Consider the following 112544-nt stretch of genomic DNA (forward strand, 5'->3'; position numbering starts at 1 on the left):
ACCTCAATGACAAGGTCATAGAATGTTCGAGGGCGCATACGCGGTAGCATGCTCATCTGCGCGCGCGATTCGATTTGAAAGACGCCGACGGTATCGGCAGCCGAAATCATTTCATATGTCGCGGGGTCCTCGGACGGGATGTCCTGCATCTCAAAACGCTCGCCACGCTGCTCCGAGACGATGTCCAGGGTACGCCGGATAGCTGACAGCATGCCCAATGCGAGCACATCGATTTTCAGAAGGCCCAAGGACTCCAAGTCATCCTTGTCCCACTGAATCACGCTGCGGTCAGACATCGCCGCGTTCTCGATGGGCACGAGACGCGTCAGCTTGCCGCGACTGATGACAAAGCCCCCCGAATGCTGAGATAGATGTCGTGGAAAGTTCAACAGCTGTGAGGCAAGTCTCACCCATGACTGGATGAGCGGGGTTTCCGGGTCGAGCCCTGACTCCGCGAATCGCACCAAAAGGTCCTGGCTATTGTCGAACCAATGATGAGATTTTGCGACGGCGTCGACAATCTGTGGCTCGACACCCAGCGCCTTGCCAGTCTCACGCAGTGCGCCACGAGGCCGGTACGTCGACACAGCCGCCGCAATCGCCGCTCGGTCGCGACCGTACTTGCGATAGATGTATTGAATTACCTCTTCGCGCCGCTGGTGCTCGAAGTCAACGTCAATATCTGGTGGTTCGCCGCGCTCTTTCGAGATGAACCGCTCGAACAGCATGTTGCCGCGCGCTGGGTCGACCTCCGTTATGCCCAGGCAATAGCAGACGGCTGAGTTTGCCGCTGAGCCGCGCCCTTGGCAAAGGATGTGCTGACTACGCGCGTAGAGCACGATGTCGTACACGGTCAGAAAATATGGCTCGTATTGGAGGTCGGCAATCAGTTCAAGCTCGTGCTCAATCTGCTCCTGGACCTTATACGGAATGCCTGAAGGGAAACGCCGCTGGGCGCCGACATAGGTTTCCTGCCGTAGGTATGCCGCCGGCGTGAAACCGGCCGGTACGAGCTCATCCGGGTACTCGTAGCGCAACTCGTCCAGTGAGAATGTGCAGCGCGCCGCAATGTCTACGGTCGCCGCCAGTGCTTCGACGGGGTAGAGATTCGCAAGCCGGAGCCGAGAACGCAGATGCTGCTCGGCGTTCGGCGCGAGGTCGTAACCGCACTCGTGTACTGGCCTGCCGACACGGATGGCGGTCATCGTGTCCTGCAGTGGCTTGCGCGAGCGCACATGCATGACGACATGGCCCAGCGCCACAACGGGGACGTCGAGTCCGCGTGCGATGAACTCGACCGAGCCACGGTGAATGTCATCCATCGCGCGTTGGTGGAGCACCAAACCTACCCAGGCTCGGCCAGTGAAGGTATCGTCCAGCCACTCGACCTGTGCGGCAAGGACATCCTCCTTTGCCGGGAAATCAGGTATGAGAATGGCAAGACAATCCGGCATCCCGCGAAGGTGCCGATATTCTTTCTCGGGACGGGAGAGGTCCTGCGGCGTCAGGCGATATTCGCCCTTGGTTGCCCGGGTGCGCGCGAGCGTAATCAGTTCAGACAGGTTGCCGTATCCCTCCCGGTTCTGAGCGAGGAGGATTAGTCCGAATGCTGGCGAGCCATCGGCATTGACCAGACGGAAGAACGAGCCGACGATAAACGGCAGCTTCGCTTCCTTCGCTGCGACGTGCGCACGCACAACACCAGCTAGCGAACATTCGTCTGTGACAGCCAGTGCCGAATAGCCGAGCAGTGCTGCGCGCTCGGATAGCTCCTCGGCATGCGAAGCGCCATGCAGGAAGCTGAAGTTCGAGAGACAGAAAAGCTCGGCATACGCCGGAAGGACATTGAAGGTAGTGTCCATGGCGCATCAGCCAAACAGTCCGTGAAGGAACCACCGCTGCTCTTCCTCCGCGTCGCGACTGCTGACACGCTCACGGTATATCCAGTAGCAACTCTGGTCCTCCGCTTGCGCCACGAAATAGTCGCGCGTCACCAGCTCACCATCAAACCAGCCAGCTTCGATGCGTTCACCTGGCGACACCATACGCAATGGGGACCCATAGAAGGGACGATGCTGACGCATCAACAGTCGCACAGGGCTGTCCAGCATCCACGTCGGTCTCGGAAGGCCCAGCGGAAGTGCTTCCTGCTTCAACTTGCGCGTCACCGGCACCCAACGATTTGCGACCTCCGGGCGATGGTCGGCGGTGGGCGCTGGGCGAAGAACGTTGTCTTCTCCGAGGCGCGCAACGAGCAACTCAAGAAGGCGTGCATGGTCCTCCTTCGAACCTCCCGGTTCCGGGAATAGCGTGTCGGAAGCTGGCACTGCAGATTCCACTTTCGACGCATCGAGTCGCAGCGCAATAACCGGTGCAGCCAGCTCAATCCGGTGCAACCGCTCCTTGAGCAGTCTGACGAGATGCTCCTCCTTCCAGGTCGGCTCGCCCAGCGCAATGTCGATGGTTGTCGGCTCGATAGCGTCGCGCCCACGTTCGTGTTCGAGCAGTAGCTTTATCGCCGTGACCGCGAGCTGCTTCGCGCAAAGCCACCCGCACAGTTGAACAATCAGTCGATGCGCGCCAAAGACGGCGCCGTCAGCATGCTCGAGACGGTCCGGCATCTCAATGCGTGCAGAGAATGTTGGCGGCAGCTCGAGCCAGTCGAACAGTTCTGGCGCGGTGCCGAACGCGCGGTCGAGCGAATCCAGCAAGTGTTCGCCGCAACGCCGCTGTAGGCCAGAGCGTGGAAGGCGGCGGATGTCTGCGATGGTCTCGCAACCAAGCCCAGAGAACCACTCTCCGAACTGGCGGACCTCCGGTACAGCCATCATTGGCAACATTGACAGCCGTTGCTCGAGCGATGCCAATTTCAACACTCGCCGGTTCCCAAATTTTGCTAGTAGCCATGCACCCTGGCCGGTAGGAGCCGCGCTGACACGCGCCGTAAATCCCAGCGTCGCCAGTACCGCCTTTGCTTCGCGGCAGAGCGCAAGCAGGCCGCCGAACAGACGCAGGCTCGCGCCGACCTCCACAACGACTGTCGCTTCATCAAGCAACGCAACTTCCGGCGAGAATCGCATCAAGGCCACGCCTACCTCACGTTGCGCAGCTGCTTCGCGACCCGCGTCACGCTCGTGTATCTCCGTCTCGGGAGACAGGGTGAGCACCCCACCGCGTTTCATACCAAGACGCACGCCGGCCGCGCGAGCCGCGCCGTCGGCGATGACAACCTTGTCTTTCTCAAGCACAGCACTGCCGTGAGCCGGCTCAGGAGACCACTTCGGTCGGAACACCTCGAGCGGCAACTTCGGCAAGTGAACGGCGAGAAAGACGCGCATGACGGGAAAGCAGTACGGGTGTTGGTTGAAGAGGAATCGACAGAGGCTCTGCGCGAGAAGGCCCTCGTCGTTTCACGATGTCGACGTTCAAGCCGTCGGTTGATGGTCTCAATGCAAGTCGGAGGAGCGCCGGAGACGAGTCCTGCGCAGCCGCCAGAGGCCTGACCATTACAAAAAGCGTTTCAGATGACTGCGCTGCGAGGTGCAGACGTCGAAGCGATGACGCCTGTGCGTACTGCGTCCAAAAAATAAGCGCACTGCAGCTACCCGCTCGGAGAATCTGCTCCGCCGACCAGAGTGCGTCAGCCGTTTTCTTCGCGTTCACGCGCAGAACCCGGTCAATGGAGAGGCCGATGTAGCTCAGCCCAAGACCGTCCGGCGTATGCGGCGGCTGCACGAGGGCAATCGGCCGGTTGCCTGCCGCACTCAACGCTGGGCGCAGAAGCCTAAGCTCGCCCACGCCGGCTTGTTGCACCAAAAGGTCTATCAGCGCCCCGACCGGCCAACCACCACCCGGCAGCTCGGCTGAAAGCGCTGGGTAGCCGGTATCAACAACCCGCCCACGGCCACGCGCAAGCTGCGACGCCCGCCACAAGGACGGGTGTATCTCTTCGGCAGTAACGCTAGCGGTAGACATGCGGCATCGAAAAACCTGTATATCCATACAGTATCGTACACGCAATTTTGCGACAGTGAACTGTCACTTTTAATCGGAGGCTGAACTATGGATGCACGCGTTCGCAAGGTCGGCCATCCGATGCCCGAGACAGTGGCCTTCGTCGCAAAATTGCGCTCGGCGTTCGGCGACGAGGTGATTGACGAAGCGGTCAGGCGCGGGAAAGCCGGAGAGCCGTTCTTCTACGCGTGCGAAAATGGCCACGCCGTCGGGACAGCGACGCCTTCGGGCGACAGCGCTTGGCAGGTCGATGATTCGATTCACGACCGACACTATTGCGACGGTTGTGAGGGCGAATGTGTCGGTCAGGGAGTCTGCTGCCGTGATTGGCTCAAGCGAGGGAAAAAGGAGAAGGAACGGTGAAAATTTTGGGTTGTGCCTTGTTGCTGCTCGGATTCACGTCGTCTGCGTTTGCAACTGGTGTATATAAAGAAATCTGGAATCCCCCGGAGGCGCGGGGCATTCCGCTGCATCGCACGACAAGTCACAAGCAGATAAAGCACACGCGCAACATGCCGCGTCTCGTGAAAGCACGAACTCCTCGGGCGCCGATGACTACTCCTGCGCCGACGCTCACGATGAAGCGACACACCGCGTCGACGGGCGTAACGGCGAAAACGCCGGAGCCGGACCTGTCTGACATTCCCCGCCAGATAACGCCTGAGGGCAACATACTTCGCGTTGATTCCCGCGACGCGGCCGCTGAGGTCTCCCGCTGATGCAGTCGGAGAGCTACAACGGTTATAACTTTTGGGGCCACGCCATCTTGCAGCAAGAAGATATCCTGCAGCCGGAGCGCTACGCAGCAAGCGGGACTATCACGCAAAACAACAAACTGGTTGAAGCGTCTGGCGTGCTTGGCTATTTCGATACCGACGAAGAAGCACAGCAGGCCGGGCTCGCTTGGGCGCGAGCGTGGGTAGACAGCCACGGTTAGCCGGTACAACCCGCGCCTCGAGACCTCGCCATTCGAGAAGACATTAGATACCTCATGAACACGCATTCAAAAGGCGTTGTGCCGACACTATCAGCATCTCGATGGACACGGGCTTAAGCCAAAACTCATCCCATACTGCTATATCGCCGGGGTCCAGAGGGTCAGCGCTGGTGAGAATGACAGGAATTCGCGCAAACTCTTGTTCCAGCTTCAGGCGGCGGCAAAACTCAACGCCATCCATTATTGGCATCAACCACTCTGTGATGATGAGGTCGGGCTTATGCTCGTTAGCGGCGACAAGCCCCTCACGGCCATCGCTAGCGGTCACAACTCGGTAGCCTTCTAATTGAAGGATGCGTTTCCACGCCTTCACGACGCCGAATTCGTCATCCACGACAAGAATGGTTTTCATCTTTGCTTGTTGCAAGAGGTTGTGGGAAGCGTCGGCATGCCATTCGTCACGCATCCGCCCGCCACACTTTCTCGACGTGTCAATACATCGGTCAGGCGAGCAATCCTCGCGATTCCGTCTTAGAACGGTCTACCGTATGGCGACACAGTCACGCAGGCAGCCCGAGTGCCCCGATACACTCCACTTTCATCCTAGGCGACCGAAAGACCACCAGGTGAAACCGCCCTGTCTCTCCGGTAACCTTCTGTAAGCCGCCTTGAACCGCTCTAAAGCCTCAGCCCCCACAGCAAGAGCCAGACTGCTGCATCGGAGGGCACTTGGTGGTGCCGTACGAGCAGTACACGCAGCAATCCCCGAGTTTCGGCCTGAGCACCTCTTTGCAATATTCGCATGCGTACAACCGAATGCTGGCGTCGCTGAGCATCGACTCGTCTTTCATTTGTCCGCACACCGGCACGTGATGGTCGAATTCAAGACGACCGAACATCAGCGCACCTGCTCAAGGAAAGCCGGATAGGGAAGCTCGACACGGTTCTTCAAGTAATCCCGCGTTACCAATCTCGCACGGCTGTTTCACCTGTGTCCAATATGCCCTCCTACACTTCGCACCGTGGTCACTGACATTGCACACAACGTGCGAGGAGTAGCGAAATGAACAAGAAGATTCTTGGCGCAGCAGTCGGTCTGGCAGTATTGGCAGCATCAACAGCGGCATCGGCGCACGTCGACGTCGCCATCGGCTTCGGAATCCCCGGAGCAGTGTATGCACCGGCAGAGCCAGTGTACGCACCGCCGCCTCCCGTTGTGTATGCTCCCGCACCTGTTGCCGTCGCGTACGGCGGTGACGACGACTGGCGTGCCCGGCAATGGCGCGAGCGTCGTGAGTGGCGTGAACGGGAATGGCGCCGCCAGGAATGGCGTGAGCACGACTGGCGCGAGCGCGGTCGGGACGGATATTGAATCGACGCCGGACGGCGCCACATGCGGAAAATACAACCTCAGAGTACTTTCGAATGAAAGCTAGCCCGATAAAAATCGCCTTGCTGGCCACTACCCTGACCTTGGCAACAATAGGAACGGCGAACGCCGCTGGCTGCCTCAAAGGCGCGGTTGTAGGTGGGGTCGCTGGGCATTACGCGGGGCACCATGCTGTCGTCGGGGCAGTTGGCGGGTGCATGGTCGGCAGGCATCTTGCGAAACAGCACGCCCAACAGCAAGCCGTGCAACGTCAGGCAGCGCAGGCCCAATAAAATGTCGTCGGCGTGGTGTGCCCGGTGGGGCCAGAGAGTCGCTTGTGCCACCGGGCAACTGACAATTGCGCTCAGGTAATCGAGCCAGCGCCAGACTCGACTGTAGCCACCGGAGCAGTCACGGCTATGCGCCGCAATTTATGCACGGGGCTCGGTCGACCCAGCGTCGGCTGCTTCGTACGTCTCCAAGATGCCAAGAAACTCGGTCGGTTTGACGATGACCGCCGAGCAGATGCGTCGCAGTTCGCTCCTCTTTTTCAAGATGCGCTCGTCCGTCGTAATGAAGTAGGCGCCTCCTACGCAAATCGCAACTACCACGTAACTAACTCCTCTACGCTTTCCCTCTATGAGGGCATGCCCAACCAGCCTTGCTCCAGTCATTCCATAAGGATGTCCCACCGCGATAGCCCCTCCGTCAACGTTATATTTCTCGGGAGCTATGCCAAGTTTGTCTCGACAGTACAGCACCTGACATGCGAAGGCTTCATTCACTTCCCAGAGGCCGATATCATCAACGCCTAGCCGCCGGGGTTAATCCGCTCAGAATCCGCTCAGTATCCGCTCACATTTGAGCGGATACTCATGCGTGAGCTGATTCGAGCAGATGGCCGAGCTCGACAGAGAACCCAACCGTCATGTTCCGTCAGCCCGCAGTGACTTAAGGCTCTGCACCGTGCCTGCCAGCAATTTAGAATAAGAACCGGTTACGCGCCCGTTACTCCTGCCGGCATGGTGCCGTTTCGGAAGTTGTCGGGCACTTCTGTTTCCCTTTCATTGCGGCAACCCCGCCGAAAAAATCTTGCGAGCAACGGTCACTACGTCATCGCCGTAGTCCACCGGTATCGGCGCATGCTTGATGCGCGGGATGTTGCCGACAACAATCCACGCAATCGCGCCACGCCACGTTACGCTCACGTCGAATCGTGCCGTCAACACCCTATTGTCGCGCACAAAAACAGTCAAAGCGTCGCTTTGCGGGTAGGGCCCCGCAGGCTGCAGGTTCTGCAGAGCGAGCGCAATTCGCTCCCACAGTGTTTCCCCATGTACGCTCATCCTCACACCTCTGCAGACGAGTGGCATCGCAGACATGAAGTCGTGCGCGAGATAAGAGCCAGCGTGCACCGAAACTGATGTCAGAGGCGGTTCGTTCATACCGAAAAGTTCGCTGTTCTCATGGGGCATCCAGTGAAAACTGTGGATTTCCGCGAGCGTTCGATATGCTTGATAAAAGCAACATCAGATGTCGACGACGAACGCGGGGTCAAACGCCGAATTCTCGAATGTCGATGTCACACCGGTCCTGGTAGACACCCGATTCGGATAGCCACGAGGATTGCATATCACACTGCAGCGACCAACCTGGTAGTCAGATGACGCGTGAATGTGCCCGTGAATCCATACGTCGGCACGCTCGACCAGTGGGGTGAGGTCGCTGGCAAACGAAGCGCTGAGGACGTCGTCCTTGTGTTCTGCTGGAATCGACTCGGGGTGCGGCGCGTGATGCGTCACAACTACGGTCGGTCCATTGAAGCTCGTTCGGAGTTTCTCCTCAAGCCAAGCGCGCGATTTCGCGTGTTCAGCCTCAGCGTTGCGCGGCGAGAATGCTCTTGCGCCCGTATACCGTATCAGACGGTGGTCAGTGACGGACATTTCCGCCTGGCTCATAGCCACTTGCTTCCAGACCGGCTGAAGGCTGTAGTCGGTCCACAGGCAGGTGCCGATGAACCTAACGCCATCGATGACGATTTCGTCTCGTTCAAGGAGGCAAATCGAGCTGTCGCTTGCGTTCATGCGCAGTTGGTACACCATTGAGTGGAACTCACTGCGGTACAGCTCATGATTTCCGTGTACATACACGACGGGTACGGGATAGTCATGGTACAGGTTGCACCCATTCGCGTGCGAGTGGATATCGCCAGCAAGTACCAGAACGTCAACGCCGTCAGCGAGCGCAATCGGTTCACTACCCGGCCGGCCCGGAGCGATGAACTCGTGATGCAGGTCCGAGGCTATTTGCAAACGCATTTGCTCTGCCTATTAAGTCACAAATCCTACGACGGGCCCGCTCTACATACACCCTGTCTGGTCGTACGTCAGCGATTACCTTCGCGAGCTGTCGAGCAGTGCAAGTTGCCGATTTGAAAGAATTGGCCGCATAAACTTCAAATTTGAGATTTACACGGCCAATTGGGGCTAAATCAGCATCTCAGCGGGGAGGTAGTCCCTCTAGCTCTGCGTCATAAAGACCCATGCGCCGCGTTGCTTCCATCATCTTATCTAGCCCCGCCCGTTGCCGGACCTTGCTCCGCTCTTTATATGCTAGCAAGGTCGCCATTGAGAACCACCGACGGCCATCTCGCGTGCGCCGGATTGTCACCAACTTGCCCGTCCGGACCAGACCATCAAAACACTCGCACGACACACGCAATACGAGCGCCGCTTCGTCGCTAGATAAGTATCCGAAGCCAGGTGTAACGCGGCCCCGCGCGCGTTTCGTCTTGCGCACTTTCATCAAATTTCCCGTCAGTCGTCTTTGCTTAGTCTCGCGCTATTGCACAGGCTTGGCGGGCATGTACCAAGTCAATCTACGCCGCAAGTCGATGCTCACAGTACGGTCGGTCAGCGCGTATGCGTATTGTCATCCGCATGCCGCCAATATTTTCCGTATAACAGCAACAATGTCATCAGACTTGTCTACGCGCACCGGATTCAGGTCACAGCGAGGAGCGTCGGCAGTCACTACTCCAGTGTGTGCCAGACCCTTGGCAACAATCACGTCAAATCTGGCCTCCATCGGCTCACCAGGTTTCCCTGCAGTATTTCGAGAAACGAAGACCGTCGCCGCCTTAGCTTGACAATATGGGCCGTCTGGCCGCAAGTTCCCCCCTTCTTGGAGTGCCTCGGCCGCTCGACGCCACAGGCTTTCTCGTGGGTCCGCTTCAACATAGCCCGTGCAGACAACGGGCAACTCAATATCGCGAAGAAACTCCCCTTTACACACCATCACGGTTGTCAGGCAAAACTCCGATGCCCAGCCTTTCGCATGCGTCAGTAATTCTCGATAGCTGCAGTCGATTGCCAGCGCCTGCAATGGTGTGATGCCACCAAGCGCGCTATTTTCTGACGTTAGAAAGTCAAGCCGGGAGGCCGGTGGAGCAGGCCACAAAACGCGGCATACGTACGCCAAACGCCGCGCGTCGTGCGTGGGGTCGACGAGCAAACGTGGGTAATACGCACTCCCATCGATTTCAATCGAAAATACACTGCCGCTCTTGTTCAGGCGTGCAAGGCGAGTGGGTGTAACTCCGCGCAGTCGACGAAATTCGTCTTCGGGCACAAGTTCGCCGTCGCGCATCATCTGTCGACGCGCTCGCATTGCATCTCGCAGCATTTTTCCTGGCAAACGCGGTGTCGCCTTACGCATGATGATGAGCGCTTTATCTCGCGGCTAAGATTGGAATCTGAGCAGAGTCGCTGCCGTGGGGCGGGCGCTCAGCATGGCCACTCGAGCCAGCGGCCACCTTTCGCAATTAACTCAATTTCACCCCGGTCTGGGTAATGCCTAAGCACGGCTATGGCCTTGTCACGTAGGGTCTCCAGTTGTGTCGGCGACTCGGCTAGCGAAAGCTCAACAATCAAATCGCGAGCACGCAACAGTGCGCGAGTTCTTTCCTCCGCCGTGGTCAATTCGCTCTCCTCGGATACTTCGGCCACACAGTTCTCCCTCACGGCGCGAAGGACCAAACGCCAAATCGGGACCACAACTATCGATGGAACACCACTCAGTCGTCGCCGGCCAGCTTATCAACCGCTAGTGCTTGCCGCCAATCGGGCACCGGGTCTGGTGTGACGTCTTTCCAACCCTTTATTTCCCAAATCCTTACCACGCGAGACCACACGTATTCACCATCTCTGTCATGGCCTGCGCGTCCGACGAGCCGGTACGTGCTTCCTGTAGCTGTGGACCCAGTGCGGGTGACCGGGTCAAACACGCGAATGGGAGTACTAACTCGACCGTCGTTGTTAACGGTATCGAATCCCACAAAATGACGTTCACCGGTATCTTCCCTTTCGCGAATAGACCATCTTTCGAGCACGACATGACAAGGGGCCAAGAAGTAAAGCGACATAACAACGCTCCTGGTTGCGCTACACACTGATGACTTTCGACGGGTCGAACCTGAGTTGGCAAGGTCGTGATGTAAATCCGACGCAATCTGAAGTCTCACCGGATTCCCTCCTTGCCGATGAGGGAGCGGAGCTTATGTTGAAACGCTACGTCACCGCTAGCACGAATGGGCGATATGTATTTGCGCGCGCGGCGCAGGTCCCGCGAACCGACAGTGGCCCGCAGCATGTCATCTTCAGAAAGCGGATTCGTCGCTTGCTCGCCTAACAGACGCAGATGCTCGAGAAGACTCACTTGAGCTTCTTCGTCAAACCCTTGTTCCAGGCCAACGTCGATGCGCCTGGAATCCGTCAACTGAGTGAATTCAAAGTCCGGTGACGCAATAACGATGAATGGCTCTGCGCGCCCCGACATGAAATCGAGCACTGCCGATTCTTTCGTGCTTCCCAGCGTTCTGACGACATTGACGATGCGTCGCCCGAATTCACGCGAAGAGCGCAACTCCTCGAGGTCATAGTAAAAGGGCCAATCATTCGCTACGACAATCACCGCCCCCGGATAGGGGACCAGTGTTCGAGTCAGCAGTAATGCATCGACCTCAAGCTCGCGAGTTGCTTCGGGTGCACCTTCCCGCGTCATGAGCGATGGGTGCCGACGCATAGGCGGCAAGACACCTCCAACGCAGAAAAAAACGAAGACCACGCTCCCTCCCGGCTATGTGGACTGTCACGGGATAATCCGCAGTACATTGTCAGCAAGGTTGTCAACTCGACGTGAGCGGCTCCGGCACGCTCCCTCTTCCTCGGTGCCGTGCGAACGCTCCGCGAGCGTCAACACTTACCTTCAACTCTCGTCGCAACAAGGCAACCCGTCTGTCCGACGTTCGACCGACGTTACTTTTCAATTGCCGACCCAACCGGGCAGGCAAGCGTTATCAATCTTCCGGAAACTGCGGACGCCCGCAATCGCTGCCTGCGGCAGCAAGAGTGCGGAATAACAACCATTGTATCTTTATATGAGTGATACTTTCAAGCGTGCTTTTTCTGAGTAGTAGAAAAGAAATGTGAGGCGAGCCAAAGTTCGGGCATGCCAACACTCGACGAAGCAGTCGCGCTCGGGCTTTCCGAGAGACTTCAAAAAATTCGAAAACGCAAAGGCCTATCGCAGGACCAACTGGCCGCGAAGGCGGCGGTATCCCGGCCAAATCTTGCCGCTCTTGAGCAGAAGCGGCGCGCGAACCTTCGCCTGACTACCTTGGTCCGTTTCGCTCAACAACTGGACGTCGATGTTTTGGATTTCCTGTCTGACCGTCCGCTCGAGGAGCAGCGCCCCGAGAGCCAGGAGCCGCTCGCGCGCGTCATTGCCAACGTAAAAGCCCTTCGAATGGGGCAGGGCCTCAGCCAAGAGTTGCTTTCAGTGAAAGCTAACCGGTTTCGCACGTATGTCGGACGGCTAGAGAATGGGATGGCGAATCCAATGGTGGTGGACTTGCAGGACCTGGCCAACGTCCTTGGAGTTGCCATTCCCGAGTTGCTTCGCGCCGCTCCTCCCGACGCCCGCTGAGAACTTTCTGTTCGCGTTGCCCGCACTCCAACGCGGAAGCCGTCTCACGGTTGCCGCATCAAAATCGACAAGAAACAAACATGTCGCAATTCACATGGCACAAAGTCGCGAATCCCGGCGGGATAAAAGCGTTAATCGAGGAGCACGTCCCGCAATACCTACCTGACAGAATGCCGGAGTGGGCCGACCAGCTATCGACCGAAATCCGTTCCATAATGCTAGAGCGGCCCTGCACGGATGAGGACTTTGACCGAAGCTACTTCTCCTCAGAATTGCTATCAGACAGCGAGCACCTCGAGTGCGTGCGAATTCACTTCTTCGCTGCTGGTGTCACTTACAATATTGATTCTGGACAGTTCTCTAGGCCCGAGGAAGAAGTTGCTGCACGGTATCGCGGCTTCGTGACCTTGCGCCCCCTGACCGAATTAGCTGTAGGCAGCACGGTTATCGACCCACGCACGGTTGGTGCACACGGGCATTTGAACGTCGCACCCCACCGCTTGAGCGTCAACGGTCTTTCACTACAAGTCACTGGCTTTGCCTGGATGAACCAGTTGCCAATGGTGGCTACGTGTGCGTACATTGGGAGCTGGTCGATTTTTCGCCACTGTTACGCCATGGGCTGGAGCGACAGGATTTTGAGCCTGAGGGAAATCAACGACACAGTGTTGAGAATGTCGCCCGATTCCGCGCCATCGAACGATGGCATGAACCTCCAGGCCGCAGCAAAATTGCTCGAAACTGTCATTCCGAGTTGCAGACTTACGTGGATACAGGACGACGATGAGGCGACGTTCCTTGACACTCTCGTAGCATATGTAGATTCTGGGTTTCCGATATTGGCCGAAGTCCGCGAGAGAGAGCATGCAGTCGCCGTGGTCGGATACAGACTAGACTCCGAACGCGTGATGCCGAGCTCAACCGAAGGGGTAACCTTGCGTGGCGTTATCACCGGTCTCTACGTATCAGACGACCATCATTTCCCGTATCACTACGTCCCCTGCATCGTTTCAGAAACTGAGAAAAACGACACCCGGCGATATCAGGTTCAACACATACGTGGTTTCGCGACGGTCTTTCCCTGGAAAGATTTTATCGACTTCGACCGCGCGAAGACCGTGCTCTCCAAGCTCGTTGCCCAATACGGGCCTTCACTTTGGACGCCGCCACGCAACGAGTCCGTTACACGTATCTTTGCCAGGTCTTGGGAAGTAATGAAGCGCCACGTGTGCTCGTCAGTCAATAGACTTCAAGTCGAGGAGCAGGAGAAGCTCAACGACATAAGCTGGCCGCCGCACGTCTGGGTCGCCGAGATATCAAATCCGAAAAACGCTCTTGGCGGCGTAGCGGCAACATTCATCAGCGCCGCAGGAACTGACGACGTAAGTTTTTCGCTCTGCTTCAGCAGTCACTCAGTCATTGTAAATAGCGCTGGCGTAAACTTTATCCTCGGTCGCAATGGTCTCGGTAAGCCTCATAGAACGGTCCTGTCTGCGGTAACTACACTAACCGCATACAGCTAACCGGAGACAAAAAATGAAACCCGAAAACGCCTCAGAGAACGTTCTCGACGAAAGAAATATGCGGGCGTTTTTTGAGGAACTCGAGCGCCTACGCCACCAACTGGTGGCGCAGCAGAAGGCTGACGAGAAAGCAGCGGAAGAGCAAGGGTTGCACGCTCCAAAAATGTGGCGGTAGGCGGCATTTGAAGGGCGCCGAGACTACCCGATGAGTTCGGGTCGCGACAGTGTCGGCAAGCCCATTGCAACCGGCCTCCCGGCGCCAGCTACACGGGCTAGCGTCGTCTCACGACGCGCTCCGCGCAAGTACGAAAATTCCGCCTACTTGACGAACGTGAATGTTTTTGCGTATTCTAAAGAGCAGGTAGGGACGCCCTGCCCGGGTAAGTTGGCACCCGTCACGCGCACGCAACGCATCAGGCAAAGCCAGACCGCCTCACCCCCACATTGAGTGTTGACTCCTTAACCAGGAGGGCGCTCAGGTAACGCGTGCCGCCTGACCATGAAAGCCCTCCATTGGTCAAGGACGTCTCATGTCTGACTTCGCCATCCCCTCTCTGGCCGAACAGGCCGCTATCCTCCACGCGTTTGTGGGTCGTTCCGGCTTTTCTCCTGATTCGGCACGTGCAACCGTCGAAGCGCTCGTTGACCTGCACGACGCGCAGCTGACTGCCGCGCTTCGACAGCGATTGCAGCTGCAACGGGTCAAGCTTGGCCACATGCAGGCTTCACAGGTCGCCGCCCAGCTCCGTGGACGTCGCGGCATGAATGACCGCCAGCAAACTCTTGCGTTCGGTGTTCAGTTCGCAGCGGTCGGTCACGAAGGTGTGCAAGGGCAGTGTGCTGAATTCACCGACGCCGCCCATGCTTTCTTGAACGGGGTAGCGACGTTTGCGTCGCAGCTTCATCAACCTTTCACAGCCACGCTGACGCGCAATCACCGGGCGGTGATGTGCACTTTCGGTGAAGTAATGCAGCCTGGCTACGCCATCGCACTGCTGATGCTCTCCGACGAAGGCCGCATGTCCGAATGGATTGAGGAAATGCCGACCTTTCTCGGGGCCTTGCGCCGCACAGTTGAAGAGGCGGGAAGCCCAGGCATCCTCGTTGGTTATGCGTGCGCGCGGTACGGGAATGTCGGCCACAAAAACAGTGGCGAACTCGAGGTATGGCGCGGCGGTTTGCGCGTCGCCGTTGGACACGAGCTTGAAGCGTACTCCGCGCTGCTCGAACGTTGGACGCCTGAGCAGGTGGGACAGGCCGTAGCGGATGGCTCAGCGATTCGGATTGGAGAGGAGTCGCTGCCAATCGTCTATGCCTTACGCGAGACCGAGCCGCTTCTTCGCGTTACCAACTACATTTCCCAGCATCCCGTGACCGAATCGCTGCTGAAGCGTGCTCAACGCTTTGCAAAGCGTGACCTCATGCATTCTCTGGCGAAGCCGGCCGCCACAATTCGCTACCCGGCCGGGAGCGGACTACCTGAATCCGTGGTGCTCAATGAAGATGCATTAGACCGTATGCTAGCCGAGAGGAGGATGTCTAGGGCTAGCCTAGCCGAAAAACTCGAGGTTGAGGAGGGAGAGCTGGGGTGGCGTGTGCCCATCGGGCTGTTCATCAAGGTCGCGACCTTCCTGGATGTTGCCGACTACAACGAACTGGTCGGGCGTATTCCGCAGAACGCATGGGTCGATGCGCAGTCTTCGGAGGTTCTCCAGGGACTACTGGACGCGACAGACGTCGTGAGCTTCGCATTGTCTTCCACGCTCGCCCCTGAGGACCGTGAGTTGGTCGAGCAGGCCACAGAGGACCTTACGGCTGCGCGTTGGACGCAACAACAGAATCGGGCGGGTGGCATTGAGGGTCTGGATGGCGCAGTTCACTCCGTTGATGCCGAGGAATTTCTGGCTCAACTGCAACATGTCGACTGCCTCGTACGCGCAGGTGTGAAGCCGTTCTTTACGCCGGTGCCCGACTATGAGGTTCCAGCCATCGGTAAGCGCCTCGTCATCGCCGTGCTGCCAACAACGCGTGTCGCTACGTAGTATTGCGGCAGACGGCCGTCCGCGATAGGCGGCCGCGTAACCACCGTGACTACTATCGTATGCAATGAAATGAGACTGCCGATTCGCCCCGGCAGCCTCAAGCCGAATGGAACACTAGCCGGCTGTTGACTTCAACGGCAGTTTTCGCAACGACAATCGACTGAGACCCATCGCGGAGAGAACTCAGTGACGATGTGAAAAACGCTGCTCTATGCTTTGCGGCGACACGCCCGCTGGTGTCTTTCAGGAAATCAGTGACTCTGGTGACGGCTGCGTCTGTTGGCGGAAAAAACAAGTATTGAGCAGGCCGCCTGAAAAGCGGCTAACGACGGGGACTCTGTGTCATGAACCAAGTAAGCGATTCAGCATCGGCGGCGGATACATCTGCGAGGCCCTTGCCCGCGTCTGCAAACGCGGGCATTTTTGACATCTCCGAAGCGGAGGGAGTGAACGCCTCCGAGCGGCTCTTGATGCGGCTCTGTCGACGGTCATTTCTCAGTCTTTGGTCATTCGCGAACCTGCATACCGACGAAGACATGCGTGACGGCCGTGGCAGCTCGAAGGAATTCGCTGATGTCCTGGTGGTATTCGGCAACGATGTCATTATCTTCTCTGATAAGCATGTCCCGTTTCAGGACGACAAGCCACTCGACGTCGCTTGGAAGCGCTGGTATAGACGTGCGGTGGATGCGTCTGTTCGACAGCTTTATGGTGCAATGAACTGGCTGAAGCGCTATCCAGAAAGAATTTTTCTCGACAGCAAATGTCAACGTCCGCTCCCGGTCGCGATACCCGGCATCGAAAACGCAAGATTCCATCTGATAGCGGTTACCCGTGGTAGCTTCGATGCGTGTAGCCGATATTTCCACGGAAGTCGCGGTACGCTGCAAATTCGAACAGATGTTCATGGTCAGGACCACGGTGATAACCCATTCACAGTTGGCTTGGTGGCGCCCGGGAAAACATTCGTTCATGTACTCGACGAGTTCGCGCTCGAGGTCGTCCTTCGTGAGATGGATACAGCATCGGATTTCATCTCTTACCTACGCGACCGGGAAACCTTCCTTACCTCGAATATACGCGTCGTCGCCGCTGGGGAGGAGCAGCTAGTCGCCTCATATCTGCAAAACGGGAACGAGCTTGGGCGGGGCTTTCTACCTCCCTCGGCGAAGGACAAATCACTGGATATAGCTATTTTCGATGAGTCTCACTTCGACGGGCTCATTCGACGACCTGAGTACATCGCAAAAAAGCGACTCGACCGACCCAGCTACGAATGGGATAGGTTAATCGAACAGTTCATTCAGCTCGGAGACCCAGCGCTTGTCGCGCCGCCGGGCCACGCACAGGAAAATCACGAAACGGAAGAGGCTCTTCGTGTAATCGCGAGTGAATCTCGTTTCCAGAGGCGCATCCTTATAGATGTCATTCGAGGACTGCTCCTTCGGGCGCGAGAAGAAGATGGGCGCGCAGCACGTCTTTTTACGACCGAGCAAAACCCCGAACGTGTATATGTATTTCTGTCTGTGCCCAAGCGAGGTCACGAAACCTACGAGGAGTATCGACGCTACCGTATGGCGGTATTACATGCCTACTGCAGGTGCGCCAAATTGAAGTGCCCTGACGGCAAACTCTTCATCGGCATTGCGCTCGACCATCCGAACAAAGACTATCCAGGTGCATCGGAAGACCTGTTTGTCTATGAGTGCATTGACCTCGATGACGAGACCCGTACGGAGCTAGAGCATTTCCGTGCGGAACTCGGAATTCTTGCGGATAGCTCAGAATTGAAGCGCATGCGGGCATCTGAATATCCCTATTTTGCAACGCCAAGTCGTGACTTGCAGAGCGCTGTGGCAGACCACGCTCGGCAACGCCAGGAGAAGAAGAAAAGGAACCGTGCAAAGGCGGCAAAGGCATCCCGCAGCATAAATCGGAAGCGAGGTAGGTGATATCGACTCGTCTCAGCGTAATTGGACGATGCTGCCCCTTCCAACAGACTTCCGGAAAGCTATCTGCTAGGTCAGTAACTGAGTTGCTACACGAGAAGTAGCACTCACTCAACCTTGTTCGGAGAAATGTTTCATGGCATCTGCAAAACTCGTCGTCGGAGATGTGGTCAAGCTCAAATCGGGCGGCCCGTGGCTCACTGTGACGGAAGATAAATTTAAAGCTGGCTCGAAGACCGTTGCTTGTAGCTGGTTTTCCGGCGACGACCTTCGTACGGAGGTTTTCCTTCGCGAAGCCCTAGAGTCGAAAAACTCGCCGGAGGCCGCGCCGTCTGTTGCGTAACTTGAGCACACAAGAGCTATCTGCAGGAGCTTATGACCTCACAGCTTCTGCGATGTCACTAAGTCGCGAGTTCTGTGGTCGAAGTTGCTGCTAAAACTGGGCGAGCAAACGCACGGGGCATCCCGCAAAAAATGCGAAAAGTACTAGCCGATTCAATCTGTTACGTGATTCAAATACGGCACGATTTTCCTGCAAAATTGCGATGTCTTTTTGGAGTGAATTTGCAGCGAATATTTAGAACGTTCACGCGCGCATTGCGCAGGTCGTCAATAACCTGCTGAGCAACGCGTTCAAATTTACGGCGTGCGGCAAGATCACGTTGAGTGCCGAGGTGACGCTTGACGTGCAGAATCGCAGCGTTCTTGTTTGCAAGGTGTGTGACTCGGGCGTCGGGATGGACGCGGCGCTGGTGGCGAAAATCTTCAGTCCGTTTGTGCAGGGTGAGGCGAGCACGTCGAGCCGATTCGGCGGTACAGGGCTGGGTCTGTCGATCTGCGCGAGATTGTGCGATCTGATGGGCGGACATATTTCAGTCGAAAGCGTGCAGGGCGTCGGGTCTGCATTTACGGTGATGATTCCGCTCGCCGCGCTCCACGACTCTTCTGCCACGCCGGTTCAGGCGCCCGTGCAACGTGGCAATGCGCTGGTGGTGTGCCAGGAAGCCGAAACGGGGAAATTCCTCGAACCGTGGCTGATACGCGCGGGATGGTTGACCAACGCCGTCCTGTCGAAACGTGCAGCCGAGGCTTATCTGCGTACCAACTCGCCGGATTTCGTGGTCGTGACGGGCGAGTATTCGCTGGAAGACATCGATGCGATGCGCGCTGTGCGGTCCGCGCCCGTTATCTGGATCACGCGTACTAATCAGGACCGCCCGGTGCGTCATGGCGAGGGCTTGTACGAGGTCAGCGAATTCAATGCCAAGGTCACGCTTGCCTGCATCGAACGCGCGCTGCGGGAGTGGTCTGGCCAGACCGAGCCTGTGCCGGACCACGTGACGGAAGTCGCGGTGCCAGACGCCGCGCTGCAAGGCCTCGTCATTCTTGTCGCCGAGGACAACCCGTTGAATCAGGCACTCGTCGCCGAGCAGCTCGATACGCTGGGCTGCCTTCCAATCATCGTCGGCGACGGGCGACAGGCGCTCGCGGCACTTCTGAACACGGAAGTCGATGTCGTGCTGACCGACATCCACATGCCGGTGATGGACGGCCACGAACTGTTGGCAAGACTGCATGAGTCGCATCCCGATGTACCGGTGCTCGCGTTCAGCGCGGTGACGAGCAGCGAACAGGCCGACGACTGGCGCGAGCGCGGCTTCGCCGACTATGTCGCGAAGCCGGCTTCGTTGAAAGAGCTGGAAACCGCGCTGCTCCGGCTCGTGCGTAGCCGGGGGATCGGAGCGGCGGCGCCGGCGGTCTTATCGGCCGCAGCACCGGCAACAGCATCGGCCACAGCACCGGCAACAGCCCCGGCAACAGCGGCAAAGGCAGATGCCGCGTCCGCGACGTCCACGTCATCGGGAATGTCCGTCGACGAAAAAGCGCGCTACATGGCGATGCTGAAGGACTACCTCACCGCTGACCTGCCGAGGCTCGCCGCGACCATCGAACGAAAGGATGTCGCGTCGTTACGCCAGTGGGCCCATAGCGGCGCGGGCGCGTTCCTGGTCGTGCAGGAGGCAGAGCTCGCGACGCAATGCCGCGAACTGGAACGCCTTTGCGATGCAACGCCCAACTGGACGCCCGAGATGGCGCGGCGCGCGGGCGCATTGCACGCCATGCTCGGCGAGCAGTTCAACATACACGGCGACGCAGTGTCCTGAAAGTAGCCGGCCGCCGGGTTCATGGGGCAGCGACGCCACGAACCCGGCGGCCGGTGATTTGCATCAGTCTACACACCGAACGGAGGCCGATTGATGCGTCCGCAACGAGTAAGGATTGCCGCGCTGCTGTTTGTATCCGCAACATGTGCAGAAAGCGCGTGGGCGCAGCTGCGCAGCAGCGAGGAAGCGATCCAGGCTGCAGGCTCCAGCAGGAGCGCGTGCTGCTGCAGTATCAGTCGCTGCGCGCGGGTGACCCGCAAGGCTATGAGCAGCGTGTGAAGGGCGATTGCAACCGTCTGCGCTTCCGGATCAAAAATACGCGGCCGCCCGCGTCGAATGGCGGAACTGAAACACCGAAGCCATGAGCGCGCGTGTCGAATCGTTTGCGTGACGACGTCGATGCGTGCGGCACCTGGTAGCCGCAGGTAGTGGCAACTGAAAAAAGGAGAGGTTGTGGCCCTGCGTTTTCGCCATCCTGGAATCTTCTCGTCACGCCTGTTCAGCCCCGCTACATGGGCTGTCGGCGCATGCCTCGCGACCGCTGCGATGTCCTCTGCGCAGGCTCAGGAATTCTCGCTGTTTGGCGGCGGCTCGCGCGGGGCCGGTATCAACACCTACACGTGGGCATTCAATTATCAGGAAGGCCTGGGCGAATATTTCGCGGCGAGCTTCATGTGGCTCAACGAAGGCCATATTCCGGACCATCATCGCGACGGCCAGGCGGTGCAGTTCTGGGGCCGCTTGCCGCTGGCAAACCGGCAGTTCGTGCTATCGGCCGGTGTGGGGCCTTACCGCTATTTCGACACGACGACCGCCGCTCAGGGCGGCAGCTATGCCGACGTGCACGGGTGGGGCGTCGTGTATAGCCTGCGGGCGGCGTACTACGCTTCGAATCGCTGGATCACGCAGCTTCAGTTGAATCGTGTGCAGGTTCAGCACGGGCCGGACACGACCGCCATATTGCTCGGCGTCGGCTATCAGCTCGATGCGCCGGACACGCCCGGCCCGCGCGACTGGGCGGCCGGCAGCACGACCAAAGTCACGCATAACGAAATCACCGCGTACTTCGGCAAGAGCATCGTCAATTCGACGAGTTCGCCTTCCGCTTTCGCAGGCGCGATCGATTACCGCATTGGCCTGATGAAGTATCTCGACCTGACAGCGGGCTACCTTCACGAAGGCAGCAGCAAGATCGCGCGGCGCGACGGCCTGACCACGCAGTTGTGGCTTACACGCGCGTTCATCGAAAATCGCATCACGCTGGGTGTCGGCGTGGGTGCGTACTACGCGATCAACGAGAACGAGAACAGTGCATCGCCGGGCCCCGGTAGCGGCAAGTTCTCCGGCCTTGTGTCCATCTCGGGCGCGTACCGGTTTACCGCGCACTGGGCGGCGCGCCTCACGTGGAATCGCGTCGTCACGCATTACGACCGTGATTCGGACGTGATCTTCGCTGGCGTCGGTTATCGGTGGTAAGCATCGCGAAGCCGCAGCGGAAAACGGGCGGCTTCGTGACGTGTTGCAGGTCAGGCGAGGCGGCAAGCCTCTGCCGCAAACAGCCCGTGCAACGCAGGCTGTCGAGCGCGCTCATCGAGTGAGTTCGCCATGACGTGATGCAGCATTTCACTGCTCTTCACATACCTTCCTTAGTCATCCGATGAAGCTTTTACGGCGCACGGGCGTCGGGCGATGCGGGGTTTTGCAACGCAACGAAAACTTTGTTTTCAACGCATGCTCCATTTAAGCCATCAAAAATGATGCTTTTAACGAAGCGAAAAAGCTTGCATTCGTGCAGGAAAAAACTAACTTGATGTAAAGCGGCATCGATAAAAGATGCAGAGCGCGGCAACGGAGGAGACCCATGCCGGCTACACGTATGATGATTGCGCGTCGTGCGGGTGTCAGTGTGGCCACGGTCGATCGTGTGCTGCGCGACGACCAGGCGGTGCGTCCGGAGACGGCTGAGCGTGTGCATCTCGCGCTCGCGAACCTGCGCGATGAACGCGCAAGTCGCGGACGTCCTGCCAAGCCCAGTGCATTTCGCGTGGCCTTCGTCCTGCCGCAAGTCAATTCCCGCTTTCTCGATCACGTCGAGCGCGACATTGCGCTGTCGGCGAGCTTTTTTCGCGAGCATCGCATCACGCCATCGTTCTATCGATGCGATTTCTCCAGCCAGCGCGACACGGCGACCTTCGCTGAACAGGCCGTCGATTACGACGCACTCGTACTCGTGCCACTCGACTACCCATGGGTCGAACGCTTTATCGAAGAGATGAACGATGCGGGCGTGCCGGTTGTCACGGTGTTCTCCGATCTGCCGTCGAGCCGTCGTGCGGCGTATGTCGGCGTAGATAACCGCATTGCCGGGCGTACTGCGGGATTGTTGATGGGCCGCTTTCTCGGCGCGCGCATCGGCACGGTCGCGGTGCTCTCCGCTTCATCGCGTCTGCACGATCAGGTGGAACGGCGCACCGGCTTTTCGCAGGTGCTCGAAGAGGATTTTCGCAATCTGCGCTGGGTCGCCGAACCCGACTTCGCCGAAGACGACGATAGCGCCGGTCTCGCCGTGCAGGGGTTGCTCGCGCGTCATCCGGATCTGGTCGGCGTGTATGCGACGGGCGGCGGTATTTCCGGCATTGCTGCTTCATTGCAGGAATCCGGCGACAAGGCGCGTCTCATTGTGGTCGGCCACGAATGCACCGCTGAGACCCGCACACAGCTATCCGGGCGCGCGATCGACGTGATCCTCGATCAGGATGTGCGCGGCATCGTGCACTGGGCGGGCCTTGCTGCTATCAACTTTCTGAACGACGTGCGGGGCGCCCTTGCCATTCCGACGCCGGAAACCCGAATTTATCTTCGTGAGAATGCGCATGCCTGACGCTCGCGACACGCGGACCGCTAGCTGAATCCGCAAGAGCCGAAACCCGGTGCCCGGCGCATGGGCGCTGCTTGACAGGTTGGAGACCGGAAGGACACAAGGAGAAGATTCATGTTACGTCTTACGTCAGCAAGGGTAATGGCTGCGGTCGTGCTATCGCTGGGGCTCAGCATGGCTGGCGGCGCGCACGCACAGGGCAAGCAGTTGACGCTATGTTGGGCGGCCTGGGATCCGGCCAACGCGCTCGTCGAACTGTCCAAGGATTTCACCGCCAAAACCGGCATCAAGATGAAGTTCGAGTTCGTGCCATGGACGAGCTACGCCGATCGCTTCATCAACGAACTCAATTCGCACGGCAAGCTGTGTGACCTGATTATCGGCGACAGTCAGTGGATCGGCGGCGCGGCGGTGAATGGTCACTACGTCAAGCTCAACGACTTCTTCACGAAGAACAAGATCTCGATGGATGACTTCGTGCCGGCGACGGTTGTCGGTTATGCGGAGTGGCCGAAGAATACGCCGAACTACTGGGCGTTGCCTGCGATGGCCGATGCAGTCGGCTGGACATATCGCAAGGACTGGTTTGCAAGGCCTGAATTGCGCGCGGAGTTCAAGCAGAAATATAAACGCGAACTTGAACCGCCGACAACGATGGATGAACTGAAGCAGACGGCCGAGTTCTTCCAGGGCCGCAAGATCGACGGCAAGACGGTATATGGCGCTTACATCTTTACCGAGCGCGGTTCTGAAGGCATCACGATGGGCGTGACGAACATGCTCTACAACTTCGGCTTCGAATACGAGAACCCGAAGAAGCCGTACCAGCTCGATGGCTTTGTCAATTCTCCGGGCGCCATTAAAGGCCTTGAGTTCTATAAGGCGCTTTACAAGTGCTGCACGGCGCCGGGCATGACGAACGCCTACATGCAGGAAGGCCTGGACGCATTCAAGTCCGGCCAGGTCGCGATGCAGATGAACTGGTTCGCGTTCTTCCCGGGCCTCTACAAGGACCCTAATGTCGGCGGCGACAAGATCGGCTTCTTTGTGAATCCCAAGGAGACGAAGCAGTTCACGCAGCTTGGTGGACAGGGTATTTCGGTCGTCTCGTATTCGGATCACAAGGACGACGCGCTTGAGTACATCAAGTGGTTTGCTCAGGGTGACGTCCAGAAGAAGTGGTGGCAGCTGGGCGGCTATTCGGCGGCGAAGTCGGTGGTCGATGCACCAGACTTTCCCAAGAGCCAGCCGTTTGCGCCCGCGTTCCTGAAGTCGATGGCGATCGTGAAGGACTTCTGGGCCGAGCCTGCGTATGCCGAACTTCTGCTCGACATGCAAAAGCGTGTGCATGACTACGTGGTGGCCGACAAGGGCTCCGCGAAGGACGCACTCGATCTGCTCGTCAAGGACTGGAACAAGGTCTTCAAGGGTGCAGGCAAGTAACACGTATGAGGACTGGGCCAGTAACCGCTTAAGCCTCGGCAACAGCGGTTGCTGGTCCGCTTGAAGGAGGCAGGCATGTTGGCAAACAAGCCTTTTCCGCCGCACGGTATGGAAACGGCCGCGCAGACGCGTATCAGTGCGCGTCTGCGCGGACTGTCAGACCGAACGATCGCATGGATCTTCATTCTGCCGACGATCCTGCTGCTGCTCGCGATCAACATCTTTCCGTTGATCTGGGCGCTGCGGCTGTCGTTCACGAACTTCAAGTCGAATATGCCGAGCGTGCCTGCGCGCTTTGTCGGCATCGACAACTACGTCGATATTCTCACCGACGAAGATATCTGGTACGCGATGCAGGTTACTGCGCGCTTCGTGTTCTGGTCAGTCGGGCTTGAAGTGCTGCTCGGATTCGGCCTTGCATTGCTGATCAACCGGCAGTTTCGCGGCCACAGTTTCTGGACGACGCTGATCCTGCTGCCGATGATGCTTTCGCCTGCCGTCGTGGGTAACTTCTGGACGTTTCTGCTGCAACCGCAGACAGGTCTCTTCAACGACATCGTCGGTTTCTTCACGGGCATCGCGCCGGGCTCGTTCCAGATGATCGGCGATGTGCCGCTCGCGCCGTGGACGATCGTCATGGTCGACACATGGATGTGGACGCCGTACGTGATGCTGATCTGCCTTGCTGGCCTGCGCTCGATTCCCGACTACATCTACGAAGCCGCAGAAGTGGATCGCGCAACACCATGGCGCCAGTTCTGGTCGATCACGCTGCCGATGACGCTGCCGTTCCTGATGCTCGCGGTGCTGTTTCGCGGCATCGAGAACTTCAAGATGTTCGACATGGTGAATCTGCTGACTTCCGGCGGACCGGGTTCGGTGACGGAAACCGTATCGATCACGCTCAAGCGCGCCGCGTTCGAAAAGTGGCAAACGGGCTATTCGTCGGCGCTGGCGATCATCCTGTTCGTCACGGTGTTCGGCGCGGCCAACATCTACGTGAAGGCGCTCAACCGGGTGAAACAGCGATGAGACCGACCACCTCCCAACATTCAGTCGTGGCGGCGACGCCGCGTGGCAAGCGCGTAGCGGCCACGGTCGTCATCGCGTATGCGTTGATCGCGACGTTACCGATGGTGTGGATCTTCCTCACCAGCTTCAAGTCTCAGGAAGACGCGATCGCGTATCCGCCCGTCGTACTGTTTCATCCTTCGATGGAAGGCTACGTCAATCTCTTCACGATCCGCTCGCGTCAAACGCCAGAGTTCATCGCGAGCCTGCCGCCCGCGCAGACCTGGTATGAACGTGATGTACGCAAACGCAATATGGTGATTGCGGGCCCGTCGAAAGTGTTGCCGCGCTTCATGAATTCGCTGGTGATCGGCTTTGGCTCGACGTTTCTGGCGGTGTTTCTCGGCACGCTCGCGGCTTACGCGTTTTCGCGCTTCAAGGTGCCGCTAGCGGACGACCTGCTGTTCTTCATTCTGTCGACGCGCATGATGCCGCCGATCGCCGTCGCCATTCCGATCTACCTGATGTACCGCGCGCTGGGTCTTAGCGATAGTTATGTCGGCATGATCGTGCTTTACACGGCGGTCAATGTGTCTTTGGCGGTATGGCTGCTCAAGGGCTTCATGGACGAGATTCCGCGTGAGTACGAAGAGGCGGCGCTGGTCGATGGCTATACGCGGTTGCAGGCATTCGTGAAGGTCGTGCTGCCGCAGGCGATCACTGGCATTGCTGCGACCGCGATCTTCTGCCTGATCTTCGCGTGGAACGAATACGCGTTTGCTTCGCTGCTCACGAGTGGCGACGCGCAGACGATGCCGCCATTCATCCCGTTCATCATCGGCGAAGGTGGTCAGGACTGGCCCGCGGTGGCAGCGGCGACCACGCTCTTCGTGCTGCCTATCCTCTTCTTCACCGTCGTGCTGCGCAAGCATCTGCTGCGCGGCATTACCTTCGGAGCGGTGCGCAAATGAAACATGACTCTGTCCTGCCGTCACGCCGACGCTTCCTGCGGCGCGGTTATAGCGAAGGCGCGTCGACCGTGTTGATCGGCGTCGGTACGGCGATGCTGGTTCAGCCGTTTTCGCTCGCGCTCTTCACATGGTCGTTTCCCGTCATCCTGGCTGGCGCGCTTGCGTTCGTCGTCACCAGCCATTTTCCCGATTGATCATGTCCACGATCGTTCTCGCCAACCTGCACAAACGCTTCGGTGATTTCACCGCCGTGCGCGACACCAGTCTGACGATCACCGCGGGCCGCTTCGTCGTGCTGCTTGGCCCGTCGGGCTGCGGCAAGACCACGACGCTGCGGATGATCGCCGGCCTGGAGTTGCCCACATCGGGCCAGATTCTTATCGATGGTGAAGACGTAACCGCGCTTCGCGCCAGGCAACGCGATATCGCCTTCGTTTTTCAGATGTTCGCGCTGTATCCGCATATGACGGTGCGCAACAACATCGCGTTTCCGCTCAAGAATGAGCATGTGTCGCGTCAGGAGATCGCGACGCGCGTCGCCGCGGCCGCGCACATGCTGCGAATCGAGAACATCCTTGATCGCAAGACGGGCGGCCTTTCGGGTGGCGACCGCCAGCGGGTTGCATTGGGCCGCGCCATCGTGCGACAACCGAAAGCCTTCTTGATGGACGAGCCACTCGGCACGCTCGACGCCGACTTTCGTGAACTGATGTGTCTGGAGTTGCGCAAGCTTCACAACGCGCTGTCCGCGACGACGGTTTACGTCACGCACGACCAGAGCGAAGCGATGGCGATGGCCGACGATATTGTCGTGATGAACAAGGGCGAAGTGCTGCAGTCCGGGTCGCCGCACGAGATCTATCACTTCCCGGCGACGGTGTTTGTCGGCAATTTCATCGGCAGCCCGCCGATGAATTTTCTGCGCGTCGACGGTGGCGTCGGGGCGGGCAGCGAGCAGGTGCTTCTGCGTGGCGCGCCGGTCGCTGTGCCGCGCTGCGATGCAGGCGCGGCCAGTGTGCTGCTGGGCATTCGTCCCGAGCACGTGTTTATCGATGATCTCGGCCCGCTGCGCGGCAAGGTCATTGCCGATGAATATCTCGGCTCACATCAGGTGCTGGTGATCGAGACCGCGCTCGGCATCGTGCGGGTGCGGGCCGGCAAGGACGACGGCCTGCCTGCGGGTACGCAGGTGGGCCTGTCGTTCCGCACGGAACGCACGCTGCTCTACGACGCCGTCACCGAGCGCCTGCTACCCAGTGCGGCGCCTGCGATTCCCGCTAACGGAGACAGCCATGGCTGAAATCCAGTTGCGCAATGTATCGAAACGCTTTGGCGATATCGTCGCGGTGGATGATCTGTCGATCGACGTGAAGGATGGTGAATTCGTCGTGCTGCTCGGGCCAAGTGGCGCAGGCAAAACCACAACGCTGCGACTGATCGCTGGACTTGAGAAGCCCGACAGCGGCGATGTGTTGATCGACGGCGAAGTGGCGACTCATGTGCATCCGTCCGATCGCGATGTCGCGTTTATCTTCCAGCAGTATTCGTTGTATCCGCATCTAACCGTGTTCGGCAATCTCGCGTTCCCGTTGCGTTCGCCGAGACGACGCAGTAGCGAAACCGATATTCGTGCACGCGTTCAGGCCGTCGCGGAAATGCTGCACATGGAATCGAAGCTCGACAACATGGCGACGCATCTGTCTGGTGGCGAAATGCAGCGCGTTGCGATTGGACGCGCGCTCGTGCGGCAACCCAAGGCGTTCCTGATGGACGAACCGCTTTCATCGCTCGACGCCAAGTTGCGTGAGGAATTGCGCATCGAGCTCAAGCGGCTGCATCGCACGATCGGCGCGACGATCGTCTATGTGACACACGATCAGGTCGAAGCGACGACGCTCGCCGACCGCATCGGCATCCTCGAGCATGGGCGTCTGGTGCAGCTGGGCACGCCGCGCGAGGTCTATGGAAATCCTGTGTCACTGGGCGCGGCGCAGCGTCTTGGCTCGCCGCCGATCAACCTGTTGCCGCCCGCGCTGTTCGATTCCGCGGGGATGCCGGCGGGCACGGCGACCGTCGCAATCCGTCCTGAGGACATTGTGCTGCACGACGCAGCGTCGCAACACACGGGCGACGCGTTGAATCTGAAGGTGCTGGAATATTCGCCGCTACGTCATTTGCTGATTCTCGATCGCGAAGGAACGGCGGTTGTCGCGACAACCGTTGCCGAGCGCAACTTCATTCCAGGGCAATCGGTAGGCGTTTCGTTGCCACCGCGCAGCCTTCTCTATTTCCGTGCCGACGGCAGGAGGATCCCGACATGAACGGCAAAACGGTCATGGCGTGCATCGACGCCGCGTATGCATCGCTAAAGGAACACACTGACGAGATCGCGCTGCTCGACCAGCAGATCGGCGATGGCGATCACATTTTCAATCTGCTGCGCGGCATGGAGGCGCTGCTCGCGGTGCGCGCTGAAATCGAAGCGGAAGGTTTTGGACCATCACTTGAAATCGCTGCGGCGAAGGTTCTCTCGACAGTCGGAGGATCATCAGGGCCGCTGTTTTTCTCATTGCTGAACGGCATGTCGAAAGCCTCTGTGGGCAATGCGATGGACGTCGCAGGATTTGCACGCATCTATGCCGCGGGCGTGGAAGCGGTTGGGCAACGCGGCAAGACAGGTGTAGGCAGCAAGACGATGATGGACGTGCTGATTCCAGTCGCAATCCGTTTCGATGAACTTGCCGCGGCAGGCGAGCCGAAACGCGCGGTGCTCGATGCGCTGCCGCAGGTCGCGGAGGAAAACATGCTGGCCACACGCGACATGCTCGCCACTAAAGGACGTGCATCGTTTCTGGGCGAGCGTTCGCGCGGGCATATCGATCCGGGTGCGCGTTCGAGCCAGTTGATGATCACGGCGGTATGTGCGCGGCTCGCGCAAAGCAGCTAATGAAAGGAGCGGAGACCATGAAGAAATTTATCAATCACGTCGACGATTTCCTCGCGGAGAGTCTCGCCGGGTTTGCCAGTGCGCATGCCGATCTCGTCGTGCTCAACCAGGAACCGCTGTTTGTCCGGCGCAAGGATCTTAAGCCCGGAAAGGTGGCGCTGATTTCGGGAGGCGGTTCAGGACACGAGCCCTTGCATTCTGGCTTTGTCGGCTATGGCATGCTCGATGCGGCATGTCCGGGGCAGATTTTCACGTCGCCGACGCCGGACCAGATGATGGCTGCCGCAAAAGCTGTCGATACCGGCGCGGGCGTGCTTTTCATCGTCAAGAATTATTCGGGCGATCTGATGAACTTCGAAATGGCGTCTGAGATGTCGGACGTGCCGAACGCGATGGTGCTGATTAACGATGACGTCGCCGTCGAAAACTCCAGCTATACAACCGGACGGCGCGGCGTGGCAGGTGCGGTGATCGTCGAAAAGCTGGTCGGTAGCCTGGCGGAAAGCGGCGCGAATCTGGAAGAGTGCAAGGCATTCGGCGACAGGATCAACAAGCGGACGGCTTCGATGGGCGTTGCGTTCACAAGCTGCACGGTGCCGGCGGCGGGAACGCTGACGTTCAAGATCGGCGATGACGAAATTGAAGTCGGTGTAGGCATTCACGGCGAGCCGGGACGGCGTCGCGCGAAATTTGCGCCCGCCGATACGATTGTGGCTGAGTTGCTGACCGCGATCGTCGACGATCTGAAACCGGCGGCGGATGCGCAGTTGCTGGTGCTTGTTAACGGCCTTGGAGGCACGCCGCTCGGCGAGCTTTATCTGCTCTTTAACTCGACGCGCGCGTGGCTGCAGAAACGCGACCTGCGCATTGCGCGCGCGCAGGTCGGCCCGCTGACGACGTCGCTTGAAATGGCGGGTGCGTCCATCACGCTATGCGTGCTCGATGATGAAATGATGCGGCACTGGGATAGCGCGGTGCATACGCCGGGGTTGCGCTGGGGCAGATAGGCTGGGAGAAAAGCGTCAGTGACACAGGGAGGCGAGCTCGTTCGTCATCTGGCAACGATGCACCATGACGCGCACGCCTTCGTGCGACACCGCGAGCGCACCGCGGATGTCCTGCCCCAGCACGAGATCGAGACACGTCCAGCCCGAAATGGGGATGCCGTTGCGCGAGGCGCGCCAGCGGCCGTTACCTGGACATGGCCCGTCTTCTGTTACCCAGGCAGTTGGATCGCCGGACAGACCCGTACCGAGCGCCTTCAGCAACGCTTCCTTGCGGGTCCAGATGCCAAGCAAGGTTGCTAACGGATCGGGTTGCGCAGCGTCGAGCCTTGCGGTTTCAATCGCGGAGAATATGCCGCTCCCAAGGCCATTGATGTCCATGCCATCAATCCGGCGTTCTACATCCACGCCGAGATAGCAGGCCCATGCGAATGCGAACAGCGTCAGGCCTTCGGTGTGTGAAAGATTGAACGCGAAGCCTGCAGCGCGAGGCCACAGTAGGATCGGCTTTCCGAAGGCACCGACGCTAAAGCGCAATGACTCCGGCTTGCAGGACAGATAGCCTCCGATCAGCCAGCGGAGCACGCTCCGTCGCGCGATAAAACGACGACGATGCCGTTCCTGCCGATAGGTGCGGGCGCGTGCCCGTTCGTCGCGCGAAAGCGTGTACGCGAGCGCCGAGCACATCGGTTCGATCAGATCGTCCCTCAGTGTCCACAGCGCTACGGCGTTGTCCGGTAGCGACAGGCGACTGCTGCATTGCAATGCCGGCGGCCGGCTACGTGCTGTCATAGGGCGGCCAGTCCACGGTCGAGCACGGCCGCGACGACATGCACGTTCGGCTCTGCGATCATGCCGTTGTGGTCGCCGGATACTTCGACGACCTCCAGGCCAGCGCGCGCGACGCGTCGCCAGAGCGGCAGCGGATCGCCGCGACCGTTCTGCCCGACCGCAGCGCGCACGTAGACGATCGGCCCCGCATGATACGGACGCGGCCGGTAGATCGTCATCGCAACACGCATGGTTTCGCGGACGCGCTGCAGGACGGGCGGCATCGATGCATTGTGGCTGTCGGGACGATGCGCGAGACGCCCGACGCGCATCCGGATGAGATCGGCCGCGCCCAACGCCCTTTCGCGCAGATAGCCTGGCAGTTGCGTTACCGGTACTGCACGCAGTTTTCGCCAGTGATCGCTCACATAGCTCCATTGGTGACGAATGCGTGCGCGCCATGGCAGACAGTCTTCATGGACGTACGTATCGAGCAGGCACAGCAGTTCGATTTCGTCGCCGGCACGCTGTAGCTGCTGCGCGATTTCGAACGCGATCAGACCGCCGAATGAATAGCCGGTAACGGCGTAAGGGCCCGATGGCTGCACAGTGCGAATCTGTTCGATATAGCTGGCTGCGATGTCTTCGACGCGCCGTTGCGGCTGCTGGTCGCCGTCAAGGCCGCGCGCCTGCAGTCCGTAGACCGGACGGGCGCTGTGCAACGCACCCGCGAGCGCCCAGCATTCCATCACCGTGCCGCTTACCCCATGCACGAGAAATAGCGGTGTGCCGACGCCGGCGCGCACCGGCACCAGCATCGGCGAAGACGCTGGCAATGTCCCGCTTTCGATTACAGTGGCGAGCCGCGTGATCGTCGGCGCGATCAGCATGGTGGCGAGGGGGATTGCGCGCCCGGTTGAGTGGCGCACATCGGCGAGCAACCGCGCCGCGAGCAGCGAATTGCCGCCGAGCTCGAAGAAGTTGTCGTCGGACCTGATCGGGGAGAAGTCGAACAGGTTCCCCCACAAGGACTGCAGGTATCGCTCGAGTTCTTCGCGCGATGCGCCGGCGGGCGGCAACTCGCGGGTTGCCGGGTTCGGGGCCGTCTGCTTTCTGATCGCGTCGAGGCACGCCGGGTTGCGTAACGCGGAAGCGTTTCCGACCGGCACTCCATTGACCGCATTGCGCGCGGCCGCTTCAGACAGTTTGCCATTGTGCGTAACCGGCAATTCATTCACCGCGATGATCCGGTCGGGCACATGCGCGGCCGAGGCACGTTGCGCGAGTTCGCGGCGCACTCGCGCGGTCAGCTCGGCCGTCAACGTCACGCCATCGCGCAGGACCAGTAATAGCACGATCATCGCCGGATCAATACTCCCCGATGGCGAGCGCTGTGCCAACGCATGACTTGAGCGTTGCTCGACCACAATCGCTTCGCGGATCTCGGGGATGCCGTTGAGCACCCGATAGATCTCGCCCGGTCCAACGTTGATGCCGCGGACATTCAGCATGCCGTCAGACCGGCCGTGCAACCGGGCGCTGCCCTCCGGTGAAAACCCGATCAGGTCGCCGTGCGTCCAGACGCCAGCGTTGGCGGCGAAATAGGCAGCGTGAAAGGCGGTGCCGTCTACGTCGCCAAGAAAGCCGAGAGGACGCGACGGAAATGGACGTGTGCAGACCAGTTGGCCGATTCCACTGGTGCGCGCGCCGTCGCGCCATGCCTGTACATCGAGGCCGAGGCTCTTGCATTGCGCTTCGCCCGCGTAGACCGGCAGGTTCGGATTGCCCAGCACGAAACAGCCGAGTATGTCCGTGCCGCCCGAGATCGACTGCACGGGTAGTGGCTTGACGTGGTCGCGCACCCAGTCGAACTGGCTGTCGTAGAGCACGGCACCGCTGGACATCACGGTGCGCAATGCGTCGAGATCGAACTGCTTCCCTGGCGAGAGGCCCGCGTCCTCGCACATCTTCAGATACGCGGGGCTGGTGCCGAACACCGTAACGCGCTCGTCCGCGACAAGTCTCCACAAAGTATCGACGGCCAGAATCGGACCATCGTAAGTCACGATCTCGACACCTGACGCAAGTGCCGAGAGTTGCCAGTTCCACATCATCCATGCGCAGTTCGTGTGGAAGTACATTCGATCGCTGGGTCGCAGATCGCTGTGCAGCCGATGCTCTTTCAGATGTTCGAGCAGCGCTCCGCCAGCGCTGTGCACGATGCACTTCGGCTTGCCAGTGGTGCCCGACGAAAACATGATAAAGAGCGGATGCTCGAACGGAAAACGTTGCCACACGAAGCGGGCAGCTTCGCCGCCTTCGATGAGTTCATGCAGCGACAAGACCGGCTGCGTGACGCTGTCAGGCAACTCGCCGTCATCCAGGCAGACGATGCCTTGCAGCGACGGCAACACAGCCGCCAGATCGGCTATGTTCGTCGCAACCGGGTTGGCGTCGAAACTCTGCGGTGCGGTGTGTGCGAACAGCAACCGCGGTGCGAGCGGTGCGAAACGATCGATCAGCGCCTCCGCGCCCATCTCGGGCGCCGCCGTCGAGAGTGTCGCGCCGAGCGCCGTAACGGCCAGTGCCGTGACGATCGCATCAGCGTCGCTGCGCATCACGCAGACCACGCGATCGCCTTCGCGCAGCCCCCACATGGAAAGCGCGTGCGCGAGACGCGCCACGCGATCACGCAATTCGCCGCGCGTCAGGCGTACACGCCGGCCATTTGCGTGACATGCGGTCAGTGCGGGCGAGTCTGCCGGCGCGACGGACAGTCCAAGCAGATTGTCTGCGTAGTTGAGCTGAACGTGTGGAAAGAAGCGCGCACGTTCGCACTCATCCCCGATGCACACGGGCTCCGTGCTGCCGGACCAGGTGAGGTCCTGCGACCATTCCACGAAGTATCGCCAGAACGTGCGGTACTCGTGCACCGAAAACGCGTGTAGCGCCTCGTAACCGGTGAAAACCTTTCCGGTGTGAAGCTGCAATGCCGCGGTAAATGCAGTCATTTGCGACGCTGCAATCTGCCCGGACATGCTGCGATAAAACGGGACGCGTGTCGTAGCGATGCTGTGGTGCGGCATTGTGTCAAACATTTGACGGCGCTCCATATAGGTTCCACGTAGACGGGGCGAACGCCGTTCAGACCTTGCGATGCCTCGAAGGCAACATTTTTTTGTCAAGGCTCTGCCTGGCACTGACCACGCTATTGAGTCTGACTGACTTGGAGAAACGCTCAGGACCACGCGATTGCGTGTGTTCGGTTTGTCCAGACTAGAAGCTCGCAATTGTTTGCTATGTACGAAAGCACACTCTGTGCGGTTCGGCTGCGTTGATCCGGGATGACCGCTAAAACGCAGCATCCCGGACCACGAAGCGCACTTCGATTTCTGCTTCGCCAGCGCAACGGTCGTGTGTTGTGAAGCACCGAACAGGTGCCGTCACGCGCGGTTTTGTGCGATGCGTCAGCACGCTTCGCGTCACAATAAAGCACGCATTCCAGTGCATAATTGAACAGAAGACCGCTGGTCGAGCGTTTGCTCAACGCGGCATATAACTTGCGTTGCAACGCGTGCCGTGCGACGCGAAGAAACTGGAGGACGTCATGCTTGAGGCCGTGCCGGTTGTCGCAAGCAGGATAGTCGATGGTGAATCGATCCGCGCCGAGTTCTTCTGCGATACCGGGCGTCTGCGCATCATCGGCGGGGGAGTTGTGAGGGCGGAATGGTTTCCTCCTCACTCGTGGGTCGCCATAGCGTCCGTTTCCGGGCATAGCCGATGGGGCACCCGACCCAATGAGAGAGACCTCCAGTTGCTGATCGACAACTTCATCGTCGGTGGCGCGCCGGGATAGAACGGCGGCGTCGCGTTCTCCTGAAGCGGCTTGATGCGCGCTTGCGACAGCATCGAAAACGATACATTCACCACGCTCACACCTCACCATCCTCCTGCCCTAACGCCACGACAGGCCGATATCGTGCGCTTCCCGATGTTGTCATACCGACTACTTTAAATTTTGCACTGCACAGGCCTGTTTGTTGCATGGCAGGTGGCGCCGCTCGCGACGCTCTCATCGGTGCTACGGAAGCAGAAGCATGGCAGGCGTCGCTTTGCGCGGATCGCCTGCCAGTGCGCGGGCTGCATTCTTGCAACACTTCGCGCCAGACGTTGCGCGATGGTGTAAAAAGTTCTCTGAATGCCGGAAGAAAGTAGTTGGAGGGGGTTGTGATGATCGAAGATACGCGGTTGCGAAAGGGAGCCGTAAACGTTCCCGACAGTAGCTTCAATTCTGACGAGGAGTCGATGCCGGCCACAACGGGTGCGCGCTTCGGACGTCTTGCGCTTTGCGCTGCGTCGGCGAGCGCTTTGGCCCTTGGCGTGGTGGGTACGATCGCGTATGTCGTCTGGTTCAACCACGACCAGCGCATTTATGCCGAAGCAGTCATGAACGCGCGACAGGCGCTCCGGTTCACGGGCTTGAAACCGCCGGCACAACAAATCGCTTCGTCCGGTCAGATAGTGCTATCTCCGTCGCCTGCTGCCAGCGCAGTGCCCGTCGCGAGTGTGAGTCTCGCCGCATCCGCCTCTTCCGACGCGCCGGATCAGCTGGTAGCGAATTCCACGGGCGCTGCGGCGCCGCGTCCGGCTGCGCGCCCTGCGCCTGCGCCCGCGCTCGCGCATCGTTCCGGCAACAAGCAGGCGGCAAGCAACAGGCCCCCCAACAGCCTGCTCACCCGCATGGGTTCGTTCTTTCATCGCGCGAGCTATCGGCAGCATGGCACCGGAAACCAGCGGGACCTCTACTCCCATCCGTAAGGAGCATCGCTCACAGCGCGCCGGCTTCGTGCGCGCTTTCGCGATGCCGTTCCGGCCAGGTCCGGCAACGGTGGCCGGAGTATCGATGCTTTGTCTTCTGATCGGCCTTCTGTATCTCGCGCTGGAAATCAGGACGATCTTTTCTGACCAGATGAAGCAGGAATATGCGGGACTCGTTCTCGAGGCGGCCGAACGAGCGGAAGGTGCCCGCAACCAGGTCGGCATCTGGCAGCAACTGTCCGATGGTGATGTTGCCAAACCGGAAGGCTATCGACAGGCACGTGCCGATCTCGCCGCACACCTTGCGTCACTCGCCGCGCTGGTGAATGCCAGCCCGTTTGACGCGCCACGAATCCCGGGCTGGGTAGTGTTGCCGGATGCGAGTCTCCAGAATACGGACGCGTTGCTCAACCAGGCGTTGACGTATTGGACTGCGCAGCGCGATCGCGACAGCGCTGACGTGCGCACCCGCATTTTCCGCGTGGCGGCCGTGCTGATCGCTTTGGCGGCGCTCGTGTCCGGCATATTGATCACCGCGTTAGCGATGTACACAAAGCGCACGCTGCATCTGGCTGGCCAGTCGCAGAAATTCGAACACGCCGCAACGCATGACGCGATGACCGGGCTGCCAAACAGGCGGAAACTGATTGATACGCTTGAGGAAGCCGTCGCCTGGTCGGCTGCTGATCCGGTGCGCCGCGAGATTGCTGTTCTTTATGTCGATCTGGACGGGTTCAAACGAGTCAATGACTCGCTCGGCCATCACGCCGGTGATGAATTCCTGGTTGCTGTTTCCAGGCGCTTTCGTCAATCGGTTCGTCGGGCTGACGTCGTCGCCCGGATCGGCGGCGACGAATTTGCCGTGCTGGTCCGCGAGTTTTCAACCCACGCCGAACTGGGCGAGATCGCGCGGCGTCTCATCGCCTGCGTGACTGAGGTAGATGCGCAGATGGGGAACGGACTTGTCCGTGCCAGCATCGGCATCGCCAGCTTTCCGGATCCCGTCGACGACTACCATCGTCTCCTCGCGGCAGCCGACGAAACGATGTACCAGGTCAAGCGGAACGGCAAGAACGGTTATGCGTTCACGGTGCGGGGCAATTGAACGGGACGGGTTTAGCGCCTGCACGAACTCAGGCGGGACGATCGATCCTCCGACGCCGGTTGGAAACATCGCGGCGACCATTCAGGCCGAATCGGAACTCGCAGCGCTAAGCGAAGGAGTTTTGTAAGTAAATTCCTTGGAGAATATCTAAAGAATTTCGCCGCAACGCCGACAATCTCATATGACGGAGAGGCGAACGGCAAACTCGTCGCTCAAAAAAAACTAACTTGAAAGAGAGAGCGAGGCCAGATGAACAAGATTGCAATGATTTTCCTTGGTGCGGCACTCGTGGGTGCGCTGAGTGGCTGTGCAGGTTCAAACTTCGTGCGTCCCGATGACGCCGTTCTGCAGAATGACAAAACCACAATTTCTGCAGTGCGGGAAACATACGGCAAGCCGTTTCGCGAGAGCAATGTCACGAAGAACGATCAGGACGTAACGCTTTTGTCCTATGCGTATGCGTCGACAGGCGGCACACCACTGGAAACCGGCGTGATACCTGCTCGATCGTTAGAGCTGGCCTTCTGGAAAGACAAGTTGGTGTCTAACGTCTTTAACTCTTCGTTTAAGGACGACGCCAGCACCTTCGATGCATCAAAGCGCACGCAAATTATCAAAGGCAAGACGACCCGTGAAGAAGTTGTCGGGCTACTTGGTCGACCAGCAGGCTACGCCGTTTACCCTGCGATCAAGGATAAAAATGGAAACGCGTTAGTGTATTCGTATCACACGACTAGCGGTTCAGCGTTTAATTTGAAGTTCTCGAGGCGTGATCTGATCGTGACGCTTGATCCGAAAGGAATTGTTAGCGATGTGAGTTACGAGTCGTCAGGTATGCAGTAGCAGGCCGGGCGAGCGTCGGAAATTGCCCGGACAGTATCTGGTCGGCGTGGAGAGGAGCCTTGTGGGCTTCTACCTGTCCGGTGAAGTGCATTCCCCGACGCCTGGCAAACCCATTGCCCTGTTTCACCCACCCACATCACCAAAAACACCCACACACAGCAACCGGCCCGCCTCACTCAAACGCGCGGTGCCGGTCCCAGCCTCATCGAAAGTCGTTTCAACAAACCCGCCATCGACAAGCGCCGTCAACTGACGACGCAAACCGCTCATCGGCAGGCCGGCCTGCTTGGAAAGCTTAGCTAGCGACCACTCGCGCTCCGGCGTCTCCTGCGCCGCGCGCCACAGTTGCGCAAGTACCGCGACCAGCGCCGGATCGATTTCATCATTCATCTGCGTCTCCGTTTTCGTTTTCTTAAAAACAACCTCAAGCCATCTGCGCAACAAGCTCACCCAGCGTCTTAAGGGCAGTTTCCGTCTCAGACGTCCACGCATAGCTGTAGTTCAGGCGGATGAAATGATGAAACTCATTGCGCGTCGAAAACATATAGCCCGGCCCGATCGTAATGCCACGCGCGAGCGCGTCCTGATAAAGCCGCATCGAATCGACGCGTTCCGGCAACTCAACCCACAACACATAACCACCCTGCGGTGCTGACGTACGCGTACCCGCTGGAAAGAACCGCTGCACCATCGCCGTCATTAGACGCGCGTGCTGCCGATAAACCCTGCGCACATGCCGCAGATGACGATCGTAGCCATCCTGCCGCAGATAATCCGCGACGGCGACCTGCGGCACGGAAGGCGTGGTGAGCGTATTCAGGAACTTGAGTTTCTCGACCTGCGCGCGATAACGTCCCGGCATTGCCCATCCGATACGATACGAAGCAGTCAGGCTTTTAGAGAACGACGCGCAATGCAGCACGAGCCCTTTAGTGTCGAAGTTCTTGAGCGTCGAAGGCCGTGCATCGCCGTAATAAAGCTCGTGATACACGTCGTTTTCAATAGCCGGAATATCGTGTGCCGCCAGCAGTTCAACCAGCTGCTTCTTCCGCGCATCCGGCATCTGGAACCCTAGCGGATTCTGAAAATTCGGCATGACCATACAGGCCGCGATCCTCTCTCTTGCGATGATCCGCGCGAGCACCTCAAGGTCGATGCCATTCACAGGATCAGTCGGCACTTCGATCGCGCGCATGCCGAGGCGTTCGATCGCGTGAAGCATCGCGTAGTAGGTCGGCGATTCGACGGCCACGGTATCGCCAGGTTTCGCGACCGCCTGCAGGCTGAGGTTGATGGCCTCCGTAGCGCCCACCGTGATGATGATTTCCTGCGGATCGACCGGCACGCCGTTTTCCGCGTAACGCCGCGCGATCTGGCGGATCAGTTCGGGATTGCCGGGCGGCAGGTCGTCCATCAGGTTCCAGCTCGCGTGACGCCGCGCAATCGCGTTCGCGTACTGGTTGATGCGGCGCCAGGGAAACAGCGAAGGATCGGGATACGGCGAGCCGAGCGGCATCGCGTCGTTCGCACGAATGCTGCGAAGCGTCGACAGCACGAGCCGGCTCACATCGACTTCGGACGCCACCGCCGGCGCTTGCGGCGACGTTGGGCGCGTGGCCTGTGCCCGGGCGAACTCGCGCACGAAATAGCCGGATTGTGGCCGTGTCTCGACCACGCCGCGCCCTTCAAGTAGTGCGTACGCATGCAGCACGGTCTTGATGCTCACGCCGTGCTGCTGGCTCGCCTGCCGCACCGATGGAATGCGCTCTCCCACAGCGAACACGCCATTCCGCACGGCGGCTTCGATTTCGTCGGCGAGTTTTTCGTAGAGCTTCACGGCGTCGAAGGCCCCGGCAATGGAATCCCGCCAGTCTATCGCGGTCCAGCCAGACTGTACTCCTCGAATTTCACGATTTCTGTGCGCCGCATTCATTTTGGAACACAGTAGGCTTCATCCATCGGCACATCCGCCTGCTTATCCGTCTGCCCGGCGACACGATCATGAAGAAACCCGAAGCGCGTATCGAACCGTACGCGCACCCCGCAGCAGGATGGGGCGCGCTCAAATATGTCGCGCTCAACCTCCTCAAGGAGAAGGTCGCGGGCGGCAACTACCGCACGCTGCTCGCACAGAACCAGCCGGACGGTTTCGATTGCCCCGGTTGCGCATGGCCGGATCGCGAACACGCATCGACCTTCGAATTCTGCGAAAACGGCGTCAAGGCCGTCGCCGCCGAAGCAACCAGCAAGCGCGCCACGCCCGCACTCTTCGAGCAGTTCACAGTAGCGGACCTGATGACACAGTCCGACTTCGAACTGGAGCAGCACGGCCGCCTGACCGATCCGCTCGTCTACGACGCCCAGCGCGACCGCTACGTCCCGATCTCGTGGGACGCCGCCTTCGACCTGATTGCCCGTCACCTGAATCAACTCGACGACCCCGACCGCGCCGCGTTCTACACCTCCGGCCGCGCGAGCAACGAGGCCGCGTTCCTGTACCAGTTGTTCGTGCGCATGTACGGCACGAACAACTTCCCCGACTGCTCGAACATGTGCCACGAAGCGACGAGCCGCGGCTTGCCGCACACTGTCGGCGTCGGCAAGGGGACAGTGACGCTCGATGACTTCGAGCACGCCGACACGCTCCTGCTCTTCGGCCAGAATCCCGCGACGAACCATCCGCGCATGCTGGGCGAACTGCGCGAGTGTGCGAAGCGCGGCGCGACCATCGTGTCGATCAATCCGCTGAAGGAGCGTGGGCTCGAGCGTTTCGCGAGCCCACAGCATCCGGTCGAAATGATCACGATGGGCAGCACGAAAATCAGCTCGGTCTTTATCCGCCCGAAAGTCGGCGGCGATTTCGCGCTGATCAAGGGCGTGGCGAAGCGCGTGATCGAACTCGATGACGAAGCGGTGACGTCAAATCTGGAACGTGTGCTGGACGTCGATTTCATCGCAGGGCACACCGTCGGTTTCGACGCATTCGCCGACGATCTGCGTGCCGAAAGCTGGGATGCGATCGTCGCGGAATCGGGCGTGCCATTCGAAGACGTGCTCAAGCTTGCCGACATCTACGTCAAAGGTCGCGCTGTCATTTCAACGTGGGGCATGGGCCTCACGCAGCACAAAAACTCGGTGCCGACGGTGCAACTGCTGTCGAACCTGATGATGATGCGCGGGAACATCGGCCGGCGCGGCGCGGGCCTGTGCCCGGTGCGCGGACACTCGAACGTGCAGGGCGACCGCACAGTCGGCATCGAAGAAAGGCCGACGCAGCAGTTCCTCGACCGCCTCGGCGAAGTCTACGATTTCGAGCCGCCGCGCGAACATGGCCTCGACGTCGTGAACACGATTCAGGCGATGCTCGATGGCAAGGTGAAAGTATTCATCGGGCTTGGCGGCAATTTCTCGATCGCGACGCCTGACACGCCGCGCACGTGGGACGCGATGCGCGCGTGCGATCTGACCGTGCACATCACGACGAAGCTGAACCGCAGCCATCTCGTGCATGGCCGCGACGCGCTGATCCTGCCGACGCTCGGTCGCACCGAAATCGATCTGCAGAAAGGCGTAGCGCAGGGCGTAAGCGTCGAGGACTCGATGAGCATGGTCCACATCTCATACGGCATGAACAAGCCGGCCTCGGAGCATCTGCTGTCGGAAATCGCGATCGTTGCGCGCATGGCGCATGCAACGCTCGGCAGCGCGAAAGTCGACTGGCTCGCGCACGCCGACGATTACGCGCTGATCCGCGACGGCATCGCGAAAGTGATCGACGGTTTTGCGGATTACAACGAGCGGCTCAAACAGCCGGGCGGTTTTCATCTGGGCGTCGCGTCGCGCGATCGCATCTGGCACACGCCGAGCCGCAAGGCGCAGTTCATCGTGCACGCGATCTCCGTCGATACGCCGATCCACCGCGCGCGTGCGCTTCACGGCGAACGCCTGATGACGCTCATGACGACGCGTTCACACGACCAGTACAACACGACGATCTACGGCCTCGACGACCGCTATCGCGGCGTATACGGCCAGCGGCGCGTGCTCTTCGCCAATAAGGACGATGTCGCGATGCTGGGCTTTAAGGCCGGCGAGCGCGTCGACATCACCAGCGTATGGGACGACGGCATCGAGCGGCGCGCGGACAGTTTTCTGCTCGTCGAATATGACATTCCGCGCGGTTGTCTCGGCGCGTATTACCCGGAGACGAATCCGCTCGTGCCGTTGTCGTCCGTAGCCGATGGCGCGGGCACGCCGACTTCGAAGTCGATTCCAGTTCTGCTCACGGCCAGCGCGACAACTATGTTCCCACCAGCGCCGCAGGAAACATCTCGACGCGAGGCGGCATCGGTTTGACCGGGTAGCCGAGGCGCCGCCACGCGTCGAGACCGCCCGTCAGCGACAGCGTGTGGGAAAAGCCATCCTTGTGCAACTGCTCGCACATTTTCCGCGAGCTCGAATTGTTCTCGCAAAAGCAGTACACGACGATGCTGCGACCCATCACCTTCGATCGCAGTGGTGCGGCTGAATTCAGGTCGAGCAGCAATGCGCCGGGAATGAGCCATGGATCCTGATCGCGAACCGCTTCAGGCCTCGCATCGACCACGATGGGCGGAGACTGCGAATGCATCATCGCGTCGAGCTGTTCCGGCGAGACCTTCATGTGCGCAATGCGCCTGCGAAAGTTCAGGCGTTGCCAGTATCGATACGCCAGATAGAGCACGGCGGCCGCGGCGATGACGTCGAAGATCGTCGCGCCGTGCGATCTGACGATCGCCATGAACTTTGACACATGCTGCTCGAAGGCCGCGCCGCCCAGCAGCCAGAATGCGGCCCACGCGAGCGTGCCGGCCGTGTCCCACGCGAAATACGCTGTCGCGGCAACACTGGTCGCGCCCATCAGCGGCGGCGTAGCGAGCGCAAGACCCGGCACGAACTTGCAGACACCGACGATCGGCAAGCCGAACCGCTCGAAGAGGCTGCGCGCGTGCCGCACGCCGGTTGCGACCGTCAGCGACAGGCGCGCGAGTGTGTCAATGAGCCGGCGACCGAAGCGCCGTCCGGCTGCGAACCAGATGCAGTCGCCGAGCAGCGCGGCGGCCACGGCCGCGAACAGGATGTGCGTGAACGACAGCGTCCCGTTGCCGATCGCGGAGCCGGCGAAGACAAGCACGGGAATCGCGGGCAGCGGCGCGCCGAGGCGGGTCAGCAACACGTTGCCGAACACCACCACCGCGCCCCACGTCGCGATCGCCGCTGCGGGAAACTCGATCACCTGCTGGCTCCTGTCACGTCCGGATACCGCCTGCCACTTACCCTGCCGCATCCTGCTTATTGTGCCGCGTCGTCCGATGGCGCGCTTGTCGCCGCCCAGACCGTCATCCTGCCCTTGAAGCGATCAGCGTCACCGGCACGCCCAGACAACCGGTGCTTCTCGCGATCTGCAGATCGCGCCAGGCCGACGCACTGCTCTGGTCGAGGATCATCGGCTGGATGCGAAGGTCCGGCCGCAGTACGTTGAACGGCCATGTCGGGCGCCGCAATCGTTCGTGGACGACCGAGCCGAGCCAGATCGGCGTCGGCGCGCCTCCGCGTTGATGCTCGACCGCGTAATCTGTCGTCCAGAAACGCAGGACGTCGCGCTGGTCGGCGGCCGCATCGGCGCGGATGAAGACGAGTGTCGACGGTTCGCCGTTGTTCAGCTTGGGCAACGCGGGCAGGTCCACCGCTGTCACATCGGGCGACACAAGCGAGAGCACGCTGCGCGCGGAAAGCGGTGTGCCTTCCACCCAGCCGCGGCTCAGCAGCTGCGTGCGCACCTGGTCGGCGGTGGCGGTCCACTGCACGGTGATCGGCTCGCGGCGGTCGCCTTCCATGCTGGAGCGATAACAGGAAAATGTGCGCCAAACCCGGTCGGTCCACTGGGCCGGTGTAATGACAATCGGTGCAGGCGGCTTCGCGGCGTTCATCCACGCGCTCCGCTGGACGGCATCCAGTTGGGCCCCGACGGCGAGGCCGATCAAGAGGAGAACCACGAGCGGCATGAGCGGCCGCGGCGGCGGGTTTGAAGGATGTCGCCACACGGCGGTCAACGCGACGAGAAACACCCAGATGGCCGCGAGCGCGGCGCCGCCGAGCGCGGCCGAAAACGAAAAAAGCCCTGAGTACAGGCCCGAAAGCGCGACCGCAACGAGGATCGCGGTGGTGGTTGTCGCAACCAGAATCTGCGACAGCAGGCCGACGCGGCGCGCGAGCAGAAACGCGAGAAATCCGTAGATGACCACCGCACCCGCGACATGATTGCTCGGAAACGCGCGCACGCTGGAGGTCACGGATGCCGTCGACAAACCCGAGGCAGCAATCTGGATCGCGAGGATAAGCACCTGGGAAAATACAACGGCGATAAGCCAGTACAGGACGGTGCGCCAGCGGCGCTCGACCGCCATCCATATGACGGCGAAAAGCGCCAGGATTGAAAGCGTGAGCGTACTGCCGAACGTCGAGAGCGCAAAAATCGCCTTGTCGTACAGCGAAGCGTGAAAGGATCGCAGGAACCGGTACACCGACATATCCACCTGAACCAGCGGATTGCCGCTCGCGACATCGTTGAGCGTGGAGATGAACACGGCACCCGAAACCAGCAGCAGCAACGAGATGCCGACGATCAGTCCGGTGGCCGGATTGTCCGGATCCAGCGTGCGCAGGACGATGCGGCCGATTGCGTGCGGGTTGTGTTTCGCCCAGTACAGCAGGCGTTGGCGCGAGACATCGGTCCAGTTTCGCGCGTGCGACACGATCACGCCGATCAGCTTGACCGTCATCCAGCCGATTGCCACGAAGATCGCGACAACGATCACGAGCCGGAACGACACGGCGCCGGCCAGCTCCATCGATGCGCCGAACACCACGCCCGGCAGAATATGCGCGGGCGCCCAGAGCAGCGCCGACAGGACGTTGACCGCGAAAAAGCGCAGGCGCGACATGCCCATCATGCCCGCGACGACCGGCACGATCGCGCGTACCGGTGCGATGAAGCGCGCGAAGATCACGCTCTTGGCGCCATGTTTCTCGAAGTATGTCTTGCCCGCCTCAAGGAGCCCGGGGTGCGAACGGAACGGCCACAGACGCATGATCGTCGTCTTGTGACGGGCGCCGAACCAGTAGCTGGCGGCATCGCCCGCAATGGCACCGCCGATCGCGCACGCCATCACCCAGCCCAGATTGAGCGAACCGGTGCCGACCAGCGCGCCCGCAATGAACATCGCAGTGCTGCCCGGCACGAAGGTGCCGATAATGGCGATCGCTTCGAAGAACGCGGCAAGCACGACGACCGCAAGCGCCCACGACGGATTCGCAGTCAGAAAATGCAGCAACTGGAAGTAGGCGTGCTCCATCAGCGGGTGTGTGTCCTTCGGGGCGGGCGGGTTTTAAACATCGGAAACATAGCACGCGATCACTTTATTCCGCTCGCCACGAGCCAGCGTCTGAAGCGGCTGCGCCATCGGGCCGCTGTCCGCAGCAGCTTCGTCACTACTGAGGTTTGTCCCGATTGGGGCGCAAGGCGATAGTGGGACAATTGGACCCCGATAAACACCACGGCTCAGTGGGAAAGGGGACAAACATGCATCGTTCGATCTATCTCGCGGCCATTCCGGCTGCTTTTGTCGCCGGTCTCCTCGCGTCTCATCTGGGCACGCCGGCCCATGCGCAAACGCCCGAGACGAAGCTCGCGCCGCAGATCATCGATGTCGGCGCGATGAGCGATGCAGACGTAGGCCCGGTAGTTCCGAATCTCGGCACCTTGCGCTCAAAAGGTCTGGTTACGACGCCGTCCGGGACCGTGGCTGTCCAGACCGGCAATGTTCCGAAACACACACATACGGGCTCCGACGAAATCCAGTACGTGATTTCGGGCAGCGGGACGTTCTGGCTGGGTAACGAACAGCGGCGGATTCATCCCGGCGACCTCATCATCATCCCCAAAGGCACGGTACACGCCGGTGCCGAGGCGACGACCGGCGAGTTCAAGGTGCTCGCGATCAAACTGCCGCCACAGGCGCCGGGCGACCTGCACCTGGTGCAGTGAGGCGGTGCCGCCACGTCCATCCATTCGAGTCTTCCCATGAATACAGCAAGCGCTACCGCACATCGATACGAAGGCCACGTCGAACTGTGGCTGATCCGACATGGCGAAACGGAGTGGAGCCTGTCCGGCCAGCACACAGGCCGCACCGACATTCCGCTGACCGAACGCGGACACAAACAGGCGCAGCTGCTCGCACCGCTCCTCGCCACGCAGCACTTCGACAGGGTGCTGACGAGCCCGATGTCGCGCGCAATCCAGACGTGTCGCGAGACGGGGCTGGGCGAGCGCGCAGAAGTCGAACGCGATCTGCACGAATGGGACTACGGCATCTACGAGGGACGCACGACATCCGCGATCCGTGAAACCGTGCCCGGCTGGTCCGTGTGGGATTCGCTGATTCCTGAAGGCGAAAGCCTCGAACAGATCCAGACGCGCGCGCGCTCGCTGATCGAGCGCCTGCTCGCATCGCAGGGACGCATCGCACTCTTTTCGCACGCGCATTTTCTGCGTGTGCTGGGCGGCTGCTGGATGGGCGATTCGGCGGCGCTCGGTGCGCATCTGATCCTCGATACCGCTTCGATCAGCATCCTCGGCTTCGATCGTGACAACCGGGCGCTGCGTCAGTGGAACGTGCGCTGTTCCGAAGCTGAATGACGCGTCCTGCGGCAACGTCATCCAGCGAAGCCTCTGCATTGAAGGCTATTGCGAAACGTCGATACGTCCGTACACCCCGGTGGTCGGCGTAGGCCCTGCCGCGAAGAAGAGCGTGTTGACCGGCTGGTTGTCGACACCGTTGCCGAACGCGATACCCCATATGCCGGGCTGTTTGATGCTCGAACCGTTGGCCTGCGTGAGCGGCCCGAGTGACGCGCCGGAATTTGGGTCGAACGCGTTGATCGTACCGTCGCCGAAGTTGCCGACCAGCAGGTCGTTGCTGAACTTCCCGAAGTTCGCGGGCGCCATCGCCACGCCCCATGGCGAGTTGAGCACGCCGCCCGCCGAGATGCGTTTCACGAAGCGGCCGGCGCTGTCGAACGCGTCCACCACGCCGTTGCCTGCGCCGTTGGTCTGGGTGCGGCCGTCGGGTCCGCGAACCGCGTACGTCACGTAGATCACGCTGCCGATCGCCTGGATGCCGAACGGCGCCATGCCGGCGGGCAGATTCGGATCGGTGAAGTTGCCCAGCAACTGGACCTTGTTGAAAGCCGCATCGAAGATGTCGACCTTTCCGTTGTGAAAGTCGGCTGCGTACAGCATGTTATTGCCGGTGTTCTGCGCAAGCGCGAGGCCCTTGTACACGGCGCCGCCTGCGCCGTCGTCGTGCGCTGTGACGGCCTGTGTCGGCAGCACCTTCGGCGACCAGCCGGCGATCGTGCCGGCGTCGGTGGCCCACAGGAATATGGCGTTCGCTGTCAGGCCGTTCGCCGTCACCTTGAAGTCCGTGCTGCTGTTGAATACGATGCCCGTTGGGCCCGCAGCCTGGCCGCTTGCGGCTGGCGGGATCGTCACCACCAGCGCCTGTGGCACGCCGTTGCCGTCATACAGCGTCGACTTATGCGTGTTGTTATCCGAGACCCAGACGAAGCCGGTCGGATTGAACACGATGCCCCAGCCGTTCTTCAGATTGGGATCGGTGTTTGGCGCCGTGACGCTGCCATCCGAAACGAGCACTGCCGCCTTGAACTGTCCGGGTGTGGGCATGCCGGAATTCGAACTGCCGCCGCCGCCGCACGCGACGACGCCCAACACGGTTGCGCCGGCCAGCGCGAGTGCAATTGCAAGTTTTCGCATATGAGTCTCCTGATTCGATGGACGAACTGATCCGCGCGGCCGGAACGGATTATCGGCAGCGAACGGCAGCAGTGAATGACGTCTGGAACAGACGCGATGCGCCGCCGAAGTCACGGACAACGTGCGGATACGCGCTCGTCACGCGTGCCTGTCATGCTTACCCGCGCTGTTCGCGCTTGCGGTGTTGCGTCTTCGAGTACAGAACGAGCCGGCTTTTGTGTTTATTCCGCGCGAGACGATGTACCAGCGTGCCGGGTTGGACGCTGCGTTGCAGCAGAAACGCAGCGCTGCCGCGACCACCGTGCCGCGCTTCCCTGGAACCGCACGAGCAGGTACGGGACTAAGATGAAGCATTTCAGTCCCGTACCTGCTTGCGCGTTTTATAAGTGTTCAGAACAAACGGCGCCCCGCGCATGTCGGGGCGATCCTTCATCGTGAACTCGACTCGGGTCATCGGATGATGAAGCGCAGAACTTTCCTGCTCGGTGGCGTCGGTGCGGGTGTGTTGCTCGTCGGCTGGACCGCGATGCCGCCGGGGCAGCGTCTGACGACATCGAAGCCATTGCCCGTCGAAGGCACGCAGGTCGCGCTGAACGGCTGGGTCAAGATCGCGGCGGACAGCACCGTCACGATCATGATGTGCAAGTCGGAGATGGGACAGGGCGTGCACACCGGCCTCGCGATGATGCTCGCCGACGAACTCGACGCCGACTGGTCGCAGGTGAAAGTCGAGAACGCGCCCATCGACAGAATCTACAACGACCAGCAGAGCATCGTCGACGACCTCTGGTTCCGGCCCGACGACGAAAGCGAAATCAAGCGCCTCGCGATCTGGATGGTGCGCAAGTTCACGCGCGAGTTCGGCGTGAATACGACAGGCGGTTCGGCGAGCCTCAACGATCTGTGGACGCCCATGCGCGAAGCCGGCGCGTCCGCGCGTGCGATGCTGGTCGGCGCGGCGGCCGCGAAGTGGGACGTGCGTACGGCGGACTGCACTGTCGAAGGCGGCAGGATCATGCATCCGTCAGGCCGTACGGCGAGCTTCGGCGAAATGACGGCGCTCGCGGCGCAGCAACCGTTGCCGCGCCGGGTGGATCTGAAAAAGCCGGCGCAGTTCAGGATTATCGGCAAGCCGCTGCGGCGTATCGAGGCCGCCTCGAAGACCGACGGCAGCGCGCGCTTCGGCATCGATGTGCTGCCTGAAGGCCTGCTGTACGCAAGCGTGAACATGTGCCCCACGTTAGGCGGCAGGGTTGCGCATTTCGACGCGTCGCATCTTCCCGCGAAGCTGGGCGTCATCAAGGCATTCGCGGTTGCGCCGTATAACGGCGGCACCGGCGGCGTAGCGGTGATCGCGCGCGACATGTACGGTGCGCTCACCGCCGCCGCAGATCTCAAGCCGACATGGCACGAGGGCCCTGCCGCGAAACTGTCCAGTGCGGATATCGACGCCCGGCTCTCAAAGACGCTCGACAGCGAAAGCGGCCACGCGTTCTACACGCTCGGCAATGTCGATGCCGCGCTGGCGACGGCTCACCAGAAGATCGCCCGTGAATATCGCGCGCCCTACCTCGCGCACGCGCCGGTCGAGCCGGTCAACTGCACGGTGCAGTTCAAGGACGGCGCGGCGACCGTATGGGTTGCCACACAGATGCCGACGCTCGCGCGCAGGCATGTCGCGAAGGTGCTCGACATCGACGAGGACAAGGTCGATCTGCGGGTGCAGCTGCTCGGCGGCGCGTTCGGCAGGCGGCTCGAAATGGATTACGTCGCGCAGGCCGCGGCCATCGCGAAAGAAGCCGGGGGGCGGCCGGTGCAGACACTCTGGTCGCGCCAGCAGGACACACAGCATGACTTCTACCGGCCGGCGTGCCTGTCGCGCTTTGAAGCCGGTCTCGACGCCGACGGCAAGCTGGTGGCGTGGCGCAATACATCGGCGGGGCAGGCGGTCGTTCCGCAGGCGCTGAAGCGGACGTTCGGCATGCCGGACCTGCATCTGCCTTTCGACAAGACGACCTCCGAGGGTGCCTTCGACCAGCCGTACGAATGGCCGAACGTGCGCGTCGCGCATGCGTTTGTCGAGCTGCCGGTTCCGGTGGGATTCTGGCGTTCGGTCGGGCATTCGCATCAGGCGTTCTTCACTGAGTGTTTCATGGACGAGGTCGCCGCGCTCGCGGGCAAGGACCCGGTCGAGTTTCGCGCCAGCCTTCTTGCGCAGCATCCAAAGCATCTGGCCGTGCTGCAGAGCGCAGCGGCACATGCGCACTGGGGCAAGCCGGTCGCGCCCGCACCGGACGGCGCCCGGTGTGCGCGTGGCATCGCATTGCATCAGGCGTTTGGCAGCATCGTCGCGCAGGTCGCCGAGGTCTCGCTCGCGCCGGACAGGAGTGTGCGCGTGCATCGGGTTGTCTGCGTGATCGATTGCGGCACGCCAGTGAATCCGAACCTGATTGCGCAGCAGATGGAAGGCGGCATCATCTTCGGGCTGTCGAGTGCATTGCAGAACGAGATCACGATCTGCGAAGGACAGGTGATGCAGAGCAACTTCCTCGACTTCCCGGTTGTGCGGATGTCGAATTGCCCGGCGATCGAGGTCTACATCATGCCAAGCGAAGAACACCCGCAGGGCGTTGGCGAGCCGGGAACGCCGCCCATCGCGCCCGCAGTCGCGAACGCGCTCTTCGCGCTGACTGGCGAGCGCCACTATTCACTGCCTCTCGATCCCGACACCGTACGGCTGCGAACCCCATGTCCGCTGGATCCCGCTAACACTGCATCGAAGAAAACATGTCCTCCCTCAACGTGAACAGCAAGACGGTGACCGTCGAATCCGATCCCGACACGCCGCTTCTCTGGGTGTTGCGGTGCGAGCTGCACCTGACCGGCACGAAGTTCGGCTGCGGCCTCGGCGTCTGCGGTGGCTGCACGGTCCATCTGAATGGCGAAGCGAGCCTCGCCTGTCAGAAGAAACTCAAGGAGTTGAACGGCCAGAAGATCACGACGATCGAAGGCGTGCAGGGCGCCGAAGCGAAGGCGCTCAGGGCAGCGTGGCTCGATATCGACGTCGCGCAATGCGGGTACTGTCAGAGCGCGCAGTTCATGGCGGCCTGCGCGCTGCTCAAGCACATGAAAGGTCCGAAGTACGCGAAGGAACTGGACACGGACATCGATGCGGCCCTGTGCGGCATCGTCTGCCGCTGCGGCACGTATCCGCGTATCCGCAAGGCCATCCAGCAGGCCGCGGCCACGCTGCACCTCGTCAAACGGCCGTAGCGGGCGTTTGCGTCGGCTACAGGTCCTCGGTGAACATCGGCGTGGTGCCGTTATTGTCTTCGTAGTATTCGGCTGTCGCTGCGCTGCCGGCTCCCAGCCGGACGACCGTGAATCCATGCATGTAGGTGCGGCCTTCGACGCCCAGCTGCACATCCGCCACCTTCGGCGGATTGACGATGCCCGGCATCGGCGCGAACGGCGGTGTGTCTGCGTCCGCGAAAACCGGCACCGCGCCGTTGCCGATGCAGCGGCCGCGCTGAAGCCCCTGGCAAGGGTCGTAGACGGAAAGATTGTGCTCGTGGCCCCAGAACCACGCGGCGATCGGCTGCTTCGCGGCTTTCGCGAAGCGCTGGTAGCTCGCGACAAGCTTCGGGTTCCAGGCCGTGAACGTGCCGTCGGTGCCGCGCGGGCCGATTTGCGAAAACGCGGAAAAGAGCTGATGGTGCGACATCAGGATCGTCTTGCCATTGAATTCGCTCAGCCTGTCGATGATCCAGGCTTCCTCGTCCGGTTCGATGAACGTCAGCACTTCCTCGCCGATAATCGGGACGCTGTCGTGCAGGCCGGTGTCCATCGCAATGAACTGCCAGTCGTCGTTACGCAGACAGAAGAAGCTGGCCGGCTGCACCCATGGATGACCGTTCAGCGAGGCGATCAGACCGTAGTAGCCGGCGCCGCCCGAATACATGTCGTGATTGCCGGAGAGCGTGTACACCGGCACGTCCTTCTCGTCGCGCTGCAGTACCGTATCCACGATCCGTTTGAAGTTGACGTCGCACTCCTCCGCGGTGCCGGAGTAGTAGATGTCGCCGAGATGAATCACGACATCCGGATCCTGCAATGCCACCTGCTTCAGCAGATTGACGGCGATGTCGGTACCGGTACCCCAGTCAGCGATCAGCGCGACCTTTGCGCCCGCCATGAGCGGCACAGTGACCGGCCCGACCGTCGCCGGACGGATGTATGGAATCGTCGCGCGCCCGCCATCGGGCCCGAAGTACTGCACGTAGTTTTCAACGGCGCCGGCCCAGGCGGGATCGCAGACGTTGTAGCGCATGACATCCTCGATGCTCTGTGCGGTGGTCGTATCGCCGCGCGCACGCGCTTCCATGAGGGCGAAACCCAGCTTGGCGCACTGCCACACGTCCTGCGCGATGCCGTCCGGCGGTGCATCGGGTAGCGTGGCAGCGCCTTTTGCCTTGAGCGCGGCGACCTGCTCCGCCGCGTGCACGAGGCCGTTCTCGAGTCCAGGGCGCGATGCGAGGCCAGTCAGATCGCTGGCCGCGCGCACAACGTGGTCGACGACGGATTGATAGAGCGAGACAAATGGATCGCGGAAGCTCTGCGGCATGGTCATGGTGGTCTCCTTGCGGCTCGCGCGCACGCGGGGTGGCGCGCGGCGATCCCTGATCGGGGCGTAAGACGGTCTCTGCGACGCAGGCAGGCGAACGCGCGGTCGCCTGATTGAAACGACTCAATGGCCGGGTTTCTGAAGTGCGCGCGAGGTGAGTGGCCAAATGCCGGACGCCCGCGCATCCCGGGCGACGCGAAATGACGTCCGCACGCGATGCGCGGACGTCAGCCCTCTTCAGTATTGATAGAAGGAATGGAGGGTGATCGTTTTGTTGTCGCGCTGTGTGCGGTAGCGCACATAGCGCGTGGCTGTGGCACTGGCGCCGGCGGTTATGGTGCGACGCCTTCGCCGTTTCGCGCGACGATCCGTCCGTGCGAGACCACCAGTTTTCGCCTCGGTCGGGCGGTGACGGCGTGTGCGACTGTATCTGCGTCGAGCAGCACGAGGTCGGCGCGTGCGCCCACGTTCAGGCCGTAATCCGCGAAACCGCAGCCGCGCGCCGCAGCGCCAGTGACGCAATCGAACGCGAGTTCGAGATCGTCGTCGCGACGCAGGTCGTAGCGCATGCCTAGAAGCATCGCCCGCTCCAGCATGTCCGGCGAACCGTACGGTGTCCACGTATCGCGCACGCCATCGTTGCCCGCGAAAATCGTGACGCCCGCTGCGATGCATGCTTTCAGCGGTGGAACTGGTACGGAAGGCGGCGCCGTTGTCAAAAGCGCGACGCGCAGACCGGCCAGACGCGCAAGCAGCACATCACGCGCGCGCTCCGGCAGATCGCCGAGACAGAACGCATGACTGATCACGACGCGTCCTTGCATGCCGAGCGCTTCGACGCGATCCAGCAGCAGGTTCATCGTGAAAGCGCCGATCTCGCCGGGCTCGTGCAGATGAATATCGATGGGCTTTTGATGTCGCGCTGCAATATCGAACGTCGCATCCAGCGACGCGACCGGATCGCCGTCGATAAGCGCCGGATCGAGCGCGCCGAGCGCGTCGGCGCCTTCGGCGAGCGCGCGATCGAGCAATGCGGCCGTGCCGGCCCGCTTTAGCATTCCCGATTGCGGGAACGCGACGATCTGCAGATCCATCGCGCCATTCAAGGTTTCGCGCGTGGCAAGCACACCTTCGAGATGACGCAAGCCGGCGTCCGTGTCGATATCGACATGCGTGCGAAGCCGTGTGGTGCCCGCGTGCAGAAACGCGCGCGCAAGCGCAAGCGACTGCACGCCCGCATCGTGCCCGCTGCTCGCGCGCCAGTTCCGTTCGTTTTCGATGCGGTCGGTAAGCTTCGGGCCGACTGCATTGCGATACCACGGCATGCCCCACATGGTCTTGTCGAGATGCGTGTGACCTTCGACGAAACCCGGCAGCGCGAGCGCGCCATGACCGTTCTCTTCTACAGCGCCGGGTTCGCGCTTCAGGTCAGGTCCGATCGCCGCGATGCGCGTGTCGATGATCGAGATGTCTGCACGCGTACCGTCCGCAAGACGCACGCCGGTGATCAGCAGATTCCTGCTCACGCTAACTCCGCGGGCGCTTCAGGGGCCTCAGGCGGCGCGAAGCGCGGTTGCACGGCGATGAGCTGATCGTCGGAGGTCGCCACGATCCATCGGTGTGCGCGCTCAACCATGTGCCGGTTGTGATCCTTCAGCGGACCGAGCGTGCTCGCGGTTTTCCACACCACGGGCGCGGCGCGGCTGGTTCTTCCGGAGGGCCCGCCCACAAGCAATGCATAAGGGCCGAGCGGTAACGAAACAAACGGCAGCGCCGGGCTGATCCGCACGCGCCAGTCGATGAACGGCGCATCGCTGAAAAGCAGCGGCGACGGCAAGCCGTAGAGCACAGTGAAGTCGTAGAGTGCGAGCTGTTCGCGCATCGGCACGTACGGCCGACGGATATCGCCGACGACCGCTGCGCGGATTTCGTCGTCGAACAGGGCTTCTTCTGAATAGCGCGCGTGGGCTTCCTGTGCTTCGCGCTGGTAAGCGCTGAATACGCCGAGGTCCACGCAGTCGTGCACGGCGCGCTGCACTTCCGCCGCCGATCCCGCTTCTTCAGGTTTGCCCATCTGCGCGGCCCGCAGAAAGCGGGCGAGGCCGGCTTCGTGGACCGCGGGTCCCTCTGGCCTGGGTTCGTCTTCGGCATCCTTGCCGAGCGGCACGAACAGATATTTCTCCGCGGCGAAACGGGATTTCTTGCCTTCGTCGAACTTCACGCCGCCATCGGTGCAGTCGAGATAGCGTGTGCCGACTCTGCCATGCTCCCAGACGTAGTTTTTCAGAAAAGGCCGTAGCGGATGCAGTATTTCGTGTTCGGTCATTCACACCCCTGTCTGAGTTTTTAAATGCTTACCGGCAACGCACACATCCGCTGCTAATGATCGCTGACCCCGCCTCCCGGATGGCCGGCCCCCGGATCACCGGGGTGCTCATGCCCCACATGCACGGGCGGCACGAACCACGCGAGACACAGACCGATCACCGCCGCGACAGTGGCAAGCGCGAGACCCACGTGTATCGAAGACACGAGCGCGTCGCGTGCGGAATTCATCATCGCATTGCCGGAATGGCCCGCACTGATCAGACGGCTGATCAGCGCGGCCTGTTCGTCGCGATCGACCAGTAGTTCAGGGCTCGCGAACGACTTGAACCACTGCGTCGCCTGATACGAATCCAGCGAACGGTGCACGCCCATCGTGTACAGATGGCCGAGCAGCGCGCCCGTCATGACCGTGCCCAGCATGCCGCCAAACGTGCGGAGCGATTGCAGCAACGCCGTAGCCGCGCCGACATGATCGCGCGACACGATCTGCTGCGAAAAGATCGTCAGGTTCGCGGCGACGAGACCGAGGCCAAGACCGCTCACGCCCATGCAGGACATCCATACGATATGCGGTTCCGTGCCATTTAGCGCGACGAGGACGAGACACGCTATGGCGAACAGCGCAAAACCTGCATACATGAGGGCATTCGCGCGCCGTACGCGCGTAACGATGCGATTGTTCAGCACGCTGCCGACGGTCGTGCCGAGCAGCAGCGGTGTGATCAGCGTGCCGGAATCGTGCGGCGACATCGCATAACCGCCCTGAAACAGCAACGGCACATAGAACACGAGCGAAAACAGCGCGAAGCCGCCGAGCACGGCCATCGCAAAGAGCGCGGCGAGCTTGCGGTCCATCAGCATGTCGATCGGCACGATCGGATCGCCCATGCGTTTTTCCCACAGCCAGAGCGTGATGGTGCAGCCCGCGGTGATTGCGGCGAGCACCATCGTCGCGCGGCTGAAGCCTTCTCGCGGAAACACTTCGATGAGCAGTTGCAGCGCGCCGAACGTCACCGCAAGGACGAGTGCGCCGAGCCAGTCGAGACGCACCGGCCCGCTCTGCCGTGCGTGGCGCAGATGCGGCAGGAAGCGCAGCACGAACAGCAGCGAGACGACGCCGATCGGTATGTTGACAAAGAACACGAGCCGCCAGCCGCCGTATTGCGTCAGCATGCCGCCGAGCATGGGACCGACGATATTCGCGAGGCCAAACGCGGTCGAGACGAACACCAGCCATCGCAGACGCAGTTTCGTATCGGGGAAAAGGTCGGCGACGGTGGCGAACATCGTGCCGATCAGGATGCCGCCGCCGATGCCCTGCAACCCGCGCGCGATGACGAGGAACAGCATGCTGGTCGCGACGCCGCACAATACCGACGCGACGGTAAACACAACGATCGCAGCGACGAGAAAGGGCTTTCGTCCGAAGAGATCGCCGAGCCGCCCGAAGATCGGAATCGTGATGACCGAAGCCAGCATGTACGACGTGGCGACCCACGCATACAGATCAAAGCCCTTGAGGTCCGCGACGATGCGCGGCAGCGCGGTGCCGACGATGGTCTGGTCGAGCGCCACCAGCATCGCCACGAAAGCCACACCGAGCATGGCCAGCAGCGATTCGCGAAAGGGCAGCAGTTGCCTGTCTGGATCAAAGGCAGCGATGCCGGGAGTCATGACGTGCTCCGCGCAATGTCGGGGGCGGCGAGTCGCAGGCGACCGGCCGGAATGCCTGCGTATGCCGGGCTTCATGAATGTCGCACCGCGAATTGAAAGCAGCAAGGCATTTGATTGATACGACGAACGTTCTGACCTGAACCATCTGATACGCGGGCTTGCGCACGCCCATGCCCGTCGCGGTCGACCCGGCGTTATTTGAGGGGAAACCCTGAGAGAGAAAACGACAATGGCGCGACAAGAAGGAATGACTAGACTGTAACCAAACGTAACTAAGTGTGACGAAACGATAACGATAGGTACGGGGATGTGACGCACGCGGGACCAGTTGGTCGGGGAAAAGAAGAAGAGTTCGGGGAAAAATAAGAAGAACAGAAATAACAAACACGTAGCGGCTTTAAAGCCGCACGCATGGGGGTAAATGGCCGCAGGTTTCCTGCGGCCATTTTTTTTTGCCGATACGGATGTGCGTTACCCGTATCAGGCCGGCTTGCGTGCGGGAATCGCCAAACCTCTGGCCACGGCCGGACGCGCAATAAACGCTTCGAGCGCGCGCGTGACGTGCGGGAAGTCCGAAATCTGGACAAGGTCGCCCGCTTCATAGAAGCCGACCAGATTGCGCACCCACGGGAACGTAGCCATATCGGCAATCGTGTAGGCGTCGCCCATGATCCAGTGACGTGTTGCCAGCCGCTCATTCAGCACGCCCAGCAGACGCTTCGATTCGGCGACGTAGCGGTCGCGCGGACGCTTGTCTTCGTATTCCTTTCCCGCGAACTTGTGGAAGAAGCCCACCTGACCAAACATCGGGCCGACGCCACCCATCTGGAACATCACCCACTGGATCGTTTCGTAACGTCCGGCGGCGTCCTGCGGAATGAACTGACGGGTCTTGTCGGCGAGATAGATCAGGATCGCGCCGGATTCGAACAGCGCCAGCGGCTTGCCGCCCGGTCCGTCGGGATCGAGGATCGCGGGAATCTTGTTGTTCGGATTCAGCGACAAAAACGCGGGTGACATCTGATCCTGGGTCTCGAAGCTGACGAGATGCGGCTCGTAAGCGAGGCCTGTCTCTTCGAGCATGATGGAAATCTTGACGCCGTTCGGGGTCGGCAGCGAATAGAGCTGGATGCGCTCAGGATGTTGCGCAGGCCATTTCGTTGTAATCGGGAAGGCGGAGAGATCGGTCATCGTGAGTCCATGGGGCAGAGTGATTTGTGGCGACGCCGCGCCAGTCAGTGCGATTCAGCGTTATTCGTCGTACAGGACGATAAATATAAACACTTCCGTGGTTTCCTGCCTGGGCTGACCCGAGGCGCATGGCGCGGGTAAGTGCCAACGCGGTTCATGCGGGCGCTTTCTATACTTCATCGTGCTCAGTTCCCGATTCACATGCCGAACCTGTGACACCGCATTCGACCTGCCGAACGGGCCTGAACGACGTTTTAGGCGCGTCGTCCGGTCATGCAGTGGTGTCCGGCGACGCAATCCGCCCGCGCCCATGATCCAGACGGATTGCGGGCACGGTAACGCATTGCGGGAGGGCGATATGGCGACATACATCGAGCTGGTCAACTGGACGGATCAGGGCGCACGCACCGCGAAGGACACGATCAAGCGTGCGAATGCATTCAAGGAAGTGGCAGCCGGAATGGGCGTCAAGGTGCTCAGCGTGCAATGGACGCTTGGGCCGTACGACATCGTCATCACAGTCGACGCGCCGGACGACGAGACCGTCACGCGAATGGGACTGATGTTGGCACTTCAGGGAAATGTGCGCTCGACGACGATGCGCGCATTCGGCGAAGAAGAGATGGGGCGGATCATCGGAGGGATCAAGTAGGGCCGCCGCCTGCAGCGTGCGCGACATGGCGCCGTACGCTGCCGTTAAAATGGTTCATGTGCCTCATCCATGCCGCGCGCGACATCCTGCGCGCGGCACACTTCGACCGCTCATGAACCACGACCTCTTTCCGGACCGCGGACCCGGCCGCGCCGATCACGCCAGTCAACCGGTTGCATCCACAACCTTCACGCGCGAATCGCTCGAAGCGCTGCTCGCCGGCGCTTCGACGCCGCCTTCCTTCGTAGATTGCATCTTCGACATAGCGGACCTGTCGCGACTCGATCTGGGCGGGTGCCACTTTACGCGCTGCTCGCTCGTGGAAGCGTCGTTCTTCGGCGCGCAGCTAAACGGGACGCGTTGGCGCAATTGCCGTGGCCGGCAAGCCGATTTCGGCGCTTCCGATCTGCACGACGCGACGTTTCGTTCGTGTGATCTCAACAACACCAGCTGGCGCCGCGCGAAACTCGCGTCCGTATCGTTCAGCGAAAGCAAGCTGACGGGCGCAACGTTCGAGTATGCATCGACGCTGGGTCTGGAGTTCAGCGAGTGTCTGCTGATCGGCGCGGACCTGCGCGGCATCTCGTTCCGAAAGGCGACGCTGGAGCAGCTCGATTTTTCCGACGCCGACCTCGACGGCGCCGACTTTCGCGATGCCGTTTTTCACGGCGGCAGTCTGCGCGACGCGCTGTTGAAGAACGCGCGCTTCACCGGCGCCGACCTGCGTGACGCAGACCTCGGCGGCCTGCGGCTCACCGATGCGGCACAGTTCCGTGGTGCGACCATTTCGCACGCACAGGCCGCGATGCTGATGGAGGAACTCGGGCTGCGGGTGGCTTGAGGCGCGCGTGCAATCCGCTTGCCTGCTAGGTCATTGAACGTCTGCGTGGTGCTGGCGACCCGCGTTCTATCCATATGCACGTGCGCGCCTATTCTGGCGCGCAGTGCACAACGAACCTGATCAGCTTCGTCGGGCCGAATGCGTTGCTGATTGCAACATCGGCGGCGTCGCGTCCGCGCGCCATCAACACGCGGCCCGTGCGCGGCACGTTGTTACGCGGATCGAACGTTTGCCAGCAGCCGCCGACATACGCTTCGAACCACGCCGCAAAATCCATCGCGCTCCACGGCGGGGGCGTGCCGACATCGCTGATATAGCCGGTGCAATAGCGCGCTGGAATATTCATCGCGCGGCACAGCGTCACCGCCAGATGCGCGAAATCGCGGCATACGCCTTTCTTTTCCTGCCACGCCTGAAACGCGGTCTTGGTCGGACGCGCGAAGTCATAACCGAACGTGATGTGATTGAACACATAGTCACAGATTGCCTGCACACGATCACGACCCGGCGGCGAACTGGAGAAGAGCTGCCACGCGACATCGGAAAGCAGATCGGTTTCGCAATAACGGCTGCCGAGCAGAAACACGAGACATTCGTCGGGCAGCGCTTCGACGGGAACCTGGTAGCTGAACGGTTCCGGCGCTTCCGGCTGATTGGAGATGTTGAGCAGCGCAGTCGTCGATAGCGAGATCTGCCCTTGCGGCGCGACGATGCGGCTGCACAGGTTGCCGAAGCCATCGCGATACTGCGTGATCGGCACCGGCGGATTCACGTGCAGCACATCGGGGCTCAGCACATCCTGTACGCGCGAATAGTGCGTGTTCAGCATCAACATCATCGGTGTCGGCTGCTCGCATTCGTAGATCAATTCATAGCCCACGCGGAGTTTCATCGGAACAACCTTTCTGTGTTGAGAGCGATTGGAGCGGAGCGATCAGTCTTCGGTGACGCTCACTTCGACATCGAGACTTCGGAATGAATGCATGGCGCCATGCCATGTGCCCCACAACGGCAGCGCCTGGTAGTAATTCCACGCAACCGCCACGCGGATCAGATGCCGGTTGCCGATGATGCTGTTGGTCGGATCGAAATCGATCCAGCCGGCCCCCGGCAGATAGATCTGCAGCCACGCGTGCGTCGAGCCACCGCCCTGCGTCGCGTCGTGATCGGGCACGAAGATGTAGCCGCTGACGAACCGCGCAGCGAGCCCGAGCGAGCGCACGGCATCCATCATCAAAACCGCGAAATCGCGACAGCTGCCGCTGCGGTGGCGCAACGTATCGGCCGGACGGTTGACGCCCTTTTCGGTGCGTCGTACGTAGAAAAAGCTGGTTTTGATCTCCCGCGTCATCGCGCGCAAGAGGGCCATCGTGCCGGTCTTTCCGTCCGGCGAGATGAAGGCGCGCGCCCACGTGTCCACTTCTTCGTCAGGATGCTGACGGCTGCGCGCATTCACGAGGTCCGTCGCTTCCTCGTTCGTGTACGCGAACGGCCAAGTCGCGGCATACGGTTCGAGCGAGTAGTCGGGCAGCGGCGCTTCGTAGTGTTCGAGCGTGACCTCGCTTCTGAAGAGCAGTTCTGTCGCCTTGCCCGAGAACGTGGCCACGGCGACCGAGTTGTCGAAGACATCGTGCAGCCAGTGCAGACGCGCGGGCGTGGGCGTGATGACAAGCTGCATCGTCAGCAGACGCAGGTCGTGACTCGCGCGCGGCCGGAACATCATTCGGTGCTCGCCAAAACTCACCGGCTCCGAATAACGGTAGACGCTGCTGTGTCGCACAGTCATGCGTTGCGGCTCATTCATGCCGCTTCACCAATCAGCCGTGATTGCAGGAGCCACCGGAATGACTGAAGTTGCCGGGACCGAAACGATCGCCATGTTGTCGCCCGTGAAAACCTGCCGCGACAGCACGAACTGGGGCGACGACCGTGGCCTGCTTCTCGTGAGCCACTTCGTGCTTCCCGGCGCGCTTCGTCGCTATGCGACCCGCCCGGCGGAAAGCATTCCGCCTTCAGCATACACGCGCCATATTTCCTGACCTCAGATGTTTTCTGCGTCGGGCGGGCGCGTTGATGGGTCAGGCGTTGTCCGTAACGGTAGTTGTTACTGCACGGTCTGCTCCAGTAGCTGCGCGACCTGCCGGAATGCACCCGTGAGCGCGGGATCGATGCCATATCGCTCTGCCAGCAACGCGCCCGGATCGAGGTAATCGACGCACACCGGCTCCTGCGCGTCCTGCCAGATCACGATCTTCAGCGGCAATTCGAGCGCGGCGTGCGGGTTGGCCTGCATGACAGGCGTACCGCCCTTCGGATTGCCGAAGAGAATCAGCCGGGTTGGGCGCAATGTCGTCCCCGCCTTTGCCGCTGCGGCGGCCTGATCGATGTCGGCGAAAATTGTCATGCCGCGTGACGTCAGCGCCTGAGTGACAAGCTCCGCGGTTCGATCGAAATCGAAGCGGCTTTGCAGCGTGACCACAGCGGCCGGAGCGGAAAAAGTGGCCATGGCAGTGCTCCTCTATATATGGGCCTGTTTGCGGGGATCGCAATGGCCTGCCGCCAGCATACTGTGCCCCGGAATTAATGGCAGGCGAGCTGTACGCGTAATCCCTGGCGGGCGCTCCAGGGCGGTGGCGATACCATCGACCGGCTCGCGTCATAGCCAGCCTGCTTCACACCCACTACGGAATCCACCCGATGACTTCGACCGAACTTCCCGTCAGCGAAGCAGCCCTCGAAAAACTTCGCCACGTCAGCACCGCCACGCTAACCACGCAACTCTTCAAGCACGGCCTGCGCAACGTGTTCGTTCAGGGCATCGTGCCGCTCGTGAAGCCCGCTTTGGGCGCGCCGAATCTCGTTGGTCCTGCTTTTACGCTGCGCAATATCCCGGCGCGTGAGGACATCGATCACGTCGGCATCTTTCAGGATCCGGACCATCCGCAGCGCAAGGCGATCGAAACCGCGCCGCCTGGCAGCGTGCTCGTGCAGGACTGCCGTGGCGAACGGACCGTTGCATCGGTCGGCTCGATTCTCGCGACGCGCCTCAAAATGCGCGGCGTCGCCGGTATGGTGTCGGATGGCCCGATCCGTGACAGCGCGACGATCGCGGCGCTCGGCCTGCCGCTCTTCTGCGCGGGCGCGAGCGCGCCGCTGAATCTCGCGAAGCATCACGCGGTCGATGTGAACGTGCCGATTGGTTGCGGCGGCGTGGCGGTGTATCCGGGCGACATCGTCGTCGGCGACGCGGACGGCGTCGTGATCGTGCCGCGTCATCTTGCTGAAGAAGTCGCACACGCCGCGGCCGAGCAGGAACTGATGGAGCAGTTCATCACGGAGCGCATCGAAGCGGGCGCGCCGCTGCGCGGCACCTATCCGCCGAATGAAGAGACGCTTGCCGCTTACAGGCAGTGGCGTGCGGATCGCAACGAGGACGTGCCGAAGATGGGACCCGCGGACTGACGCATCGCTAGCACGCGCAGCCAGTCGATTCGACCACAGCAACCAGGCACGAAGAATGCCTCGGACTATGGTCATATTCCCCGTGGATCAACGAGGTCACTATGGAAATCGAATCAACTGCGTGGTTCCCGCTAGACCGGCATGCGCCCGTCCGCGATGGGTGGTACGAGGTGCAACTCGTGAACGGAGACACGGCCTTCGCGAAGTTCGGCGAGGGTGAATGGACTGAGAAACCGATGCTCGTTTTTACACACTGGCGTGGCTTGTCTTCCGATCCAGCCAGATCAGATGAAACCGAAACCATCGACGCCGAAGTCGCCGCTGCCGAAGGCGTCCGCGCGGCCTGGAATGCGTTTTTCCCTGGCGTGGGCGGCGAGGTGCATCAGCAGAAGCATTAACCCGCCTCGCGTTTGCCCTGAGCGTGCGCGCGCCTGCCAGCTTCCGCTGCCAGGCGCGCACGCGTTAATGCTCGTCCGGCGCCACGAGCCCCGAGCGGCGCTGCTTGCCCCACGATCGTCCGCCGCGCAGAAAATGCAGCCAGCCGAGTGCCGCGCCGGCATGACGGATCAGCTGAAACGTGAACGGCTCGGCGATCGCGGCGGCCATCGCCATCCACAGGCTCGAGCCTGCGCGATTACCCGTCCAGCGACGGTACAGATGCACGCACCACAGATAGAATGCCAGATCGATTGCGGTTTTCAGGCCTATTACGCCGAAGATCGAAATCACAATCGCGCCGTGTCCGCCGAATACAAAACCGAGCAGCAGCGCGAACGCGGTCAGCCCATAGATCGGCTGCATCGTATCGATCGCCTTGACGGGCAGCATCAGCATGCCGAGCATGCCGTAACGCGGATTGCCGGTCATGTCACGATTCCAGTATTGCGTCTGCAGAAAGCCGGCGAACCAGCGGCGTCGCTGGCGAAGGAAGCTCGCCAGTGTGCCGGGCGCGTCCGTGCGCGCGTGCGCATTGCCAACCACGCTCACGTCCCAGTGCAAACCGTGATCCACCGAGTAACGGCGCAGACGATGAATCAGCTCGTAGTCTTCCACCAGACACTGCGGATCGAAGCCGCCGACCGCGATCAGCGCGTCACGGCGAAACGACGCGAACGCGCCTGAGATCAGCAGAAGGCTGTCCGCGCGCATCCACGCAAAACGCGCGATGAAATTGCGCATGTACTCGTACGTCTGGAAAAACTGGAAGAGCCGGCCCGCGACCGTCTTGCTGCAGACCGGCGTGAGAATGCCGGCGGCCGCCACCAGATCCGGGCTCGCGGCGAAGGCGGCGCGCATCGCGAACGTGGCGTCGTCGGCGAGCAGCGTGTCGGCGTCGACGGTCATGACCGTTTCGGTTGTCATCACGGTGATCGCGGCGTTCAGCGCGCGCGCCTTGCCGCCGTGTGGCACGCGCAGCCAGTAGAGATTCGGATACAGCGTGCTCGGCGCGCTCAGTTCGCCATCGGCAGGCGCGGTCAAGCCGAAGCGGCGCGTGAGCAGGTCGCGCGTGCCGTCGGTGGAACCGTCGTCGGCGATCACGATCTGCGCCGGGCCGTGCATCTGCTGCAACAGCGCGGCGAGCGTGACGGGCAGTACGGCGGCCTCGTTATGCGACGCGACGATGACGCCCATTTCGGGCATCGCGGTTTCCCGCGCACGTGTTGATGCCGATGCAGCGGGCGGTTGCATCGGCCGGATCAGCGGCAAGGTTTTGAGCGTGACGAACGCGAGCAGCAACGTGTCGTAGACGACATACGCGATGCCGGTCGACCACGCGACGACGCCATGCAGAAAAAACGCGCGCGCAAACAGCACGAGCCACAACGCTACGACACTGCAATGAATCAGCACGCCCAGCATCGTCGCGGGACGCGGCAGGATGCGCGGCGACGCGAGCGCGAGCGCATTTTCCAGCGATGCCTTTGCCTTGCGCGCCGCGTCGGCGGAATTCACGGGCGCGGTCTCGACAGGAAGATCGACGTCCGGGGTCACGGCACCATCCGCTTCAATACCGATTTGCGATCGATCCACTCGTGTTTCAGCGCGCCGCCAATATGCATCGCGAGCAGTGCATAGAGCGCATAGCCCAGCCACGTATGCAGCGCGCCGAATGTGTCGTGCAGCGGTTCTTTCACGGCAGGATCGAGGTTCATGATGAGCCCGATGCGCGGCCACGGTACGGTGCCGAAGAGGCTCATCGGATGCGTCGCCGCATCTTTCCACGCCGAGTCGTGCATCCAGCCTGACAGCGGCAGGCCGATCATCAACAGATAGAGCACGAAGTGGGCAACATGCGCCGCGCCGCGTTCCCAGTTCGGGAAGCTGCGTGGCAGCGGCGGCGGCCGGTGCGAAGCGCGCCACAGAATGCGCAGCAACGCGAGGCCAAGCACCGTAATGCCGATCGACTTGTGTGTGTCGATGACGGGGCGCACCCAGTTGTCCGGGAGCGAATCCGCGCTCAGCCCGAGGGCGACGTTGATGAGAATCAGCACTGCGATGATCCAGTGCAGCAGCATCGCGGTGCGGGAGTACTGGGAGGGCGTCGACGCGTCGGACGGTTCGGCGCGTGAAGGAGTGGCCTGTGTGTTCATCGGTGATGTTGTTTGAAAGGGTGCGATGAAAGCTGTTCGAAATGGGGTGGAAGTGTATCCCGCTCTTGACCGTGCCGCTGTCCCCAAGTCAAACGCCTCTAACGCGCACTTTATTCCGGATGCACCATTTCGGACATTTCCGGATATTTCACGGAATAAACCAGCACTGGATGTGTAAACAGTGCAGGCGTACTGTCATTTATCGGCGTGTCGCGCGACTCATGCTTGCGAACGCGCAAAAGCGTTTGACGGATCCCGCAGGCAAACGTGCAGATCCTCAACGCACCTCACGCGCCGTGGCCCTGGCATCAGAGCCGGAGACATTATTCGGATGAATATCATGAAACGCTCGAAACGGATTTTCCTTAAGGTGTTCGGCGCCACGACGCTCGCTGGCGGAACGGCCGCGTGGCGCCTGTTCGGCGCCGCACCGGCGCAGGCACAGGCGGCGACCGGCACGCCGTTCGAAGTCAGTCATACGGACGCCGAGTGGCACAAGCTGCTCACCGACGCGCAGTACAACGTGCTGCGCGAGGAAGGGACGGAGCGCCCCTACAGCAGCCCGCTCAACAGCGAACATCGCCCGGGCATCTTCGCCTGCGCGGGTTGCAAGCTGGACCTTTTTTCGTCGAAAACAAAATTCGACAGCCACACCGGCTGGCCGAGTTTCTGGAAGCCGCTCGATGGCGCCGTCGCGACGCAGACCGATACGTCGTTCGGCATGACGCGCAACGAGGTGCACTGTCGACGCTGTGGCGGCCATCTCGGCCACGTCTTCGATGACGGCCCGCAGCCGACTGGTCTGCGCTATTGCATGAACGGTCTGGCGATGACGTTTACGCCGAAGGCGGTCTGACGCTTCGTTGTGCTGGTTTCGGTTTCCACGCGGTTATCCGCGAGCAACGGTCCTGCGCCGGCCGGGCATGATGCCAAAACGGCGCGCTGAACGAGGACGTGGATCATGAAGTTCCTGACTCAGACTTTCAAACGGTCGACGCGCGCGCGGGCGATGGCCATCGCGATTACGCTCGGCCTGTGTGGCGGCGCGCTTGTCGTGACCCAGCGCACGGCGTTTTCTGCGGAAGCGGCCGTCGCGATTGCACCGCCCGCCGTCGACGAACCCGCGACTGGCGCGCACACGGAAACGGCGGTGCTCGCCGGTGGCTGCTTCTGGGGCGTGCAGGGCGTGTTCCAGCACGTGCGTGGTGTGACGAACGTCGTCTCCGGCTATTCGGGCGGCCAGCGGGATACGGCGGAATACGAAACGGTCAGCACAGGGCGGACTGGCCATGCGGAATCGGTGCAGATCACTTACGATCCGTCGCAGATCACGTACGGCCGTCTGTTGCAGATCTACTTTTCGGTCGCGCACGATCCGACTGAACTCAACCGCCAGGGTCCGGATGTGGGCACGCAGTACCGGTCGGCGATCTTTCCGGCCAACGACATGCAGAAGCAGATCGCGCAAAGCTATATCGCGCAGCTCGACAAGTCGCATGCATTTCCCTCGCCGATCGTGACGAAGACCGATCCGCTGAAGGCGTTCTATCCGGCCGAGGGCTATCACCAGAACTATCTGACGCTGCACCCGGACTCGATGTATATCGCCATCAACGATCTGCCGAAGGTCGAGAACCTGAAGCGGCTGTTCCCGGCGCTCTATCGCGACAAGCCGGTGCTCGTTACGACGGCGGCGTCAAAGTGAACCTTGCCTGCGGCGACGCCGCAGGTGGATAGTCGTTGCGCGTCAGAGACTTGAGAGGGGTGTGCGCAGGTTGTCCACAGCCTTGTGAACAAAATGTGGGGATAACCTGTGCGCGTCGCGGGCGGCCACTGAAAGCCACCCGCGACGCATCGAGCGTGGTCTGAAAATCCACGCTGCCGGATCAGAGAGCCTTAATAACCGCGCCAGCCGCCATGACGCTCGCGCCATTCGTGTTCGCGCCATGCTTCGCGACGCCATTGACGTTCACGCCATTCGCGCTCCTCCCATTGACGCGCGCGCCAGTCTTCGTAGCCGCCGCCATAACCATAGCCATAGCCGACCGCGACCGGTGCGGGCTGCACATAAACAGGTGCGGGCGCGTACACGGCAGGGCCAGGAATGCCAAGCCCGATCGCGACATCGACATGAGCCGACGCGGCCGACGACGCCGCCAGCACGGCGATACCCAGTACTGCACCAAGGATCTTCTTGTTCATCTGTTTCTCCTTGCACGTCGTGTGCGTTGTCAGTGACTACGGCTCGAAGTCTATGAGGCGATGTCAGACACAGGTGAAACAGCAATGCGAGAAAGGTAACGCGTCGTTACGAAGCGCTTACGGCCTTCTCGCGATGAAATCGATCTCGACGAGCGCATCGCACGCGAGCGCCGTCACGCCGATGCATGTTCTGGCAGGTAACGCATCGTTCGGGAAATACGCCCGGTACGTCTCGTTCATCAACGCGAAATCGCGTTTGAATTCGGTTAGAAAGATACGCGCCGATACCACGTGTTCGAGCCCGAGTCCCATGCCCTGCAACACGAGCATGAGGTTGTCCATCACGCGCCTTGTCTGCTCGACGACGCCTTCGGGCAGCGGCGCGTGGTCGTCATCGGGCGAAGTGGGCATCTGTCCGGTGACGAAAACCCAGCCGTCTGATTCCGTTGCGTGACAGAACGGCCCGACTGGCGTCGGCGCGGCGGGGACCATCCAGAATTTGATGTTGTGACTCACAGTCGTCTCCGTTTAAAGCGACCGGGCGCTGCGCGCGGTCCCGTCAGAAGGTAGCCCGCCAAAAAAGCATTTGCGCAGACCACGCGCCCTACTTTGCGCCGGTGGACGATAGTCGTTTCGCGTCATGCACTTGCGACGTATCCGGTGAGGTTGTCCACAGCCTTGCCAACACAATGTGGGGATAACCTGTGGGCGCAGTGGACGGCGCGGAGGCCCGCCGGCTGCTGTAACGGAAGCGCATTTCGCGCATGCTACGATGATCCGCACTGTGATCGATGGGCGGACTGGCAATGACAACCCTCTATGACACGCTCGGCGTGCCCGCGAGCGCCACGGGCGATGAAATCAAGCGGGCTTACCGGAAGGCGGCGATGCGCTGGCATCCGGACCGCAATGCAGGACACGAAGACGTGGCGCGCGCGGCGTTTCAGGACGTGAAGAACGCGTACGCGATTCTGTCCGACGCGGCCCAACGTGAGGTCTACGACGCGGTATACGCCGAACAGATGCGCGTCTGGGAAACGCATCAGCAGCGCAAAGCGCGGGAGCAGGCTGAACGCGAAGCGGCCGCGCGCGCAGCGGAAGAAGCGGCGTACGCGGAAATGGTCGCGCTGGCGATGCGCTTCGCCGACGAAGGACACAATCGCGACGTCGTGTTCGGCGTGCTCATTGGACAGCAATGCGAGGCCGGTCTGGCTGCGCAGATCGCCGCGAGCGCGGTGGCGCTGCATGCGTCGCGCCAGGCTCCACCGGTTGTAGAGGAAGAGGTTGCCGCTGCTCCCGATGATTCACGCAGCACTGCAGCGACCGACGACGACGCGCATCCGGCGAAAGCCAACGGGAACGCGAATGGAAGCGGTCTCGGTACGCTGTGGTATCAGTTCCTGAGCGGATTGCGGTTTTGATCGATTGCGGCGCATCTTGTTGCGCTCGCGATGTTCCGGTGCGCAAACGTTTGTTTGCGGGGATCTGAGCGATGCCACACGCACGTCTGTAGACGACCCCGATGGACAGAAGTAGAGTTCGGACAGAGTTGAGAAAAACCATCCAGAAGAATACGGGGGCGACATGACATACCGGTCATGGACGGTCAGGACACTCGCTGTTCCATCGGCAATCTGGCTGGCGTTTGCCTGCGGTTTTGCCATTCACACGCTCAATCCGCTTTATGCGATGCTGACCCTCGGCGCGTTTCCGCTCGCCGTGCTGTGGGGCATTGTGTGGCTGTTCGCAAGCGCGTTGGGCAAGGAAAACCTGCCCGTTGCACCCGGCGATGCCAGGGCGAAAGCGGAACCGCTCACCAGTACAGCACTTGTCGTGGTGACTGCCAGCAAAGCGCAACCGGCCCAGCCGGTTCAACCGTTCACCGTAACCGTGGCGCCGCCAGTCGCGCCTGCGGCCACAGGCGTATGGCGACGCTACGCGGCGCGAACCATGGATCTGCTGTTATGGACGTTCGTCGCCGGCTATGCGGTGGGTTTCGTCAACAGCGCGACGGGTTGGCATCTGCTGCAATTCCGCTCGACGCTCATGGTGAATATGAGCTTTCTGGGCATGATCTATCTGCCGATTGCCTTTCTCATCGATGCACTGGTGTATGCCGCCTGCGGAAACAGCATCGGCAAGGCATTACTCGGCATCCGGGTTGTCGAAACCAATGGCGCCGCGCCGTCGTTCAGTCGTTACCTTGCACGGAATTTTTCTGTATGGGCGCGCGGATTCGCGTTTGGTGTGCCGGTTGCGCAGCCGCTTCTGTTGATCCTGAATGCGGTGATGCTCAAGCGTGATGGCGTCACCGCGTGGGATGCGCGCCTCAAGTTTCGCGTGGTGCGCGAGCCGTGTACGGTGGTCCACTATGTACTGGCAGTCGTGTTTGCTGCGCTGCTCGTGTCAGCGGCCGCATACCATCGGGCGACGCATCGCAGCGCGGGCGCTTTCGCGCCTGCCGTGAAAATGCAGCCCGATGCCGCACGTGCGAAACCCGCAAACGCGGCGACGTTGCAGGCAGAGTCCGGCATGAAAAAGCTTTAGGCCTCGCGGAGACAGGCGCAACGCCTGCCGCATTGTTCTGGTTAAAGACGCAGGCTAGCGCCGTGTGCCGAAGTCGTTTGCAGTGACGACGACGCGTCCACCTGGATTGGCCAGTAGCTTCCTTTCGGCGACAGCGAAGATGCGCTTGCGGCCGTCCTCGAAAGTTCTGAGGATTCGCGCTTCGGCTGCGTCATGCTGCAGCCAGAAATGCTGCTCCAGCGCCTCGCGCGTGACCGAACATTCATGGTCGCGGCCCCGAAGTGACAGAACGAAGACCACTGCCCGTCCATCGGGCGAGACGTTGGGTTCGAACTCCACAATCTCCATGACACACCTCGCAGCGTCCGGTTGGCCAGCGGAGCCTCATACCCCGCGTGGCGCCCGAACTAATTTAACAGAAGCGCAGCGCACAAGCTTTTTAGCATCGTCACCGGAAGACGGCATTATCGGAATCGAGCAAAACCCGCGAGTGAGGCAGGTTCGCGACGCTGACGGACGCGCGCGTTCGTAAAGCGCGTGCCGGTTGTAAATTCAGTCAGCAAAACGTCCAGGCGTTGCTTGCTTGGTGCAGCGCCCAGCTGATCGTTTCGTGCGAATGACGAAACGGCGAACCAGGAGTGCGGCGGAAGAAGTTCGTGCAGGCAGGTGCCCGCAGCATCGGAAAATCGCAGGCAGCCCGTATCAGGATAGAAGGCGATGGTGATCGCGTCACCGCCGCTGCCCCGCGTTGCAGTGCATGGTTTTGTCGTAAGCATGTTCTGGTTCTTTTGCCGGTAAGTATGTTTCGTTTAGCGGCTCACCGGAATGTCCGGCGGGCGTCCAGGCTCGAGCGGGAGGCCATGCCGGTCATTTCAGCAGTAAACGGCGTATCTGACCGTTAGCGGCCGCACGGAAATGGGGTGTATTTGGGATCTTGAGCGCGCGTTTCGGGTCGCCGGCGAGGAACCAGGCATTACTACAGACGAATGAGCGTGCGGTGATGTGGACACCGACATGTTCCCGTCCGACGTCACAACCTCGTTGCCGTCGAGGGTCGCGGCGGCCGTCATGTCGGGCCAGGGCCGTCGCGCACGTCTGGCTTTTCAGACACGGCTTTAAGGCTCGCTTAATTGTTCGCTGCGACTATGGGTCGACCTCCTGTTTGGCCGCCAGTTCATCGGCGGCAACTTTTTCAACGCGCGAGACAGGGAAGGTCGAAGTGAAGCGATGTGCAACCAGCAATGGAGAGTCAACGATGGTTCAGGATAATGTGCGTGAACAGCTTCGGGCCATGTCCAGCGCGGAGCGCGGATTCGCAACGCGGACATGCCGGATTTCCGAGCCTTTCCAGCCGCTTTGGGGACGTCCGTATCGATTCGTCGAGTGGTCGCCGCATGCGGAAGAAGACGCGTGCCGTCGCGTGGTGCCCGCGGAGAGCAGCGCGGAAGAGATTGTCGCGACCCTCATGGCCCACGTCCCAGGAAGGCGCGTTCGTCATTTCGCCGAAGACAGATAGGCCGGTTTTAGCGAGAAGGGCACCGGTTTTCCATGCATGCCGTCTACGTTTGAACACACTACTACATCGCATTCTGACGCGCGCCCCGCGAAGTGCCCCTGGCGATTCGCGGGACGTGCCCGTTCGGTTTAGTGACTGGTTGTAAAAGGCCGCCTCATTCAGGCGCAACGAATTTCGCTCCGTCTGCAAAATGCAAGCGGGTGCGGAATGGTTGCCTGAGACATCGGCAAGCGCTTTGTCAGAACGGTTTCCGATGCCAATCCTTAATACGCGATGCGCGTGATCGCGCTTTGCATCGACATCTCGCGGCTGCTCGCGCTTCGCGCGAAGAGCGCTCGAAGGGATTTAAAAAGGTTAAAAAGGGCTTTAAAGGGAGTATCGAAAACCAGGGAAACGAAATGTGAATGCGGAAAATATCGCTTTAACAACGTCAAGTATTGACAAAACTTTTGTCATATAGCCCTGGCACGTGGCATAGTGCGACCATCTAAACCTGAAGGGAGGCTCTGATGGCCACACTAGAACAAATCCAGGCGCGACTGAAAAAGCTCCAGGCGCAAGCTGATGCCCTCATTGCGCGCAAGGCGCAAGTGGCGGTGAACCAGATTCGTGAATTGATGCTGAAGCATGGTTTGACGACTGCGGACATTGAGGCAAAAGCGAAAGCACGACGCGAGGCAAGTGCTTTAAGCGGCCGCGCAGCGAATGGCAAAGCAAAATCTGCTGGCGCTGCAAAGGGCAAACTTCCGCCGAAGTATCGCGATCCGAAAACCGGCGCTACGTGGAGTGGTCACGCACGTCCGCCGGCCTGGATCAAGAACGTCAAAGACCGCACGAAGTTTCTGATTGATGCAGCGAGCGATGCTGCTTCCGCGGTATCGACTGCTGCTGCCGGAGCGAAGGCAGCTGGCAAGCGGGGTGCTGTTGCGAAAAAGGCCGCGGCCAAGAAGGTCGTTGCAAAGAAGACAACGGCCGCAAAGAAGGCTGCGGGCGTCAAGGCGGCAGTGAAGCGTACTGCTACCGCCGCGGGTAAAAAGGCGGCTGTCAAAAAGACGGCGGCTAAAAAGGCCGTGTCTAAAAAGGCAACGGCAGCGAAGAAAACCGCGGCTAAAAAGATTGCGGCGACGGCGGGTGCTGTTTCGGCGGCTTGAGCTTCGGGTACGCGTCGTTGGGTGAAAATGTCTCGACGGCGGCGGACACGATCAGGACAGGAAACGGTCTTCCTGTCCTGATCGCGTCCGCGCGATCCGCGTCATTGGTGTTGAAACGCATCCCCGCTCTCTGCAAGCTTGAGCGCCTCGGGACACAGGCGTAGGGCGTCGAACGTATCGATGTCGGGGCACGAGTTCGTCATGTGCGAGCGTCTCGATGCCGGCATTTGCAACCGGCACAGGCGTGCAGCGTTTGGGCGACGTGGCCATCCAGCGCCACCCGATATGCGCCCCGTCGTCCATATTCATTCTTCGATTTCTTGAGCGGGCCGCATGCGTCTATGCTGAAGTAAGGCTGAGTGGCGCACGTCGGCAATCCGGTTTGCCGTCCTGCGTAAAACCATGTTCCCGTGGGGGATCGAATGAAGCGCGACGAGACATCCGGGCAGGGCTCGGGACCTGAACCACAGGGAGACGCCGCGGCCGCATTCTCATCGCTCGCGTCGCCTCTGGTTGATGAGGCGATCGCTTTCGCCGCTGAACTCGGCGAGGACGCCGATCCCGAATCGTTTCACAAGCTTCGCGTTTCGCTGCGACGGTTACGCTCGCTCTGGTGGGCGTACAGCCCATTGCTGGATGAAGACAGCAACACGCGTCAACGCGCGCTCTTCAAGTATCTCGCCACGGCCGCCGGCAAAACGCGCGACTGGGACATCCTGCTTCAGCTGCTTTCCGACGAGATCGCTGCCGAATCGGCTTCTTCGAGCGAATTAAGGGCCGCGCGCGCGCAGGCGCTTGCAACGAGTCGGGAGACCCTTTCCAATGCGAACGTGAAGGACGTCCTGCGCGAAACGCTGTCGAGTTCGACAAAAGCGCTGAACACCGCGCATGACCGCGTATCGATCAGGAAGTTTGCAGAGCGTCGGGTGTCGGCTTCCGAAAAGGCCTTGCGCAAGCGGATGAAGCGTGCGGCGCGCGCAAAGCAGTCGGATTACGCGTCCTTTCACGAGGTCCGCAAGGCGGGCAAGAAGCTTCGCTATCTACTGGATCTGTTTGGCCCTGTATTGCGTGACAAGCATCGCCAGACGATCAAGCGCCTTAAAAAACTCCAGAAGCGGTTTGGCGCGTTGAACGATGTCGTCGCGAGCGAAGCGCTGCTAGGTCAGAACGCAGATCTGTTTGCGGGCAGCGGTGCCCGCGATTCCGCTTTGCAATGGCTTGAGAAGGAGCGCAAGCGTCGCCTGCGCTCTGCGGGGAAACTGCTGCGCGACGCGTAGACGTACGCGAAACGTACGTCATGCGAAGCGATATGGCGCAGGCCGGATCAGCGCGGGCGCTACTCTACGTCGATCACCTGCCCGGTGATATCTCCAGTCAGGCTGCGTTTATACGCGAGCGCCACGACTGCCGCAGGCTTTCCATCGGCAGGGTTGCGACCCATCGATTGAAGCGTTTCCGCGACCCATGGGGGACTGACCGCGTTCACCCGCGCTTTTCCCTTCAATTCGAGCGCGGCGGACCGGCAAAACGCCTCGACGCCCGCATTGACGATACTCACCGCCGCACTGCCTTCCACTGAATGCCGGGCGAGTATGCCGCTCGTCAATGTGACGGACCCACCTTGCGAGAGGTGCGCGGCGGCGCAGCGGACCAGATTGACCTGGCCCATCAATTTGTTGGCGAGACTGAATTCGAAATCGGCATCCGACAGCGCGCTCAACGGCGCGAACTTCGCGGCGCCAGCGGTGCAGATAACCGCGTCAACGGTTCCAAGGGTGTCGAACATCGCGACGATGCTCGCCTTGTCGGAGAGATCCACAGGGACTGCCGACCCTTTTCGGCTTGCGGTGATCACCTCATGTTCAGGCGAAAGCAGCCGAACGACGTGTGTTCCGATCAGGCCAGTAGCACCGACAACCAGTACGCGCATAAGTCCTCCGGGCGTCAGCAGCAGGCTTCCCGGGCAAGGACGAATGACGTGGACACGTAAGCAGTCGAGAAGCGGTCAGCACCGTGGTGTGAGTCGACGCACCGCGGCGTCAGCGCGGTGCGGACGGGATGTCAGCGGCGTTGTGCCCGCACAAACGCACGAACAACCGCCCGGCAGCGACCCGATCGCTGTCGTCAAAGTACGAATGGCCCGCGAGGGCGGGCCATTCGTAGTCGCAAAACCGATCCGTCCAGCTGCTTACAGCGGCTGGATGTTGGCGGCTTGCTTGCCCTTCGGTCCTTGCTTCACTTCGAAGCTAACCTTCTGATTTTCCTGCAGCGACTTGAAGCCGCTACCTTGAACTTCAGAAAAGTGTGCGAACAGATCTTCGCCGCCGTCGTCCGGCGTGATGAATCCGAAACCCTTCGCATCGTTGAACCACTTCACGGTACCAGTTGCCATTTTTAATCCAGTAAAAGTTGTGTTCCATCGCGCCCGCCGTATTTCTCGATCGACAGACGCGAAGATAGAGTTGTACCACGCCTTTATGAAAACCGCCTATCAGCAAGTACACGGGGTCATGAATTTTGCGTGATCCGGGCGGCCCAAAAAGCGTCCCCGGGGGCGAAAAACGTTGCCAGAACGTTACCAGGGTAAACTGGGCCCAACATTCCAGGAACTACATGACACATTACTTGCAAGATGAATTAACCGCCTTTTGGGGTCGACTCGCCCCTTATTTCGTGATTCTGGAGTCAAAACAGAACGATGGAACCGATCCCATTGGGCGGGTTACCATCGATAAAGACGATCATCAGGCCTTCGCGCTTCACACGACTGACGTGAAACCGGAAGGCGATATGTCCGAAAATCCGACCGGCCACAGCGCGACCTACACGCGATTCAAGACCGAAGGCGCCGAATGGGGCCCGTGGCAGCGGGAAGCCTGGCAGTAACGGCGCCTGACGCCAGTCCCACCAGCCGGCGGCGCGCAGCGAGCGAAACTTCGCGCTGCATAGCCGCCTGGCGCTGCAATTCACACGCCAGTTATGTCGACGTTCAAGTTTATTCCCAGCCTGCCCGCCACGTCGGAAGACGATTTCGATGTCTTGGCGACAACGAAGCTCGCCGGCTATCGCCGGTTTTTCGGGGTTTTGAGGGTGGTTCGAAAGACGGACGGGAAGGTGTTGTTTCCGTTCGACGGCGCGCCCGAACTCGGCCCTTTCGTGACGAAAAATGAAGCTTTGGCGGCGGCCCAGGTGCACGGCGAGCATATCGTCGCCGGCGACCTGGCGCATCCTGAGCTATAGCCAGCGGCGTATTGCGCGTCCGCTGGCCGGTCGGGATCAGACAATCCCGGTCGTGTAGTACACCGTGATCACAAAGAACACTGCCAGCGTCTTGATGACGGTGACAGCAAAAATGTCACGATACGACTGACGGTGCGTGAGGCCGGTCACCGCGAGCAGCGTGATCACCGCGCCGTTGTGTGGCAGCGTGTCCATGCCGCCGCTCGCCATCGCGACCACGCGGTGCAGGACTTCCATTGGGATGTGCACGGCTTCCGCGCCCTTGATGAACAGATCCGACATCGCCGCCAGTGCGATACTCATCCCGCCTGACGCCGACCCCGTAATCCCCGCCAGCGAACTCACCGACACAGCCGCATTGACGAGCGGGTTCGGGATGCTCTTCAGCGCGTCGCTGACGACGAGGAAGCCAGGCAGCGCCGCGATCACGCCGCCAAAGCCGTATTCCGACGCGGTATTCAGCGAAGCGAGCAACGCGCCACCGACAGCAGCCTTCGTGCCGGTCGCGAAGCGTTCACGCACGCGGCCGAACGCCGTCAGCACGACGAGCAGGATGCCGAGCAGCAGCGCGCCTTCCACCGACCAGATCGCAACCACAGCTTTCACCGACGTCGTCACCGGCGCGTGCACGCCCGGCAGGATTTCCGGCGCGACCGTGTAGCTTGCGCCGTACCACTCGGGAATCATGCGCGTCAGCGCGAAGTTCGCGACACCCACCAGGATCAGCGGCGCGACAGCCAGCAACGGATGCGGCAGCGCCTTCGATTCGACCCGTTCCGGCTCATTCACAAGCTCGGTTCCGTAGCCTTCGCCCGTCGCCATCGCCGCACGGCGACGCCATTCCAGATACGTCAGACCGACCACCACGATGAAGATCGAACCGATAACGCCCAGCCACGGCGCGGCCCATGAAGTCGTCTTGAAGAACGTCGTCGGGATGATGTTCTGGATCTGCGGCGTACCCGGCAGCGAATCCATCGTGAACGAGAACGCGCCGAGCGCGATCGCGCCCGGCATCAGACGTTTCGGGATGTTGCTCTGGCGATACAGTTCAGCGGCGAACGGATATACCGCGAACACGACCACGAACAGCGACACGCCGCCATAGGTGAGCAGTGCGCACACCGCAACGATCACCGCATTCGCCCGCGAGCGGCCGATGTAGCGGATCGCCGCTGCGACGATCGATTCGGAGAAACCCGATAGCTCGATCACCTTGCCGAACACGGCGCCGAGCAGGAACACAGGGAAGTAGAGCTTGACGAAGCCGACCATCTTTTCCATGAAGATGCCGGAAAAGACGGGCGCGACGGCAGCGGGATCGGTCAGCAGCACGGCGCCGAGCGCGGCGATCGGCGCGACCAGGATCACGCTGTAGCCCCGATAGGCGGCGAACATCAGAAACACCAGGGCGGCGAGGACGATTACAAAGGACATTAAGTCTCCAGAGCTTGGTTTGTTGTACGCACGCGCGCCCGGCGGTCAAACCGGAAGCGAAGCGAGCCGGCGCTCGCGTACGCAGCTTTTGTGCCACCCGCCATTTGACGGCGTGTTGGCCGCGTGATCGGCCCGCCGTCCAGCGCGCGGTGCGACCGATTGTACATAAAGTCTCGACTTTGAGACGAAAAGAGGCACGCTGAGGTGCTCCGACTTCAATCACGCCAGAACCGGCGGCCTTGCTGGCGATCTCGCCATTGAGATAAGCTGTCCATGATTAGAGACGGCGGCACACATAAAACGATAATGGGAGACAGCGACACCATGATGAACGACTGGGCGGGCCTGCCCGAGAACTATAGCGACGTACTACGAAGGGCGATGGATTCGCTCTTTCGCACGTTCGAGAACTTCAGCGAAGGGACGTTTATCGTCGACGCCGACGCGCGCGTCGTCTGGATCAACAAACGTTACGCGGCGCGCTTCGGGTTTTCCGATCCGCAGCAGGCGATCGGCCGCGACTGCGAGGCGGTGATTCCCAACAGCCTGATGCGTGACGTCGTTACAACAGGCAAGCCGATCCTGCTCGATATTCTGGAGACCGACCGCGAGCCGCTTGTCGTCACCCGTTTGCCGCTGAAGGACGATGCGGGCGTGACCGTCGGCGCCGTCGGCTTTGCGCTCTTCGACGAACTCAAGGCGCTTACGCCGCTTTTTTCGCACTACTCGCGCGTTCAGCAGGAACTGATCGCGACGCGTCAGTCGCTCGCGCAGGCGCGGCGTGCCAAATATACGTTCGCGAGTTTCGTCGGCACGAGCCCGGCGAGCCTCGAAGTCAAGCGGCAGGGGCGTCGCGCGGCACAGGTCGAGTCGCCAGTCCTGCTGCTTGGCGAGACGGGCACCGGCAAGGAACTGCTGGCGCATGCGATTCATGGGGCGTCGTCGCGGGCGAACAAGCCGCTGGTGACGGTCAACGTTGCAGCGATTCCCGATACATTGCTCGAAGTCGAATTCTTCGGCGCGGCGGCGGGCGCCTATACGGGCGCCGATCGCAAGGGCCGGGTGGGCAAGTTCGAACTCGCCGACGGCGGCACGCTCTTTCTCGACGAAATCGGCGACATGCCGCTTCCCCTGCAGGGCAAGCTGTTGCGCGTGCTGCAGGACAAAGAGTTCGAGCCGCTCGGCTCGAACCGGATCGTGCGCGCGGACGTGCGGATCATTGCGGCGACATCGGCGGAATTGCCGGCGCTGGTCGCCGCCGGCCGCTTTCGCGCCGACCTGTTCTATCGCCTCAACGTGCTGACGATCCACGCGCCGCCGCTGCGCGAACGCGTGTCAGATATCGAAGCGCTGGCGTACGCGATACTCGAGGATCTGTCGTTGAACGTGCCGGGCGCGCACTTCGAGTTGCAGGAAGACGCGCTGCGTCTGTTGTGCGTGCATGCGTGGCCGGGCAACGTGCGCGAACTGCGCAACACGCTGGAGCGCGCGGTGATGATGTCCGATAGCGAACGCATCGACTCCCGCGCGCTCGCGCCGTTCCTGGGTCCGGTGAAGGCGCCTGCCATGCCACGCGAAGCCGTAGCCGCGCGCGGGGATGCGACGGTTGCAGACCAGCAAACATGGACTGACGCGATGGCCGCGTTCGAAAAGCGCTTTCTCAGCGATGCGCTCCGCGCAAGCGGCGGCCGCGTGACGGAAACCGCGACGCGAATCGGTATGGGACGCGCGACGCTCTACAAGAAGATCGCGGCATACGACATCGAGGTGTGACATGAAGCACTGGCGATTCGCTGCGGTGCTGCTCACGATGAGCGCATCGCTCCATGCGCAGGGAACGGCTGCGCAGGCGGCGTCATCGGCTTTAACCCCATCTGCACCCGCGCCTGCCGCGGTCGAACGCAAGAACTGGTACAACGATCCGTTTTTCACGCTGTCGCAAGCGGCGGCGGATTGTCCGGTGCCGCTCGGCCCACTGATGACAAAGGCGCAGATGGAAGACGACGCGCACTACCGCGTCGAGCGCGGGACGACGTGCTGGCTTGCCCATCGATGCACCAAACCGAATTCCTATATGTACGATCCGGAAATCGCCGAAGCGATCCGCGCGCAGTTCGCCCAGCCAAAGGGCTTCGACGGCGCGAGCATCTGGATCACCGTGCAGCGACGGTTCGTTTACGCGGAAGGCTGCGCGCCGGCATCGTTCGACGTGGGCGCATTGCAGAAGCGTCTCGCAGCGATTCCCGACGTCGAGCAGGTGTTCATGCGCGTGACGGCCAGTCCGCGCGGGCCGCTTCCATACAAGACAGTTGCCGCGCCGGACTGACGCATCGTCGCGGTCGCGTGGCAAAATCCAGGGATTGACATAACAAGAGACCAACCGGGGTTTTCAATGAAACGCAATCGTCTGTTCCGCGCGCAGCCTGGCTTTGCCGCACGCGCTGTATTCGCCACTGCCGCCACGTGCGCCGGCATTGCGCTTGCCGCGCTCGCCGGCTGCAGCAGCGCGCCGCCACTGTTCTCGCCCGACGGCCTGCCTACGACACAGGTTCAGTGTTCCGCGGCCGGCGGCGACGGTTGCGAGCAGCAGGCACGCGGCATGTGTGGCGGCCCGTTCGAAATCGTGCGTCAGACGACTGTCAACGGCGTGCGCAACCTGCTCTTCGCGTGCAAGGCGAGTTGAGCCGGGTTGAGCGGGTCACGCCGTTACTGCCCGCCGCCGTTTCCCGGCAAATGCAGCAGCAGACGGATCAGATCCGGCTGGCGGTTCGTCGCCGTCTTCTGATAGATCGACTGCAGCTGTTTGCGTACCGTGTCGTGCTGTACGCCGATGCGCGCGGCGACTTCCTTCGGCGACATGCCTTCGGCCAGAAAATGCGCCACGCGGCACTCGGCTGGTGTCAGGTCGAAAGCGGCGGCGAGCAGGTCTTCGTCGACCGGCGGCGCGGAAGGCGGATGGTAGAAAATCAGCATCACGATCGCGCGCAGCCCGAACACGGCGGACACATCGCCTGGCGGGATCAGGTTGTAGAACGCGTAGAGCGTGTCCTGCGGGAACGGGCTGGTCTCGTCCTGGATGCGCATCACGCGATAGCGCGCCGCATCTGCATGCACGTCCGCGTTGGCGACGCGCAGGTGCGCCTCCGTCGTCGCGCAATCGTCGAGAAAGCGTTGCTGGAACGGCTGCGGCAGTGTCACCTTGCGATCGTTCGTGCGCACCATCATCGTCGTTTGTAACAGCCGCTCGGCGGCGCCGTTGAGCCGGAGCACGTCGCCCTCGGTACTCGCGAGAATGACCGGCTGGCGCCAGCGGTTGACGAGCGCATGTCCGACAAGCGCGTCGGTAGAAAATACGAAGCGCTGCACCTGAAATTTCGCGGCGCGCGCCAGATGCGGCGTCAGCCTTTCGAGCAGCGCCACGGCGTCTGGGTCGAAAGGACCCTGATCGCTGGTTCTCAGGCAGGCGAAGAAGACTGTAACGGTTTCATCGTCAACGAGTTTTACGCATGACGCATAACGTCGTCCGCCTGGTAAAAGGAATTCCTGAAAAAACGGGTTATTGCGAACAAATGCTTCGTCAAAATGCTCGTGACAATGTAACCACTTGAGTACCGGTTGAGACCACACCATCGCAAGTCGCGGATCAATGTGGTGATAACGGCGGATGTAACCGAGTTCCCGGCCTGGAAGCAGATTGAAACCGTCGCTAAATGAAAGCGCGTTATGCTTTTTATCGAAACCGACAAGATGAATGGTTTTCGCGCCAATGAGACCGGCAAGCTCTGCGTAAAGGACGTGCCAGGTTTGCGATTCCGTGACGGTGTCATATATCCGATGCACCAGCCGGTCATACTGTTCTTCGCCCGATTCCACTGCGCCCCCATGTCGTCGCGGCCAGCCGCGGATGACGATTATTCAACCGGCCACGCATTTCATGCTCTTCCGCAAATGAGGAATATACAGTCCAATTAGCCGCCGTTAATCTGGCTTCTCTGCCGCCAATCTCTCGCAAAGAGCGGCTTTTTTCCGTGCGGCGGCTAACGGATGAATGGAAGAGGTACGCTTTATAGTCTTCATCCATGTCGCACGGTATTGCCGTAACATGCGTTTTCCCTGATTTTTTCCGATCGACGCCAGCAAGAGCGCCGGGAAGCAGGATTTTCCTTTTTCAGGTAGAACGCGCGGTTGCGGCACATTTCGTGCGGAGATAGCTGGGACCGAAAACAGCAATTCCGGGGAAAGCAATGAATCATCACCAACTCGAAAAAGACATTGAGCATCTGGAGCATGTCATCTCGCGCCTCACGGATCAGGATCGCATCCCGCTGTCGTACTGGCGGGGCCGGATCGATCGCGTTCTGGGCGCTGCGCTGGTGCCCTCGCAGGCCAGCCGCGTGAAGCGCCTGTGCGAGGCCCTGCGCGCGCTCGAAGCGCGCATGCAGGTCAAATGACGGCGCCGCGGGCCTGGCCGATTCTCCTGCCACGTTGTAGTTTTATAGCTGCGTGACACGCTTCAGGTGGCGCGGCTGCGCGGAATCAGGCCGTTTCTGGCTCGCGTGGGGTCCGCAGGGTCCACGACGATGCAGCAGGCGTCCGTCGCCCGCATCACGCGCGTGCCGCCTCTATCGGTGCAACCAGGACAACCTATGACGCAGGCAGGATTTTCATCCGCGCGGCTGGCCAGGCTGACCGCGGCCATGCAGGGCTATGTCGACCGGGGTGAGGTGGCCGGCGTCGTGACGCTGATCTGGCGGCACGGCGAAATCGCACAGATGGACTCGCTCGGCGCGCTCGACGACATGTCGCAGCAGCCGATGGCGCGCAACACGCTGTTTCGCATCGCGTCGATGACGAAGCCTGTGACCAGTGCGGCGATCATGATGCTGGCCGAGGAAGACCGGCTGACGCTCGATGCGCCCGTTACGCGCTGGCTGCCGGAACTGGCTGACCTGCGGGTGCTGCGCGATCCGGCTGGCCCGCTCGACGACACCGTGGAAGTGCGTGCGCCGATCACGATCCTCGACCTGCTGACGCATCGCGCGGGCTTCGCCTATCACTTCACCGCGCTCGGGCCGCTTGCGGAGGCCTATCTGACCGCCTTCAACGGTTTCGAGTCGGCGGTCGGCCCGGACGGGTGGATCAAGCGCATTGCCACGTTGCCGCTGATGTTCCAGCCCGGTTCGCGCTGGCACTATGGTGTTGCGACCGACGTCCTTGGCGTATTGATCCATCGCATCACGGGCATGTCGCTGGGCGAGTTCTTCCGTACGCGCATCTTCGGGCCGCTTGGCATGCGCGATACGGCGTTCTGGGTGCCCGAGGCGCAGCTTCCGCGCCTCGCCACCGCTTACGCGATCGATCCGACGACAAGGCAGCGTGTGGTCGAAGATCATCCAGACCGTAGCCGCTGGGCCAATCCGGAGCGGTTTCATAGCGGCGGCGGCGGGCTTGTCTCAACCGCTGAAGACTATCTGCAGTTCGCCCGCCTGCTGCTGGGGCGTGGCCGCGTCGGTGAAACGCGCCTGCTGTCGCATCGTTCGGTCGACCTCATGCGCTCGAATTTTCTGAGCCGCGACCAGCGCAGGCTGCCGTCGTTCGGACATATCGTATGGGCTGGACAGGGCTTTGGTCTGGGACTTGCAATCGTCGACGATCCCGCGCAGCAGTTGCCGCTCGGCTACCGGTCGGCCGGATCGTTCAGCTGGCCTGGCGCTTTCGGCACCAGCTGGCTCGCCGATCCAGTCGAAGACATGATCGCGATGATGCTCATCCAGCGGCGTGGCATCGAGCCGTTCCCGATGTCGGTCGAGTTCGAGCGCCGGCTGTACGACGCGATCGACGACTGACGCTCGCAGCGGCAGGTAGCCGCGCGCAGGCGGCACGGCGAGAGTGCGCTGTCCGGGGGGCACGTGGCCGGCACTTTTTCGGACTGGTAGAGTCACACCGTCGTCGTTACCGATACTGACTGGAGACCTTTCCTCATGGCCAGCTACAAGCAGTTGACTGCGCAGCTCGAGAAGCTCCACAAGGAGGTGGAGGTGGCGCGCGAAAAGGAGATGGCGCAGGTCATCGCGGAGATCAAACAACTGATCGACGAATTCGACATCACGGCCGAAGAGCTCGGGTTTGCGACGGCCGGCACGAAAGGCGCTAAAACAAAGGGCCGCAAGTCCGCCTTGCCGCCGCGCTATCGAAATCCGAAGACGGGCGAAACGTGGAGTGGACGTGGCCGCTCACCAGGGTGGCTGGCCGGCAAGAACCGCGAACGGTTTTTGATCGAAAGCTGATGCGCCTGTTGCGGGTGGCGTGTTCGCGCTGAGGTCGGATTGTCGTTCCGACGCAGGTGAGTCTCGATGCGTCGTATCTCGCACCGCTCCTTAAGTCCCGAAAACTCTCACCTTTCGCCGTTCGGACGTCTCCGTTCAAGCAGATGTGACGTTGTTTTGTCGAACGTCCATGTCGTGGTGACCCCATCTCCCTCTTTCAGGCGACGCCGCCCGGCGTGCATGTGTCGATGCATGAAGCGTCGCGTTGAGAATGCCTTCACGAAACGACGGAAAGCCTTATACAGGAAGGCTTTTCGGCGATCTTGAAGATTCACTTTCAGGAGCCGCAAGCGGTGTCGCGAGGTTGTCTATCGACATCGCTTCGCCTGCTGATCGTGTGCTGACGCGGGGTGTGGCAAGCATTGCGAATCACAGAAAGATCACGTTGCGATATACCTCGCGCAACAGGTCCCGAAAACCCTCACCCTTCGCGCGCCGGGCCCCGGGTCAGCAGTTGCCCTCGGTGGAAACCCGGAAATGAGTCCGTCTCATACCCCGGATCAAAAATCATCGATTCATGGTCCCGCGTGGCTCGCCGCACAATCAGCCATCGACTAACCCCCACTTCCGACGGGACAGACCATGAGCGCAACAGCGGACAAGCAACTCTATATCGGTGAAGGATTCGAAGGCCCGGGCGTGAACCTCGCGCACATCAACGTGCTGGTCGGCCCGCGCAGTGGTCCCGCGGGTCAGGCCTTCGCAACCGCGCTTGCCACGCCTTCCAGCGGTCATGCGCCGTTCGTCGTGATCGCCCGTCCGGGTGTCCCGACCAAGCCGCTCACGCTGTATGTGAACAAGGCGCAGATCGATGGCGACTTCCACGGCAACGCGACGTGGGGCGCTTCGCAGGCCGGCATCGCGCGTGCGGTTGCCGAGTCGCTCGAAAACGGCACGTTGCCGCCGGAAGCGGAAAACGACTGGGTCGTTGTGTCGGCGAACTGGGTCAATCCAGAGACCGATGACCTCGACGCCGTCTACGAAAACAACTATCACGCATGCCGGAACGCGATTCTCGCCGCCATGAAGGGCTTGCCGCATCGCGACGAAGTATTCGCTGCCGCGCGCGACGTCTCGAATCCGTTCTACACGCCGAAACAACGCTAATCGATATCACGTGATCCGCGCGCCACGACGGAGATCCAACGTCGCGCGATCCCGAACTCAGGAGACAGATTCATGGAATACGTTCGTCTGGGCCAGTCGGGCCTGAAGGTGTCGCGTCTGTGCCTTGGCACGATGAACATGGGCACGCCGCAATGGAAGCCCTGGATTTTCGACGAAGCGCAAAGCGAACCGATCGTGCGTCACGCGCTGGAAGCGGGCGTTAACTTCATCGATCTCGCCGATTTCTATTCGACCGGTGCTGGCGAAGAAGTCGTGGGCCGCATTCTCAAGCGCCTTGCGCGCCGTGAGGAAATTGTCGTGACGACCAAGGTCGGCTACGACATGGGCACGTATCAGAACGCGGGCGGCCACTCGCGCAAGCACATCATGGACGGCATCGACGGGTCGCTTACGCGGCTCGGCATGGATTACGTCGACGTCTACATGCTGCACTACTTCGATGTGAACACACCTGTCGAAGAGACGATGGGCGCGCTCAACGACATCGTGCGTGCGGGCAAGGCGCGCTATATCGGTGTGTCGACGATGTACACGTGGCAGTTCGCGAAGATCATGCAGGTCTGCGACCGCAACGGCTGGCACAAGCCGGTCAACATGCAGTTGCAGCTGAACCTTGCATATCGCGAGGAAGCGCGCGAGATGATTCCGTACTGTATCGATCAGGGCGTCGGCGTGTCGGTGTTCAGCCCGCTCGCACGCGGTCTGCTGACAGGCGATCCGGGCTCGACGCGTAACCAGACCGACTTCTTCACCGCGCAGATGTATGGCGACGTGGCATCGCGAGAGATTGCCGCTTCGGTGGCGCGCGTCGCCGCGCGGCGTGGCGTGAGCGCCGCGCAGATCGCGCAGGCGTGGGTGCTGGATCATGGCGGCGTGTCGAGCATGCTGGTGGGCGCGGATACGCCCGCGCAGTTCGACAGTGCGCTCGCCGCGCTCGATACGAAACTAGACGCCGACGAACGCTACGAACTCGAACGCAACTACACGCCGTGCGATCTGATCAACGATTACACGGCGGGCCGCCGTGTTGCGCGTGAGCCGCGCGCCGCACAAGGCGTTTTCGTCGACACATTGGGAAAGGCAGCATGAGTCAGTTTCTGCGTGAAGGACATTACATCGGCGGCGAGTGGCATGACGCCGGCGCCGGGGAAACCTATGCCGTGCGCAATCCGGCTACGGGCGATGTAATCGCGAACGTCGCGAAGGGCGGCGCGGCCGAAACGGCACACGCCATCGCGGCTGCGGCAAAAGCGCTGCCCGCATGGCGTGCATTGACCGCGAAGGAACGCGCGGCCCGCGTGAAGCGCTGGGGCGAGCTGATGCTCGAAAACCGCGATTCGCTTGCGGAGCTCATGGTGCGTGAACAGGGTAAGCCGCTCGCCGAGGCGCGGGGTGAAGTGGGCTACGCGGCGAGCTTCTTCGAATGGTTTGCCGAAGAAGCGAAACGCAGCTACGGCGATGTGATTCCGAGCCCGAATCCGAAGGCGAAGATCATCGTGACGCGCGAGCCGGTTGGGGTCGTCGCGGCGATTACACCGTGGAATTTCCCGCTCGCGATGATCACGCGTAAAGCGGGCCCGGCACTCGCGGCAGGGTGCACGATGGTGCTTAAGCCTTCGGAAGAAACACCACTGTCCGCATTTGCACTGGCGACTCTCGCTGAACAGGCCGGCATTCCGGCAGGCGTATTCAACATCGTTTCCGGCGACGCCGTCGCGATCGGCGGCGCGCTCACGCAATCGCCGGTTGTGCGGAAGCTGTCGTTCACCGGCTCCACGCGCGTCGGCAAGCTCCTCGCGAAGCAATCGGCCGACACGCTCAAGAAGCTGTCGCTCGAACTTGGCGGCAATGCGCCCTTCATCGTGTTCGACGATGCGGATATCGACGCCGCCGTGCAGGGCGCGATGGCATCGAAGTTCCGCAACACGGGGCAGACGTGCGTGTGCGTGAACCGCTTCTACGTGCAGGACGGCGTCTACGACGCGTTCACGCAGGCACTCACGAAGGCGGTGAAGGCGATGCGTGTCGGCAATGCGCTGCAGGGCGAAGTCGAACAGGGTCCGCTGATCAACGAAGCCGCACTGAAGAAAGTCGAAACGCACGTCGCCGACGCGCTGCGGAAAGGCGCAAAGGTGCTGACGGGCGGCAGCCGTCACGCGCTGGGCGGCACGTTCTATGAGCCGACGGTACTGGTGAACGCAACGAAATCGATGCTGATCGCCGGGGAAGAAACCTTCGGCCCCGTCGCGGCCTGCTTCCGCTTTACGACTGAAGAAGAGGTGGTCGCTGCGGCGAACGACACGCCGTTCGGTCTGTCTGCGTATTTCTACACGCGTGATCTGGGCCGCGCATGGCGCGTCGCGGAAGCGCTGGAAAGCGGCATGGTCGGCATCAACGAAGGCATTGTGTCGACCGAAGTCGCGCCGTTTGGTGGCGTGAAGGAATCGGGGCTCGGCCGTGAAGGCTCGAAGTACGGTCTCGATGAATACACCGAACTGAAGTACATGATGATGGGCGGTCTCGGCCGCTGACCCGCAAGGGTGCTCGCCCGCCCGTGCCATCGATGCACGTGGCAGGCGGATCTGTTTCACGCGTTTGCCCGACCACGGGCAACGCATCGCCCAAAAAACAGGGAGACACATGAGCAATCAGGATATCCAGGCGGGCACGCTCGGGCTTGCACCGGCTTCTTCCAAATCGCGCGCGGCAACCGCTGGCGCGCCGGCGCCGGCGCAAGCCCGTGTTGGCCTTGACGACGTGCCGCTCAACGCATTCCACGTCAAGATTGCAGGGCTGACCTTTGGCGCGCATTTCACCGAAGGCTATGCGCTCGGCACGATCGGCTATGCGCTCGCCTCGTTGAACCGGCAGATGCCGCTCGACGCGTTCTGGACCGGCATGATCGGCAGTTCGGCGTTGATGGGGATTTTCGTCGGCAGCCTGGTGTTCGGCTGGCTGTCGGACCGCCTTGGTCGCCAGAAGATCTTTTTGCTCAGTTTCCTCATCATCACCGTGGCCGCGTTAGCGCAGTTCTATGTGGCTTCGCCGTTCGCACTGTGCGCGTTACGGGTGTTGATCGGCTTCGGGATGGGCGGCGATTTTGCTGTTGGCCACGCGATACTCGCGGAATTTTCGCCGCGAAAACATCGCGGCACCCTGCTGGGCTCGTTCAGCGTGATCTGGACGATTGGCTATGTCGTCGCGAATGTGCTTGGCATGCACTACGCGGATGCTTCGCCGGACGCGTGGCGCTGGCTGCTCGCATCGGCGGGTGTGCCCGCATTCCTCGTGCTGCTGATGCGTATCGGCACGCCTGAGTCGCCGCGCTGGCTGGCCGGTCATGGACGGATCGCCGAAGCGAAAGCGATCGTCCTGAAGCACTTTGGTCCAAATGTCACGCTCGACGGCAGCGTCGAAGAACACAGTCACAGCGGCTTTGGGCGGCTGTTTAAAAAGGACATGATCCGTCGCACGGTTTTCAACTGCGCGTTCTTCGTGTGCCTCGTGATCCCGTATTTTGCGATCTACACGTTCTTGCCGGGCATCCTGAAGGTGATTCACCTGAACGAAGGCTTCGGCGCGGATTTCCTGCTGAATGGTTTCCTGGTGCTTGGCGCGCTGATGGGTATCTGGCTCACGATCAAGCTGCCGCGCCGCACGTTCCTGATCGGATCGTTCGCTGTCACCTGCCTGTCACTGGTCGCGCTGAGCGTGCTGCCCAATTCGGCGACGGTGGCGATGATCGTCGCATTCGCCGTTTTTACGTTGACGATGTCGGCCTTCTCGAACCTGGTCGGCGTGTTTCCGCCGGAGTGCTTCCCGACTGAAGTGCGCGCGTGCGGCGTCGGTCTTGCGATAGCGTGCAGCCGGCTCGGTTCGGCGGTGGGCACCTTCCTGCTGCCGCTCGGCATCGCGCAACTCGGCTTCCACGCGACGATGATGGTGCTCGCGGCGGTGCTGCTGATCGGCATGGTCGTATCGATTGCGTGGGCACCCGAGACGAAGCACCTGACGCTCAACGAAGCCAGCCGGAGCTGATTTTCCGTTCGGCGTCCCTTCCACGGGGCCGCCGTCCGTCCGACCCGGGCGCCCCGTTTCCCGACGCGGGCGCCCATGACGTGTATCATTCGTCCCGGCGCTGTTCTGTGCCGGGAATTCGCGTTTTTCGACCAGTTCCCCGCCTGCGCCGCCGCGTCAGGCCGAGCCGACGCACCAGCCCGCGCCGGTCACAGGCCTTTGCGCGCGCTCGAACCCCTACCGTGATTCCCAGCACCGATGTCAGTCTCCGAACTCAAACGCCGCCGTACCTTTGCGGTCATTTCCCACCCCGACGCGGGCAAGACCACGCTTACCGAAAAGCTGCTGCTGTTTTCGGGTGCGATCCAGATCGCCGGCACCGTGAAGGGCCGCAAGAGCAATCGCTATGCGACGTCGGACTGGATGGAGATCGAAAAGCAGCGCGGCATTTCGGTCGCGAGCTCGGTGATGCAGTTCGAGTACGGCGACGCGGTCATCAACCTGCTCGACACGCCGGGCCACGAAGACTTCTCTGAAGACACGTACCGCGTGCTGACGGCGGTCGACGCGGCCGTGATGGTGATCGACGGCGCGAACGGCGTCGAAGCGCAAACGCTGAAGCTGCTCGAAGTGTGCCGCAGCCGCAAGACGCCGATCGTCACCTTCATCAACAAGCTTGACCGCGAAGTGCGCGAACCGCTCGAACTGCTCGATGAAATCGAGGAACACCTTGGCGTGGCGGCGGTGCCGTTCACGTGGCCGATCGGCATGGGCAAGGAGTTCCAGGGCGTCTACGACATCCAGCGCGACCAGGTACGCGTGTTCCGCGCGGGTCAGGACACGGCCGGCGGCGCGGTGGAAACGCTGCACAACATTTCCGACGAAGACGGCGAAAAGCGCTTCGGCCAGGCATGGACGCGTGCGAAGGACGAAATCGAACTGATCACCGGCGCGTCGCCGGAATTCGATCGCGAAGCGTTCCTCGCAGGTCAACAGTCGCCGGTGCTGTTCGGCTCGGCGATCAACAACTTCGGCGTGAAGGAAATTCTCGACGCGCTCGTCGACCTCGCGCCGCCGCCCTCGATGCGCATGGCGGTGCAACGTCCGGTCATGCCGGACGAGTCGAAGTTCACAGGTGTCGTGTTCAAGGTGCAGGCCAACATGGATCCGGCGCACCGCGACCGCGTGGCGTTCATCCGCGTGTGCTCGGGGCATTTCGAGCGTGGCATGGCACTGAAGGTGACGCGCTCGGGCAAGACGTTCCGCGCGAGCAATGTGGTGACGTTCCTGTCGCAGCGTCGCGAGACGGTGAGTGAAGCGTATGCGGGCGACATTATCGGCATCCCGAATCACGGTACGCTTTCGCTCGGCGATACGCTGACCGAAGGCGAGATGCTGCAGTTCGTCGGCCTGCCGTTCTTCGCGCCGGAGATTTTCCAGACGGTCGAAGTGGTCGATCCGATGCGCGCCAAGCAGCTTGGCGAAGCGCTGAAGCAGCTCGGCGAAGAGGGCGCGATTCAGGTATTCCGTCCGGACCTGGGCGGCCTGACGATTCTCGGCGCGGTCGGGCAACTGCAGTTTGAAGTGGTGTCGCACCGGCTGTCGACCGAATACAAGGTCGACGTGCGGATGGCGCCGGCGCGTTACCGCATGTCGCGCTGGGTGACGTGTGACGATCCGGCGGAACTGCGTCGCTTTACCGATTCGTACGCGGCGCGGATCGCGCTCGACGCATCGAATGCGCCGACGTATCTCGCTTCGCACATCTCCGAGATCGAAGTCGCGCAAAAGGCGTGGCCGAAGATCGTTTTCAACGAACTGCGCGAGCATTCCGGCGCGCCGTTCAAGAAGGCGATGTAACGCGGTTCTTCTTCCACGTAAAGGCGCAAAGCCGGGCGCAGGCGGGCCCGGCTTTTTTTATTCCATCTTTAGCACTTCTTCCCGCAGCCAGCTGGCAAACGCCTGGACATGCTCCAGCGCGGCGTGCCGCTGCTCGATGTCCAGCCAGTAACCAAACGGCCCGTTGACTTCGACCGCGGACAATGTCACGAGACTTCCGTCGGCCAGCTCGTCGACGATCATGTTGCGATCGACGATCGCGAGACCGACGCCTTTGCGCGCCGCGTTGATCGCCTGTTGCAGGTTCGAAAATTCGATACCGTTTTCGGCATAACGCTCGGGCAATCCTGCTGTGGCGAGCCACGCGGGCCACAGGTTGAGTCGCGTTCCGTTATGGAGCACATGCAGTGCCGGCATGCTATCGAGCAGCGCTTCCAGGGGTTCCCCGGCGAGCCTGGGCGCGCCAACCAGCGTGTGACGCTCGAACATCAGCAGCGCGGAGTGCGCATCGGGCAGGCCGTCGCGGCCGAAGCGGATGTTGCAATGGCAATCGTCGGTTGGCTCCGTGCGTACTGACAGTTCGACGTCCGGCAACTCGACAGCGAGCGAGCCCAGCCGCGGCGAGAACCACTGCGTGGCGAAGGTCGGCGGCACAGAGAGTACGAGCCGCCGGCGTCCGCTTGCGGTGGTGATCTGGCGCGTACCGTGTTCGATAGTATCGAACGCGTCCGATACACACGGCAGCAGATGCTGGCCCGCCACCGTCAGCCTGATGCCCTTGTGGTCGCGCTCGAAGAGCTTCGCGCCGAGCGACTCCTCGAGAATCTTGATCTGCCGGCTCACTGCGCCCTGCGTGACGCATAGCGCCGTCGCCGCCCGGTTGAAACTCAGGTGGCGGGCAGTCTCCTCGAAGAAGCGCAACGCGATCAGCGATGGCAGGCGTCGCATGGTCTGGTCCTTCCGTCTTTTCTGGTGTTTCGTCGGCGCGCTGTCAGGGGGTGTCTCCGGAATCTGTATCCGTCCTGATGTTGCCGCGGCCTGTCTGTCATCCGACGGGCGCCGCCTTGTCAGTGGCGCCCGTCACAGGGCCGAATGTTACCGCCAGTTGAGCCAGAATTCAGCGCCGCGCAGCGACTTTTCTTGACGCAGCGCGGCGAGGGCGTTTGCCGTCGCGCAGTGGCCGCGTCTCGTAAACATCCAGTTACCGCTTATATGTGAGCGATAAACCAAGATTACCGCTCACATATAAGCGGTAATCTATTTATCGGAGTGCGCAACTGCGCAGGACCATGGGATGCGCGCTTCGCGTTCGCCGGGCTGGCCGGATTCGCGCGAGCCACACGCGCCGACTTCGCCTATCCTGTGAGTTAATGCGGGCCCACCATGCGGCTGCTCGCGCCATTCAGACCTTGCCCCGCGGAGTACCTGTGACCGTTCGCAATCTCGACGCGCTGTTTCGACCGGAATCCGTTGCCGTTATCGGCGCCTCGAAGCGGCCGGGCAGCATCGGCGAGATGGTGTGGACGCGCGTACTCGACGGGGGTTTCGGCGGCATGCTGTGGCCGGTCAATCCGAAGTACGACGAACTCGACGGACATCGCGTGTTTGCTGACGTCGGCGATCTGACCTTGCCGCCGACCGTCGCATTGATCTGCACGCCGCCTGCAACGTGGGCCGCGATCGTGCACCGGCTCGGTGGCATGGGAACACGCGCGGCGATCATCGTCGGCGAAGTGCGTTGCGACGACGACCGGACGGCGCTGCGTCATACGCTGGCTGCTGCGAGGCCGCATCTGTTGCGTATCGTCGGGCCCGGCAGTATCGGTGTCATGACGCCTGCGCTGGGCGCGCATCTCGGCGCGCCGTCGTCCACCGTGAAGGCGGGCGGTGTCGCCTGGGTATCGCAGTCGAATGCGTTGACGAACGCGGTGCTCGGCTGGGCGCATGCGCGCGGGCTCGGCTTCTCGCACGCGGTTGCGCTTGGCGACGAAGCGGACGTCGATGCGGGCGATGTTCTCGACTATCTCGCGAGCGATCCCGGCACGCGCGCGATCCTGCTCGAACTCGATACGGTGCGCGCGGCGCGCAAGTTCATGTCGGCGGCACGCGCGGCGGCGCGCAACAAGCCAGTGCTCGCGCTGCGCCCAGGCCGCGCCGATCCCTCCGACGCGCTTTACACGGCCGCGTTTCGTCGCGCGGGGATGGTGCGCGTCGATTCGCTCGACGATCTGCTCGACGAAATCGAAACGCTCGGCGTGGGCCGCGTCGCAGCCAGCGATACGGCGACGCTCATCACCAGCGATCGCGGCGTCGCGGCGCTCGCATGCGACGCATTCGTCGCGGCCGGTGACACGCTCGCGCGCTGGCCCGACGGCGCGACCGAAGTCGTGAGACAAGCGTTGCCGAATGTGACGCCGGGTAACCCGTTGCTGCTTGGCGATGACGCGCGTCCCGAACACTTCGGCACGGCGCTCGAAGTGCTGGCGTCGCAGCGCGCAACTGGCACCGCATTCGTTGTCCACGCGTCGACGCACAGTGCGCCCGCTGCGCAGGTCGCGCGCGTGCTGATCGCACAGCACAAGTTTGCGTATCGCGGGCTGCTGGCGTGCTTCTTTGGTGGCGTCGATACCGCAACGCGCGATGCGTTGCACGCGCAGGGCATTCCGGTGCACACGACGCCGCAGCGTCTCGCGAGCGCGTTCGCGCGTCTGGTCGATTACCGGCTCGGCCGTGAATTGCTGATGCAGACACCGGAAGGTTTGCCCGCGCGGCTTCCCGAATCGATCGACGCCGCGCAGGCCGAAGCATGCGCTGCATTGGCAGCGGCCGAAGCGGCACACGCCGGCGAATCGACGGGAGTGAAGTTAACGGGCGAGGGCGCTGCGCGTCTGCTGGGACACTTTGGCCTGGTCGTCGAGCCGAAGGAATCGGCGGAGCGGGTGGTGGTCGATATCACGGTCGAATTGCATGATGACGAGAACTTCGGACCGGTGTTTCTGTTCACGGCGCCGTCGCCCGATGATGTGTCGCCGCCGATGCGCACCTATGGCCTGCCGCCGCTCAATCCGATTCTCGCGCGCGACATCGTCGGGCGTTCGCCGTACGCGCGGTATGTGCCCGCTGAGCCGTCGTTGATCGCGTTGACGGCGCTATCGCAGGCGGTGTGCGACGTCCGCGAGATTGTCGGCCTTTCGCTGACGTTACGCGTGTTCCAGTCGCGCACGGTGGTGGTCGCGCCGTGCGTGAGGCTGGCGCGCAAGCGCAGCCGGCTTGCGATCGTGCCTTATCCGCGGCGCTTCGAAGAGACGCTCGACTGGCACGGCCTGCGCGTGACGATCCGGCCGATCCGGCCGGAAGATGAAGCCGCGCATAGCGAGCTGGTGAAGGCGATGACGCCCGATGATTTGCGGCTGCGTTTTTTCGGGGCGGTGCGCAGCTTCGATCACTCGCAACTCGCACGGATGACGCAGATCGATTACGACCGGGAAATGGCGTTGATCGCAACGATCACCGACGAGCACGGCTCGACGCACACCATCGGCGTGGTGCGCGCGATCGCCGATCCCGACAACGAAACGGCCGAATTCGCGGTGGCGCTTCGTTCGGACCAGAAGGGACGCAAGCTGGGGCGCCTGCTGATCGAACGGATCATCGCGTATACGCGGGCGCGCGGCACGCATTGGCTCGTCGGCGAAGCGCTGCGGGAGAACACGCCGATGATCCGGCTCGCGCAGGCCTGTGGTTTCACAGTGACGACGACAGAGGATCCTGGGGTGGTGGGGTTCAGGCTGGCGCTGGAGGAGTCTTCATCGCCTGCGCCAACATAATCATGCCCCCAGCTTCGCCGCCTGCTCCTCAACCTGCGCACGCGAAACCGCCAGTTCTTCGAGCCAGGCTTCCGCATACAGCGCGCCGGTTTCCTTCTCCAGGCGCGCGATCGTCGCCGCACAACGCACCGCATCCTTTGGCGTTGCGATAAAGCGCTTCACCGACTGGCCACCCGAGAACGCCTCGAACAGCGGCACGCGGATTTCTTCCGGCAATGCACGTGTCCATTGATACGGCTTGCCATTGAACGTGAACGAAGGCGGCAGCACGCGTTCCTTCTTCGCAGCCGGAATCAGGCCGTACGTACGCGCCGCATCGGCGATCTGTTCGGACGAGAAAAGCTCGTCGGGGGTGATGTCGAACTGCTGGATATGCGCTTCGATAGCCTGCATCGCAGCCGCGCGATCGTCGCGTTTTTTCTGCGCGCGCGCGACGATATCGCGTAACTCGTCGGCTTCCTCGCTCGTGATCGTGAAGCTGGCCTGCTTCTGCTGAAGCTCGGAAAAACGCTGGAATTCGTGATCGTTCAGAAGTTTAGCCATGACGTATGCAAAGGGCGCGCACGACACACAATCGCGCGGCGGTTTCGGAAAGGGCCGCTATTCTAACGCGTCTCCGCTATCACACAAGCCCGTTCCGGTTTCCGCGCGCGCATGCACGTGCGCCCTCACACACGCTCACGAAACATCGAAAGCGCCTCGACCGTTTCGCGCAACATGTCGGTCACCGCTTCGAGCGTCGGCGCGACGTATTCGTCGATACGCCGCAGATACGGACACGTCATCACCGCAATCGCCTGACCCGATGGTCCGAGTACCGGGAATGTCAGATCGGTGACGCCGAACGTCTGCTGGCTGTCCTTCTTCGAAAAGCCCGCCTTACGCGTCTCCTCACACACACGCTCCAGCGCGTCGCGATCGATCGTCACTTCGCCTTTCACCTTCGTATGTTCCGCGAGCAGATGCGCGCGCTGCTCGGGCGTCTGGAATGCGAGCATCACGCGGCCTGATCCGGTATCGATCAGCCCGACGCGCGAACCCAGCCGCACGGAAATGCCCCACGTGCCCGGCCCATCGACCTGCGCGATCACGAGCAGGTTGCCACGGTCGTACACGACGAGATGACACGATTGCTCGGCAGTATCGGCGAACCGCTGCATCAGCGGCAGCGCTTCGGAAATCAGCCGGTTCATCGGCGGATGTCGATGCCCGAGCGCATACAGCTTCAGGCTCAGCGAATAACGGTCGCCACCCGGCGAGCGCACGACGTACTGCCGCGCGACGAGCCGCTCCAGCATCCGGTACATCTCGCTCGCGTTGCGGCCGAGCAGCTTCGTAATCTCCGCGCGCGTCAATCCGCCTTTCTGCTCCGCGAGCAGTTCAAGGATGTCGAGGCCCTTGTCGAGTGCGGGCGCGCGGTAGCGGTCGGCGTCGTCCTTGTCTTCCAGATCGGTTTCCATCGTGATTCAGGTCCTCATGCAATTCATCGGCTGCCTGGCGCGTGAGTGTAGATCGTTACGCGCGGCGAGCCGCCAGGGAAAACACGGACGGATGGTGCGGTGCACTTTCCCTTGACTTAAAAAAGTCCGTATATGAATAATACGTTCATTGGTGAATGAACGACCACCAATTTATAAGAAAGCGCAGGGCAACGTGCCGGACGCCGACCATTGGCTTCCGGCGGTTCAACAACGCAGATCCCGGAGACAGGCATGACGTTCGCAAAACGGCCACACACGGCCCGCCGTTTCATCCAGAAGACTTTATCGGTCAGCCTCGCCGCAGCGTGCGTCGCAGGCGTGGCGCTGGGCACGACCGCGCACGCCGCGGACGCCGGCAAGGTCGGCCTCGGCCTGCCGCTGCTGACTTCGCCGTTCTGGCAGTCGTACAACAATTACCTGCCGAAGTACGCGAAGGACATGGGCATCGACATTCTCGCGCCCGTGAATTCGAACGGTGACCCGGTGCAGCAGATCACCGACATGAACAACCTGCTGAACCTCGGTTCGAAGGGCATCGTCGTCGGGCCGCTGGATTCGGCGGCGATCAGCCGGGCACTGGACGCCGCTTCGGCGAAGAACGTGCCGGTCGTTGCAGTCGACGTCGCGCCGACGCAGGGCAAGGTCGCGATGGTCGTGCGGGCCGATAACCACGCGTACGGCGAGAAGGCGTGTACCTACATCGGCGAGCACGTGAAAGTGGGCAAGGTCGTGCAGATCATGGGCGATCTCGGCTCGGTGAATGGACGCGACCGCTCGGAAGCGTTCCGCACATGCATGAAGAAATTTCCGGCGCTGACGGTGCTGGAAATCCCGGCGGGCTGGAAGGGTGACGTCGCGGCGACCGGGCTGGACAGCCTGCTGACCGCGAACCCCGACGTGAAGGGCATCTACATGCAGGCGGGTGGCGTGTATCTGTCGCCGACGCTGCAGACGCTGCGCCGCAAGCAGATGCTGTATCCGGCGGGTGATGCGAAGCACGTCGTGATCGTCAGCAATGACGGCATCCCGCAGGAATTCGACGCGATCCGCCGCGGCGATATCGATGCAACGGTCTCGCAGCCGGCCGACCTGTACGCTAAATACGGCCTGTACTACATCAAGGCCGCGCTCGCCGGACAGACGTTCAAGCCGGGCCCAACGGATCACGGCAGCACCATTATCGAGCTGGCGCCGGGAAGACTCGAAGACCAGTTGCCCGCGCCGCTCGTGACGAAGGCGAATGTCGACGACAAGAACCTCTGGGGCAACACCGTCAAATGAGTGAAACGACGTCCTCCGCTGGGTCCGCCGTGGTTGAAGCGCTTGGTGTGACGAAGCGCTTCGGCTCGACGGCCGCGCTGAAAGACGTGAGCATCCGCGTGATGCCCGGCGAGTCGCATGCACTCGTCGGGCGGAACGGGGCCGGGAAATCGACGCTGGTGTCGATGCTCAGCGGCCTGCGCAGGCCGGATGCGGGCGAGATCCGCTTCGGCGGCGCGGCTGCACCGCCGATCGCGGACCGCGATGCGTGGCGCGAACGCGTCGCGTGTGTCTATCAGCATTCGACGATCATCCGCGATCTGAGCGTCGCGGAGAATCTGTTCATCAACCGGCAGCCGGCGCGGCGTGGCGTGATCGACTGGTCAGCGATGCGGCGCGATGCGCGCGCGTTGCTGGACCACTGGAAGATCGACGTACGTGAAGATGCCCGCGCGGGCGATCTGTCGGTCGAGGCGCGCCAGCTGGTGGAAATTGCGCGGGCGCTTTCGTATGGCGCGCGCTTCATCATCCTCGATGAGCCGACGGCGCAGCTCGATGGCGATGAAATCAAACGCCTCTTCAAACGTATTCAGGAACTGCAGCGCGAAGGCGTGACGTTCCTTTTCATCTCGCATCATCTGCAGGAGGTGTACGAGATCTGCCAGGCGGTGACGGTGCTGCGCGATGCGCGGCATATCGTCAGCGCACCGGTTTCCGCGCTGCCGCGTGAACAGTTGATCGAAGCGATGACGGGCGAACGCGGCGGCCTGAACGTCGCCGACGCGGCGGCACGCGAAGCATTGCCACATGACACGAAGACCGCGCTCGAAGTCGCGAATCTCGTGGGCGCAGATTACGACGACGTGTCGTTCAGCGTGAAGCGCGGCGAAGTCGTCGGCCTGACGGGCGCGACGAGCAGCGGACGCACGAGCGTCGCCGAAGCGATCGCCGGTTTGCGCAACGTAAAGAGCGGCGAGATCCGCGTGGACGGCAACGCGTTGCCTTCGGGCGACGTCCCCGCTGCGTTAGCCGCAGGCGTCGGCTGCGTGCCGAAGGATCGCCATCACGAAGGTTTGGTACTGACTCAATCGATAGCGGAAAACGCATCGATGACGATTACACGCCTGCTCGGCAGATTCGGTATCGCACCGCCCGCGAAGAAAAACGCCTTCGGCCAGAAGATGATCGACGCGCTTGGCATCGTCGCGCAAGGGCCGGAACACGTTGTGTCCGGCCTCTCGGGCGGCAATCAGCAAAAGGTCGTGATGGCGCGCGCACTCGCCACCGATCCGAACGTGCTTGTCCTGATCGACCCCACCGCGGGCGTCGACGTGAAATCGAAGGAAGCGCTGCTGTCCGTCGTGGACCGGGTGCGCGAGGACGGCAAGGCCGTGCTCGTCGTCTCCGGCGAACTCGACGATCTGCGCACCTGTGACCGCGTGCTGGTCATGTTCCGTGGACGCGTCGTCGCCGAATTCCCGGCCGGCTGGCAGGACCACGACCTTATCGCCTCAGTTGAAGGAGTCAGTCTCCATGAAGAATAGTGCGCCCACGCCCGCCTTTGCGACGGGTCAGGCACAGGTCAGCGCGGTTGCTGCGCAGCGCCGCCGTCCGCGTATCGAATTCGCACGTCTGCGCGATCTCGCGCTGGTGCCGGCGATCGCGCTGCTGCTGGTGATCGGCGCGTTTGTCAGCCCGAGCTTTTTGACGAAAGCGAATCTGATCAGCGTACTCGGCGCATCGGCGGCGCTCGCACTCGTCGTGCTCGCCGAATCGCTGATCGTGCTGACCGGCAAGTTCGATCTTTCGCTTGAATCGACGGTAGGCATCGCGCCCGCGGTCGGCGCAATGCTCGTGATGCCCGCTGCGTCCGCCGGTTTTGGGCTGCAATGGCCGACGGCGATGGGTCTCTTCGCGATCCTCGTGGTGGGCGCGGTGATCGGCTTTATCAACGGCTTTCTCGTCGTGCGGCTTCGGCTGAACGCGTTCATCGTCACGCTGGCCATGCTGATCGTGCTGCGCGGCATGCTCGTCGGCGCGACCAAGGGCGGCACGCTGTTCGACATGCCGCCGTCGTTCTTCACGCTCGCCACCACTATCGTGCTCGGCCTGCCGGTTTCCGTATGGCTCGCCGCAGCCGCCTTCGCTGTGGCCGCGTTCATGTTGCGCTATCACCGCATCGGGCGCGCGTTGTATGCGATCGGCGGCAATCCGGAGGCGGCGCGCGCGGCGGGTATTCGCGTTGAGCGCATCACGTGGGGCGTGTTCGTGCTCGGCAGCATGCTCGCTTCGACTGGCGGCCTGATCGTGACGGGCTACGTCGGCGCGATCAACGCCAATCAGGGCAACGGCATGATCTTTACGGTGTTCGCGGCGGCGGTGATCGGCGGCATTTCACTCGACGGCGGCAAGGGCACGATGCTCGGCGCGCTCTCGGGTGTTTTGTTGCTCGGCATCGTGCAGAACCTGCTGACGCTCGCACAGGTGCCGTCGTTCTGGATTCAGGCGATTTACGGCGCGATCATTCTTGGTTCGCTGATGGTGGCGCGCCTCGCGGGTGGCGAAGGCCAGAACTGACCCGAACCATCACGGAGACAACATCTTGAGCAGTCCAATGACAGACCCGCGCCTCATCCTGCTGACACCGCAGGATAACTGCCTGATCGCGGCGGCGCGGCTCGAAGCCGGATCGCAGGTCGAGATCGAAGGCGAACGCATCACGCTCGCGAAAACGATCGACCTCGGCCACAAGGTCGCGCGCCGTGCGCTGGACACGGACGAGAAGGTGCTGCGCTACGGCGCGGTGATCGGCCACGTGACAGAGCCGGTCGCTCGCGGCGCGCATCTGCATACGCACAACCTCGAAAGCGACTACCTGCCGACCTACACGCATGACGCCGGCCACGCATTCGTGCATCACTGACCGCGGCTTTTCGCCGTGCTGGAACGAACGATCATGACTGATACTTCTGTTGCATCCGTTGTCATCCAGCCTGCGCAGGCTGTGCCACCATCGCTGCAAGGCTATCCGCGCAGCGATGGCCGCAAGGGCATCCGGAATGTCGTCGCGGTGGCGTATCTCGTCGAATGCGCGCATCACGTCGCGCGCGAAATCGTCACGCAGTTTCGCGAGCCGCTCGATGCGTTCGACGATCCGTCAAGCGAGCGCGAGCCGCCCGTCCATCTGATCGGTTTTCCGGGCTGCTATCCGAACAGCTACGCCGAGAAGATGATGCAGCAGCTCACCACGCATCCAAACGTCGGCGCAGTGCTGTTCGTATCGCTGGGTTGCGAGAGCATGAACAAGCATTACCTCGTGGATGTGGTGCGCGCGAGCGGCCGGCCCGTCGAAGTGCTGACGATCCAGGAAAAAGGCGGCACGCGCAGCACGATCCAGTACGGCGTCGACTGGGTGCGCGATGCCCGCAAACAGCTTGCGGCGCAGCAAAAAGTGCCGATGGCGCTCGATGAACTCGTGATCGGCACGATCTGCGGCGGTTCGGACGGTACGAGCGGCATCACCGCCAATCCCGCCGTGGGCCGCGCATTCGATCATCTGATCGATGCGGGCGCGACCTGCATCTTCGAGGAAACCGGCGAGCTGGTCGGCTGCGAATTCCATATGAAGAGCCGTGCGGCCCGGGACGACCTGGGCGATGAAATCGTCGCTTGCGTTGCGAAGGCGGCGCGCTACTATTCCATCCTCGGACACGGCAGCTTTGCAGTCGGCAATGCGGACGGCGGGCTGACGACGCAGGAGGAGAAGTCGCTTGGCGCCTATGCGAAAAGCGGCGCATCGCCGATTGTCGGCATCGTGAAGCCCGGCGATGTGCCGCCCACAGGCGGCCTTTATCTGCTCGACGTCGTGCCCGATGGCGAACCGCGCTTCGGCTTTCCGAACATCAGCGATAACGCGGAGATTGGCGAACTGATCGCGTGCGGTGCGCATGTGATCCTGTTCACGACCGGACGCGGATCGGTGGTCGGCTCGGCGATTTCGCCCGTGATCAAGGTTTGCGCGAATCCGTCGACGTTCCGCAATCTCGCCGGCGACATGGATGTCGACGCCGGGCGTATTCTGGAGGGCCGCGCGACGCTCGACGAAGTCGGCCGCGAAGTGTTCGACCAGACCGTAGCCGTCGCGCAGGGCGCGGCGTCGAAGTCGGAAGCGCTTGGGCACCAGGAGTTTATCCTGACGTACAAGACGTTCGAGCCGGTTGGGCCGGCGTGCCTGCCGTCGAGTGCAGCGCAGCATCGCGTAGTTGAAATCGCGTCGATTTGAAACGCGGGCAATGAGGAGACTTGTGAATGACAACAGCGGCGAATCCGAAGGTCAGCCAGCGGCGTGGCATTGGCCGGCGTGACCTGAAAGTGACCGGTCTCGGTCTGGGCACGGCGCCGCTCGGCGGCCTGTATCGCGACCTCTCCGACGAGGAAGCGCAGGCCACGATCGACGCCGCGTGGGACGCCGGCGTTCGCTATTTCGACACCGCACCGCACTACGGACACACGAAGGCCGAACATCGGCTTGGTCACGCGCTACGCAACTATCCGCGTAGTGAATACGTGCTGTCGACCAAAGCCGGCCGGCGCTTCGTGCCGCGCACGCACCCCTACGACGGCAGCGAAGGCTGGCAAAACCCGCTGCCATTCGAGGCAATCTACGACTACACGCACGACGGTATTCTTCGCTCATTCGAAGACAGCCAGCATCGGCTTGGCATGGTCGATATCGACATCCTGCTGGTTCACGATATCGGCCGCTATACGCATGGCGATCGCAATGCGCACTACTGGAAGCAGTTGACCGAAGGCGGCGGTTTTAAGGCGCTCGACGAACTGCGCGCCAGCGGCGCAGTAAAAGCGCTAGGCCTCGGTGTCAATGAAGGCGCGGTCATTCTCGAAGTAATGGCCGAATTCGATATCGACTGCGCGCTGCTCGCCGGTCGCTATACGCTGCTGGAGCAGGACACGTTGAACGATCTGCTGCCGGCATGCGAAGCACGACACGTGAGCATTCTGCTCGGCGGCGCGTTCAATTCGGGCATTCTCGCGCGTGGTGTGCAGGGTGATCTGAAATACAACTACGGCAATGCGCCGCAGGATGTGATCGATCGTGTCGCGCGTCTTGAAGCGATTTGTCGCGTGCACGGCGCACCGCTTGCCGCTGCCGCATTGCAGTTTCCGTATGCACATCCGGCGGTCGCCACCGTGCTGACGGGCGCGCGGAGCGCCGCTGAGTTGCGCGAGAACGTCGCATCGTTCGAACGTGAATTGCCGCCCGCGCTGTGGAGAGCGCTACGCGAAGGCCTGCTCGATTCGCGTGCGCCGGTGCCCGGAGACTGACGTGGCCGCGCGCATCGATGCTCACCAGCACTACTGGAACCCGGATCGCGGCGATTACGGCTGGTTGACCCCGGAGCTGACGTCGCTGTATCGCACGTTTGGTCCCGCTGATCTCGCGCCGTTGCGGGCTGCTACGCGCGTCGATGCAACGGTTGTCGTGCAGGCTGCGCAGACTGTCGATGAAACGCGTTATCTGCTGGACATTGCGCGTAACGAACCGTCCGTTGCGGGCGTAGTGGGCTGGGTGCCGCTGCTCGATGACGATGCGCCTGCGCTAATCGCCGAACTTGCGCGCGATCCGAAGTTCAAGGGCGTGCGTCCGATGCTTCAGGATCTTCCCGACGATAACTGGATCGCGAATCCAGCGCTGAAGCCCGCCATCGAAGCGTTGATCGCGCATGATCTCGCATTCGATGCGCTGATCTTCGCGCGCCACGTCGACGCGCTGGAAACGTTCATCACGCGCTTCCCGCAGCTACGCATCGTGATCGATCACGGCGCAAAGCCGCCGATCCGCGATGGCGCGTCGGGCTGGCAGCCGTGGGCCGATGGCATCGAGCGGCTTGCGCGTCTGCCGCATGTTCACTGCAAGCTGTCCGGTCTCGCGACCGAAGCCGCGCCCGGCTGGAACGAAGCCACATTGCGGCCCTATGTTGACCATCTGCTTGCGCACTTCGGACCGTCGCGTCTGATGTGGGGCAGCGACTGGCCGGTGCTGAACCTGAATGGCGACTACGAGAGATGGCACGCAGCGGCGAACACATTGCTTGCGTCGCTGTCAGAGACGCAATGCGCTGCGGTGTTCGGCGGCAACGCGTCAGCCTTCTATCGACTATGAATTCATGGAGCGCGTGCAGACACTGTGTCAGCGCGCGCTGCAATACCCGGTATGACTCAAACGCCATTTCAACTGGAGCCGTAGATGATACAAAGACTGGCCGGCAAGACGGCCCTGATCACCGCCGCCGGGCAGGGCATCGGACTCGCGACCGCGGAGCTCTTCGCGCGCGAGGGCGCACGTGTGATCGCCACGGATATCCGCATCGATGCGCTCGCCGGGAAGCCCGTCGAGGCACGAAAGCTGGACGTGCGTGACGACGCCGCGATCAAGGCGCTCGCCGCCGAACTCGGTGCGATCGATGTGCTGTTCAACTGCGCGGGCTTCGTGCACGCAGGCTCGATTCTCGAAGCGAGCGAGGAAGACTGGGATTTCGCCTTCGATCTGAACGCGAAGGCGATGTACCGGACGATCCGCGCGTTTCTGCCTGCAATGCTCGAGAAAGGTGGCGGCTCTATCATCAACATGTCGTCGGCGGCATCGAGTATCAAGGGTGTGCCGAACCGTTTCGTGTATGGTGCTTCGAAGGCGGCCGTGATCGGGCTTACAAAGGCGGTTGCGGCAGACTTCGTCACACGCGGTGTGCGCTGCAACGCGATCTGTCCGGGCACGGTGGCTTCGCCGTCGCTCGAGCAGCGGATCGCCGCGCAGGCACAGGCGCAGGGCGCGACAGTCGATGCCGTGCAGGCGGCCTTCGTCGCGCGCCAGCCGATGGGCCGTGTCGGCAAGCCGGAAGAGATCGCAGCGCTCGCGCTGTATCTTGCATCGGATGAATCCGCGTTCACCACCGGTCACGCGCACGTGATCGACGGTGGCTGGTCGAACTAGCTGCACCCTGGCCGAGGCCGGGTTCGCTTTGCACGTTTTTTCACTGAACACCAGGGAATGCCACGATGAAACTGCTTCGTTATGGACCGAAAGGTCAGGAAAAACCGGGTTTGCTCGATGCACAGGGCAAGATTCGCGATCTGTCGAAAGTGGTCGCCGATATCGGCGGTGACGTGCTGACCGACGCCGGTCTTGCGAAACTGCGCGCGGTCGATCCGGCGTCGCTGCCGGTGGTCGAAGGCAATCCGCGGATGGGCCCGTGCGTGGCCAACATCGGCAAGTTCGTGTGTATCGGGCTGAACTATGCCGATCACGCGGCCGAATCGAATCTGCCGGTGCCGGCCGAACCGGTCGTCTTCAACAAGTGGACGAGCGCGATCATTGGCCCGAACGACGACGTCGAAATCCCGCGCAACTCGAAGAAGTGCGACTGGGAAGTGGAACTTGGCGTGGTGATCGGCAAGCCGGCCAAATACATCGACGAAGCGAACGCGCTGGATTACGTGGCGGGCTATTGCGTGATCAACGACGTGTCGGAACGCGAATGGCAGATCGAGCGTACGGGTACGTGGGACAAGGGCAAGGGCTTCGACACGTTCGGACCGATCGGCCCGTGGCTCGTCACGCGCGATGAAGTCGCCAACCCGCAAGCGCTTGATCTGTGGCTGGAGGTGGACGGCCATCGTTACCAGAACGGCAACACGAAGACGATGGTGTTCACGGTCGCGAAACTCGTGTCGTACCTGTCGCAGTGCATGAGCCTGCAACCGGGCGACGTGATTTCGACCGGCACGCCGCCGGGCGTCGGCATGGGCGTGAAGCCGAATCCGGTGTTCCTGAAGCCGGGCCAGACGATGCGCCTTGGCATTCAAGGCCTCGGCGAGCAGACACAGCGGACGTACGCAGCAGAATAAGCGTTGTAGCTGCAGGCGCGGCCCGTATGGGCCGCGCGCCGCGGGCGACCTGTTTTTCTACATCAGGCGCCCGCTTTACTTCTCCATCAAGCCGGCGCCGCGACTTCCGTGCCTTCCGCCATGCGGTTGATCGTACCCTGCGCCACTGCGATGAGCTTCTCCGAGCCGTCGTCCATCACGAAGATACTGCACTGACAGGTCGCCTGATTGCGGCCGGCGTGGACGACCTGCGCGCGCGCCATCAGCGTGCCGTTTATCGCGGGCCTCAGATAGTTGATCTTGTATTCGCCCGTCACGACGCGTGGCCCGAGCGTGAGCGCCCCGGCAAACGTCAATGCGTTGTCCGCCAGATAACTGATCACACCGCCGTGTACGAAACCATGTTGCTGCCTCAGTTCATCGCGAATCGGCAGGGAGAGCGTCAGTTCGTGTGCGCCGGTGTTCATGAGTTCGGCGCCAAGCAGCATGCTGAATGGCTGGGCGTGCAGTGCGCCACGTGCGCGATCGAGTAGATCAGTCATCTCGGTTCCTTCGGGCGTCGCCCGGCTGGTTCCTGTCCACTCTAGGAAGCGGTTGCGCACTGCGTCAAGGTGATTTGAAGAAATTGACCTCGGATTGTGGTGGAGATCAAAGGCAATTCGCCAGATGCGTGCGGTACACGGCGCATCTCAACTCTTTTCGCGTATTCCACCTCAAGCCTTCGCGGGTATTGCCGTAAACCCGTAGTCAATCCCGTCATTCCCTTGCAATTCAGGTGTTCTCGATGTTCAGCAAAATCAAGGTCGCTTCCGGCCTGTTGTGCGTTCTAGTCGCTTTCTGCGTATTCCAGCTGTTGACGGAGGGTCTGGGTTTCTGGTCGTTGACCCGTACGCACGATGACGTCGGCGACCTGTCCAACGTGGCGCTGAAGCAGATGAATGCTGTCGGCGAAACCACACAGCATTTGATGGACGCGCGTATTAATCTGTCGCGCGCTGGCACTCGGATGGTTCGCGGCGGTGCCGAACCGGCCGAAATCGTCCAGCACGCGCGTGACCAGTTGAAGGAGGCGGAGCGTTCGTTCGGCGCCTTCAACAGCGCGCCGAAGATGAATGACGAAAACAGCGCGCGCGCCGCCGCGCTCACCGAGCGCTATACGAAACTGCACGCGGCGTTGAGCGAGCTCGTCCAGTTTCTCGACGCCAACAACATCCAGGCCTTTCTCGATCAACCGACGCAGTCGTTCCAGGACGCGTATCTCGCCGAGCAGCACAACTTCGTGCAGTTCGCCGACGCGGCCAGCCGCGCGTCGCTCGATTCAATCGACGGACGTCTTGCGCTTTTCCGCGGCGTCGGTATCGCGATTCTGGCGTTGCTGCTGGCCGGCACGACTGCGGTCTTTATCGTGCTGAAACGCGGCGTCGTGGCGCCGCTTGAAGAAGCGGGCCGTCATTTCGACCGCATCGCGCAGGGACGTCTTGACCAGCCGATCGCATCGCGCGGCACGAATGAAATCGGCCGTCTTTATTCGGGTCTTTCGATCATGCAGGCGAGCGTCGCGCGTACGGTGAAGACCGTGCGCGATTCCGCCGATTCGATTCACCTCGGCGCGGACGAAATTGCGACGGGTAATGCGGACCTGTCGGCGCGCACGGAGAACCAGGCCGCTTCGCTGGAAGAAACCGCATCGAGCATGGAAGAGCTGACCGCCGCCGTGCGCCAGACCGCCAGCCACGCCCGCGAAGCGAACGCGCTCGCGGAAAATGCACTCGACGCGACTTCGCGCGGCAGCGACGTCGTGAACGAAGTGGTCGAAAAGATGCGCGGTATTGCGCAGAGTTCGGACAAGATCGCGGAGATCATCAGCGTCATCGATGGCATTGCGTTCCAGACGAACATCCTCGCGTTGAACGCGGCCGTCGAAGCGGCACGCGCGGGCGAGCAGGGGCGCGGCTTCGCAGTGGTGGCGGGCGAGGTGCGCGGACTCGCGCAACGCAGCGCGCAGTCGGCGAAGGAGATCAAGACGCTGATCAGCGAATCGGTCGCGGAGATTCAGGGTGGCTCGGAACTCGTCGAGCGGGCGGGCGATGCGATGCGCAACGTGTCGGCATCGATTTCGCGCGTGACGCAGATGATGGCTGAGATCAGCGCGTCGTCGTCGGAACAGAGCACGGGCATCGAGCAGGTCAATCAGGCTGTGGTGCAGATGGATGGAATGACCCAGCAGAACGCGGCGCTCGTCGAAGAAGCGGCTGCAGCTGCGGCGTCGCTGCACCAGCAGACGCAGCAGTTGAAGGACGCGGTCGCGGTGTTCGAGATTTCGGACGCGGTGCTGGCCGTCGAACAGAACGGCGGTTACCCGTCACCGCGGGCGGGCAGATTTGCAATGACCCCGGCGGTATAACTGCATACGGTTTGAAGGCCGCAAACTGAAAAGCCCGCAGGAACAGCGTTATGTTCCAGCGGGCTTTTTCGTTCTGTAGCGAAGCCGTCGTTAAGCGCGCTCAAACAGGCAGCGATGCGTACGAAGTAGCCAGATGATAGGGCGTAGTCGATGGCATTTCGGCGCGCGCGATGTCACCCGTCGCCGTCATGCTTTCGATCCATCCGTACTCGCGCAGAAAGCGTTCGCGAAAACGTTCGATCTGCTGCGGCAATAGTGTGCTTGCCGCTGCGTCGTCGCTCGTTGCCAGTGCGCGCAGATATTCGGTCTGCGCCCAGATACGCTGCGTGCTGTCGTTGATCATGCCCGCTTCGTCGAGCGAGGCATACACGCCGCCCGTCGCGTGATCTACGCCGTGCTGCTGCGCGAAGCTGAAGGCACGCGACAGTGCAACGTAGAGGCCTGATTGCCCCAACAGGCCAGCGGCGCGGCGCGCGAGATAAAACCATTCGAACTGATGACCCGGCTCCAGCCGGTTATCCGCCGAACCGAGCGGCAGCTCCGCGATGCAGCCCGTCGGCTGATGCAGGAACGTGCGCGCCACGCCTTCGACGAGGCCCGTGAGCGAGGTCGCAAACGCCGCATCTTTCGTTGCGTCATGTGCGGCGAGCCACGCTTCGGTCAGATGCATCAGCGGGTTTTGTATCGGCGTGCCAGTGACGGTCGAGAAATTCGCATCGAGCGCGGCATTGAGCAATCCGCCCTGTGCAGCGAATCGCTCAATGATTTGCGCCGACGTTTCATTCATCACGTCGAGCGCGTCGCGATTGCGCGAACGTGCAAAGTACTCCGCGCATGCAAACACGACGAACGCGTGCGTGTACAGATCCTTCGTTGTGTCGAGCGGCGCGCCTTTGCCATCGACGCTATAGAACCATCCGCCATTCTGTGCGTCATGAAAATAGCGACGTAATGTGTCGAACAGCGTATCGGCGTGGGAGATATCGCCGGCCTGCGAGAAAACGAAAAGCTGGCGCGCGCACGCCATCGCACGATAGCGTGTGACAGGCAACGGCCGATGGTCGTGACCGACGGCTTCGTAAGGCAGCTTGAGCGCGGAATTGAAGCCCGGTCCGCGCCATACCGGCAGGACAACCTGTGCGAAATGAGTGCGTAGCAGGGCGGCGGGAGCGGCCGTGGAAGCAGATGATGTCATGCGGCTGGCGTGTCGTGCAGATCAGAAAACGGGAGAACCGGGCGTGTCGCGGCGCAGTGTCGAAGCGCGCCTTCGCGCCGGCCGTGCGCAAGGATAAACCAGAAGGGCAGTGGCGGCACGTTACACGTATTTCCCGGCGTATTTGCACGAATTCCCGGCGGCTGCCGCACGCGGCCGTGCGACAATGCGGGCTCGAAAAACGAAGATGGCATTTTGCAGCGGCGACCCGCGGCCGGCGAGCGCCGGCTGACGACCAGAACGACCGCTCCTTTCCCCATGGCAGATTCCGCAGATTTCGCAGCATCCCCGAATTCCCGCCCGCGTCGCGCCCGTTCGACAAAGCCACGCGAGGCTACCGTCTCCACCGAAACCGAAAACAAGCTGGCCCGCGCCGCGCGCTCCGCGCAGCGGCTCGCGCAACTGAGCGACGTGCCGCGCGACGACAGCACGCTCGACCTGTTCCCCGACGATCCCACGCGCGCCACGCTCGAAGCCATGACCATCGACGTCCGGCAAGGCACGCTGACGGGTTTCGAACTGCCGCCCGAGGTGCTGGCCGCTGTGGGCGTCACGAACGGCGGCGATGCCCTGGCCAGCGATGCGAAGTCGACGCGTCGCGTGACGCGCGCGGCGAAGGTGGACGAGGCGGCGTCGCTGTCGATGCAGGCGAGCGTGCTGGACGAGCGCGTGGAGCCGTCTATTGATGATGCGGTTGAAAGCACAACAGAACGCGCGACAGAACGCGCGACCGGACACGCCGATGGTGCGCCCAGCGCGACCGACGCCGCGACGCAAAACAATCGCGCGGAACTGAACACGACGGCAACCGCGACGCACGAGGCCCGCGACGTGGATGCTAAACCCGCGACCCCTGACGCGTCCGCCCGCGCAGCCGTTGATGCCGGCGCCGCAACGGCCAGCGCATCAGCGAAACCGGCAAACGCCGATCGAGACGTATCCAGCCAACCGGGCGCGCCGCAGACATCCGCCTTGACGCATGCCGCCGCGCCGGAACTCGACCGCGCTCGCGCGACGGCCTTCGCGGACACCGTCGATGCGCTGTACGGCGTGATCGCCGACCAGCGTCGCGCGGCCACCGATCATTCGCGGCGAATGAAATGGATGCTATCGATCGTCGTCGCTGCGCTGCTCGTGACAGTCGCGATCGGCATCACGCAGACGATGCTCCTGATGCGGCTCACGCGCGATTCAACCGCGCAGCAGCAGCGCATCGAACAGATGATGCTGAACCAGCAGGCGACGCTGTCGACACTTCTCGACACCGATTCGGCGACTGTCAGCGTACCCGCCGTCGTGCCCGTGGCGCCGGACACGCCCGCTGCCGACGCCGCACCACGGACCGCTCCGCCAGCAACCACAGCCAGGCGTGCGGCCAAAAACCAGCACGGACACAAGCCGAAAACGGCGCCGTCGCACTGATCTGGCACTGCAGTTGTTGTAATGATGCAACGCACCAAGCCGCCCGGAGCGGTGCGGCAAAGCACCCGGTGAATGAAATGCTGCATTGCACTAGATTTTACTCAGGGATAACCCTATAATGCTTCTTAAGGGAAAACCCTAGCCATTCATTCAACCGGGAGTCGCCATGAGCTTGATCCTTGCACTGCTTCAAAAGGTTAGCGACCTCTTTGCGTCGCCGTTTCTTCCGCTGGACTCTGACTATTCGCACGAAGCGCGTTATCGCGAAGCCGAACGCGTTCGCAAGTCGCAGCGCGTCGCCATTTTCGGCTTCCTGCGCGGCTAACCATCCAGCGCGGCGCGCGGTTCGTCCGCGCGTCATGGCGTACGCTTAACGCGCATGTCCCGAATCAAGGCCCGATGTGGAAAATCCGCATCGGGCCTTTTTTCGTCTGTGTGGACTGCAATGACGAAATTCCGCCGCCGAAGGTTTTCGATCGAAACGCTCCAAAAGCATCTTTGGAGCGACCGACATCCTCGCCCCCAGAAAGCGCCAACCTTTTGATTTACTTTCATTTTCCCCTGGATTTCCCAACTTTCGCCATGCGGAATATTTCCCAACCCGAAGGGATGTAACGGCAATTGACGTAATCGGCTGGCCGTCCCGGATTGAAGTTCAGCGTAAGCCTTCATCCTGCTGGAATTTTTTGGCGTCAGACCGCGCCGCGCCGCACCAGGCAGTGAAATGCGCGCTTACAAGTTCTCACGGTTGTGAGCGGGTCACGTCGCTAAAGTGGGTTTCAAGCGCAACACGCCGGGTTTCCCAAACCAGCAGCAAGAGGCAGTACAAGCTTCGCACCCGGCGCGCGTTGAACCTAAAAAGGGAGATTCATTATGAAAATCTTGAGCCGTACGACCCGTTCCGTGATCGCCACTGTACTCGCAGGTGGCGCGTTGCTCACCGCAAGCTCCGCCTTCGCGCAGCACGATCCGATGATGCGTGACGGCGCACCCGCGGCCAGTTACGGCCAGCCGCACACGATGCCGGTTGGCGTCAGCATCAACGTCGGCTGGCATGGCGACCGCTATTACGACGGCCACCGTTACTGGCAGCACGACGAATGGATGCGCCATCACCCGCATGATCGGGATCCGTACCATCACGACGAGCATCATCAGCCAGAGCACTATTGAAATCGATAGCGCGTTGATGGCGCGAACCGCATGACGCCCGCAACACCGTCATGCGCGCAAAAGAGGCCGGCGCGCTCGCAAGAGAGGCCGGCCTCTCTACATCCAGGCGCCGCCACGCGATACGCTTCGCTGCGCTATGCTTCAAAGCTTTCATCGACGTCGCAGGAGAGTGGCTTGAACGACGATAGGGCAGTAATGGGCGTGGTCGGCACGGGTTTGATGGGCGTCGGCATCGCGACGCAATGCGCGTTGCACGGATACCGGACGATCGTCCACGATGTCGACGCCGCGCGTCTCGCGAGCGTCGCGCCGAAGGCCGAAGCCGTGCTCGACGAACTGATCGACGCCGGCCGTATCGACCGCGCGGCGAAAGTGGCCGCGCTTGCGCGCATCGAGACGCATGACTCGCTCGACGTGATGGCGTCGGCGCAGTTCATCATCGAAGCGATCCCTGAAGTGCTTGCGCTCAAGCATCGCCTGTACGAAGCGCTCGACAAAATCCTCGCACCAGACGCGATTCTTGCCAGCAATACGAGTGGCTTTCCGCCCGACGCTTTGACCGGCCCGCTGCGCGCCAAAGCGCGCTTTGTGATTGCGCATTTCTGGAATCCGCCGCATATGATTCCGCTCGTCGAGGTGGTGCCAGGCAGTGAAACGACCCAGGAAGTCACGGCGAAGACCGTCGAACTGATGTCGGCGATCGGTATGGAGCCGGTGCTGCTTGCGAAGGCGATTCCTGGTTTTGTCGGTAACCGGCTGCAGTTTGCCGTGCTGCGCGAAGCGCTCAACATTGTGCGCTCGGGCGCCGCCACACCGGATGAAGTCGATCGTGTGATGAAGGCGTCGCTCGGACGACGCTGGGGCATCGTCGGTCCGTTCGAAGGTGCGGATATGGGCGGCCTCGATACGTTTGTCGATATCGCGTCGCATCTGATGCCGGAGCTCGCGAAAGACGAGAACGTCATCGATCTGCTGCGCGAACAGGTGAACGCGGGGCGCGTGGGTGTGCGTAGCGGTGCCGGGTTTTACGACTGGGACGATGCGCACCTGGCGCAGGTGAAGGAAGGGCGCAAACGCGTGATCAGCCGCGGTTGAACGCAGTGAACAGCACGGTATCAACAATCATCGAGACATGGTCATGAACCCCGACGTCCACTTCTACGACCCCGCCGAAGGTCATGGCCTGCCGCACGATCCGTTCAAGGCGATCGTCGCGCCGCGTCTGATCGGCTGGATTTCGACCCGCTCGGTCGAAGGCCGGCTGAACCTCGCGCCCTACAGTTTCTTCGGCGCGTTCGCGACGTTTCCGTCGATCATCGGATTCAGCAGCGAAGGCTACAAGGACAGCATCCGCAACATCGAAGCCACCGGTGAATTCGCCTGGAATCTCGCAACGAAGCCGCTGGCGGAGCGGATGAACCAGTCGTCCGCCCCGGTTGGACCCGAGGTCGACGAATTCGAA

General features: G+C 61.5%; 113 protein-coding genes and 1 pseudogene (2 of these 114 cut by a window edge). 72 read left to right on the forward strand and 42 right to left on the reverse strand.

Annotated features, from left to right (window positions below; all coding sequences use genetic code 11):
- The 3 genes in view from P3T21_RS00435 to imuA are tightly spaced (at most 6 nt apart) and all read right to left on the reverse strand, a layout consistent with a single transcriptional unit that may run on beyond the window.
- Positions 1-1862, reverse strand: the 5' portion of a protein-coding gene (locus P3T21_RS00435; protein ID WP_429253962.1) for an error-prone DNA polymerase. The gene continues 1288 nt to the left of window position 1, outside the view; 1862 of the gene's 3150 nt are visible here — the first part of the coding sequence; its start codon is at positions 1860-1862; its stop codon lies off the left edge, out of view.
- Positions 1863-1868: 6 nt separating this feature from the next.
- Positions 1869-3338, reverse strand: coding sequence for a Y-family DNA polymerase (locus tag P3T21_RS00440; protein WP_429253963.1), 1470 nt, complete (start codon positions 3336-3338; stop codon positions 1869-1871).
- Positions 3268-3975, reverse strand: a complete 708-nt coding sequence (gene imuA, locus P3T21_RS00445; RefSeq protein WP_429254497.1) for a translesion DNA synthesis-associated protein ImuA — start codon at positions 3973-3975, stop codon at positions 3268-3270. Before imuA ends, P3T21_RS00440 begins: the two co-directional genes overlap by 71 nt.
- Positions 3976-4095: 120 nt before the next feature.
- On the opposite strand from imuA, the gene P3T21_RS00450 reads away from it, so the two are divergent.
- The gene (locus P3T21_RS00450; RefSeq protein ID WP_429253964.1) at positions 4096-4377 is read left to right on the forward strand and encodes a hypothetical protein; all 282 of its coding nucleotides are present in this window, start codon (positions 4096-4098) and stop codon (positions 4375-4377) included.
- Between the two features lie 355 nt (positions 4378-4732).
- Positions 4733-4951: a hypothetical protein gene (locus P3T21_RS00455; RefSeq protein WP_429253965.1), complete on the forward strand. Its 219-nt coding sequence runs from the start codon at positions 4733-4735 to the stop codon at positions 4949-4951.
- A 52-nt stretch (positions 4952-5003) separates the two neighbouring features.
- Here P3T21_RS00455 and P3T21_RS00460 read toward each other — a convergent pair whose 3' ends face one another.
- Together P3T21_RS00460 and P3T21_RS00465 are read right to left on the reverse strand one after the other, a co-directional pair.
- Positions 5004-5417, reverse strand: a complete 414-nt coding sequence (locus P3T21_RS00460; protein ID WP_429253966.1) for a response regulator — start codon at positions 5415-5417, stop codon at positions 5004-5006.
- Positions 5418-5637: 220 nt separating this feature from the next.
- Positions 5638-5850: a GDCCVxC domain-containing (seleno)protein gene (locus P3T21_RS00465; protein ID WP_429253967.1), complete on the reverse strand. Its 213-nt coding sequence runs from the start codon at positions 5848-5850 to the stop codon at positions 5638-5640.
- A 164-nt stretch (positions 5851-6014) separates the two neighbouring features.
- On the opposite strand from P3T21_RS00465, the gene P3T21_RS00470 reads away from it, so the two are divergent.
- Together P3T21_RS00470 and P3T21_RS00475 are read left to right on the forward strand one after the other, a co-directional pair.
- Positions 6015-6323 (forward strand): hypothetical protein, encoded by a 309-nt coding sequence (locus P3T21_RS00470; protein WP_429253968.1) that lies wholly within the window; start codon positions 6015-6017, stop codon positions 6321-6323.
- Positions 6324-6376: 53 nt separating this feature from the next.
- Complete coding sequence (locus tag P3T21_RS00475; protein ID WP_429253969.1) at positions 6377-6613, forward strand: hypothetical protein; 237 nt, start codon at positions 6377-6379, stop codon at positions 6611-6613.
- Positions 6614-6904: 291 nt separating this feature from the next.
- Here P3T21_RS00475 and P3T21_RS00480 read toward each other — a convergent pair.
- The 6 genes and pseudogenes from P3T21_RS00480 to P3T21_RS00505 form a co-directional block, all read right to left on the reverse strand.
- Positions 6905-7135: pseudogene (locus P3T21_RS00480) on the reverse strand (acetyl-CoA C-acyltransferase); the annotation flags it as partial.
- Positions 7136-7384: 249 nt separating this feature from the next.
- Complete coding sequence (locus tag P3T21_RS00485; RefSeq protein ID WP_429253970.1) at positions 7385-7666, reverse strand: hypothetical protein; 282 nt, start codon at positions 7664-7666, stop codon at positions 7385-7387.
- A gap of 183 nt (positions 7667-7849) precedes the next feature.
- On the reverse strand, positions 7850-8638 hold the full coding sequence (locus P3T21_RS00490) for a metallophosphoesterase (RefSeq protein WP_429253971.1): 789 nt from the start codon (positions 8636-8638) through the stop codon (positions 7850-7852).
- Positions 8639-9251: 613 nt separating this feature from the next.
- A complete protein-coding gene (locus P3T21_RS00495) occupies positions 9252-10037 on the reverse strand; it encodes a hypothetical protein (RefSeq protein WP_429253972.1) in 786 nt (261 codons plus the stop codon).
- Positions 10038-10105: 68 nt separating this feature from the next.
- Positions 10106-10375 (reverse strand): BPSL0761 family protein, encoded by a 270-nt coding sequence (locus P3T21_RS00500; RefSeq protein ID WP_429253973.1) that lies wholly within the window; start codon positions 10373-10375, stop codon positions 10106-10108.
- Positions 10376-10838: 463 nt separating this feature from the next.
- A complete protein-coding gene (locus P3T21_RS00505) occupies positions 10839-11381 on the reverse strand; it encodes a hypothetical protein (protein WP_429253974.1) in 543 nt (180 codons plus the stop codon).
- 447 nt (positions 11382-11828) lie between these two features.
- Here P3T21_RS00505 and P3T21_RS00510 point away from each other — a divergent pair, with 447 nt between their 5' ends.
- The 18 genes from P3T21_RS00510 to dhaK all read left to right on the forward strand — a co-directional run bounded on the left by P3T21_RS00510 (position 11829) and on the right by dhaK (position 30241).
- Positions 11829-12305 (forward strand): helix-turn-helix domain-containing protein, encoded by a 477-nt coding sequence (locus tag P3T21_RS00510; protein ID WP_429253975.1) that lies wholly within the window; start codon positions 11829-11831, stop codon positions 12303-12305.
- A gap of 80 nt (positions 12306-12385) precedes the next feature.
- Complete coding sequence (locus P3T21_RS00515) at positions 12386-13828, forward strand: hypothetical protein (protein WP_429253976.1); 1443 nt, start codon at positions 12386-12388, stop codon at positions 13826-13828.
- 13 nt (positions 13829-13841) lie between these two features.
- The gene (locus P3T21_RS00520) at positions 13842-14003 is read left to right on the forward strand and encodes a hypothetical protein (RefSeq protein ID WP_429253977.1); all 162 of its coding nucleotides are present in this window, start codon (positions 13842-13844) and stop codon (positions 14001-14003) included.
- Positions 14004-14358: 355 nt separating this feature from the next.
- A complete protein-coding gene (locus P3T21_RS00525; RefSeq protein ID WP_429253978.1) occupies positions 14359-15870 on the forward strand; it encodes a hypothetical protein in 1512 nt (503 codons plus the stop codon).
- 344 nt (positions 15871-16214) lie between these two features.
- Positions 16215-17822 carry a hypothetical protein gene (locus P3T21_RS00530; protein WP_429253979.1) on the forward strand — a complete coding sequence of 536 codons (1608 nt, stop codon included), beginning with the start codon at positions 16215-16217 and terminating at the stop codon, positions 17820-17822.
- Between the two features lie 133 nt (positions 17823-17955).
- On the forward strand, positions 17956-18162 hold the full coding sequence (locus P3T21_RS00535; RefSeq protein WP_035560827.1) for a YodC family protein: 207 nt from the start codon (positions 17956-17958) through the stop codon (positions 18160-18162).
- A 253-nt stretch (positions 18163-18415) separates the two neighbouring features.
- A complete protein-coding gene (locus tag P3T21_RS00540; RefSeq protein ID WP_429254498.1) occupies positions 18416-19984 on the forward strand; it encodes an ATP-binding protein in 1569 nt (522 codons plus the stop codon).
- 158 nt (positions 19985-20142) lie between these two features.
- Positions 20143-20349, forward strand: a complete 207-nt coding sequence (locus P3T21_RS00545; RefSeq protein WP_429253980.1) for a hypothetical protein — start codon at positions 20143-20145, stop codon at positions 20347-20349.
- 181 nt (positions 20350-20530) lie between these two features.
- Positions 20531-21460, forward strand: coding sequence for a hypothetical protein (locus P3T21_RS00550; protein WP_429254499.1), 930 nt, complete (start codon positions 20531-20533; stop codon positions 21458-21460).
- 385 nt (positions 21461-21845) lie between these two features.
- Positions 21846-22865, forward strand: coding sequence for a LacI family DNA-binding transcriptional regulator (locus P3T21_RS00555; RefSeq protein ID WP_429253981.1), 1020 nt, complete (start codon positions 21846-21848; stop codon positions 22863-22865).
- A gap of 111 nt (positions 22866-22976) precedes the next feature.
- Entirely contained in the window at positions 22977-24305 is a 1329-nt protein-coding gene (locus P3T21_RS00560; protein ID WP_429253982.1) for an ABC transporter substrate-binding protein, read from the forward strand.
- A 75-nt stretch (positions 24306-24380) separates the two neighbouring features.
- Positions 24381-25337 carry a carbohydrate ABC transporter permease gene (locus P3T21_RS00565; RefSeq protein ID WP_429253983.1) on the forward strand — a complete coding sequence of 319 codons (957 nt, stop codon included), beginning with the start codon at positions 24381-24383 and terminating at the stop codon, positions 25335-25337.
- Entirely contained in the window at positions 25334-26287 is a 954-nt protein-coding gene (locus tag P3T21_RS00570; protein ID WP_429253984.1) for a carbohydrate ABC transporter permease, read from the forward strand. The genes P3T21_RS00565 and P3T21_RS00570 overlap by 4 nt, the downstream gene beginning before the upstream one ends.
- Positions 26284-26481 (forward strand): hypothetical protein, encoded by a 198-nt coding sequence (locus P3T21_RS00575; RefSeq protein ID WP_429253985.1) that lies wholly within the window; start codon positions 26284-26286, stop codon positions 26479-26481. The genes P3T21_RS00570 and P3T21_RS00575 overlap by 4 nt, the downstream gene beginning before the upstream one ends.
- Positions 26482-26483: 2 nt before the next feature.
- On the forward strand, positions 26484-27587 hold the full coding sequence (locus tag P3T21_RS00580) for an ABC transporter ATP-binding protein (RefSeq protein WP_429253986.1): 1104 nt from the start codon (positions 26484-26486) through the stop codon (positions 27585-27587).
- Positions 27580-28608 carry an ABC transporter ATP-binding protein gene (locus tag P3T21_RS00585; RefSeq protein ID WP_429253987.1) on the forward strand — a complete coding sequence of 343 codons (1029 nt, stop codon included), beginning with the start codon at positions 27580-27582 and terminating at the stop codon, positions 28606-28608. The genes P3T21_RS00580 and P3T21_RS00585 overlap by 8 nt, the downstream gene beginning before the upstream one ends.
- Entirely contained in the window at positions 28605-29234 is a 630-nt protein-coding gene (dhaL, locus tag P3T21_RS00590; RefSeq protein ID WP_429253988.1) for a dihydroxyacetone kinase subunit DhaL, read from the forward strand. The genes P3T21_RS00585 and dhaL overlap by 4 nt, the downstream gene beginning before the upstream one ends.
- Before the next feature lie 17 nt (positions 29235-29251).
- The gene (dhaK, locus tag P3T21_RS00595; protein WP_429253989.1) at positions 29252-30241 is read left to right on the forward strand and encodes a dihydroxyacetone kinase subunit DhaK; all 990 of its coding nucleotides are present in this window, start codon (positions 29252-29254) and stop codon (positions 30239-30241) included.
- Positions 30242-30256: 15 nt separating this feature from the next.
- Here dhaK and P3T21_RS00600 read toward each other — a convergent pair whose 3' ends face one another.
- Both P3T21_RS00600 and P3T21_RS00605 read right to left on the reverse strand, forming a co-directional pair.
- Positions 30257-31030, reverse strand: coding sequence for a 4'-phosphopantetheinyl transferase family protein (locus tag P3T21_RS00600; protein ID WP_429253990.1), 774 nt, complete (start codon positions 31028-31030; stop codon positions 30257-30259).
- Positions 31027-34020 carry an acetoacetate--CoA ligase gene (locus tag P3T21_RS00605; protein WP_429253991.1) on the reverse strand — a complete coding sequence of 998 codons (2994 nt, stop codon included), beginning with the start codon at positions 34018-34020 and terminating at the stop codon, positions 31027-31029. Before P3T21_RS00605 ends, P3T21_RS00600 begins: the two co-directional genes overlap by 4 nt.
- A gap of 596 nt (positions 34021-34616) precedes the next feature.
- Here P3T21_RS00605 and P3T21_RS00610 point away from each other — a divergent pair.
- Complete coding sequence (locus tag P3T21_RS00610) at positions 34617-34865, forward strand: hypothetical protein (protein ID WP_429253992.1); 249 nt, start codon at positions 34617-34619, stop codon at positions 34863-34865.
- A gap of 449 nt (positions 34866-35314) precedes the next feature.
- On the forward strand, positions 35315-35827 hold the full coding sequence (locus P3T21_RS00615; RefSeq protein ID WP_429253993.1) for a hypothetical protein: 513 nt from the start codon (positions 35315-35317) through the stop codon (positions 35825-35827).
- A gap of 10 nt (positions 35828-35837) precedes the next feature.
- Here P3T21_RS00615 and P3T21_RS00620 read toward each other — a convergent pair whose 3' ends face one another.
- Positions 35838-36128 carry a hypothetical protein gene (locus P3T21_RS00620; RefSeq protein WP_429253994.1) on the reverse strand — a complete coding sequence of 97 codons (291 nt, stop codon included), beginning with the start codon at positions 36126-36128 and terminating at the stop codon, positions 35838-35840.
- Positions 36129-36230: 102 nt separating this feature from the next.
- Here P3T21_RS00620 and P3T21_RS00625 point away from each other — a divergent pair, with 102 nt between their 5' ends.
- Both P3T21_RS00625 and P3T21_RS00630 read left to right on the forward strand, forming a co-directional pair.
- Positions 36231-36932: a diguanylate cyclase domain-containing protein gene (locus tag P3T21_RS00625; RefSeq protein ID WP_429253995.1), complete on the forward strand. Its 702-nt coding sequence runs from the start codon at positions 36231-36233 to the stop codon at positions 36930-36932.
- 249 nt (positions 36933-37181) lie between these two features.
- On the forward strand, positions 37182-37775 hold the full coding sequence (locus P3T21_RS00630) for a hypothetical protein (RefSeq protein WP_429253996.1): 594 nt from the start codon (positions 37182-37184) through the stop codon (positions 37773-37775).
- A gap of 123 nt (positions 37776-37898) precedes the next feature.
- Here the strand turns inward: P3T21_RS00630 and P3T21_RS00635 are convergent, their stop codons facing one another.
- Together P3T21_RS00635 and P3T21_RS00640 are read right to left on the reverse strand one after the other, a co-directional pair.
- Complete coding sequence (locus tag P3T21_RS00635; RefSeq protein WP_429253997.1) at positions 37899-38165, reverse strand: helix-turn-helix domain-containing protein; 267 nt, start codon at positions 38163-38165, stop codon at positions 37899-37901.
- 34 nt (positions 38166-38199) lie between these two features.
- Positions 38200-39612 carry a PLP-dependent aminotransferase family protein gene (locus P3T21_RS00640; protein WP_429253998.1) on the reverse strand — a complete coding sequence of 471 codons (1413 nt, stop codon included), beginning with the start codon at positions 39610-39612 and terminating at the stop codon, positions 38200-38202.
- Between the two features lie 164 nt (positions 39613-39776).
- On the opposite strand from P3T21_RS00640, the gene P3T21_RS00645 reads away from it, so the two are divergent.
- Entirely contained in the window at positions 39777-42131 is a 2355-nt protein-coding gene (locus tag P3T21_RS00645; protein WP_429253999.1) for an FdhF/YdeP family oxidoreductase, read from the forward strand.
- On the opposite strand, the gene P3T21_RS00650 is transcribed toward P3T21_RS00645, so the two are convergent.
- Positions 42076-43050: a VTT domain-containing protein gene (locus P3T21_RS00650; protein WP_429254000.1), complete on the reverse strand. Its 975-nt coding sequence runs from the start codon at positions 43048-43050 to the stop codon at positions 42076-42078. The genes P3T21_RS00645 and P3T21_RS00650 overlap by 56 nt on opposite strands.
- 103 nt (positions 43051-43153) lie before the next feature.
- Positions 43154-45169 (reverse strand): VTT domain-containing protein, encoded by a 2016-nt coding sequence (locus P3T21_RS00655; protein ID WP_429254001.1) that lies wholly within the window; start codon positions 45167-45169, stop codon positions 43154-43156.
- A gap of 227 nt (positions 45170-45396) precedes the next feature.
- Here P3T21_RS00655 and P3T21_RS00660 point away from each other — a divergent pair, with 227 nt between their 5' ends.
- Both P3T21_RS00660 and P3T21_RS00665 read left to right on the forward strand, forming a co-directional pair.
- Positions 45397-45861, forward strand: a complete 465-nt coding sequence (locus tag P3T21_RS00660; RefSeq protein WP_429254002.1) for a cupin domain-containing protein — start codon at positions 45397-45399, stop codon at positions 45859-45861.
- A gap of 36 nt (positions 45862-45897) precedes the next feature.
- Positions 45898-46515 (forward strand): histidine phosphatase family protein, encoded by a 618-nt coding sequence (locus P3T21_RS00665; protein WP_429254003.1) that lies wholly within the window; start codon positions 45898-45900, stop codon positions 46513-46515.
- 45 nt (positions 46516-46560) lie between these two features.
- On the opposite strand, the gene P3T21_RS00670 is transcribed toward P3T21_RS00665, so the two are convergent.
- Complete coding sequence (locus tag P3T21_RS00670) at positions 46561-47652, reverse strand: TIGR03118 family protein (RefSeq protein WP_429254004.1); 1092 nt, start codon at positions 47650-47652, stop codon at positions 46561-46563.
- Positions 47653-48109: 457 nt separating this feature from the next.
- Between P3T21_RS00670 and P3T21_RS00675 the strand changes: the two genes are divergently transcribed.
- Together P3T21_RS00675 and P3T21_RS00680 are read left to right on the forward strand one after the other, a co-directional pair.
- Positions 48110-50458 carry a molybdopterin cofactor-binding domain-containing protein gene (locus P3T21_RS00675; protein ID WP_429254005.1) on the forward strand — a complete coding sequence of 783 codons (2349 nt, stop codon included), beginning with the start codon at positions 48110-48112 and terminating at the stop codon, positions 50456-50458.
- On the forward strand, positions 50440-50925 hold the full coding sequence (locus P3T21_RS00680) for a (2Fe-2S)-binding protein (protein WP_429254006.1): 486 nt from the start codon (positions 50440-50442) through the stop codon (positions 50923-50925). The genes P3T21_RS00675 and P3T21_RS00680 overlap by 19 nt, the downstream gene beginning before the upstream one ends.
- A gap of 16 nt (positions 50926-50941) precedes the next feature.
- Here P3T21_RS00680 and P3T21_RS00685 read toward each other — a convergent pair whose 3' ends face one another.
- From P3T21_RS00685 to P3T21_RS00705, 5 genes are all read right to left on the reverse strand, one after another.
- A complete protein-coding gene (locus P3T21_RS00685) occupies positions 50942-52282 on the reverse strand; it encodes a metallophosphoesterase family protein (protein WP_429254007.1) in 1341 nt (446 codons plus the stop codon).
- Positions 52283-52608: 326 nt separating this feature from the next.
- Entirely contained in the window at positions 52609-53802 is a 1194-nt protein-coding gene (locus P3T21_RS00690) for an amidohydrolase family protein (protein ID WP_429254008.1), read from the reverse strand.
- Positions 53799-54602: a hypothetical protein gene (locus P3T21_RS00695; RefSeq protein WP_429254009.1), complete on the reverse strand. Its 804-nt coding sequence runs from the start codon at positions 54600-54602 to the stop codon at positions 53799-53801. Before P3T21_RS00695 ends, P3T21_RS00690 begins: the two co-directional genes overlap by 4 nt.
- A 53-nt stretch (positions 54603-54655) precedes the next feature.
- Positions 54656-56278, reverse strand: a complete 1623-nt coding sequence (locus P3T21_RS00700; RefSeq protein WP_429254010.1) for an MFS transporter — start codon at positions 56276-56278, stop codon at positions 54656-54658.
- Positions 56279-56758: 480 nt separating this feature from the next.
- Positions 56759-57469 carry a glutathione binding-like protein gene (locus P3T21_RS00705; protein WP_429254011.1) on the reverse strand — a complete coding sequence of 237 codons (711 nt, stop codon included), beginning with the start codon at positions 57467-57469 and terminating at the stop codon, positions 56759-56761.
- A gap of 358 nt (positions 57470-57827) precedes the next feature.
- Between P3T21_RS00705 and P3T21_RS00710 the strand changes: the two genes are divergently transcribed.
- A complete protein-coding gene (locus P3T21_RS00710) occupies positions 57828-58121 on the forward strand; it encodes a GYD domain-containing protein (RefSeq protein ID WP_429254012.1) in 294 nt (97 codons plus the stop codon).
- Between the two features lie 112 nt (positions 58122-58233).
- On the forward strand, positions 58234-58962 hold the full coding sequence (locus P3T21_RS00715; protein WP_429254013.1) for a pentapeptide repeat-containing protein: 729 nt from the start codon (positions 58234-58236) through the stop codon (positions 58960-58962).
- A gap of 88 nt (positions 58963-59050) precedes the next feature.
- Here P3T21_RS00715 and P3T21_RS00720 read toward each other — a convergent pair whose 3' ends face one another.
- Both P3T21_RS00720 and P3T21_RS00725 read right to left on the reverse strand, forming a co-directional pair.
- Complete coding sequence (locus P3T21_RS00720; protein WP_429254014.1) at positions 59051-59854, reverse strand: transglutaminase-like domain-containing protein; 804 nt, start codon at positions 59852-59854, stop codon at positions 59051-59053.
- A 42-nt stretch (positions 59855-59896) separates the two neighbouring features.
- Positions 59897-60766: a transglutaminase family protein gene (locus P3T21_RS00725; RefSeq protein ID WP_429254015.1), complete on the reverse strand. Its 870-nt coding sequence runs from the start codon at positions 60764-60766 to the stop codon at positions 59897-59899.
- Between the two features lie 40 nt (positions 60767-60806).
- Here P3T21_RS00725 and P3T21_RS00730 point away from each other — a divergent pair, with 40 nt between their 5' ends.
- Complete coding sequence (locus P3T21_RS00730; protein ID WP_429254016.1) at positions 60807-61001, forward strand: hypothetical protein; 195 nt, start codon at positions 60807-60809, stop codon at positions 60999-61001.
- A 65-nt stretch (positions 61002-61066) separates the two neighbouring features.
- Here P3T21_RS00730 and P3T21_RS00735 read toward each other — a convergent pair whose 3' ends face one another.
- Positions 61067-61468, reverse strand: coding sequence for a DUF302 domain-containing protein (locus P3T21_RS00735; RefSeq protein ID WP_429254017.1), 402 nt, complete (start codon positions 61466-61468; stop codon positions 61067-61069).
- 191 nt (positions 61469-61659) lie between these two features.
- On the opposite strand from P3T21_RS00735, the gene P3T21_RS00740 reads away from it, so the two are divergent.
- Complete coding sequence (locus tag P3T21_RS00740) at positions 61660-62424, forward strand: ribonuclease activity regulator RraA (protein WP_429254018.1); 765 nt, start codon at positions 61660-61662, stop codon at positions 62422-62424.
- Positions 62425-62525: 101 nt separating this feature from the next.
- Entirely contained in the window at positions 62526-62822 is a 297-nt protein-coding gene (locus tag P3T21_RS00745) for a hypothetical protein (RefSeq protein ID WP_429254019.1), read from the forward strand.
- Between the two features lie 64 nt (positions 62823-62886).
- Here P3T21_RS00745 and P3T21_RS00750 read toward each other — a convergent pair whose 3' ends face one another.
- Positions 62887-64377, reverse strand: coding sequence for a glycosyltransferase family 2 protein (locus P3T21_RS00750; protein ID WP_429254500.1), 1491 nt, complete (start codon positions 64375-64377; stop codon positions 62887-62889).
- A 35-nt stretch (positions 64378-64412) separates the two neighbouring features.
- Entirely contained in the window at positions 64413-65015 is a 603-nt protein-coding gene (locus tag P3T21_RS00755; RefSeq protein ID WP_429254020.1) for a cytochrome b, read from the reverse strand.
- Positions 65016-65355: 340 nt separating this feature from the next.
- Between P3T21_RS00755 and msrB the strand changes: the two genes are divergently transcribed.
- Together msrB and msrA are read left to right on the forward strand one after the other, a co-directional pair.
- A complete protein-coding gene (gene msrB, locus P3T21_RS00760; RefSeq protein ID WP_429254021.1) occupies positions 65356-65871 on the forward strand; it encodes a peptide-methionine (R)-S-oxide reductase MsrB in 516 nt (171 codons plus the stop codon).
- A 153-nt stretch (positions 65872-66024) separates the two neighbouring features.
- On the forward strand, positions 66025-66720 hold the full coding sequence (gene msrA, locus P3T21_RS00765) for a peptide-methionine (S)-S-oxide reductase MsrA (RefSeq protein WP_429254501.1): 696 nt from the start codon (positions 66025-66027) through the stop codon (positions 66718-66720).
- Between the two features lie 191 nt (positions 66721-66911).
- On the opposite strand, the gene P3T21_RS00770 is transcribed toward msrA, so the two are convergent.
- Positions 66912-67217, reverse strand: a complete 306-nt coding sequence (locus P3T21_RS00770; RefSeq protein WP_429254022.1) for a hypothetical protein — start codon at positions 67215-67217, stop codon at positions 66912-66914.
- A 117-nt stretch (positions 67218-67334) separates the two neighbouring features.
- Entirely contained in the window at positions 67335-67709 is a 375-nt protein-coding gene (locus P3T21_RS00775) for a RidA family protein (RefSeq protein WP_429254502.1), read from the reverse strand.
- Positions 67710-68023: 314 nt separating this feature from the next.
- Between P3T21_RS00775 and P3T21_RS00780 the strand changes: the two genes are divergently transcribed.
- Together P3T21_RS00780 and P3T21_RS00785 are read left to right on the forward strand one after the other, a co-directional pair.
- Entirely contained in the window at positions 68024-68638 is a 615-nt protein-coding gene (locus P3T21_RS00780) for a J domain-containing protein (RefSeq protein ID WP_429254023.1), read from the forward strand.
- Between the two features lie 163 nt (positions 68639-68801).
- Entirely contained in the window at positions 68802-69764 is a 963-nt protein-coding gene (locus P3T21_RS00785; RefSeq protein WP_429254024.1) for an RDD family protein, read from the forward strand.
- Positions 69765-69818: 54 nt separating this feature from the next.
- Here the strand turns inward: P3T21_RS00785 and P3T21_RS00790 are convergent, their stop codons facing one another.
- Both P3T21_RS00790 and P3T21_RS00795 read right to left on the reverse strand, forming a co-directional pair.
- A complete protein-coding gene (locus tag P3T21_RS00790; RefSeq protein WP_429254025.1) occupies positions 69819-70091 on the reverse strand; it encodes a DUF1488 family protein in 273 nt (90 codons plus the stop codon).
- A 116-nt stretch (positions 70092-70207) separates the two neighbouring features.
- A complete protein-coding gene (locus P3T21_RS00795; RefSeq protein ID WP_429254026.1) occupies positions 70208-70519 on the reverse strand; it encodes a hypothetical protein in 312 nt (103 codons plus the stop codon).
- Between the two features lie 515 nt (positions 70520-71034).
- Between P3T21_RS00795 and P3T21_RS00800 the strand changes: the two genes are divergently transcribed.
- The 3 genes from P3T21_RS00800 (at position 71035) to P3T21_RS00810 (ending at position 73687) form a co-directional block, all read left to right on the forward strand.
- Positions 71035-71259 carry a DUF2866 domain-containing protein gene (locus P3T21_RS00800; protein ID WP_429254503.1) on the forward strand — a complete coding sequence of 75 codons (225 nt, stop codon included), beginning with the start codon at positions 71035-71037 and terminating at the stop codon, positions 71257-71259.
- A gap of 590 nt (positions 71260-71849) precedes the next feature.
- Positions 71850-72410, forward strand: a complete 561-nt coding sequence (locus tag P3T21_RS00805; protein WP_429254027.1) for an H-NS histone family protein — start codon at positions 71850-71852, stop codon at positions 72408-72410.
- Positions 72411-72832: 422 nt separating this feature from the next.
- The gene (locus P3T21_RS00810) at positions 72833-73687 is read left to right on the forward strand and encodes a CHAD domain-containing protein (RefSeq protein ID WP_429254028.1); all 855 of its coding nucleotides are present in this window, start codon (positions 72833-72835) and stop codon (positions 73685-73687) included.
- Between the two features lie 59 nt (positions 73688-73746).
- Here the strand turns inward: P3T21_RS00810 and P3T21_RS00815 are convergent, their stop codons facing one another.
- Positions 73747-74340, reverse strand: coding sequence for a short chain dehydrogenase (locus P3T21_RS00815; RefSeq protein ID WP_429254029.1), 594 nt, complete (start codon positions 74338-74340; stop codon positions 73747-73749).
- A gap of 258 nt (positions 74341-74598) precedes the next feature.
- A complete protein-coding gene (locus P3T21_RS00820; protein ID WP_090535384.1) occupies positions 74599-74802 on the reverse strand; it encodes a cold-shock protein in 204 nt (67 codons plus the stop codon).
- A 221-nt stretch (positions 74803-75023) separates the two neighbouring features.
- Between P3T21_RS00820 and P3T21_RS00825 the strand changes: the two genes are divergently transcribed.
- Together P3T21_RS00825 and P3T21_RS00830 are read left to right on the forward strand one after the other, a co-directional pair.
- Positions 75024-75296 (forward strand): hypothetical protein, encoded by a 273-nt coding sequence (locus P3T21_RS00825; protein WP_429254030.1) that lies wholly within the window; start codon positions 75024-75026, stop codon positions 75294-75296.
- Between the two features lie 93 nt (positions 75297-75389).
- Positions 75390-75650 (forward strand): DUF6723 family protein, encoded by a 261-nt coding sequence (locus P3T21_RS00830; RefSeq protein ID WP_429254031.1) that lies wholly within the window; start codon positions 75390-75392, stop codon positions 75648-75650.
- A 36-nt stretch (positions 75651-75686) separates the two neighbouring features.
- Here P3T21_RS00830 and P3T21_RS00835 read toward each other — a convergent pair whose 3' ends face one another.
- Positions 75687-77087: a GntP family permease gene (locus P3T21_RS00835; protein ID WP_429254032.1), complete on the reverse strand. Its 1401-nt coding sequence runs from the start codon at positions 77085-77087 to the stop codon at positions 75687-75689.
- Positions 77088-77411: 324 nt separating this feature from the next.
- Here P3T21_RS00835 and P3T21_RS00840 point away from each other — a divergent pair, with 324 nt between their 5' ends.
- From P3T21_RS00840 to P3T21_RS00850, 3 genes are all read left to right on the forward strand, one after another.
- Positions 77412-78860, forward strand: a complete 1449-nt coding sequence (locus tag P3T21_RS00840) for a sigma-54 interaction domain-containing protein (protein ID WP_429254033.1) — start codon at positions 77412-77414, stop codon at positions 78858-78860.
- A gap of 1 nt (position 78861) precedes the next feature.
- Positions 78862-79413 (forward strand): BON domain-containing protein, encoded by a 552-nt coding sequence (locus tag P3T21_RS00845; RefSeq protein ID WP_429254034.1) that lies wholly within the window; start codon positions 78862-78864, stop codon positions 79411-79413.
- Between the two features lie 66 nt (positions 79414-79479).
- Complete coding sequence (locus tag P3T21_RS00850) at positions 79480-79770, forward strand: hypothetical protein (RefSeq protein ID WP_429254035.1); 291 nt, start codon at positions 79480-79482, stop codon at positions 79768-79770.
- 23 nt (positions 79771-79793) lie between these two features.
- On the opposite strand, the gene P3T21_RS00855 is transcribed toward P3T21_RS00850, so the two are convergent.
- Positions 79794-80960, reverse strand: coding sequence for a helix-turn-helix transcriptional regulator (locus P3T21_RS00855; RefSeq protein WP_429254036.1), 1167 nt, complete (start codon positions 80958-80960; stop codon positions 79794-79796).
- Positions 80961-81331: 371 nt separating this feature from the next.
- Between P3T21_RS00855 and P3T21_RS00860 the strand changes: the two genes are divergently transcribed.
- The 8 genes from P3T21_RS00860 to P3T21_RS00895 all read left to right on the forward strand — a co-directional run bounded on the left by P3T21_RS00860 (position 81332) and on the right by P3T21_RS00895 (position 90418).
- A complete protein-coding gene (locus P3T21_RS00860) occupies positions 81332-81538 on the forward strand; it encodes a hypothetical protein (protein ID WP_429254037.1) in 207 nt (68 codons plus the stop codon).
- Positions 81539-81733: 195 nt separating this feature from the next.
- Entirely contained in the window at positions 81734-82933 is a 1200-nt protein-coding gene (locus tag P3T21_RS00865; RefSeq protein ID WP_429254038.1) for a serine hydrolase domain-containing protein, read from the forward strand.
- Between the two features lie 135 nt (positions 82934-83068).
- On the forward strand, positions 83069-83374 hold the full coding sequence (locus P3T21_RS00870; protein ID WP_429254039.1) for an H-NS family nucleoid-associated regulatory protein: 306 nt from the start codon (positions 83069-83071) through the stop codon (positions 83372-83374).
- Positions 83375-83995: 621 nt separating this feature from the next.
- Entirely contained in the window at positions 83996-84520 is a 525-nt protein-coding gene (gene fae, locus P3T21_RS00875; protein WP_429254040.1) for a formaldehyde-activating enzyme, read from the forward strand.
- A gap of 72 nt (positions 84521-84592) precedes the next feature.
- Positions 84593-85630: an aldo/keto reductase gene (locus P3T21_RS00880; RefSeq protein WP_429254041.1), complete on the forward strand. Its 1038-nt coding sequence runs from the start codon at positions 84593-84595 to the stop codon at positions 85628-85630.
- Entirely contained in the window at positions 85627-87072 is a 1446-nt protein-coding gene (locus P3T21_RS00885) for an NAD-dependent succinate-semialdehyde dehydrogenase (RefSeq protein ID WP_429254042.1), read from the forward strand. The genes P3T21_RS00880 and P3T21_RS00885 overlap by 4 nt, the downstream gene beginning before the upstream one ends.
- Before the next feature lie 109 nt (positions 87073-87181).
- Positions 87182-88579, forward strand: coding sequence for an MFS transporter (locus P3T21_RS00890; RefSeq protein WP_429254043.1), 1398 nt, complete (start codon positions 87182-87184; stop codon positions 88577-88579).
- Between the two features lie 237 nt (positions 88580-88816).
- Positions 88817-90418 carry a peptide chain release factor 3 gene (locus P3T21_RS00895; RefSeq protein WP_429254044.1) on the forward strand — a complete coding sequence of 534 codons (1602 nt, stop codon included), beginning with the start codon at positions 88817-88819 and terminating at the stop codon, positions 90416-90418.
- 57 nt (positions 90419-90475) lie between these two features.
- Here P3T21_RS00895 and P3T21_RS00900 read toward each other — a convergent pair whose 3' ends face one another.
- Positions 90476-91345: a LysR family transcriptional regulator gene (locus P3T21_RS00900; protein ID WP_429254045.1), complete on the reverse strand. Its 870-nt coding sequence runs from the start codon at positions 91343-91345 to the stop codon at positions 90476-90478.
- Between the two features lie 479 nt (positions 91346-91824).
- On the opposite strand from P3T21_RS00900, the gene P3T21_RS00905 reads away from it, so the two are divergent.
- Entirely contained in the window at positions 91825-94224 is a 2400-nt protein-coding gene (locus P3T21_RS00905; RefSeq protein ID WP_429254046.1) for a GNAT family N-acetyltransferase, read from the forward strand.
- Here the strand turns inward: P3T21_RS00905 and P3T21_RS00910 are convergent, their stop codons facing one another.
- Together P3T21_RS00910 and P3T21_RS00915 are read right to left on the reverse strand one after the other, a co-directional pair.
- Positions 94225-94767 (reverse strand): hypothetical protein, encoded by a 543-nt coding sequence (locus tag P3T21_RS00910; protein WP_429254047.1) that lies wholly within the window; start codon positions 94765-94767, stop codon positions 94225-94227.
- A gap of 125 nt (positions 94768-94892) precedes the next feature.
- Positions 94893-95684 (reverse strand): IclR family transcriptional regulator, encoded by a 792-nt coding sequence (locus P3T21_RS00915; RefSeq protein WP_429254048.1) that lies wholly within the window; start codon positions 95682-95684, stop codon positions 94893-94895.
- Between the two features lie 252 nt (positions 95685-95936).
- Here P3T21_RS00915 and P3T21_RS00920 point away from each other — a divergent pair, with 252 nt between their 5' ends.
- The 9 genes from P3T21_RS00920 to P3T21_RS00960 all read left to right on the forward strand — a co-directional run bounded on the left by P3T21_RS00920 (position 95937) and on the right by P3T21_RS00960 (position 104891).
- Positions 95937-96986, forward strand: coding sequence for a sugar ABC transporter substrate-binding protein (locus tag P3T21_RS00920; RefSeq protein WP_429254049.1), 1050 nt, complete (start codon positions 95937-95939; stop codon positions 96984-96986).
- Entirely contained in the window at positions 96983-98509 is a 1527-nt protein-coding gene (locus P3T21_RS00925; protein ID WP_429254050.1) for a sugar ABC transporter ATP-binding protein, read from the forward strand. Before P3T21_RS00920 ends, P3T21_RS00925 begins: the two co-directional genes overlap by 4 nt.
- Entirely contained in the window at positions 98499-99542 is a 1044-nt protein-coding gene (locus tag P3T21_RS00930) for an ABC transporter permease (RefSeq protein ID WP_429254051.1), read from the forward strand. The genes P3T21_RS00925 and P3T21_RS00930 overlap by 11 nt, the downstream gene beginning before the upstream one ends.
- 37 nt (positions 99543-99579) lie before the next feature.
- Positions 99580-99888 carry a UxaA family hydrolase gene (locus P3T21_RS00935; protein WP_429254052.1) on the forward strand — a complete coding sequence of 103 codons (309 nt, stop codon included), beginning with the start codon at positions 99580-99582 and terminating at the stop codon, positions 99886-99888.
- A gap of 33 nt (positions 99889-99921) precedes the next feature.
- Positions 99922-101247 carry a UxaA family hydrolase gene (locus tag P3T21_RS00940; RefSeq protein WP_429254053.1) on the forward strand — a complete coding sequence of 442 codons (1326 nt, stop codon included), beginning with the start codon at positions 99922-99924 and terminating at the stop codon, positions 101245-101247.
- A gap of 26 nt (positions 101248-101273) precedes the next feature.
- A complete protein-coding gene (locus P3T21_RS00945; protein WP_429254054.1) occupies positions 101274-102311 on the forward strand; it encodes an aldo/keto reductase in 1038 nt (345 codons plus the stop codon).
- A 1-nt stretch (position 102312) separates the two neighbouring features.
- Positions 102313-103149 (forward strand): amidohydrolase family protein, encoded by an 837-nt coding sequence (locus tag P3T21_RS00950; protein ID WP_429254055.1) that lies wholly within the window; start codon positions 102313-102315, stop codon positions 103147-103149.
- A gap of 84 nt (positions 103150-103233) precedes the next feature.
- On the forward strand, positions 103234-103977 hold the full coding sequence (locus P3T21_RS00955) for an SDR family oxidoreductase (protein WP_429254056.1): 744 nt from the start codon (positions 103234-103236) through the stop codon (positions 103975-103977).
- Positions 103978-104042: 65 nt separating this feature from the next.
- Positions 104043-104891, forward strand: a complete 849-nt coding sequence (locus P3T21_RS00960; protein WP_429254057.1) for an ureidoglycolate lyase — start codon at positions 104043-104045, stop codon at positions 104889-104891.
- 86 nt (positions 104892-104977) lie between these two features.
- Here the strand turns inward: P3T21_RS00960 and P3T21_RS00965 are convergent, their stop codons facing one another.
- Entirely contained in the window at positions 104978-105412 is a 435-nt protein-coding gene (locus P3T21_RS00965; RefSeq protein WP_429254058.1) for a PaaI family thioesterase, read from the reverse strand.
- A 242-nt stretch (positions 105413-105654) separates the two neighbouring features.
- Between P3T21_RS00965 and P3T21_RS00970 the strand changes: the two genes are divergently transcribed.
- Positions 105655-107274, forward strand: a complete 1620-nt coding sequence (locus P3T21_RS00970) for a methyl-accepting chemotaxis protein (RefSeq protein WP_429254059.1) — start codon at positions 105655-105657, stop codon at positions 107272-107274.
- Between the two features lie 100 nt (positions 107275-107374).
- On the opposite strand, the gene P3T21_RS00975 is transcribed toward P3T21_RS00970, so the two are convergent.
- A complete protein-coding gene (locus P3T21_RS00975; protein ID WP_429254060.1) occupies positions 107375-108469 on the reverse strand; it encodes an AGE family epimerase/isomerase in 1095 nt (364 codons plus the stop codon).
- A 276-nt stretch (positions 108470-108745) separates the two neighbouring features.
- On the opposite strand from P3T21_RS00975, the gene P3T21_RS00980 reads away from it, so the two are divergent.
- From P3T21_RS00980 to P3T21_RS01000, 5 genes are all read left to right on the forward strand, one after another.
- Positions 108746-109909, forward strand: coding sequence for a hypothetical protein (locus P3T21_RS00980; RefSeq protein WP_429254061.1), 1164 nt, complete (start codon positions 108746-108748; stop codon positions 109907-109909).
- Positions 109910-110075: 166 nt separating this feature from the next.
- Positions 110076-110234, forward strand: a complete 159-nt coding sequence (locus P3T21_RS00985; RefSeq protein WP_429254062.1) for a hypothetical protein — start codon at positions 110076-110078, stop codon at positions 110232-110234.
- A gap of 548 nt (positions 110235-110782) precedes the next feature.
- Positions 110783-111082, forward strand: coding sequence for a hypothetical protein (locus P3T21_RS00990; protein WP_429254063.1), 300 nt, complete (start codon positions 110783-110785; stop codon positions 111080-111082).
- A 219-nt stretch (positions 111083-111301) separates the two neighbouring features.
- Positions 111302-112177: a 3-hydroxyacyl-CoA dehydrogenase family protein gene (locus P3T21_RS00995; RefSeq protein ID WP_429254504.1), complete on the forward strand. Its 876-nt coding sequence runs from the start codon at positions 111302-111304 to the stop codon at positions 112175-112177.
- A gap of 43 nt (positions 112178-112220) precedes the next feature.
- Positions 112221-112544 carry the 5' portion of a flavin reductase family protein gene (locus tag P3T21_RS01000; protein ID WP_429254064.1) on the forward strand. The gene runs 294 nt beyond the window's last position, so 324 of the gene's 618 nt are visible here — the first part of the coding sequence; it begins with the start codon at positions 112221-112223; its stop codon lies beyond the right edge, outside the window.

It is taken from the genome of Paraburkholderia sp. GAS334, assembly GCF_050436625.1.
Lineage (GTDB): Bacteria > Pseudomonadota > Gammaproteobacteria > Burkholderiales > Burkholderiaceae > Paraburkholderia.

Excerpts from the sequence above, each read along its gene's own strand:
- P3T21_RS00770 (WP_429254022.1), bottom strand. The coding sequence starts at position 67,217 with ATGAACAAGAAGATCCTTGGTGCAGTACTGGGTATCGCCGTGCTGGCG.
- P3T21_RS00930 (WP_429254051.1), top strand. The coding sequence starts at position 98,499 with ATGAAGAATAGTGCGCCCACGCCCGCCTTTGCGACGGGTCAGGCACAG.
- P3T21_RS00985 (WP_429254062.1), top strand. The coding sequence starts at position 110,076 with ATGAGCTTGATCCTTGCACTGCTTCAAAAGGTTAGCGACCTCTTTGCG.
- P3T21_RS00600 (WP_429253990.1), bottom strand. The coding sequence starts at position 31,030 with ATGACAGCACGTAGCCGGCCGCCGGCATTGCAATGCAGCAGTCGCCTG.
- P3T21_RS00490 (WP_429253971.1), bottom strand. The coding sequence starts at position 8,638 with ATGCGTTTGCAAATAGCCTCGGACCTGCATCACGAGTTCATCGCTCCG.
- P3T21_RS00820 (WP_090535384.1), bottom strand. The coding sequence starts at position 74,802 with ATGGCAACTGGTACCGTGAAGTGGTTCAACGATGCGAAGGGTTTCGGA.
- P3T21_RS00470 (WP_429253968.1), top strand. The coding sequence starts at position 6,015 with ATGAACAAGAAGATTCTTGGCGCAGCAGTCGGTCTGGCAGTATTGGCA.
- P3T21_RS00535 (WP_035560827.1), top strand. The coding sequence starts at position 17,956 with ATGGCATCTGCAAAACTCGTCGTCGGAGATGTGGTCAAGCTCAAATCG.
- P3T21_RS00800 (WP_429254503.1), top strand. The coding sequence starts at position 71,035 with ATGTCCAGCGCGGAGCGCGGATTCGCAACGCGGACATGCCGGATTTCC.
- P3T21_RS00615 (WP_429253993.1), top strand. The coding sequence starts at position 35,315 with ATGCCGGCCACAACGGGTGCGCGCTTCGGACGTCTTGCGCTTTGCGCT.
- P3T21_RS00840 (WP_429254033.1), top strand. The coding sequence starts at position 77,412 with ATGATGAACGACTGGGCGGGCCTGCCCGAGAACTATAGCGACGTACTA.
- P3T21_RS00675 (WP_429254005.1), top strand. The coding sequence starts at position 48,110 with ATGATGAAGCGCAGAACTTTCCTGCTCGGTGGCGTCGGTGCGGGTGTG.
- P3T21_RS00945 (WP_429254054.1), top strand. The coding sequence starts at position 101,274 with ATGACAACAGCGGCGAATCCGAAGGTCAGCCAGCGGCGTGGCATTGGC.
- P3T21_RS00450 (WP_429253964.1), top strand. The coding sequence starts at position 4,096 with ATGCCCGAGACAGTGGCCTTCGTCGCAAAATTGCGCTCGGCGTTCGGC.
- P3T21_RS00890 (WP_429254043.1), top strand. The coding sequence starts at position 87,182 with ATGAGCAATCAGGATATCCAGGCGGGCACGCTCGGGCTTGCACCGGCT.
- P3T21_RS00975 (WP_429254060.1), bottom strand. The coding sequence starts at position 108,469 with ATGACATCATCTGCTTCCACGGCCGCTCCCGCCGCCCTGCTACGCACT.
- P3T21_RS00835 (WP_429254032.1), bottom strand. The coding sequence starts at position 77,087 with ATGTCCTTTGTAATCGTCCTCGCCGCCCTGGTGTTTCTGATGTTCGCC.
- P3T21_RS00685 (WP_429254007.1), bottom strand. The coding sequence starts at position 52,282 with ATGACCATGCCGCAGAGCTTCCGCGATCCATTTGTCTCGCTCTATCAA.
- P3T21_RS00610 (WP_429253992.1), top strand. The coding sequence starts at position 34,617 with ATGCTTGAGGCCGTGCCGGTTGTCGCAAGCAGGATAGTCGATGGTGAA.
- P3T21_RS00680 (WP_429254006.1), top strand. The coding sequence starts at position 50,440 with ATGTCCTCCCTCAACGTGAACAGCAAGACGGTGACCGTCGAATCCGAT.
- dhaK (WP_429253989.1), top strand. The coding sequence starts at position 29,252 with ATGAAGAAATTTATCAATCACGTCGACGATTTCCTCGCGGAGAGTCTC.
- P3T21_RS00530 (WP_429253979.1), top strand. The coding sequence starts at position 16,215 with ATGAACCAAGTAAGCGATTCAGCATCGGCGGCGGATACATCTGCGAGG.
- P3T21_RS00440 (WP_429253963.1), bottom strand. The coding sequence starts at position 3,338 with ATGCGCGTCTTTCTCGCCGTTCACTTGCCGAAGTTGCCGCTCGAGGTG.
- P3T21_RS00655 (WP_429254001.1), bottom strand. The coding sequence starts at position 45,169 with ATGGAGCACGCCTACTTCCAGTTGCTGCATTTTCTGACTGCGAATCCG.
- P3T21_RS00775 (WP_429254502.1), bottom strand. The coding sequence starts at position 67,709 with ATGGTCCCCGCCGCGCCGACGCCAGTCGGGCCGTTCTGTCACGCAACG.
- P3T21_RS00990 (WP_429254063.1), top strand. The coding sequence starts at position 110,783 with ATGAAAATCTTGAGCCGTACGACCCGTTCCGTGATCGCCACTGTACTC.
- P3T21_RS00825 (WP_429254030.1), top strand. The coding sequence starts at position 75,024 with ATGACACATTACTTGCAAGATGAATTAACCGCCTTTTGGGGTCGACTC.
- P3T21_RS00940 (WP_429254053.1), top strand. The coding sequence starts at position 99,922 with ATGACTGATACTTCTGTTGCATCCGTTGTCATCCAGCCTGCGCAGGCT.
- P3T21_RS00555 (WP_429253981.1), top strand. The coding sequence starts at position 21,846 with ATGCCGGCTACACGTATGATGATTGCGCGTCGTGCGGGTGTCAGTGTG.
- P3T21_RS00660 (WP_429254002.1), top strand. The coding sequence starts at position 45,397 with ATGCATCGTTCGATCTATCTCGCGGCCATTCCGGCTGCTTTTGTCGCC.
- msrA (WP_429254501.1), top strand. The coding sequence starts at position 66,025 with ATGGCCATCGCGATTACGCTCGGCCTGTGTGGCGGCGCGCTTGTCGTG.
- P3T21_RS00815 (WP_429254029.1), bottom strand. The coding sequence starts at position 74,340 with ATGCGCGTACTGGTTGTCGGTGCTACTGGCCTGATCGGAACACACGTC.
- P3T21_RS00810 (WP_429254028.1), top strand. The coding sequence starts at position 72,833 with ATGAAGCGCGACGAGACATCCGGGCAGGGCTCGGGACCTGAACCACAG.
- P3T21_RS00565 (WP_429253983.1), top strand. The coding sequence starts at position 24,381 with ATGTTGGCAAACAAGCCTTTTCCGCCGCACGGTATGGAAACGGCCGCG.
- P3T21_RS00795 (WP_429254026.1), bottom strand. The coding sequence starts at position 70,519 with ATGCTTACGACAAAACCATGCACTGCAACGCGGGGCAGCGGCGGTGAC.
- P3T21_RS00860 (WP_429254037.1), top strand. The coding sequence starts at position 81,332 with ATGAATCATCACCAACTCGAAAAAGACATTGAGCATCTGGAGCATGTC.
- P3T21_RS00485 (WP_429253970.1), bottom strand. The coding sequence starts at position 7,666 with ATGAGCGTACATGGGGAAACACTGTGGGAGCGAATTGCGCTCGCTCTG.
- P3T21_RS00925 (WP_429254050.1), top strand. The coding sequence starts at position 96,983 with ATGAGTGAAACGACGTCCTCCGCTGGGTCCGCCGTGGTTGAAGCGCTT.
- P3T21_RS00475 (WP_429253969.1), top strand. The coding sequence starts at position 6,377 with ATGAAAGCTAGCCCGATAAAAATCGCCTTGCTGGCCACTACCCTGACC.
- P3T21_RS00550 (WP_429254499.1), top strand. The coding sequence starts at position 20,531 with ATGTCCTCTGCGCAGGCTCAGGAATTCTCGCTGTTTGGCGGCGGCTCG.
- P3T21_RS00515 (WP_429253976.1), top strand. The coding sequence starts at position 12,386 with ATGTCGCAATTCACATGGCACAAAGTCGCGAATCCCGGCGGGATAAAA.
- P3T21_RS00630 (WP_429253996.1), top strand. The coding sequence starts at position 37,182 with ATGAACAAGATTGCAATGATTTTCCTTGGTGCGGCACTCGTGGGTGCG.
- P3T21_RS00755 (WP_429254020.1), bottom strand. The coding sequence starts at position 65,015 with ATGAACACACAGGCCACTCCTTCACGCGCCGAACCGTCCGACGCGTCG.
- P3T21_RS00885 (WP_429254042.1), top strand. The coding sequence starts at position 85,627 with ATGAGTCAGTTTCTGCGTGAAGGACATTACATCGGCGGCGAGTGGCAT.
- P3T21_RS00460 (WP_429253966.1), bottom strand. The coding sequence starts at position 5,417 with ATGCGTGACGAATGGCATGCCGACGCTTCCCACAACCTCTTGCAACAA.
- P3T21_RS00935 (WP_429254052.1), top strand. The coding sequence starts at position 99,580 with ATGACAGACCCGCGCCTCATCCTGCTGACACCGCAGGATAACTGCCTG.
- P3T21_RS00455 (WP_429253965.1), top strand. The coding sequence starts at position 4,733 with ATGCAGTCGGAGAGCTACAACGGTTATAACTTTTGGGGCCACGCCATC.
- P3T21_RS00725 (WP_429254015.1), bottom strand. The coding sequence starts at position 60,766 with ATGAATGAGCCGCAACGCATGACTGTGCGACACAGCAGCGTCTACCGT.
- P3T21_RS00605 (WP_429253991.1), bottom strand. The coding sequence starts at position 34,020 with ATGACTGCATTTACCGCGGCATTGCAGCTTCACACCGGAAAGGTTTTC.
- P3T21_RS00645 (WP_429253999.1), top strand. The coding sequence starts at position 39,777 with ATGAAGAAACCCGAAGCGCGTATCGAACCGTACGCGCACCCCGCAGCA.
- P3T21_RS00585 (WP_429253987.1), top strand. The coding sequence starts at position 27,580 with ATGGCTGAAATCCAGTTGCGCAATGTATCGAAACGCTTTGGCGATATC.
- P3T21_RS00920 (WP_429254049.1), top strand. The coding sequence starts at position 95,937 with ATGACGTTCGCAAAACGGCCACACACGGCCCGCCGTTTCATCCAGAAG.
- P3T21_RS00785 (WP_429254024.1), top strand. The coding sequence starts at position 68,802 with ATGACATACCGGTCATGGACGGTCAGGACACTCGCTGTTCCATCGGCA.
- P3T21_RS00465 (WP_429253967.1), bottom strand. The coding sequence starts at position 5,850 with ATGTTCGGTCGTCTTGAATTCGACCATCACGTGCCGGTGTGCGGACAA.
- P3T21_RS00495 (WP_429253972.1), bottom strand. The coding sequence starts at position 10,037 with ATGCGTAAGGCGACACCGCGTTTGCCAGGAAAAATGCTGCGAGATGCA.
- dhaL (WP_429253988.1), top strand. The coding sequence starts at position 28,605 with ATGAACGGCAAAACGGTCATGGCGTGCATCGACGCCGCGTATGCATCG.
- P3T21_RS00865 (WP_429254038.1), top strand. The coding sequence starts at position 81,734 with ATGACGCAGGCAGGATTTTCATCCGCGCGGCTGGCCAGGCTGACCGCG.
- P3T21_RS00830 (WP_429254031.1), top strand. The coding sequence starts at position 75,390 with ATGTCGACGTTCAAGTTTATTCCCAGCCTGCCCGCCACGTCGGAAGAC.
- P3T21_RS00845 (WP_429254034.1), top strand. The coding sequence starts at position 78,862 with ATGAAGCACTGGCGATTCGCTGCGGTGCTGCTCACGATGAGCGCATCG.
- P3T21_RS00715 (WP_429254013.1), top strand. The coding sequence starts at position 58,234 with ATGAACCACGACCTCTTTCCGGACCGCGGACCCGGCCGCGCCGATCAC.
- P3T21_RS00580 (WP_429253986.1), top strand. The coding sequence starts at position 26,484 with ATGTCCACGATCGTTCTCGCCAACCTGCACAAACGCTTCGGTGATTTC.
- P3T21_RS00720 (WP_429254014.1), bottom strand. The coding sequence starts at position 59,854 with ATGAAACTCCGCGTGGGCTATGAATTGATCTACGAATGCGAGCAGCCG.
- P3T21_RS00735 (WP_429254017.1), bottom strand. The coding sequence starts at position 61,468 with ATGGCCACTTTTTCCGCTCCGGCCGCTGTGGTCACGCTGCAAAGCCGC.
- P3T21_RS00730 (WP_429254016.1), top strand. The coding sequence starts at position 60,807 with ATGACTGAAGTTGCCGGGACCGAAACGATCGCCATGTTGTCGCCCGTG.
- P3T21_RS00560 (WP_429253982.1), top strand. The coding sequence starts at position 22,977 with ATGTTACGTCTTACGTCAGCAAGGGTAATGGCTGCGGTCGTGCTATCG.
- P3T21_RS00910 (WP_429254047.1), bottom strand. The coding sequence starts at position 94,767 with ATGGCTAAACTTCTGAACGATCACGAATTCCAGCGTTTTTCCGAGCTT.
- P3T21_RS00790 (WP_429254025.1), bottom strand. The coding sequence starts at position 70,091 with ATGGAGATTGTGGAGTTCGAACCCAACGTCTCGCCCGATGGACGGGCA.
- P3T21_RS00575 (WP_429253985.1), top strand. The coding sequence starts at position 26,284 with ATGAAACATGACTCTGTCCTGCCGTCACGCCGACGCTTCCTGCGGCGC.
- fae (WP_429254040.1), top strand. The coding sequence starts at position 83,996 with ATGAGCGCAACAGCGGACAAGCAACTCTATATCGGTGAAGGATTCGAA.
- P3T21_RS00705 (WP_429254011.1), bottom strand. The coding sequence starts at position 57,469 with ATGACCGATCTCTCCGCCTTCCCGATTACAACGAAATGGCCTGCGCAA.
- P3T21_RS00700 (WP_429254010.1), bottom strand. The coding sequence starts at position 56,278 with ATGACTCCCGGCATCGCTGCCTTTGATCCAGACAGGCAACTGCTGCCC.
- P3T21_RS00520 (WP_429253977.1), top strand. The coding sequence starts at position 13,842 with ATGAAACCCGAAAACGCCTCAGAGAACGTTCTCGACGAAAGAAATATG.
- P3T21_RS00965 (WP_429254058.1), bottom strand. The coding sequence starts at position 105,412 with ATGACTGATCTACTCGATCGCGCACGTGGCGCACTGCACGCCCAGCCA.
- P3T21_RS00895 (WP_429254044.1), top strand. The coding sequence starts at position 88,817 with ATGTCAGTCTCCGAACTCAAACGCCGCCGTACCTTTGCGGTCATTTCC.
- P3T21_RS00635 (WP_429253997.1), bottom strand. The coding sequence starts at position 38,165 with ATGAATGATGAAATCGATCCGGCGCTGGTCGCGGTACTTGCGCAACTG.
- msrB (WP_429254021.1), top strand. The coding sequence starts at position 65,356 with ATGAAACGCTCGAAACGGATTTTCCTTAAGGTGTTCGGCGCCACGACG.
- P3T21_RS00510 (WP_429253975.1), top strand. The coding sequence starts at position 11,829 with ATGCCAACACTCGACGAAGCAGTCGCGCTCGGGCTTTCCGAGAGACTT.
- P3T21_RS00995 (WP_429254504.1), top strand. The coding sequence starts at position 111,302 with ATGGGCGTCGGCATCGCGACGCAATGCGCGTTGCACGGATACCGGACG.
- P3T21_RS00740 (WP_429254018.1), top strand. The coding sequence starts at position 61,660 with ATGACTTCGACCGAACTTCCCGTCAGCGAAGCAGCCCTCGAAAAACTT.
- P3T21_RS00505 (WP_429253974.1), bottom strand. The coding sequence starts at position 11,381 with ATGACGCGGGAAGGTGCACCCGAAGCAACTCGCGAGCTTGAGGTCGAT.
- P3T21_RS00570 (WP_429253984.1), top strand. The coding sequence starts at position 25,334 with ATGAGACCGACCACCTCCCAACATTCAGTCGTGGCGGCGACGCCGCGT.
- P3T21_RS00870 (WP_429254039.1), top strand. The coding sequence starts at position 83,069 with ATGGCCAGCTACAAGCAGTTGACTGCGCAGCTCGAGAAGCTCCACAAG.
- P3T21_RS00780 (WP_429254023.1), top strand. The coding sequence starts at position 68,024 with ATGACAACCCTCTATGACACGCTCGGCGTGCCCGCGAGCGCCACGGGC.
- P3T21_RS00745 (WP_429254019.1), top strand. The coding sequence starts at position 62,526 with ATGGAAATCGAATCAACTGCGTGGTTCCCGCTAGACCGGCATGCGCCC.
- P3T21_RS00695 (WP_429254009.1), bottom strand. The coding sequence starts at position 54,602 with ATGACCGAACACGAAATACTGCATCCGCTACGGCCTTTTCTGAAAAAC.
- P3T21_RS00880 (WP_429254041.1), top strand. The coding sequence starts at position 84,593 with ATGGAATACGTTCGTCTGGGCCAGTCGGGCCTGAAGGTGTCGCGTCTG.
- P3T21_RS00850 (WP_429254035.1), top strand. The coding sequence starts at position 79,480 with ATGAAACGCAATCGTCTGTTCCGCGCGCAGCCTGGCTTTGCCGCACGC.
- P3T21_RS00525 (WP_429253978.1), top strand. The coding sequence starts at position 14,359 with ATGTCTGACTTCGCCATCCCCTCTCTGGCCGAACAGGCCGCTATCCTC.
- P3T21_RS00955 (WP_429254056.1), top strand. The coding sequence starts at position 103,234 with ATGATACAAAGACTGGCCGGCAAGACGGCCCTGATCACCGCCGCCGGG.
- P3T21_RS00960 (WP_429254057.1), top strand. The coding sequence starts at position 104,043 with ATGAAACTGCTTCGTTATGGACCGAAAGGTCAGGAAAAACCGGGTTTG.
- P3T21_RS00710 (WP_429254012.1), top strand. The coding sequence starts at position 57,828 with ATGGCGACATACATCGAGCTGGTCAACTGGACGGATCAGGGCGCACGC.
- imuA (WP_429254497.1), bottom strand. The coding sequence starts at position 3,975 with ATGTCTACCGCTAGCGTTACTGCCGAAGAGATACACCCGTCCTTGTGG.
- P3T21_RS00970 (WP_429254059.1), top strand. The coding sequence starts at position 105,655 with ATGTTCAGCAAAATCAAGGTCGCTTCCGGCCTGTTGTGCGTTCTAGTC.
- P3T21_RS00915 (WP_429254048.1), bottom strand. The coding sequence starts at position 95,684 with ATGGAAACCGATCTGGAAGACAAGGACGACGCCGACCGCTACCGCGCG.
- P3T21_RS00980 (WP_429254061.1), top strand. The coding sequence starts at position 108,746 with ATGGCAGATTCCGCAGATTTCGCAGCATCCCCGAATTCCCGCCCGCGT.
- P3T21_RS00900 (WP_429254045.1), bottom strand. The coding sequence starts at position 91,345 with ATGCGACGCCTGCCATCGCTGATCGCGTTGCGCTTCTTCGAGGAGACT.
- P3T21_RS00665 (WP_429254003.1), top strand. The coding sequence starts at position 45,898 with ATGAATACAGCAAGCGCTACCGCACATCGATACGAAGGCCACGTCGAA.
- P3T21_RS00670 (WP_429254004.1), bottom strand. The coding sequence starts at position 47,652 with ATGCGAAAACTTGCAATTGCACTCGCGCTGGCCGGCGCAACCGTGTTG.